This window comes from Actinomadura sp. NPDC048394 (genome assembly GCF_040651755.1).
Taxonomy (GTDB): Bacteria; Actinomycetota; Actinomycetes; order Streptosporangiales; family Streptosporangiaceae; genus Spirillospora; species Spirillospora montaniterrae.
In genome coordinates this window covers 1-109,966 of sequence record NZ_JBEZJL010000010.1, presented here as the reverse complement: position 1 = coordinate 109,966, position 109,966 = coordinate 1, and the positions used below count along the sequence as shown (strand labels likewise).

The window sequence follows — 109,966 nt, the reverse complement described above, 5'->3', positions numbered from 1 at the left end:
GGTCACTCGGCGGGCGGGCCGGAAGGGCCGGGGGCTTGGCCGGCGTCCGGGTCGGAGCCGTTCGACGGCTCCAGGCCGACGCTGTTCAGCACCATGGCGAGGCAGACGTAGCTGCCGACGACGAAGAGCAGCTCGAGGAGCCGGCGCTCGTCGAAGCGGCCGGCGAGGCGCTCCCACAGGGCGTCGTCGATGGTGTGGCCGTCCACGAGCTGGTCGGCGGCGAGCAGGATGTCGCGGTCGCGCTCGGACCAGGTCCCGGCGTCGGCGCCGTCGCGGAGGGCGGCGATCTGCTCGGGTTCCAGGCCCGCGGCCCGCGCCATGCCGACGTGCTGCGCCCACTGGTAGCGGCAGCCGGTCCGGTGCCCGACGCGCAGGATCAGCAGCTCGCGGTCGCGGGGGTCGAGGGTGCCGTCGTCGAGGAGCGTGCCGCTGAACGCCAGCCACGGCGCGCTGAGCCGGGGGTGCCGGGCGAACAGGCCGAGGATCGACGGCACGGGCGGCGCGTCGGCGGCCCCGGTCAGGTAGCGGTCGGCGCGCGCCATGTTGCCGCGGAGCAGCTCGCGCTCCTCCTCGGCCCACTCGGCGATCGGCAGCGGCCGCATCCGGGGCGCGGCGGCCGGCGTCACAGGACCGACCCGCCGTTGACGCCGAGGACCTGCCCGGTGATGAAGCCGGCCTCCTCGGAGGCGAGGAACGCGGCCGCCGCGGCGATGTCGTCGGGCGTCCCGAGGTGGCCGAGCGGGATGGCCGCGGCCATGGTCTCGTTGGCGGGCAGGTTCCCCTCGGCCTGGGACCGGTGCTGCATCGGCGTCTCGATCCCCGACGGCGGGATGCTGTTGACCGTGATGCCGTGCGGCGCGTAGGCGCGCGCCAGGGACTTGGTCAGCACGATCACCCCGCCCTTGGCCGCGGCGTAGTGCGCCATCTCGGGCGAGCCCCGCTGGGCGCTGGACGAGGAGATGGTGACGATGCGGCCCCAGCCGGCCGCGACCATGTCGGGCAGCGCCAGCTGGCAGCAGTTGAACGTGCCGGTGAGGTTGACGGCGATGAGGCGGTCCCAGCTCTCCGGCGTGATCTCCTCGAACCGGTCGAACGCGACGAGGCCGGCGCTGGTCACGAGGATCTCCGTCGCCCCGAGCGCCGTCCGGATCGCGGCGAACGCGGCGCCGAGGGCCTCGCGGTCGGTGACGTCGGCGGCCAGCCCGAGGGCCTCTCCCCCGGCCGCCCGCAGCTCCTTGGCGACGCGGTCCGCGCCGTCGCCGTCGACGTCGAGCACGGCGACGCGGTGGCCCCGCCCGGCGAGGTGGCGGCAGGCGGCCTCGCCGATGCCCGACGCTCCGCCCGTGACGACGGCCACCCGGGACCGGCGTCGCTCCGTATGCGGCATCGCTCCGTCCTTCCGCTCACGCCCCTGCTCGCGGCACGGCGCTAGTCAATCGACTAACATGCTTTGGCCACATGACTAACATGGGCGCCGGGCCGAGGGCAAGACCCGGGCCGCGGCGGACTGAGGCCATACTGGAGAGGCCATCCGCAGCCGAGAGGGAGGACGCGCATGCCGGCACGGCGGAGCCCCGTCGACGACTCGGCCACCCGTACCGCGCTGCTCGACGCCGCCCAGGAGCTCATGCTCGAGGAGGGCTACGCGGCCGTCACCACACGCCGGCTCGGCGCGAAGGCGGGCCTCAACAACGCGCTGGTCTTCTACTACTTCGGGACGATGGACAACCTGTTCGTCGAGCTGTTCCGCCGCGGCGCCGAGCGGAGCCTGGAGCGGCTCCAGCGGGCGCTGCGGTCACCCCAGCCGCTGTGGGCCCTGTGGGAGCTGACCCACGACTACTCGAGCAACGCGCTGACCATGGAGTTCATCGCGCTGGCCAACCACCGCAAGGCGATCCGCGCCGAGATCGCCGCGTACTCGCGCCGGTTCCGGACGCTCCAGCTCGACATGCTGTCGGACGTGCTCGACGGCTACGGCGTCGACCGCGACCGGTGGCCGCCCGTGACGCTGATCCTCTTCATGACCGGCATCTCCCGCTTCCTGCACATCGAGGAGGGGTTCGACCTCGACGTCGGCCACGCGGAGACGGTCGCGGTCATCGAGCGCGAGATCCGCGCGCTGGAGGGCGACCGGCGGCCGGCCGGCGCCGAGTCCGTCGCCGACTGAGTCCGGCGCGCGGACCCGCGGCGCTCACCGGATCGGCTCGTCCCCGAAGACCGTCGTGCGGAGCAGTTCGCGGGGCGAGTCCGGCGGGTAGGGCGCGGCGCGGTGGACCACGCCGGTGTTGTCCCAGATGACGGTGTCCCCCACCGACCACTCGTGGCGGTAGACGCGGCCGGGGGCCGTCGTCCGGTCGAGCAGGTCGCGCAGCAGCGCCCGGCCCTCGCTCACGTCCATCCCGACGACGTGATCGGCATGGACGCCGACGACGAGCGACCTGCGGCCGGTGCGGCGCGTCCACACCAGCGGATGGGTCGACGTCGGCCGCCTTCGCCACCGTTCGAGCTGCTCGGGCGTGGGGTCGGGGTGGACGCGGCGCTGGGACGCCTCCAGCGTGTGCACGACGCGCAGGGAGCCGAGCCGCTCCCGCTCCTCGTCGCCGAGCGCCTCGTAGGCGGCGTAGGTGCTGGCGAACTCCGTCTCCCCGCCGCCCGCGGCCACCTCCTTGGCGCTGAGGACGGTGGCCTTCTGCGGCGGCTCGCCGTGCAGCGGCGTGCAGCCGTCCATGTGCCAGGCGAAGGTGGCCTTCAGGTAGTCGGCCGATGCGTTCTTTGTCTTGTCGAGGGTCACGCGGTAGATCCCGCGGACGGGGTGGTGCCCCGGCTCGTAGTCGATCTCGCCGAGCCGCCGCGCGAAGGCGACCTGGTCCTCCGGGCCGAGGTGGAGGCCGCGGAAGACCAGGACGCCGTACCGGTCCAGCGCCGCTGCGACGGCCGCCGCCACCGTGCCGTCCCGGACCAGCCGCTCGGCGTCGACGCCGCGGACCTCGGCGCCGACGGTCGCGGCGAGAGGGACGCAGCCGATCGTCGTCGTCACGGGGTGGGCTCCAGGTGGCGGTCGAAGTAGGCGGTGCCGGAGTCGATGACCTTGGGCTGCTGCCACACCTCGACGGGCAGCGACACCATGATCAGCGAGTAGACGAGGCGGAGCAGGTTCAGCTCCCGCTCGGGTAGCTCGTGCAGCGAGAACTTGTCCAGGTGCGCCATGGCGTCGCGCACGCGGGGGTACATGGCGTCGTAGAACGCCTGCATCTCCGTCATCGTGCTGTTCAGCCGCTCGGCGTACCGGGCCGCCTCGGTCTCGATGCACCACTTGGCGGCGAAGGGCTCGCAGTCGGCGAACTCGTCCGGAAGCATCGTGGCGCTCACGCCGGGACCCGCTTCCCGTCCCGCAGGTACGACCGCACCCAGTCGTCGACGACCTTGTGCAGGTGCCGGACCGTCACCTCCTGGTCGCACAGCGGGTACTCGTCGATCACCCGCGACTCCAGGCCCATCTGGGTGCCGTCGAGGGTGCCCGCGTCCTGGAGGCCGGCCTCCTTGGACACGACCGCGGTGACCTCGTGCCGGATCCGCTCGCTCGCGTTCCGCGACGGCGGGAAGTAGTACGACATCTCCCATTGGTGCGTGTTGTGGGATGTCGGCCAGTACTGGTAGGTGAGGTACCAGCCCCGCTCGTAGACCAGGATCACGAAGTTGGGGAAGATCTGGAAGTTCGAGATCGACCAGGGGTCGAGCCCGCCGGGGTTGAGCCCCGCCGGCAGGTTCGCGGGGTCGAGCTCGGGGATGTCCGGGCGCTCCCACGGGCCCATGAGGCCGGACTCGGTGACGTGCTCGATCGGGTACATCTGGTCCGGCGGCGTCATGTGCCGGGGCACGCCCTTCCAGCCGCCGGTGCTGACCAGCCGGTGCGGCCCGTCCATCTGGAAGTGCGGCACCTTGAAGCCGGTCTGGAAGCTCCGCAGCGCCGGGACCTGCTGCTGCGAATGCAGGATCGGCGCGTGGTAGTACTCCTGGAACGCGTCGAGGAAGATCTTCCAGTTGCTCAGGAGGTTCGCCTTGAACGCGTACCGCTCGGTGAGCAGGTGGAACGGATACCCTTCGAGGCCGCGCACCATCGGCCCGAGGAATTCCAGCAATGTCTGGCTCGGCTCGTCGGCCAGATTGACGAAGACGAACCCTTCCCAGACCTCGCAGTGCACCGCGGCGAGCGGGAATTCGGCCTTGTCGAAGTCGAAGTACTCCTCCTCTTGCAGGACGAACTTCAGCGAGCCGTCCAGGCCGTACCGCCAGCCGTGGTACTTGCACATGAACTCGCGGCACACGCCCTTGGTCTCGTCCCGCGGCGTCTCGCCCCACAGCAGCTTGTTGCCGCGGTGGCGGCACACGTTGTGGAAGGCGCGGACCCGGCCGTCGAGGCCGCGCGTGACGATCAGCGAGGTCCTGGCGACGTCGAGGTCCTTGGTGAAGAAGCTGCCCTTGCGGGGCAGCTGCTCGACCCGGCCGACGTTGAGCCACGCCCGCCGGAAGATCGCCTCACGTTCCAGCTCGTAGAACTCCGGCGAGATCGAGTCCTCGTACGACACGAGGCGGGTGCCCATCTCCGGAACCCGCCCGGTCCAGCTGGCCTCCGCCGGTTTCCCGGAGCGCGCCATGGCCGATCCTCCCGTTTTGAGTCCGTGCCCGATGACATCTGGTCACGATGTTCATCGACTGACTAACATGACCTGGATAACACGACACGGACCGGAGCCGCAAGGGCGCGTTTCCGGAAGAGGAGCGTCCATGGACGAGCGGAAAGCGCTGTTCATCGGGGGCGAATGGACCGCCCCGGCCACCGCCCGGCACATCGAGGTGATCTCGCCGCACACCGAGCGGCCCGTGGCGCGCGTGGCCGCCGCGGGCGTCGCCGACGTCGACCGCGCCGTCGCGGCGGCACGGCGGGCGTTCGACGAGGGTCCGTGGCCGCGCACCGACCCCGCGGAGCGCGTCGCGATCGTCCGCCGGCTGGCCGCGCTCTACGGGGAACGCCGCGACGAGATGGCCGGCCTCATCACCGCGGAACTCGGCGCCCCGATCTCCTTCGCCAAGCGCGCGCAGGTCGCGCTTCCCTGGTCGATGATGGGCGCGCTCGCCGACATCGCCGAGAAGCATCCGTGGCAGGAGAACCGGCCCGGCGTGTACGGGCGGGACGTCGTGCTGCGCAGGGAACCCGTCGGCGTCGTCGCTGCCGTGGTCCCGTGGAACATGCCGCAGTTCCTCACGGTCGCCAAGCTCGTCCCGGCGCTGCTCGCCGGCTGCACCGCCGTCCTCAAGCCGGCGCCGGAGTCACCGCTCGACGCGCTGCTGCTGGCCGAGCTCGTCGAGCAGGCCGGCGTCCCGCCGGGCGTCGTGAGCGTCCTGCCCGCCGACCGCGACACGAGCGCGTACCTCGTCGCCCACCCCGGCGTCGACAAGGTCTCCTTCACCGGGTCGACCGCGGCCGGCCGGCAGGTCGCGGCGGCGTGCGCGGCCAACCTCACCAGAGTCGGCCTCGAGCTCGGCGGGAAGTCGGCGGCCATCGCGCTGGAGGACGCCGACCCCGCGGCGGTCGCCACCGCCGTCCGCTTCTCGGGCATGGGCATGGCCGGCCAGATCTGCAACGCCCTCACCCGCGTCCTCGTGCCGGCGGGCCGCGCCGGCGAGCACGCCGAGGCGCTCGCGGCGACGCTGTCGGCCATCCGGATCGGCGACCCCGCCGACCCGCGGACCGAGATGGGACCGCTCGTCTCCGCGCGGCAGCAGCGGCGGGTGCGGCACTACATCGACACCGGCGTCCGCGAAGGCGCCCGGCTCGTCACCGGCGGCACGGGCATGCCCGAGGGCGTGCGGCGCGGATGGTACGTGCGGCCGACCGTGTTCGGCGGCGTCGAGCCGTCGATGACGATCGCCCGCGAGGAGATCTTCGGCCCGGTGATCGCCGTGATCCCGTACCGGGACGAGGACGAGGCCGTCCGCATCGCCAACGACTCGGAGTACGGCCTGGCCGGCTCGGTGTTCACGGCCGACGTCGAGCGCGGGCTGAGCGTGGCCGCCCGGGTGCGCGCCGGCACGTTCGGCGTGAACCAGGGGTACTCGATGGACCCGGCGGCGCCCTTCGGTGGCGTCAAGGCCAGCGGTTACGGCCGCGAGCTCGGCCGCGAGGGCCTCGACGGCTACCTGGACGTCAAGTCGATCTCGATCGCGGCCCCATGAGAGCGGGCCTGTGAGAGTGGGCCGTGAGCGCGGGCCCTTGAGAGCGGGCCCTTGAGGGCGGGTCCGGTCCGCCCGGGGCGGGACGTCAGGGCAGCTTGATGAAGGACATGTACATCTCGAGGACCGGCCGGTACAGGTCGACGTCGTCCAGCCGGCTGCCGAGCACGACGGAGTCGCTGGTGGCGATGAGCACCTGCGCGAACGTCAGCGCGGGGATCTGCAGCGTCCCGCCGATGCGGTCGATGCCCTCCATGATGGACCGCGCCAGCGCCTCGGCCACCTCCAGCCTCTTGGCCTCCACCCGCTGCCTCGCCTCGGGATTGCGGAGCAGGTACAGGGTGAACTCGTGGCCCAGGGCGGCGTGCTCGGCGCCGCGCTCCCGGCTGAGCTGGCGCCACCGCCGGGCCACCTCGTCGAGCTCGCGCGCGCCCACTTCGGTGATCGCCGAGATCACTTCGGCGAAGTCGTCGAAATAGCGGCGCCAGTGCCGGTCGCTGACCGCGAGGAAAAGGTCTTCCTTGGTGCCGAAGTGTTTGTAGATCGCGCCTTTCGTGAAACCGGCGGCATAAGCGATGTCGTCGAGCGTCGCCTGCGTGAAGCCCTTTTCGGCGAACACCTCCTCCGCCGCGTCCACGAGCAGCGAACGGGTGTGGTCGCGGCGCCGCTCCCTCGTCCAACGCTCAACCATGCCGTCGATTATGCCAGGTCCGGCGGGCCGTCCGACGCCCGTCCGCGCGCCGGTCCGGCGCCGGTGAGCCCGGCATCGGTCGTCACTTCGGTTTCGGTGCGGCGAGCCGCTGGAGAGCGGCGAGGAACAACTCGTCCATTCGGGGGCTCAGCTCGGCGAGGGTCGCGGCGCTCGCGTGGCTCGCCGGGCCGAAGACGCGTTCGAGCGCGTCGACGGTCGTGGTGGCGCCGATGGAGAGGCAGAGGCAGGCGATGCCGTCGGCGTGAAGTTCTTCAAGGGCTTTACGGACGTCGGCCTCCGCGTATCGGCCTTCGTAGCCATTGTCGTAGGGAAAACCGTCCGAAAGGACGATCAGCAGGCGGTGGGGCGTACCGGCCTCGCTTTTGAGGATCTCGGCCGCGCCCCGGATCCCGGCGCCGAGGCGCGTATAGCCGGACGGCTGGAGCTGGGCGAGCCGGGCCCGGCCGGCGGCGTCGAAACGCTGCCCGAACGCTTTCACGGCGGGCAGATGGACGGCGTGCCGGCCGTGCGACCTGAAGGCATGGACGGCGACGCGGTCGCCGAGCTCCTCGAGCGTCGCGGCCAGGGTGGCCGCCGCCCGCCGCTGGTGGTCGTGCACGGCGCGACCGCCCGGATCGGCGTCGGTGGCGGACCCGGAGGCGTCGAGCAGGATCAGGACGCCGAGGTCGCGCGAGGTCTTCCGGCGGTCCAGGTAGACGTGCTCCGGCGGCGAATGGCCGGAGCGCACGTCCACGAACAGGTCGATGAGCGCCTCGACGTCGATCTCGTCGCCGTCGCGGCGGCGGCGCAGGATCGCCGGGCCGAGGCCGACGCGGGACAGCCGCCGGCGGAGCACGTCGTCGCGCGGGACCGCGGCGGCGGAGACGTCGGCGGCGGCGGTCAGCGGGAAGCCGATGACCCGGCACCAGTCGGGGCGGTACCGGCCGCCGTGCACGTCCCACTCCGGGTGGAGGGCCCCGCCCACGCCGATCGCGACGCCGGGCCTGTCGTCGTCGGTGAAGCGGATGCGGGTGGGAAGCGGGCGGGCGTGCCGTCCGACCGCGTCCGTTCGCCGGACCGAGCGGACCTTGGCCTCCGCTCCGGCGGCGCCGTCCGCAGAGGCCCGCGATCCGCCGAGCAGCTTCCGAAAATAGTCGGTGAGGGTCCGCGAGGCGATCAGCGGATTCTCGAACAGTTTCAGGATCCTGCTTTCCCGGGACTGCTCCCGGTCGCCGTCGTCATCGGCCTCGGGCAGATCGATCGGATCGAATTCCAGCCGCACCTCTTTGTCGGTGGCGCGCGCGCCGGGCCCGGCGGGAGCGGATAGCAGTCGGGACGGTTTGATGACACCGAACCATTCCGGCGGGTCGGGCACCGCCGCCCGGCCCCTGGCGAATTCGAGCGACTCTTGGGCGGTCGTCGTGCTCGGGTTCCCGTCGAGGCCGAGATCAGCCGCGCCCGGATAGCGTCCGGCCAGGTCGGTGAGCACCCGGCGGCCTTCTAGCGCCAGGTAACGGCGCGCTATGGACGGACGCGCCCAGAGTGCCTTGATCCATCGCTGGTCGAGGCTCCCGGCACCGAGCAGGGCGCTCTGCACCAGCACTTCGCTGCGCTGCCGCCCGGCGGACGCGTCGGCGGAGACGAATATGACCCGGCCGTTCGTGTGGGCTGCCTCGCCGGCCCGCGCCTCGGCGACGTCGACGGCCCTGCCGGCGATGGAGGAGGCGAGGAACCGGAAACGCTCGGGGCCGCTCGGGTCGGCCGCGGTCATGGCCGCGGCAGGACGGCGTCGGCGAGTTCGCCGAGGGCCCGGACGACGTCCGGATCGTCGGAGAGGGCCTGCACGATGGCGGACCGCGCCGCCACGCGCAGGCTCAGCCCCTGCGCGACGAGGCACCCGGCGAGGATCAGCATCCGCGTCGAGGACGCCTCCCGCAGCGGCGAGCCGTCCAGATTCCGGATGGCGTTGCCGAGCCGGACCAGTGCCTCCGCGGTCTCCGCGCCGATCCCCGCCTCGCGGGCGACGATCTGCGCCTCGGCCTCGGCGGGCGGGAAGCCCAACTCGATCGCGACGAACCGCTGCCGGGTCGACTCCTTGATGTTCTTCAGGACGCTCTGGTAACCGGGGTTGTACGAGATCACGAGCTGGAACCCGGGCGCCGCCCGCAGGGTCGTGCCGAGCCGGTCGACGGCCAGCTCGCGGCGGTGGTCGGCGAGCGGGTGGATGACCACGACGGTGTCCTGGCGCGCCTCCACGACCTCGTCCAGGTAGCAGATCGCGCCCTCACGCACGGCGCGGGTCAGGGGCCCGTCCACCCAGACCGTCTCCCCGCCCTTGAGCAGGAACCGGCCCACCAGGTCCGCCGACGTCATGTCCTCGTGGCCCGCGACGGTGATCAGCTCGCGGCCGAGCTCGTGCGCCATGGCCTGCACGAAGCGGGTCTTCCCGCATCCCGTCGGCCCTTTCAGCAGCACCGGGAGGCCGCCGCCGGCCGCCGCGCGGAACACCTCCTCCTCGTCCCCGACCGCATGGTAGAACGGCGCGTCCGGCGCGGACTGGACGGCGACGGATCCGTCGGTCAGCATCTCAATGCCCCTTGTCGAAGGGAACGATCGTCGGGAGCTTTCTTTCCTTCGGCGGCACGACCTTGCCGTCCGGGCCGATGGTCGCGGAGCCGTCGCGCGTCGTCGGCAGGGCGGGGTCGGGGCACAGCCGGCCCGTCCCGTCGCCGCAGATCCCCGACATGAAGTACGAGCGCTTCTGGATGTCCGTCGGCCAGGAATCGGCGTGCATGGCGAACCATTGCACCGGGACGTTGTAGAACACGAAGAAGAACGCGCTGCACGCCGCGAATATCGCCAGGAAGCGCGTGAACTGCTGTCCCGTCGGGCCGCCCCGGACGCGGTCCAGTCCGCGCTCCACGAACGTCCGGCCGCGATCGTCGGTGAAGTAGCGCAGCGCGCACAGGCCCGCCTGGACGCCGCCCCACATGAGGCCTTCGTAGATCGGCCATTGGTAGTAGTGACCGGCATTGATGCTCAGGGACCTGATCGCGCCGGGATAGGTGAACAGCCCCATCGGCATGAGGAACAGGCCCTCCATGACGAGGTCGAAGAAAAACGACCACGCCACCAGGACACCGATCAGCCCGACGTTGCTGATCCCCGGCCACCGCGCCTTGACCCGGCGCATCACCCAGCAGCCGAGAATGGTGCACAGCAGCACCCCGTAGGAGTAGCCCGGCGCGTTCATCAGCAGCGGCTCGGCCAGCATGTGGCCCGGTTCGCCGAACGACTGCCAGCCCGGGATGTCCTGCGTCCACGAGCCCATGTTCCAGAGCCAGCTGTTGTAGGTGCACCACGTGTTGAAGTAGTCCAGGAGCGGATCCTGGAAGAACAGCAGGCCGCAGGACACCAGCAGCATCCCGTCGAGCGTGATCCGCCGCTCCCGCCGCCAGGGCCTGACGATGAAGAAGTACACGCCGACCGGCAGGCCGAGCAGCGTCACGCCCGTCCAGGTGACGAGGACCGCCTTCATCAGCGCCGGCGGATCGCTCGGCCCGGTGGGCACCCGTTCGAAATGGGATCCGGTGATCCACCGGATCCACACGTAGAGCTGGAAGACCAGGATCGCGCCGCCGATGACGGCCCAGATCCGCACGGGCTTCGACGGGGCCTGGACCTGCGCGCCGAGCGAGGCCGTGTCGAGGGATTCGGTGATGGCGGGCGCGTTCGTCTTCTCCGGCTGTCCGCTCACGAGACTCTCCTTCTGAGTCGCCGCAGTCCGCCGGACGGGAGCGGGCACCGCCGCTCCACCGTTCGGCATCCTGCCGACCACAAAGATACTCATGAGAATCTTTTAGGGGAAGTGGTATCCGACGGTGATCCCGGGGAGGGCGGTCCCCCGGAGCCCGAGAGTGAGGGCGTCCAGCAGGAAGCGGACGCGGTTGGGCGCGGCGAACGGGCCGCTCCCGCGTGCCTGTTCTTCGTTGCCCGTGGGTTTGCCGGTGGATGGTCCGCCGCGGCGGCGCGACCGGCTATGAATGGATCTCGGAGCGACTACGGGGATCGCGATGACCTGGCCGAACGGCTCCCGCCACGGCACGCGCCGCCGCCGAGCGCGAAGGAGGCGAGAGCTGCCATGCCGTCACCGACGCACGCGACCGGGCAGGACGAGCGGAGCCTCTGGTGGGACGGGGCGCGGCCGCGGCTGGCGGTGTCGAGCTGCTTGCTGGGCGCACCCGTCCGCTACAACGCCGCGCACAGCAGGGACCGGTTCCTCACCGGGTCGCTGTCGCGTCACGTCGACTGGGTGCCGGTCTGCCCGGAGATGGAGATCGGCCTCGGCGCGCCGCGCCCCGCGATGCGGCTGCGCACCGACGGGCACCTCGTCACCAGGGACGGCGGCCACGATCACACCGAGGCGATGGCCGCGCTCGCCGAACACCGGCTCCCCGGCCTCGAGGACATCGACGGGTACGTACTGAAGTCCCGCTCGCCCAGCTGCGGGCTGTTCAAGCTGCCGCGCCACGCGTCCGGGCGTCCCGGCGAGCGCACGGACGGCCAGCCGGTCGACCGCGAGGGCCGCGGCGTCTTCGCCGCCCTGCTGCTGGAGGCCTATCCGGACCTGCCCGTGGAGGAGAGCGGCCGGCTCAACGACCCGGTGCTGCGCGAGCACTTCGTGGAGCGGCTGTTCGCCCAGGCCCGACTCCGTGCCCTCTTCGCCGCCGCCTGGCGGCCCCGCGACCTCGTCGCCTTCCACAGCCGGCACAAGATGCAGCTGCTCGCCCACACGCCGGACGGCTACCGCGAAACGGGGCGGATCGTCGCCCGCGCGGGCGAACTCCAGGAAGAGGACCTGGAACGCGGCTACCGCCGCGCGTTCACCGCCGCCCTCGCCGTCCGCGCCGGACGCGGCCGCCACACCAACGCCCTGCAGCACGTGCTCGGCTTCATCAGTGAAAGCCTCGACCCGACGCGCCGTCACGACATCCTCGCCGCGATCGACTCCTACCGGGAGGGGCGGGCGCCGCTGAGCGTCCCCGTCGCGCTGCTGCGCCACCACGCCGAAGGCGAGAATCTCGACTACATCGCGGGCCAGACGTACCTGGCCCCGTTCCCCGACGACCTGCTCCTCCGGCACAACCTATGACCGGCACGCCCAGGACGACACCGCCGCCCGCTGGAGCGGGCGACGCGAGCCTGTGCCTGGTGACGGGGGCCAGCGGCTACATCGGCGGCCGGCTGGTACCGGAACTGCTGGACGCCGGTTACCGCGTGCGGTGCATGGCGCGCTCCCCGCGGCGGCTGCGCGACCATCCCTGGGCGGACCGCGTGGAGATCGTCCAGGCCGACGCGACCGACCCGGAGTCGACCCGCCGGGCCCTGGAGGGCGTGCGCGTCGCCTACTACCTGATCCACGCGATCGGCGGGGCGGGCGGGTTCGGCGAGACCGACCGCCGCTCGGCCCGCACGTTCGCCGCCGCGGCCCGCGACGCCGGCGTCGGGCGCTTGGTCTATCTCGGCGGGATGGACCCGGACGAAGACCTGTCCCCGCACCTGCGGTCCCGCGCCGAGGTCGGCCGGATCATGCTGGACGCCGGGGTGCCCGCCGTCTGGCTGCGCGCCGCCGTGATCATCGGGTCGGGCTCGGCGTCGTTCGAGATGCTGCGGTACCTGACCGAGCGGCTCCCGGTGATGGTCACCCCGCGCTGGGTGCACTCGCGCATCCAGCCGATCGCGATCCGGGACGTCCTGCACTACCTCGTGGCGTCCGCCGCGCTCCCCGCCCGGGTCAGCCGGGGGTTCGACATCGGCGGGCCGGACGTGCTGACCTACCGGGACATGATGCGGCGGTACGCCGCCGTCGCCGGACTCAGGCCGCGCCTCATCGTCCCGGTGCCGGTGCTGAGCCCGTGGTTGTCGAGCCTGTGGGTCGGGGCGATCACGCCCGTCCCGGGCCGCCTGGCGCGTCCGCTGGTGGAGTCGCTGCGCAACGAGGTGATCTGCCGCGAGCACGACATCGGCCGGTACGTCCCGCCGCCGGACGAGGGCCTCGCCGGGTTCGAGCGCGCGGTGTCCCTCGCGCTGCGCCGCGTCCGCGAGGCGGACGTCGCGACCCGCTGGTCGTCGGCGAGCGTCCCCGGCGCGCCCAGCGACCCGCTGCCCACGGACCCGGACTGGGCCGGCGGCAGCCTCTACACCGACGAGCGGTCCCGCACCGTGGACGCCCCGCCGCGGCGCCTGTGGGAGGTCATCGAGGGGATCGGCGGCGAGCGCGGCTGGTACTCCTTCCCCCTGGCCTGGCGCGCCCGCGGCGTCCTCGACCGGCTCGTGGGCGGGGTGGGCCTGCGGCGCGGCCGCCGCGACCCGCGCCGGCTCCGCATCGGGGAGGCGGTCGATTTCTGGCGCGTGGAGGAGATCGAGCCCGGACGCCTGCTGCGGCTGCGCGCCGAGATGCGCGTCCCCGGACTGGCCTGGCTGGAGTTGAGCGTGTCGGAACGCGACGGCCGCGTCCGTTACGCCCAGCGCGCCCTGTTCCATCCCCGGGGGCTGCTCGGGCACTGCTACTGGTGGGCGTTCAAACCGTTCCACGACCGCGTCTTCGGCGGGATGTGCGAAGGCATCGCCCGCGCCGCGGAACGCGACGGTGACGCGCCGCCGAGCGCGCCTGCGAAGAACCGGAACGGTCGCCGCGCGCTGCGGTGAACGCCCCGGAGCATGCCGCGCCCGGGATCGGTGGTCGGCCGCGAAGGTTGCATGCCCTCGCGGGATCACCCCGTCGGCGCCGCCCGGCGCAGGACGTTGGCGGCGTGGCGCATGTGGGCGGCGTCGACGAGGCGTCCGTCGCGGCCGATGGCGCCGGTGCCGCCTGCGGCGGCCCGCTCGTAGTCCTCCATCACCGCCCTGGCCTGCGCGACCTCCTCGGCGGTCGGACTGAAGACCTCGTGGGCGGTCGCGATCTGGCTGGGGTGGATGGCCCATTTGCCGTCGAAGCCGAGCAGGGCGGCGTGGGTGGCGGCCCTGCGGTAGCCGTCGGGGTCCTGGTAGGCGGGGTACGGCGCGTCGATGGCGTCGATGCCGGCGGTGCGGGCTGCGGTCAGGACCTGGGCGCGGGCGTGGTGCCAGAAGTCGCCGGGATAGTCGCCGAGCGGGTCGAAGTTGCCGTCGACCCGGGCGCGCAGCGAGGCGGACAGGTCCCCGGCGCCGAAGATGACCGCTTCGAGGCGGTCGCCGGCGCGGGCGATCTCGACGGCGTTGGCCAGCCCTTCGGCCTCCTCGATGAGCACTTCGATGCCGATCCGCCGCGCCAGCCCGAGCTTGTCCTCCAGCTGGGTGAGCAGGACGTCGAGCCACCACACGTCGCGGGCGGTGCGCGCCTTCGGCAGGATGATCACGTCGAGCGCGTCGCGCGCCCCGGTGACGACCTCGATGACGTCGTCGTGGCACCAGGGGGTGTCCAGGCCGTTGACGCGGACGGCGCGCACGGTGCGTCCCCAGTCCAGCCCGGTCAGCGCGGCGACGGCGACGCCGCGCGCCCGCTCCTTGGCCGCCGGGGCGCAGGCGTCCTCCAGGTCGAGGAAGACCAGGTCCGCGCCCGACCGGGCCGCCTTCTGGCACATGTGCTCGTCGCTGGCCGGCGTCGCCAGTTCCGACCTGCGGGCTCTCGGCTCGGGCATCAGATCACTCCTTCTTCACGCAGGTCCGCGATCTCGGCGGGGTCGAGGCCGAGCAGGTCGCGGTAGACGTGGTCGTTGTCGGCGCCGAGCCGGCGGCCGAGGTGGTCGATGCGTCCCGGGGTGGCGCTGAGCCTCGGCACCGGGGCCTGGACGGTCATGCGGCCGAGGTCGGGGTCGTCCACGGCCCGGAAGGTGCCGCGGGCGCGCAGGTGCGCGTCGGCCAGCAGCGCGGGCGCGTCGTAGACGGGTGCCGCGGTCACCTCGGCTTCCTCGAACACGGTCATGGCCTGGTCGAGAGTGTGGCGTGCGATCCAGTCGGCGACCAGCTCGTCCACTTCGACGGCTCGTTCCTGCCGCCGGACGGGGTCGATGTAGTCGGGGTGTTCGGCGAGGTCGGGGCGGTCGATGGCGCGGAAGACGCGCACCGCGATGCTCGGTGACGCGCTGGAGATCGCCAGCCACCGGCCGTCGCGGGTGCGGTAGGCGTTGCGCGGTGCGCTGGCGTCCAGCCGATTACCCGTCCTGGTCTTGACGGTGCCGAGCTGGTCGTAGGCGAGCGTCGCGGACTCGATGAGCCGTGCGAGCGGTTCGAGGAGGCTGACGTCCACGAGCTGGCCGTCCGCGCCGTGGACGTCGCGGTGGTAGAGCGCCATCATCACCGCGTAGGCGGCGGTGAGCCCGGCGATGCCGTCGGCCAGCATGAACGGCGGCAGCGTCGGCGGGCCGTCGGCCGGGCCGGTGACGTGCGCGAAGCCGCTCATCGCTTCGGCGAGGGTGCCGTACCCGGGCCTGTCGCTCTTGGGGCCGCCCTTGCCGTAGCCGGTGATGTGCGCGACCACCACATGCGGGTGCGCGGCATGGACCGCGTCGTAGCCGATCCCCCACCGCTCAAGGGCACTCGGCCGGTTGCCGACCACGAGCACGTCGCTGACGTCGAGCAGCCGGTGCAGCAGCCGCTGACCTGCGGGAACGCGCAGATCGAGCGTGACGCACTTCTTGTTGCGGCTGATGCTCTTCCAGACCAGGCCGATGCCGTCCTTGCGGTCGCCCCAGGTGCGCATCGGGTCACCGGTGCCCGGCGGCTCGATCTTGATGACCTCGGCGCCGAACTCCCCCAGCGTCGTGGCCACCGTCGGCCCCGCGGCGAGGGTGGCCGCCTCGACGACCCGCACGCCTTCGAGCGGTCCCCGCGGTTCGGGCATCGCACCGCTCTTCTGTTCGACCACCTTCGTGTCCTCCGTGATTGCCGGCCGGGGCGGCCGATCCGTCAGCGGCCCGCGAGCCGGGCGACGACGGGCGCGAAGCGTTCCAGTTCGCGCTGCTGGACGGTGATGTAGTTCGCGCCGTAGATGTCGCGGCGCTCCTGGAGCCGGTCGGCGACCTCGCCGAGCGAGCCGACCAGCACGTTGGGGTGGGCGGGGAGCCCGTCCGGCGGGACGCCCATGATCTTGGCGACGCGGGCGACGGCGGCGCCGGGGTCGTCGGTGACCTCGGTGAAGAACGGGGAGCTCTCGATCTCCAGGCCGGGGAGGCGCTCCCCCGCCGCGTCGCGGACGACGGCGAAGCGGTGCGCGGCTTCTTCGGCGGGTGTGCGGCCGGCGTCGTTCACCGCGTCGAACGGGACGTTGTTGATGCTGACGATGTCGGCTTCGCGGGCGGCGAGCGACAGCACGCGTTTGCGTGCGCCGCCGATCATGATCGGCGGGCGGGGCCGCTGCGCCGGCAGGGGCAGGCCCGCGTATCCGGTCGCGGTCGCGAACGGTCCCTGATGGTTCAGGGGCTCACCGCTCCAGTGGGCCTTGAGCAGTGCGACGACGTCTTCGAGCTTGTCGACGCGGCGGGCCGGGGGCGCGAAGTCGAGGCCGATCGCCCGGTACTCGCGTTCGCTCCAGCCTGCGCCGATCCCGAACTCCAGCCTGCCGTCCGACAGCAGGTCCAGGGTCGCCGCCTCCTTCGCCAGGACGGCCGGGACGTGGTAGTCGACGCAGAACACGCGGCAGCCGACCCGGAGCCGCTGCGTCACGGCGGAGGCCGTGGCCATCGCGGCGATCGGCGCGAGGTGCTGCGGCGGCAGCCGCGACTCCCGGGCCGCCGGGCCCGGCCCCAGGTAGTGGTCGGCGACGAACAGCGTGGCGTATCCGAGGTCCTCGGCCTTGCGGGCGAGATCGCGCCACTGCGCCCCCGTGGTCGCCTTGGTCGCCTGGACGGCGAACCGAAAAGGATGCATATTTAGCACCGTACGCCAAAACCATGTCGCACAACAGAGGTCCCGCGGCCGGGTACCGCGGGACGAAGGGACGGCCGATGGTCAAGCGCGCCAGGTACGAGGACTACAAGGACCGCTACCCCAACTACGGCTTCGAGCTGAGCGAGGACGGGATCCTGCTGATGCGGTGCCACACCGGCGGCGGGAGCCTGGTGTGGGACTGGAAGTCGCACGACGACATGGCCGACGCGTTCGCCGACGTCGCCGGCGACCGCGAGATCAAGGTGCTCATCCACACCGGGACCGGCGAGAACTACAACGCCGACTGGGGCCTGATGCCCGACGGCACGCTGCCCGACCCGCCGATCTACGACGCGATGCCGGGCGTCCGCGGGCTGCACAAGCTGGACGAGAAGGCCTGGTACAACCGCCAGCTCCAGCAGAACGTCCTGGAGGTGGACGTGCCGATGATCAGCGTGGTCAACGGCCCGTGCAACATCCACTCCGAGGTCCCGCTGATGGGCGACATCGTGCTGGCCTCCGAGGACGCCTACTTCCAGGACGTCTCGCACTTCCCGCGCGGCCAGGTGCCCGGCGACGGGCAGCACGTGATCTGGAGTTTCCTGGTCGGCCACAACCGGGCCCGCTACTTCCTGCTCACCGGCAAGAAGCTGTCCGCGCAGGAAGCCAAGGAGTGGGGCGCGGTCAACGAGGTCCTGCCGAAGGACCAGGTGCTCGACCGGGCGTGGGAGCTGGCTCGCGAGCTGGTGAAGCGGCCGCCGATGGTGCTGCGGTACACGCGGCAGCTGTTCACCCAGAACCTCAAGCGCGCCTACCTGGAGGAACTCGGCCACGGCCTGGCCCGCGAGACCTACGCCCAGCAGGAGTTCTTCCCCTTCGGCGGCGGCATGGAGCCGCTTGACCGCGCCTGGAACGACAAGCCGTGGTCATGATCGTCACGCCCAAAAGATGACATGACTATGTAGCTTGCGAGGAAAAGTGACTACCATCGAGCCATCGCCACAGCAGGGAGACAGCGCATGACCGAGCTGCAGCAACGCCTATCCACGGGGAGAGGCAAGTTCACTCCGGACTACCCGGATCTCGGAACCGGGCCCGTGGACTACGAGGACGCGATCTCCCCGGAGTTCTTCGCCGCCGAACGCGAGGCGGTGTTCAAGCGGTCCTGGCTGTACGTCGGCCGGTCCGAGCGGCTGCCCCGGCCGGGCACGTTCTTCACCCGCGAACTGCATGGGCTGGCCTCGATCGTCATCGCGCGGCGCCGCGACGGGAAGGTCAACGCCTTCCACAACGTGTGCGCGCACCGCGGTAACAAGGTCGTCTGGCAGGAGCACCCGCAGGAGGAGTCCAAGGGCTCGTGCCGCGAGTTCGCCTGCAAGTACCACGGCTGGCGGTACGGCCTGGACGGCCGCGTCACCCACGTCACCAACGAGGAGGAGTTCTTCGGCCTGGACAAGGACTCGCTGCGGATGCCGCCGGTGCACTGCGAGGAGTTCGCCGGGTTCATCTTCGTCAACCTCGCCGACGACCCCGTCCCGCTGCGCAGCTACCTGGGCGATCGCCTCCTGGAACTGGAGGCCTACCCGTTCCACGAGATGACCCAGCACTACGGGTTCTCCGCGCCGATCCGCGGCAACTGGAAACTCGCCGTCGACTCGGTCTGCGAGTGGTACCACCCGCCGTACGTGCACGCCCGCTTCATCGCCAAGGACATCGCCAAGGCCGAAAAGCTCGTCCCGCCGGTCGACGCCTACCACTACGACCTGTTCACCCCGCACATGCTCACCTCGGTGCCCGGCCCGCCCCCGCTCCCGCCGCGCGAGCCCGGCACCGCCGGCCCCGCCGAACGCGACCAGATCTGGGTCTACAAGCTGTTCCGCGCCGGGCTGTTCGGCCCCGACGACGTCCCCGACCTCGGCCCGCTCCCCGACTTCCTCAACAAGGGCAACATCCGCTCGTGGGGCAACGACCAGTTCTGGCTGTTCCCCAACCTGTCGGTGCAGATCTGGGCGCGCGGGTTCTACATCACGTACACCTACTGGCCCGAAGCCGTCGACAAGCACACCTACGACATCGACCTGTACTTCGTGCCGCCCAAGAACGCCCAGGAACGGCTGGCGCAGGAACTCGTCGTCGACAGCACCATCGAGTTCGCCATGCAGGACGTCAACACCATCGAAGCCACCCAGCAGGGCCTGTCGACCCGCGCCAACCAGCGGTTCCACCTGTCCGACCAGGAACTGCTCATCCGCAGGTTCCACAAGACCGTCCGCGACACCGTCGCCGCCCACCAGGCCCGCAACACCAGCAAGGAGGGCTGATGCCGACCATCGCGACCAGCCTGCCCGCGCAGTTCACCGACCTGGAGCCGTGGGTCGCCGACTGGGCACGGCCGACCCGGCAGGAACGCTACGACATGCGCCTGTCCAAGACCTTCGACGAGCTGGCCGCCTTCTACGACGCCATCGCCCCCCGCGCCGAAGAGGCCATCGAGTACCTCAACGCACTCGACCTGAACGACCTGCCCGACGACGCCACACGGCTGCTGCGGCTGCTGTACTCGATGATCCTCGTCTCCTACGCGGTCAACGTGTTCCACCAGCCGCGCATCCCCGACTCCGGCGCCGCCTTCTTCGACACGACCGCCGAACCGGCCGTGTGAACGGGGATCGGACGATGACCACCGCCGCCGCGGTTCGCGGGCGTCCGGGCGGAACCGCCGCGGATAGCCTTCCCGCGTGATGGAAGCCTACGTGGAGACCGAGGTCGACTTCCCGCGCGTGCAGGTCGGGCCGAACCCACAGCACCTGCTCCTGGGGCTGTTCACCGACTACTGGTTCGGCACCGACGCGTACCTGCCGTCCGCGGCGCTGGTCGAGCTGCTCACCGAGTTCGCCAACACGCAGGCGAGCGCCCGGGCCGCGATCGCGCGGCTCGCCCGTCGGGACCTCCTGGAGGCGACGAAGACCGGCCGGCGGACGTTCTACCGGATGACGCCGGGCGCTGCGCGCGCGCTGGAGCAGACCCAGCGGCGCGTCGTGGAGTTCCGCGCCGGGGACCGGGCATGGGACGGCTCGTGGACGACCGTCCTGTTCTCGGTCCCCGACGAGCAGCGCGACCTGCGGTACGTCATCCGGACGCGGCTGCGCTGGCTCGGTTACGCCCCCCTCTACGACAGCGTCTGGGTGTCGCCGCACGCCGACCGCGACCAGACCGTCGAGCTCCTGGAGAACCTGGGAGTGGGGCACGCGACCGTCCTGCGCGCCGAGGTGACGTACGCGGCCGGGCCCGGCGACCCGCTCGCCGCCTGGGACGTCGAGGCGATCGCCGCGCGCTACGAGGCGTTCATCGCCGAGCACGAGCCGCTGCTGCACCGCGTCGAGCACGGCCAGGTCGGGACCGCGGAGGCGCTCGTGGCCCGGACGGACGTCAAGGACGCCTGGCGGGAGCTGGTGAGCCTCGACCCGGAACTGCCGGAGAGCCTGCTGCCCCGCCCCTGGCCCGGCCGGCAGGCGCGCGGCCTGTTCGCCGGGGTCTACGACGGGCTCGGGCCGCTGGCGGAGGCGCGCGTCCGCCAGATCATCGCCCGGCACGACGCGGCACTCGCCCAGATGACGCGGCACCGCACCACCACGAGCGCGCCGCCGGACCTGACGCAAGGAAGCACACCATGACGGACAACGGAGGACGGCTCGCCGGCAAGGTCGCCGTGATCACCGGCGCGGGGTCGGGGATCGGGCGGTCCATGGCGGTCCTGTTCGCGGAGCACGGCGCGAAGGTCGTGTGCGCGGACCGCAGCGGCCGGCAGGACGAGGTCGCCGCGGAGATCGGCGACGCGGCCATCGCGGTGCACGCCGACGTGTCCGCCGCGGCCGACGTGCGGGCCATGATCGAGACGGCCGAACGCCGTTTCGGGCGTCTCGACGTGCTCTGCAACAACGCCGGCTTCGGCGGCCCCCGCAAACCCATCACCGAGCAGGACGAGAGCACCTTCGACGACGTCATCGCGGTGAACCTCAAGGGCGTCTTCCTCGGCATGAAGTACGGGATCGCCGCGATGCTGCGCACCGGCGGCGGCTCCGTCGTGAACACCGCGTCCTCCGCCGGGCTCGTCGGGTGGAAGGAGCACTCGGTGTACGCGGCGGCGAAGGGCGGCGTCGTCCAGATGACCAAGAGCGCCGCGCTCGACTATGCCGAGCAAGGCGTGCGGGTCAACGCGATCTGCCCCGGCATGACGTGGACGGGGCTCGCGGGCGCCTCGGAGGACAGGCCGGCGCCGCCGCCGGACATGCCGATGAGCGTCCAGCCGATGAACCGATGGGGGCTGCCGTCCGAGCTGGCCGCCGCCGCGCTCTTCCTCGCCGGCGACGAGTCGTCGTTCGTCACCGGCGCCGCCCTCCCCGTGGACGGAGGCTACGTGGCCCGGTGACGGCGGCCCGGCGCTATCGTCGGGATCATGCGCGGACGCAGCGGCGACGCAGGGAGCCGGCGCCGGTGAACGGCACACCACCGGACGCGGGCACGCCACCGGACACGGGCGCGGCGCCGGACGTGGACGCGGCGTCGGCGTGGGCCGGAAGCGGCGCGATGGCGCTGTCGGGCCGTCCGGACGGCCCGCCGCTGCTGCCGCCCGGACGGGCCGCGGCCGTGGCCCGGGATCTGGCCGAGCGGTTCGCCGCGTCCACGGGCGCCCCGCGCCTGGACGGGGCGCGGCTGCTGGCCGAGCGCGCCGCGTTCACCGGCCACACCCGGCGCGGACGGGTGTCGCCGGGCGGCGCGTGCCGGCTGCTCCCCACCGCGGACGGCTGGGCCGCGGTGTCCTGCGCCCGCCCCGACGACCCGGCGCTCCTCGGCGCGCTCGCCAGTACCGACGTCGGCGACGATCCGTGGCCGGCGGTCGCGTCGTGGCTCCGCGAGCACACCGGCGCCGACCTCGCCGAGCGCGCCGCGCTTCTCGGCATCGCCGCCGGACCGGTGCGCACGGCGCCGCCCGCGAGCGTCCCGGTCCCGGCGTCGCCCCGCCCGGTGAAGGACGCGCTGGTCGTCGACTTCAGCGCGCTGTGGGCGGGGCCGCTCTGCGCGCATCTGCTCGGCCTGGCCGGGGCACGCGTCGTCAAGGTCGAGACGCCCACCCGACCGGACGGGGCGCGGTACGGCGACCCCGGCTTCTACCGGCTCCTGCACGCGGGCCACAGCTCCGTCGTGCTGGACCCGGCGACCGCGGCGGGCCGCCGGGCGATGGCGGCGCTGGTGGACGCGGCGGACATCGTCATCGAGGCGTCCCGGCCGCGCGCCCTCGCCCGGTTCGGGCTGGACGCGGGCGCCGCGGTCGCCGCCGGGACGACCTGGGTCTCGATCACCGCGAACGGCCGCGCGTCCGAGCGCGTCGGCTTCGGCGACGACGTGGCCGCGGGCGCCGGGCTGGTCTGCCGCGAGCCGGACCTGTCCCCGGTGTTCTGCGGCGACGCCATCGCCGACCCGCTGACGGGGCTCACCGCGGCCGTGCTCGCGGCCACCGCGCCGCCGGGACGCGGCGTCCTCTGGGACGTGTCGATGACCGGCGTCGTCGCGGCGACCCTCGATCCGGGGCCGCCGGTCCCCAGCGCGCCGGCGGTCCGCCGCGCGGGCGGGTGGGTCGTCGAGACCGGTGCCGGTGCCGTCCCGGTCGCCGTCCCGGTTCGCCGCGAACCGAAGGGCGACGCGCCGGCCACTGGTGCCGACACGGCGGACGTCCTGCGGCGGCTCGGGATTCCCGTCCCATGAGGCCATGGACGCGGCCGTGAGCGGGCTGCTGTTCCGCGACGCCGAGATCGGCGGGCGCGGGCGCACGCATGTCCGCGTCGTGGGCGAGCGGATCGCCGACGTCGGCCCGCATCTCACTCCGGCGGGTTCGGAGGAGGTGGTCGAGTGCCGCGGCGGCGCGCTGCTTCCGGGGCTGTGGGATCACCACCTGCATCTGCACGCCTTGTGGGCGTGGAGGCGGTCCGTCCTGTGCGGGCCTCCGCAGGTCGAGGGACGGGACGCGCTGGCGGCGGCACTGCGCGCCGCGCCGCCCGATGAGAACGGGTGGGTGCGCGGCGTCGGCTACGCCGAGAGCGTCGCCGGGGACCTGGACGCGGCGCGCCTCGACGCGCTGCGCTCCGACGTGCCCGTCCGGGTCCAGCACCGCAGCGGCGCGCTGTGGATGCTCAACTCCGCCGCCGCGCGCGACGCGGGCCTGGCCGAGGGGCGTCACCCAGGCATCGAGCGCGGCCCCGCCGGCGTCCCGACCGGACGGCTGTGGCGCGCCGACGACTGGCTCCGCACCCGCCTGCCCGCCGGACCGCCCGCCGATCTGAGCGCCGTCGGAGCCGAGCTGGCGCGGTACGGGATCACCGGCGTCACCGACGCCACGCCCGATCTCACCACTGACGCGATCGCCGCGTTCGAGGAGGGGGCGGTTCCCCAGCGCGTGCATCTGCTCGGCATGCCCCTGGACGCCCCGGCCCCCCGCCGTCCGGAGGTGACCACCGGCCCCTACAAGATCGTCCTTGCCGACTCGGGTCTTCCCTCGCTCGACGACCTGACCGGCCGCATCGCGAGCGCCCACGCGTACGGGCGGGCCGTGGCCGTGCACTGCGTCACCCGCGAAGCGCTGCTGCTCCTCCTCGCGGCGCTCGGCGCGACCGGCGTCCGCGACGGCGACCGCGTCGAGCACGCCGCGCTCGTCCCGGCGGAGACCGTCGGCGAGCTGGCCCGGCTCGGGCTGCGCGTCGTCACGCAGCCCGGCTTCATCGCCGACCGGGGCGACGACTACCTGCGCGACGTCCCGGCGAGCGACCACGGCGACCTGTACCGCTGCCGCCGGCTGGCCGACGCGGGCGTCCCGGTCGCGCTGTCGAGCGACGCGCCCTACGGGCCGCTCGACCCGTGGGCGGTCATCCGCGCCGCCGTGAAGCGCCGCACCCGGTCCGGGGCGGTGGTGGCCGGCGGCGAGGCGATCACGGCCCGCGCCGCCCTCCGCTCTTACCTGACGCCGCCCGGCGATCCCGGCGGGCGCGCCCGGGGTGTCCGCCCGGGGGCCGCGGCCGACCTGGTCCTGCTCCACGTCCCGCTCGCCGAGGCACTGCGCGGCCCGGACGCGACGGCCGTCCGGAGCACCGTCATCGCCGGCCGGCGGAACGGGGCGTCCTAGCCGCCCTGTTCCTCCGCCTGCCGAGAGGGACGCCAGAACGCGGCCAGCAGCAGGGCGGCGCCGACGCCCCCGGCGAGGGCGGTGACGGCGAGGCCCGTCCACCCGGAGAGGTCGCCGTCGATCCCGGCGGCGCGGTCGAGGGAGACGGCGCCGCCGCCGAGGGCGCCGATCCCGCACGCCACCATGATGATCATGACGACGTACTCGTAGCCCTGTCCCGGCCGGAAGATGAAGAAGCCGTTGCGCAGGTGGGCCGTGATGAGCGCGACCCCCATCGTGCCGACCGCCCCGGCGGCGGCGAGCGGGGTGAGGAGCCCGAGCAGCAGCAGGACGCCGGCGCCGAACTCCGTGCCGGTCGCCATCAGCGCGTGCAGCCGGCCCGGGCGCAGCCCCATGGACTCGAACCAGCCCGCCGTGCCCTCGATCCTGCCGCCGCCGAACGCGTGGTTCCAGCCGTGCGCGATCAGGGTGCCGCCGACCGACACCCGCAGCACGAGCGAGGCGATGTCGGCGGCGGCCGCGTCTGCTGCCATGCGGGGGATTCCTTTCGTCGGCGCCGCCGCGGAGGGGGCGGTCGGCGCTGGGCGGGGTGATGCGTTCGCTCAGGGGACGCCTCGTGCTCAGGGGACGACGGTCGCGAACGCCTTGCGCTCCAGGAACTCGTCCAGGCCGGCCACGCCCATCTCGCGGCCGATCCCCGACTGCTTGAAGCCGCCGAAGGGGACGTCCGGCGCGAAGTAGTTGCCGCCGTTGATGCTGAGCGTTCCGGTGCGGATCCGCCGGGCCACGGCGATGGCGCGCGCCTCGCTGGCGCTGTGCACCGCTCCCGAGAGGCCGTAGGCGGAGTTGTTGGCGATGCGGACGGCGTCGTCCTCGTCGTCGTAGGGGATGACGGCGAGGACGGGCCCGAAGACCTCCTCCTGCGCGATCTCGCTGTCCGGATCCACGCCGCTCAGCAGCGTCGGGGTGTAGAAGAACCCGGGATCGACCTTCTCGCCGCCGGTCACCAGCTTCGCGCCTCCCTCCACGGCACGCCGCACCATCCCGTCCACCTTCTCCCGCTGCCGCTCGCTGATCAACGGCCCCATGTAGGTGTTCGCGTCGCGCGGGTCCCCGTAGCGGACCCCGGCGAGCTGGGCGGCGACCCGCTCCACCATCGCGTCGTGCTGCCCGCGCTGCACCAGCAGCCGGGAGGTGATCGCGCATCCCTGGCCGGCGTGCGAGCAGATGGTGAAGGCCGCCGCCATCGCGGTCAGGTCGAGGTCGGCGTCGTCGAGCACGACCATCGCGGACTTGCCGCCGAGTTCGAGGAAGACCCGCTTCACGGTGCCGCTCGCCGCCGCCATGATCTTGCGGCCGGTCGCGGTGGACCCGGTGAAGGTGACGACGTCCACGTCCGGGTGGGTGGTCAGGACCTCGCCGGTGGCAGCCCCCGCGGAGGTGAGGACGTTGACGACACCGGCCGGGATGTCGGTGCGCTCGGCGATCAGCTCGGCCAGCGCCAGCGTCACCAGCGGCGTGTCCGGCGCGCCCTTCAGCACGACCGTGCACCCGGCGGCCAGCGCGGGCGCCAGCTTGGCCAGGGCGAGCTGGTTGGGGTAGTTGTACGCGGTGATCGCGGCGACGACGCCCGCCGCCTCCTTCTCCACCCAGCGGCGGTTCCGCCGCCCCCTGACCTCGTTCTCGCCGAGGTCCTCGGTGAAGGAGTGCTCGCGCAGCAGTCCCGCGTAGTAGCGGACGATCTCCAGCGGCTCGTCCAGGCCGGCGCCGTGGGTCACGATGCGGGGCGACCCGGTGTCGGCGATCGTCAGCTCCCGCAGCTCCTCCTTGTGCTCGACCAGCGCGTCGTAGAGCTGCTCGAGGCAGCGGACACGGAGATCGACGTCGGTGGGCCAGGCGGTGGTGTCGAAGGCGCGGCGGGCCGCGGCGACGGCGGCCTCGGCGTCGGCGGGCGCGGCGTCGGGGGCGTGCCCGATGACCTTCCCGGTGGCCGGGTTGAGCGACGGGTACGTCCGCTCCGCCTCCACCAGCCGCCCGCCGATCAGCAGGCGCCTCGTCCCGTCCGCGTGGGCGGCGGATCCCGCCGCCACCGGTCCCGCGTCGCGCTGGGTTCCCATGCCGTCTCCTCCACGTCGAAAACATCATTCTCTCTGAGAGAGAACGCCTACTTCAACCCTTCGCGGCCAGGCGCCCTGCGGGCGGCCCCGCCGCCGGCGGAGGCCGCCGCACGCCCGTGACCGCCGACGTCCGGATCTACCGGGCATCCCCGGATGAGAGTATTGTTCTCGAAACTGAAAAGTAAGTTCTACCAACTGGGATCGCCCGCCGCCTCAGAGAGGACGACGTCGTGAGCGTGGACGACGAGGCCCGCAAGAAGAACCGCTACGAGTTCGACCGGCACACCCCGGAGTACCGCCGGCAGTTCACCTCGATCACCCGTGAGATGCAGGAGAAGTGCCCGATCGCCTGGTCGGACACCTACGATGGGCACTGGGTGGCCGCCGGCGCCGCGGAGGTGTTCGAACTCGCCCGGTCCGCCGACAAGCTGTCGAACGACCACGACGTGAAGGGCGAGCGCCGCGGCTACAAGGGCATCACCATCCCCGCGCCGAACCCGGCACCGCCGGTCCGCGGCGGCTTCCTGGAGATGGACCCGCCCGAGCAGCGCCACTACCGGCAGGCGCTGAACCCCTACCTCTCCCCCGCCGCCGTGAGCCGCTGGATCCCGTTCGTCGACGAGGTGGTGCGCGCCTGCCTGGACGAGCGGTCCGAGAGCGGCACCATCGACTTCGTCGACGACCTGGCCAACATCGTGCCCGCCGTCCTCACCCTGGCGATGCTCGGCGTGCCGGTGAAGAGGTGGGAGCTGTACAGCGAGCCGACGCACGCCGCCGTCTACACGCCGCCGAACTCGCCGGAGATGGCCCGGGTCCGCGAGCAGCAGACCGCCTGCTTCTCCGACCTGTTCCGCGAGATGGGCGCCATCCGGGAGAACCCGCGCCCCGGCATGATCGACGCGCTGCTGCGCGCCGAGATCAACGGCGGGAAGCCGGACGACCTGGAGCTGCTCGGCGTCCTCGCGCTGGTCATCGGCGGCGGCTTCGACACGACGACCGCGCTGACCGCGCACGCGCTGGAATGGCTGTCGGAGCACCCGGACGAGCGGGAGCGGCTGTCGCGCGAGCGCGACACCCTGCTGGACCCGGCCACCGAGGAGTTCCTGCGCTACTTCACCCCCGCCCCGGGGGACGCCCGCACGTTCTCCGAGGACTGCGAGATCGCCGGCACGCGCTTCAAGGAGGGCGAGCGCGTCTGGCTGTCCTGGGCCATGGCCAACCGGGACCCGTCGGTGTTCGCCGACCCCGACCGGATCGACCTCGAGCGCTCCGGCAACCGGCACCACGCGTTCGGCCTCGGCATCCACCGGTGCATCGGCTCGAACGTCGCGCGCACCGTGTTCAAGCGCATGGTCGCCCAGGTGCTGGACCGCATGCCCGGCTACCGCTGCGACCCGGAGGGCACCGTCCACTACGAGACCATCGGCGTCATCCAGGGCATGCGCCACCTGCCCGCGACGTTCGAGCCGCACCCGCCGCTCGGCCCCGGCCTCGACGAGACCCTCGACATCCTGCAGAAGGCCTGCGACGAGCAGCGCCTCGCCGAGCCCGTCACGCGGCGCAAGGCCGCCGCGAAGATCACCCGCTGAGCGGACCGGAAAGCGGACGGGCCCGGTCGGGAGACCGGGCCCGTCCGCTCGTGACGGCGGTGTCGTGGCGGGCTCTAGGCGGGTGCCACCATCCCGAACGTCTTGATCTCCAGGAAGTCCTCCAGGCCGGAGACGCCCTTCTCGCGGCCGATGCCCGACTGCTTGAAGCCGCCGAACGGCGTGTCGGAGAAGAAGTAGTTGCCGCCGTTCACGCTGTAGGTGCCGGTGCGGATGCGCCGCGCGATCGCGAGGCACCGCTCGTCGTCGGCGCCGTACACCGCCCCAGAGAGACCGTAGGCGGAGTTGTTGGCGATGCGGACGGCGTCGTCCTCGCCGTCGTAGGGGATGACCGCGAGAACGGGCCCGAAGACCTCCTCCTGGGCGATCTCGCTGTCGGGATCCACACCGCTCAGCAAGGTCGGGGTGTAGAAGAACCCGGGATCGACCTTCTCGCCGCCGGTCACCAGCTTGGCGCCCTCGTCCACGGCGCGCCGCACCATCCCGTCCACCTTCTCCCGCTGCCGCTCGCTGATCAGCGGCCCCATGTAGGTCTTCGGGTCGCGCGGGTCGCCGTACGCGACCTTGCCGAGGTAGCGCGCGACCCGCTCGACGACCTCGTCGTGCCGGGCGCGCGGCACCAGCAGGCGCGAGTTCAGCGCGCAGGCCTGGCCCGCGTGCAGGCAGATGCCGAACGCGGCGTTCATGGACACGGCGCGCAGGTCGGCGTCGTCCAGCATGATCAACGCGGACTTGCCGCCCAGCTCCAGCCGGACCCGCTTGATCGTGCCGGCGGCCGCGGACAGGATGCCGCGGCCGGTCGCCGACGAGCCCGTGAAGCTGACGACGTCCACCTCGGGGTGCGTGGTGAGCGCCGCGCCGACCTCGACCCGCGACGACGTGAGGACGTTGACCACGCCGGCCGGGACGTCGGTGTGCTCGGCGAGCAGCCGGCCCAGCGCCAGCGTTACCAGCGGCGTGTCCGGCGCGCCCTTCAGCACCACCGTGCAGCCCGCCGCCAGCGCGGGCGCCAGCTTCACCAGTGCCAGCTGGACAGGGAAGTTGTACGGGGTGATCGCGGCGACGACCCCGGCGGCCTCCTTCTCCACCCAGCGGTGGTGCCGCTGCCCCTGGTACTCGGCGTAGCCGAGGTCCTCGGTCAGCGGATGGTCGCGCAGCAGGGCCGCGTAGTAGCGGACGAGGTCGAGGGGCTCGTCGAGCTGGGCGCCGTGCGTCAGCATGCGCGGCGCGCCCGCCTCGGCGATGAGCAGGTCGCGCAGCTCCTCCCGGTGCTCGACGAGGGCGCGGTGGAACTGCTCCAGGCACCGGACGCGCAGGTCCCGGTCGGTGGCCCAGCCCGTCTCGTCGAACGCCCTGCGGGCCGCCGCCACGGCGCGCCCGGCGTCGGCGACCGTGGCGTCCGGGGCCTCGCCGAGGACCTCGCCGGTCGCGGGGTCGGACGAGCCGAACGTCCGCTCCGCCTCCTCGAGCCGCCCGCCGATGAGCAGCCGGGCCGCTCCGCCGTCCCGGATCGGCATCCCGTTCCCCTCTCCCTGTGGAAATATCATTCTCATCAGACGGTATCTTATGTACCGTCTAGAGAGAAGCTGGTAATACTCCAGCGCCGGCGGCACCCCGCGCCGGCGCACGCGGCACGGGCGAGAAAGGCACGAGTGAAGCAGCGATGAGCGAGGAGAACACGAGCGCGCGGCGCACGGCGGTCGTCACCGGCGGCGGCTCGGGCATCGGGCGGGCCATCGTCCACCGGCTGGCCGAGGACGGCTTCGCCACGGCGGTCCTGGACCTCGACTCCGACGCCGCCGAGCTGGTCGCCGGGGAGGTGCGGGAGAAGGGCCACGAGGCGTCCGCCTTCGGGGGCGTGGACGTGTCGGACCGCGCGCAGGTGGACGCGGCCGTCCGGCGGATCCGCGACGCGCACGGCCCGGTGAGCGTGCTCGTCAACAACGCGGGACTGACCGGCTTCAAGAAGTTCCTGCACATCACCGACGAGGTCTGGGACCGGATCATCGCGGTGAACCTCAACGGGCCCTTCTACTGCGCGCAGGCGGTCGTGCCGGACATGGTCGCCGCCGGCTGGGGCCGGATCGTGAACATCTCCTCCTCCAGCGCGCAGTCGGGGCAGCAGTTCATGACGCACTACGTCGCCTCGAAGGCCGGCCTCATCGGCTTCACCAAGGCGCTCGCGCTGGAGCTCGGGCCGGAGGGGATCACCGTGAACACGATCCCGCCCGGCTTCGTCGACACCCCGATGCTCCGCGCGTCGGAGGAGAAGGGGCTGCTCGGCGGCACCGTCGACCAGCACGCCGGCCGCACGCCGGTGGGGCGCCCAGGGCGCCCCGAGGACATCGCCGCCGCGTGCGCCTTCCTGGTGTCGGAGGAGGCGGGCTACATCACCGGCCAGGTGATCGGCGTCAACGGCGGCCGCAACACCTGAACGGACGCGGCCCGCCGCGGGCGGGCCGGCGGGCAGGACTTGATAACATCCTTCTCAGCACTGAGAATCGCGCTGTCAAGGTGGCATGAGGAAAGGACGCCGGTCAGTGAAGGATCTCGAGGCCCTCGACTTCTTCCGCGACGACGCGCTCGTCGCGGACCCCTATCCGTACTTCGAGGCCCTGCGCGGCAAATGCCCCGTCCAGCGCGAGCCGCACCACGGCGTGATGATGGTGACGGGGTACGACGAGGCGCTCCAGGTGTACAACGACACCGACACGTTCTCCTCGTGCGTCTCGGTGACCGGCCCCTTCCCGGGGTTCCCCGTCCCGCTGGAGGGCGACGACGTCAGCGAGCTGATCGAGCGGCACCGCGACGAGCTGCCGCTGAGCGACCAGCTGCCCACGCTCGACCCGCCCCTGCACACCGCGCACCGCGCGCTGCTCATGCGGCTGATCACGCCGAAGCGCCTCAAGGAGAACGAGGCGTCCATGTGGCGGCTCGCCGACCGCGTGCTCGACGACTTCCTCGCCGGCGGCGAGGGCGACGCGATCGACGACTTCGCGGGCCCGTTCACCCTGCTGGTCATCGCCGACCTGCTCGGCATGCCCGAGCAGGACCGCGACGAGTTCGCCCGGACGCTGCGGAGCACGTCCGGCGGCGGCATCGGCGGCACCGGCGAGGAGACCCTCGCGCACAGCCCGCTGGAGTTCCTGTACGAGCGCTTCGTCCCCTACATCGAGGACCGCCGCCGCGAACCCCGCGACGACGTGCTCACCGGCCTGGCCACCGCGACGTTCCCCGACGGGTCGGTGCCCGACGTCGAGGACGTGGTCCGGGTCGCCGCGAACGTCTTCGCGGCCGGCCAGGAGACCACTGTCCGGCTGCTCGGCGCGGCGCTCAAGCAGATCGCCGAGGACCCCGCCCTCCAGCGGACGCTGCGCTCCGAGCGGGACCGCATCTCCAACTTCGTCGAGGAGACGCTCCGGGTCGAGAGCCCGATCAAGGGCGACTTCCGGCTGGCCCGCGTGCCGACCACGGTCGGCGGGGTCGACATCCCCGCGGGCACGATCCTCATGCTGGTGAACGCGGCCGCGAACCGGGACCCGCGCCACTTCGACGACCCGGCGGCGTTCGACCCCGCTCGCAAGAACGCCCGCCGGCACATCGCGTTCGGGCGCGGCGCCCACACCTGCCCCGGCGCGCCCCTCGCCCGCGCCGAGGCGCGCGTGGGCATCGAGCGGCTCCTCGACCGGACGGGCGACATCCGCATCTCCGAGCGCTGGCACGGCCCGGCGGGCGACCGCCGCTTCCGGTACGTCCCGACCCACATCCTGCGGGGCCTGACGCACCTGACCCTGGAGTTCACCCCGGCCGGGGACGAGGCCCGATGAAGATCACGATCGACGAGGACCGCTGCCGCGGGCACGGGATCTGCTGCACGCTCTGCCCCGAGGTCTTCGACCTCAACGACGACGGGTTCTCCGAGGTGCTGACGCCGGAGGTGCCGGCCGAGCACCAGGCGACGGTGCGCGTCGCCATCGCGCAATGCCCCGAGAGGGCGATCGCCGAAGCATGACGCGCCGGGCCGGGCGGCCCGCACGGGACCGCCCGGCCCGATCGCCGTTCCGGCGGCCGCGTCAGGGGCCGCCGGTCTCCAGCACGCCGTCCAGCACGGCGTCCAGCGCACCGATGGCGCCGTCCAGGGCGCCGAGGTCGCCGCCGAGCTCGGCCGCGACCGACCGCACGACGTCGACGTCCTTGGCGAGGAACCCGCTCACCGCCCGCGCGAACGCCGCGACGGAGCCCCTGCCCGCGACCCCCGCCAGCGCCCGGCTCGCGCCGCTCGCGTGCGGCAGCGCGCCGAGGAGCGCGGCCTCGTCCAGCCCCAGCCGGCCGCCGAGCCGGACGGCCTCGGCGATCAGCCCGATCTGCGCGGCGAACAGGGCGTTGTTCACCAGCTTCACGCTCTGCCCGGCGCCCAGCGGCCCGGCATGGACGACCGGGTCCCCGTAGGCGCGCAGCGCCGGCCGCGCCTTCGCCACGTCGCCGGCGGCGCCGCCCGCGAACAGCGTCAGCCGGCCGGCCGCGATGTCGTGCGGGCCGCCGCTGACCGGGCAGTCGACGACCCCGACGCCGTCGGGCGCGGCACGGTCGGCGACGGCCCTGGCCGTCGCGGGGCTGCCGGTGGTGTGCAGGACGGCGACGGACCCTTCCGGCATCCGGGCGAGCAGGTCGCCGCGGAGGCAGACGTCCCGGACCTGGCCGTCGTCGAAGACGCACACGATCACGGCGTCCGCGCCCTCCGCGACGTCGGCGGCGCGGGCGACGGCCCGCGCCCCCGCTGCTTCGAGCGCGGTGCGCGCACCGGCCGAGCGTCCCAGCACCCGGACCTCGTGGCCCGCGCCGACGAGCCGTTCCACCATGGGGCGTCCCATCCGCCCCGCGCCGACGAACCCGATGCGCATGCCTGCCTCCTCGCCGCTCCCCGGCCCCGCCGAGCGCCGCGGCCGGCCGTCGGCGACATTGACCGTCTCCAAGTGAGAGATTAACATTCTCTAAACAGAGAATTGGAGTCTCGCATGGGCATCCCACCCCTCGGCCGGCGGTCCTCGTGAAGCACCGCGTGGTCCAGTGGGCCACCGGGAACATCGGCACCCGCGCCCTCCGCGGCGTCATCGAGCATCCGGACCTGGACCTGGCGGGCGTGTACGTCCACTCGCCGGACAAGGCCGGGAAGGACGCCGGCGAGCTGTGCGGCCTCGCCCCGACCGGAGTCGCCGCCACGCACGACGCCGCCGAGATCGCGGCGCTCGGCGCCGACTGCGTGCTCTACATGCCGCGCGCCCTCGACGTCGGCGAGGTGTGCCGGCTGCTGGAGTCGGGCGCCAATGTCGTCACCACGCGCGGCGAGTTCCACCACCCCGGCAGCGTCCCGCCCGAGGTCCGCGAGCGGGTGGAGTCCGCCTGCGAGCGCGGCGGCACCTCGATCCACAGCACCGGAAGCAGCCCCGGCTTCATCAGCGAGGCCGTCCCGCTGACGCTCGCGTCCATCCAGCGGCGCCTCGACGCCCTGACGATCAGCGAGTACGCGGACCTCTCCCGGCGCGACTCGCCCGGCCTGCTGTTCGACGTGATGGGGTTCGGCAAGCCGCCCGCGGCGTTCGACGAGCGGCGGCTGTCCCACGGACGGGTCAGCTTCGGCCCTTCACTGCGGCTGGTCGCCGACGCGCTGTCGATGCCCCTCGATGCGCTGGAGGCGGACGGGGAGGTCGCCACCGCCCGCCGCACCGTCCGCATCGCCGCCGGCGAGCTGGAGGCGGGCACGGTCGCCGCGCAGCGGATCACGGTCTCCGGCATCCGCGGCGGCCGGGCGGTGCTGCGCTTCCGCGCCGTCTGGTACTGCACCACCGAGCTGGACCCGGCCTGGGACGTCCGCGCGACGGGCTGGCACGTCGCGGTCGACGGCGACGCCCCGCTCGACATCGACATGCGGTTCCCCGTGCCGATCGAGCGGATGGCGGCCGTGTCCCCCGCCTACACCGCCAACCGCGCCGTGAACGCGGTGCCCGCCGTCTGCGCGGCGGCGCCGGGGATCCGCACGACGGTCGACCTGCCGCACATCCTCGCCGTCCTCGGCTGATCCGGCGTCACGCGCCGACCGGCTCGTCCCGGCGGAAGAACTCGGTCGTCCCCGCGGCGTCGGCGGGGACGGCCGCGGCCGCCATCGCCTGGGCCTTGAACGCGCGCGCGGCGACGCTGAGCCGGTGCGGCAGCCACTCCCCCTCGCCCGCGGGGCCTGCCGTCTCCTCCACGGGACCGGTGCCGTCCCAGAGCGTGATCTCCACCGTCTCGTCCCGGGCCCTCGTCACCATCCGCCGGACGCGCGGGTCCGATCCGTACAGGCCGCCGCAGACCGCGATGGCCCGCGGGCGCGGGCCCCGGACGGGCGAGGAGAGGGCGCAGTGCAGGTCGGCGGGGCGGGCGCCGAGGATGCGCAGCGGGCGGGGGTCGGCGTGGTCGGCGGTGAGGACGGTGACGTCCCACCCGGCCGCGACGCGGTCGAACAGCCAGCCGCCCGCGCAGCGGACCGCGTCGGCCATGCTCGGCGCGACGACGAGGAGGCGGCTTCTCAGGGTGAGCCGGGGGGCGCAGCGAGCTGCCGGGCGAGCGAGTCGGTGTACTCCCTGAAGACCTCGGTCAGCGGAATCGAAGGGTCGAGCAGCCATGATGCCTCTATCCCGTTGAGAAAGGCGGCGATCTCCACGGCCTTGACGGCCGGATCCAGGTCGGTGCGGTACCGGCCGGAGCGCTGGCCTCGCCTGATGGTCTCGGCGATGGTCTCCACCGCGGCCCGGTGCCGGCCGAGGAACCGGTCGTGCAGCGGGGCGGCGGGGTCCAGGTTCTCCATCTGGAGGACCGCGAACATGCCGATCAGGTCCGGGGTCTCCTCGAAGCGCCGGGGGACCTGGCGCAACTGCGCGACGATGTCGTCCGACGTCCGGTCGGCCCTGGCGTCGTCGTGGGCGTCCCGGACGTCGAGCGCCGCGTTCAGCAGGTGCTCCTTGGACTCGAAGTGGTGCAGCAGGCCCGCGGGGCTGACCCCGGCCTCCCGGGCGATCTGGCCGAGCGTGATGCCGCGCCACCCGTAGGTGCGCAGCAGCCGCTGCGCCACCGCCAGGATGAGCTGCCTGCGGTCCTCGCCCTTGGCGAGGAGCGCGGCGTACGGCCGCTGATCGGTCACCGGACCCCCTCCGCAAAACCTACTGAAGGTACATTAGGTTGGTTGACCGCGTGTGACAAGGGTCACTCATCGGTAACCTGCGGGCCCGCCGCGCCGCCTCCCGCCCCTTGCTCTCCCCGCCCCGCCGGACGGGCTACTCGCCCGTCCAGACCGGGGGCCTGCGCTCGGCGAACGCGCGGGCGCCCTCCGCCGCGTCGGCGCTGCCGAAGACCTTCCCGACCTCCTCAGGGTCGGCCCACCGCCGCTCGCGCATCAGCCGCTTGGTCAAGGCCACCCCGAGCGGACCGTTCGCGGCGATCCGGGCGGCCAACGCCAGCGCCTCCGCCCGCACCCGGTCCGCCGGGACGACCCGGTTCACCAGCCCGATCTCACGGGCACGGGCGGCGGTGACCGGGTCGCCGGTCAAGCCCATCTCCAGGGCGACGGCCATCGGCACCCGGCCGGACAGCGTCGTCCCGCCGCCCGCCGCGAACAGGCCCCGCTTCACCTCGGCGAGCCCGAGCTCGGCCTCCTCGGCGGCGACGACCAGGTCGCAGGCCAGCAGCAGCTCGAAGCCGCCGGCGAGCGCGGGGCCGTTCAGCGCCGCGACGACCGGGGTGGCGACGCCCTCGCGGAAGAACCAGACCAGGCCGGTGAAGTCGCCGCCCGCCGTGAAGGCCTTCAGGTCGAGGCCGGCGCAGAAGACCGGCCCCGCGCCCGTCAGGACGATCGCCCGGACGTCCCGGTCGGCGTCGGCGGCGCGCAGCACCGCCGACAGCTCGTCCATCAGTGCGGGGTTGAGGGCGTTGCGGACCTCCGGCCGGTTCAGCGTGACGACCAGGACGCCGCCGTCGCGCTCGGTCAGGACGAGATCGCTCATTCCGCCGCCGCCGCCGTCGCCGCGCGCGCCCGGGACCGGTAGGCCTCCAGCTTCTCCTCCGGCGCGATCAGCCGGGTGCTGCGCGACTGGATGGAGACGTCGTGGCCTTCGGCGGCCTTGCGCAGCGCGCCGACGGTGGCCTGCTCGCGCGGGACGTGCGCGAACGGGTCGAAGTTGTACCAGCGCATCGCGTTCTGGTGGGTCATCTTGTTGATGTCGTCGTCGGGCACTTCGCAGCGCTGGAGCACGTCGTGGAGTTCTTCGGGGGCGCCGGGCCACATCGAGTCGCTGTGCGGGTAGTCGGCCTCCCAGCAGATGTTGTCGATGCCGATGTCGTGCCGCAGCCGCACACCGAGAGGGTCGCTGATGAAGCAGGTGAGGAAGTGCTCGCGGAACACCTCGCTGGGCAGCTTGCCGCCGAAGTCCTGCAGCGTCCAGGTGGCGTGCATCTCGAAGGTCCGGTCGACGCGTTCCATGAAGTAGGGGATCCAGCCGGTGCCGCCCTCCGACAACGCGATCTTGATGTCGGGGAACTCCTTGATGACGCGCGACCACAGCAGGTCGGCGGCGGCCTGCACGATGTTCATCGGCTGCAGCGTGATCATCACGTCCGGCGGGGAGTCGACCGCCGGGATCGACAGCCGCCCCGACGAGCCGATGTGCACGTTCAGGATCGTGCCGGTGTCCACCAGGGCCTGCCACAGCGGGTCCCAGTGGTCGCTGTGGAAGCTGGGGTAGCCCATCGCGGCCGGGTTCTCGCTGAAGGTCAGCGAATGGCAGCCCTTGGCCGCCACCCGGCGGACCTCGTCGGCGCACAGCTGCGGGTCCCAGATCACCGGCAGCGCCATCGGGATGAACCGCCCCGGATGCGCCCCGCACCACTCGTCGATGTGCCAGTCGTTGTACGCCCGCACCAGCGCGAGGGAGAAGTCGGAGTCCTCGGTGGCGAACAACCGCGCCGCGAACCCCGGGAACGACGGGAAGTTCATCGACGCCAGGATCCCCCCGGCGTTCATGTCCTTCACGCGCTCGTTCACGTCGTAACAGCCGGGCCGGATCTCGTCCAGGCCCTGCGGTTCGAGCCCGTACTCCTCCTTCGGGCGGCCGGCGACCGCGTTGAGCGCGGCGTTCGGGATGACGGTGTCGCGGAACTTCCAGACGTCGCTGCCGTCCTCGCGGTGGACGAGCTGGGGCGCGTCGTCCTGGTACTTCTTCGGCAGGTGGTTCACGAACATGTCGGGCGGTTCGATGATGTGGTCGTCGACGCTGATGAGGATCATGTCGTCGCGCTTCATGGCGTTCCCTTCAGTCGGAGGCGGGCAGGGGCTTGGCCGTCTTGAGGGTCATCGGGACGCCCCCGCAGGTGAGCTCGCCCGTTCCGGAGCGGGTGCACAGCAGTTCGAGGGTCCCGGCCCCGTCCACGTAGCGCTTGCCGATGAGCGTCGCGGCCTCGCCTCCGCCGGGCTTCGCGGGCGCGGCGTCCCCCTGGGCGGAGGCGGGCACCATCGGGCTCCCGCCGCAGGCGATCTCCGGCGCGCCCCCGGCGGGGGCGCGCACGACGATCACGCGCGTGTCGCAGACGGTGCTGGCGAGCTGGTCACCGGTGCGCGGTGCCGGTGCGTTCATTTGCGGGCGTCCCTTTCGAGCAGGCGGTCGGCGAGCTGGGCGATGTCGTAGGACTGCCGGGCCATCCAGAAGCGCAGGAACCCGGTCAGCGAGTAGCGCAGGAACAGCGCCGATCCGGCGACGGCGGCGGTGACCCCGCCGAGGCCGAGCGTGATGGCGTCCCGCTGCACGAGCGGGTCGCGGGTGCCGTGCGAGAGCGCGTAGGCCGCCACGGCGAGCGCCGCGCCGGCGACCATCAGCAGCGCGCCGGCGCGCAGCCACAGCGAGGCCCGCCCGGCGGCCGGGTCGGGGATCTTCAGCTCCGCCAGCTCCTCGGCGAAGCGGTCCGCGCGCGTCCGCGCGGCGGGCGCGTCCGCGTGCGCGCCGGGCCGCTCCTCCTCGCGGCTCGGCTCGGTGGACGTCGTCTCGGTCGGGCTCATGTGGGACTCCCCAGGTAGAGGGCGGAAAGTTCGGCGCGCAGCCCGTCGTCGGGGCGGCCCCGCCGTTCGATCCGGCCGCGCACCAGCACGGCCGCGTGGTCGGCGATCCCGAACACGGCGGAGGCGAACTGCTCGACGACCAGCACGGCCACCCCCTGCCGGGCGATCTCGGCGACCTGCTCGTACAGCCGGCCGACGACCAGCGGCGCCAGCCCCATGGACAGCTCGTCCAGCAGCAGCACGGCGGGGTCGGTGGCGAGGCCGCGGGCGAGGGCGAGCATCTGCTGCTCGCCGCCGGACAGGGTCCCGGCGGTCTGCGAGGCGCGCTTGGCGAGGACGGGGAACCGCGTGAACGCGACCTCCTCGATCTCCGCGCGGGTGCGGCCCGTGAAGGTCATCATCAGCAGGTTGTCGCGCACCGACAGGTTGGGGAACACGCCGCGCCCCTCGGGGATCAGGCAGACCCCGGCGCGGGCCAGGTCGCGCGGGCGGGCCCCGGTCACGTCCCGGCCGCCGAGCAGCAGCCGCCCCGACTCGGCCAGATGGACGCCCGCGGCGACGCGGAGCGTGGTGGTCTTGCCGGCCCCGTTCGGGCCGAGCAGCGCCACCACCTCCCCCGCGGCCACGCTGAGGCCGACCCCGTGCAGCACGGTGATCCGCCCGTGGGCGGCGCGCACGTCCCGCAGCTCGAACAGGGCGCTCATGGTTCCCCCAGGTAGGCGGCGAGGACGGTCTCGTCGTTGCGGATCACCTCGGGCGGCCCGGCCGCGATGACCTTCCCGAGGTCGAGCACGTGCACCTCGTCGCACACGCTCATGACCAGCCCCATGTCGTGCTCCACCAGGACGACGGCGGTCCCGTCCCGGGCGAGCGAGCGCAGCAGCGCCGCGAACCGCTCGGTCTCGGCGGCGTCCTGCCCGGCCGCGGGCTCGTCCAGCAGCAGCAGCGCGGGCCGCACGGCCAGCGCGCGGCCCACCTCGACCAGGCGGGCGACGCCGGTGGGCAGCGCGTCGGCCGGCTGGTCGGCGACCCCGGCCAGCCCGAGCCGGTCGACGACCTCGTCGACCGCGCGGGCGGCGCGGCGCCGCTCGGGTCCCAGCTCCGCGGCGACCAGCAGGTTGTCGCGGACGCTGAGCCGGCCGAACAGCTCCAGCCGCTGGAACGTCCGCGCGAGGCCGCGCCGGGCGCGCCGCGCGGGGCCCATCCGGGTGACGTCCCGGCCGTCGAGCAGGACGCGTCCCGACGAGGGCCGGCGCAGCCCGGACACCACGTCGAACAGGGTGCTCTTGCCCGCGCCGTTCGGCCCGATCAGGCCGGTGACGCGGCCCCGTTCCGCGGCGATGCCGACGCCGTCCAGCGCGCGGTTCCCGCCGTAGGCGACCGTCACGCCCTCAACCTCGAGCGATGCCACGGGCCAGCACCTCCCCGTCCTCGGCGCGCCAGGGACGCCGCACGCCCCACCACTCGACCGGGACCTCGGGCTCGGCCGGCGCGTTCCGCCGCGCCGCCGCCCAGGCGCGCAGCGCCGACGCCACGGCCGCCAGCCCGATGAGCAGGACCCAGCCGTTGACCGCGTCCGCGATCCGCAGCGCCCACGCCAGCGCGACGGCGCCCAGCAGGGCGGGCAGGACGAGCCGGTCCCGCGCGACCGGCTCCCATTCGCGCCGGAGCCGGACCACGATGCCGTCGGGGCTCTGCCCGAGGCCCATGCCGGCGAGCGCGGGCAGGATCGCGACGAGGTTCTGGGTCCAGGACGCCAGGCCGAGCAGGATGTTCGGCCCGATGTACGCCGTCCCCGCGAACAGCCCGTTGCCGACGCAGCCGAGACCGCCGATCACCGCGATCAGGAAGATCGGCAGCCCCGCCACCAGGCTGAACTGGTCGGCCGTGATCGTGCGCAGCTGCATGCCGTAGAGCGCGCCGCCGAGCCCGGCGATCCCGGCCGCCAGCGCGAACACCGCCACCCGGGCGACCAGCAGGTTGCCGCCCAGGGTGGCGTAGGCGGCCTCGCTGTCGCGCAGCGCGATCAGCCGCCGCCCGAACCGGCCGCGGCGCAGCGCCGCCACGCCGAGCGAGACCAGGGCGAGGCAGACCGCGGAGAACACCATCAGCCCGCGCTCGCCGTCCACCCGCAGGCCGAACAGCGACGGGCCGGACACCTCCAGCGACCCCTGCTCGAACAGCGAGATCCGCACCCCCAGCACGTCGAAGGACGGCAGGGTGAAGATCCACCGGTCGAGGACGACCGTGAAGGCCGCCGTGCCGAGCGCCAGGTACACCCCGGACAGGCGCAGCGCGGGCAGCGCGATCACCGCGCCGGCCAGCGCCGCGACCAGCACGGCGACCGGCAGCGCCCACGGCTGCCCGTGCGCGCCGAGGTGCGCCCAGACGACCGCGCCGATCCCCGCCATGCTGAGCTGGCACAGCGAGATCTGCCCCGCGTACCCGGCCAGCGGCACGTACGACAGCGCCACCATGCCGAGCGGCAGCAGCGGCCCGAGGGTGATGAGGTCCTTGCCCTGCAGCACGGTCGCCATCGCCACGCCGGCCACGACGACCGACGCGGCGAACACCAGCGCCCCGCGCATCGACGGCAGCGGCACCGGCGCGAGCCGCCGGTCCCGGCCGCGCAGCCGGCGGTGCGGGAACAGCAGCAGCGCGGCGAACAGCAGCAGCGCGGGCGCGGCCAGCCGCAGCCCGGGCAGGTAGTCGTTCTGCGGCAGGTAGCCGGTCAGGTAGCTCTCCATGCAGCCGACGACGACCGCGCCGAGGAAGGTCAGCGGCAGGCTCCGCAGCCGCCCGAAGATCGCCGCGGTGTAGGCGCTGACGATCAGCAGCGAGAGCTGCTGGGCGTCCAGCGCGACCGACGGCGCGATGAGGATGCCGCCGACCGCGGCGAGCTGCGTGCCGAGGACCCAGGCCACCCGGTTCGCGCGCAGCGGGTCGGCGCCCGTGAGCCCGGCCAGGGCCCGGTCGTCCACGGTGGCGCGCATCTCGGCGCCGGTGCGGGTCCGGTTCAGCAGCGCCCACAGGCCCGCCGCGACCGCCACCGCGACGACCATGGTGATCGCCTGGTGCCAGGTGACCGTGACCGGGCCCGCGCGGAACGGCGTCCGGCCGGCGAAGAACGTCGGCAGCGGCCGCGCCACGTTCGGGTCCCAGATCCACCGGGCGCCGGCGATGAGGCCGCTCAGCAGCGCGACCATCATCACCATCCGCTCCGCCTCGCCCAGGTGCTGGACGGGGCGCAGCAGGACCCGTTCGACCAGCAGCCCGAAGCCGGGGGCGAGCACGAGCAGCACCACGGCCAGGGCGAGCGGGACGGGCCAGCCCCAGCCGACGGTGAGCTGCCAGTAGCAGAACGCGGCCAGCATCCCCGCGGCGCCGTGGGCGAAGTTGAACACGCCGGTCGTGACGTACGTGAGCACGAGTCCGCTGCTGATGACCGCGTAGATGGCGGCGGTGCTCAGCCCGACGATCCCGAAGGCGAGGAACTGCTCCATTACTTCAGGTCGTTCATGCTCTTGCCGACGTCGGCGAGCGTCATCGGCTTACCGTAGGTGCCGGTGTACTTGTACTTGGCCTCGCCGCAGCGGTAGGAGCCGTTGTTGGGCTTGAAGTCGGCGGGCTTCCAGCCGTCCGGGGTGGCCTTCTCGGCGTTGAAGCAGTCCAGCGGCGCGTCGCTCTTGGAGAGGTCGAGCGGGGCCTGGAGCCCGCCGGCGGTCCACGCGGTCTCCTTCCGGGCGGCGTCGTAGAGGCACTTGCGCGTGAGGTCGTCCCCGCAGGAGGCCGCCGACTTGGCGAACAGCAGCCATGCCGAGAAGCTGCGCATTCCGACGCTCGTGAGGTCCGAGGCGGAGGCGTACTTCGCGTACAGCTCCTGGATCTTCTTGGTCGCCGGGTTGTCCGACGCGGTCTCGAGCGGGTGCAGGCCGCTGAGGTCGGCGTAGTTGTTCTGGAACTTCAGGGACGGGCCCGCCAGCTTGATGAACTGGGGAAGGTAGGCGTTGTTGTTCGCGTCGATCCAGTCGAGCTTGTAATTGATGCTCGTGAGGATCTGCTCGAGCTTGGAGAGGCTCGTCCAGTCGCCGTAGAAGACGAGGCCCTTGACGCCCTTGCTCTTGATGGACTGCGCGTAGGGGGTCCAGTCCGAGACGCCCTGCGCCGGGTAGAGGTCGTTGTAGGCGACGTTCCCGCCCAGCGACTTGAGGGACTCCTGCGCCTGGGCGGCGCCGACCTTGGTGACCGGCGAGTCGCCCGCGATGATGCCGACGGCCCCCTTGGAGCCGGGGTAGGCCTCCTTCATCAGCCACCCCCAGTAGCCCTGGTAGCGGGCGTAGGACGCGCCGCCGGTCTGGGAGAACTGCAGGTCCGACCCGCTGTTCGGGACCATCACGACCTGGGCCGGGAAGTCGGGCAGCAGGCAGGAGAGCCGGTCCTTGGTGCCGAGGCCGTCGAGCGCGGCGCTGCCGCCGGCGAGCGCGAAGTCCTGCTTGCAGGACTCCAGCATCCGCTGCCGGACCTCCATCATCTTGGTGTCCCGGATGTGCGGGACGATCTTGCGGCCCTTGATGCCGCCCAGGTCGTTGCACCACGAGGTGAACACCTTCGCGGAGTTCAGCAGCTCCGGGTTCTTGGTGAACCCGACGTCGCTGAAGACGCCGACGTCGATCGAATCCTTGGTGACGCCCTGGGCGGGCGCCTTGGTCGGACTGCCGGGCCCGCACACGTCCTTCAGGTCGCCGAAGTCGGCCGAGACGGCCTGCTTCGGCGCCCCCGCCCCGCTCGGCTCCTCCTTGTCGCCGCCGCTGCGGCCGCAACCGGCCGCCAGCAGGGCGACCGCCGCGAGGGCGGCGACGGGCGTCAGCGTTTTCACAGGCTTCCTCCTCGGTGATGTCCCCCGAGCGTCTTGGCGGAGTGGATGAGCGCCGACCCTCTGGCGTCCTCTTGCTGCAAGGAAACTAGCTTCTCCTATGACGAGAATCAAGGATTCATATTCGCTCAACCCAATGATCAGAGCCTGGTCGGGCGGGCTCACCCCGCCGTCCGCCCGGTTCCGCACCGCTCGGAGACCGCCGGAGACCGCCCCGCCGGCGCCCCGCGGCACCGCCCGGCGCTGTTGACCGCGGGCTCGCGATCATGCGAACCTACGGTCAAGCTGCGAGAATCTGATTCTCGCCAACGAGAGGGAGGGTCCATGCGCGTGCCGCCGCTGCCGGGCGACCAGTGGAGCGACCAGGAGCGCGCGGCACTGGCCGTCCTGCTGCCCGAGCACCGCCTCAACCCGCGCGGCGCGGGAAACGCCCTGGCCACGCTCGTGCGCCACCCGCGGCTGGTGCGGAGGTTCCTCCCCTTCAGCGGGTACATGATGATGCGCTCGACGCTGCCCGCCCGGCTCCGCGAACTCGCGGTCCTGCGGGTCGCGCGGCTGCGCGACTGCGTCTACGAGTGGACCGAGCACGTGAAGCTCGGCGCGCTGGTCGGGCTGTCCGAGGAGGAGATCGAGGCGGCCGGGCGCGGCGAGGCCGCGGACGAGCTGGACGCGGCGGTCCTGCGCGCGGTCGACGAGCTCGAACGCGACTACACCATCTCCGACCGGACCTGGGCCGCGCTCGGCGAGCACCTGGACGAGCGGCAGCTCATCGACCTGGTGTTCACGGTCGGCACCTACGGCATGCTCGCGAGCGCCTTCAACACCTTCGGCGTCGAGCCCGACGAACCCGGCCTGCCCAGCGAGTTCGAGCGGCCGGGCGGGGACGGCTGAGCCGCCGCGCCCGGCCCCGCGCTCAACCCCGCTCCACGTTCGGGACGCCTCAAGCGCCTGGGGCGTCCGGGGTGTCCGGGTCCGCGGGGACGATCAGGACCTTGCCGGCCGAGCTGCGCCCCGCGACGGCGGCGAGCGCGCCGGCCGCGTCCTCCAGCCGGTACACGGCGTGGATGTGCGGCTTCAGCTCGCCGGTCAGGAAGAGCCGGGCCAGCTCGGCGCGGCCGCGCACGAGCGCGTCCCGCTCGTGCCTGGCCCAGCCGCCGAACTCGAAGCCGCGCACGCTGATCCCTTTGAGCATCACCAGGTTGAGCGGTATGCGCGGGATCTCGCCGCCGGCGAAGCCGACCGTCACGTAGCGGCCGCCCCAGCGCAGCGCGCGGAGCGCGGGCTCGGCGTGGTCGCCGCCGACCGGGTCGAGCACGACGTCGGCGCCGCCCGCGCCGGCCAACCGCCGCTTGAGGTCGTCGTAGGGCAGGGCGATGTCGGCGCCCTCCTCCAGGCACAGGCCGCGTTTCCGCTCGGACGACGCGACCGCGACGACGCGCGCGCCGAGCAGCCGTCCGAGCTGGACGGCGGCCAGGCCGACGCCGCCGGCGGCACCCAGAACGGCCAGCGTCTCCCCCGCGCGCAGTTCCGCGACGAGCGTGAGCGCGTGGTAGGCGGTGGCGTAGGAGACGCCGGACGCCGCCGCGGCGCGCAGGTCGGCGCCGGGCGGCAGCGCGGTCAGGCTGGTCGCGGGCACCACCACGCGCTGGGCGAAGGCGCCCACGAACACCGAGCCGGACACGGCGTCGCCGGGGGCGAACCCCTCGACGTCCGGCCCGACCTCGGTGATCCGTCCCGCGAACTCGCTGCCCGGCGTGAACGGGACCGGGGCGGCGACCTGGTAGGCGCCCTGGACGACGAGGATGTCGGCGAAGTTCACCGCGGCGGCCCGCACCTCGACGACGACCTGACCGGGGCCGGCGACCGGCTCGGGGATCTCGTGCACCGCCAGGTCGTCCAGGGAACCGTGCACGGTGCAGCGCAAGGCTTTCACGGCGAAGAGAATAGCATTCTCGAAAATCTATAGTAAGCCTCTCGCAATCCTTGGCGGTCGGAGCGGCGAGACTGCAGGCACGGTCCCGGAATCGTGCAGTAAGGTTCTTGACATGGCACAGAAGACGGATCCGCCCGCGAGCGCACCGGCCGAGGAACCGGCCTGGAAGCAGCGCGCGGTCGAGCGCTCCACCAAGGCCGCCAAGCTCCGCGCCGAGCAGCGGGTGGAGCGCTTCCTCGACGCGGCGCAGGCGATCATCACGGAGAAGAACACCACCGACTTCACCGTGCAGGAGGTCGTGGACCGCTCGCGTCAGTCGCTGCGCAGCTTCTACCAGCATTTCGACGGCAAGCACGAGCTGCTCCTCGCCCTGTTCGAGGACGCGCTGCGCCGGTCGGCCGACCAGATCCGGGCCGCCGCGGCCGGGCAGGCCGACCCGCTGTCGCGGCTCAAGGTCGCGGTCGAGCTGCTGTTCGAGCTCTCCCGCCCGGACCCGTCCGCGCAGCGCCCGCTGTTCACCGACTTCGCGCCGCAGCTGCTGATCTCCCACCCGGCCGAGGTGAAGATCGCGCACGCGCCGCTGCTGGCCCTGTTCACCGAGCTGATGACCGAGGCCGAGGCCGCCGGGCAGCTCCGCGCGGAGGTCGCGCCGCGGCGGGCCGCCGCCCTGGTGATGCAGACGGTGATGTTCGTCGCCCAGTCGAACGGTGTCTCCGAGGACGAGAACGCCCACCCGCTCGAGGCCGGCGAGGTCTGGGACTTCTGCGCCCTGGGGGTCTCCCGCGGCTGATTCTGAGAATCCTATTCTCAGAATCAGAGAGCCTCACTATAGTCGGGGCATGCCCGATCTCTGGAGCGATCTCCTGGCGTGCCTCGACCTCACCGCGCCGCCTCCGGCCCGGCCCGCCGGCGGCGAGGGCGCATCCGTCGTGTTCGAGGGGTGCAACCAGCGGCTCGGTTACCACCGCCTGTTCGGCGGCCAGCTCCTCGCGCAGTTCGCCAGGGCGGCGGCGATCGCCTGCCCCGGCAAGGGCGTCAAGTCGCTGCACGCGCTGTTCCCGCGCGAGGGGCGCACCGACGAGCCCGTCCGCTACGAGGTGGAGCGCCACCGCGAGGGCGGCACCTTCGCGGTCCTGACGATCAGGGCGCTCCAGGGGGCCGGCGTCATCGCCACCGCCTCGGTGTCCCTGCACGCCGCCGAGGACGGGCCCGACCACCAGACGGTCGCGAAGGTGCCGCCCGTCCTCGGGCCCGAGCACCGGGTGGACATCGGCCTGCTCCCCTGGGAGACCCGCGCGTCCGCCGACCTGGACTCGGCCGCCTCGGGACCGCCCGAACTCGACCTGTGGATGCGGATCCCCGAGGCCGACCCGGACCACGCGCCCGCCCTCACCGCCTACGCGACGGACCTCAGCCTCATCGGGACGGCGCTGCGGCCCGTCGAGGGCGTCGGGCAGCGGGACGCCGGTACGGCGTTCACCTCCGCCGTCACCTCGCACACGCTCTGGTTCCACCGCCCGTTCCGCACCGGCGGCTGGCTCCTCCTCCGCCAGCACAGCCCGCTCCTCGCGCACGGCCGCTGCTTCGGCAGGGGCGACGTCCTCACCGAGGACGGCGCCCTGGTCGCCTCCTACGCGCAGGAGGCCCTGCTGCGCTTCCGCGGCTGATCCGCCGTCAGCCCGCCCGCCCGGGAGGAAGGCCGACGAGTTCCCGGGCGGCCGCGTACGGGTCGCGGCGGCCGGCGGCGACGTCGGCCGCCAGGTCCGCGAGGGCCGGGTGGGCGCGCAGGCGGCTCTGCGCCAGGGAGAGGATCTGGGCGCGGGCGCGCTCCGCCCGGCGGGCCGGATCGTCCGCCCGGGCGTGCGCCTCGACCGCCTCGACGAGCCGGTCCAGCCCCTCCCCCTTCGTCGCGACGAGGGTCAGGATCGGGGCGGCCGTCTCGGCGCGCAGGTCCCGGACGGTCCGCTCCGCGCCGTCGCGGTCGGCCTTGTTGACGACCAGGACGTCCGCGACCTCCAGCAGGCCGGCCTTCGCGGCCTGCACGGCGTCGCCCGCGCCGGGGGCGAGCACGACCACGACGGGGTCGGCGACGGCGGCGACCTCGATCTCCGACTGCCCGACGCCGACCGTCTCCACGATGACCGGGTCGTAGCCGAGCGCGGCCAGCACCCGGACCGCCGCGGGCACGGCCGTCGCCAGCCCGCCGAGATGCCCGCGGGCCGCCACCGAGCGGATGAGCACGCCGGGGTCGGCGGCGTGCGCGGACATCCGGATCCGGTCGCCGAGCAGCGCGCCGCCGCTGAACGGCGAGGACGGGTCGACGGCGAGCACCGCCACGCGGCGCCCGCCGTCCCGGTACGCGCCGACGAGCGCGGCGACCGTCGTCGACTTGCCGGCGCCGGGCGGTCCCGTCACGCCGACGACCCGCGCGGCGGCCGGTCCGAGGGCGTCGAGGACCTCCTCGCGGCGCGCGCCCTCGACCAGGGTGAGCAGCCGCCCGGCGGCCCGGACCGAACCGCCGCGCGCCTCGGCGACCAGCTCGGGGACGTTCACCGCGCCCCCGCACGCACGGTCACGGGGCCGGGACCTCGATGACCGTGGCCGAGCCCATGCCGCCGCCCGCGCACATCGCGGCGACGCCGATGCCGCCGCCGCGGCGCCGCAGCTCGTGCACCAGCGTGACCAGCATGCGGGCGCCGGTGGCGGCGACCGGGTGGCCGAGCGAGCAGCCGCTGCCGTTGACGTTCACCCGCTCCGGGTCGAGCCCGAGCATGCCGACCGTCGCGACGCACATCGACGCGAACGCCTCGTTGATCTCGAACACCTCGACGTCGTCGGGCTTGAGCCCGGCGCGCGCCAGCGCCTTCGGGATCGCCTTCGTCGGGGCGAGGCCGGTGATGGCGGGGTCGACGCCGACCGACGCCCACGACCGGACGGTGCCGAGCACGGGCAGGCCCTGCCGGGCGGCGAGCCCGTCACTGGCGACCACCAGGGCGGCCGCGCCGTCGTTGCTGCCGCAGGCGTTCCCGGCGGTGATGCTGAAGCCCTCGATCTCCGGGTGCAGCGGCTTGAGCGCGGCGAGCTTCTCCATGGACGTGTCGCGCCGCGGATGCTCGTCGACGGCGAACGTTCCGTGCGGCGTCTCGATGGGGACGATCTCGTCCTTGAACCGGCCCTCGTCGATGGCGCGGACCGCGTTGCGGTGCGAGCGCAGCGCCCACGCGTCCATCTCCTCGCGGGACACGCCCGCCTTGACGGCCGCGTTCCAGCCGACGGTGATGGACATGTCCAGGTTCGGGGCGTCCGGGCGGTCGGGGTGGGTGGGCGGGTTCCACGGGTCGACCCACTCGCCGCCGACGCGGAAGCGGGACTTCGGCGACGTGGAGGCCGAGTTCACGCCGCCGGCGATGACGAGCTCGTCCATGCCCGCGCGGATGCTCGCGGCGGCGTCCTGGACGGCGGCCTGCCCGGCGGCGCAGTGCCGGTTGCAGGCCTGCCCGGCGACCGAGGTGAGCCCGGCGGTGATCGCGGCGTGGCGGGCGAGGACGCCGCCGCCGTACAGGCCCTCGCCGAGGATCACGTCGTCGACCTGCTCGGGATCGAGACCCGAGGCGGCGGCGGAGACCACGTGGTGCGCCAGGTCGTAGGCGGTGGTGTCGCGCAGGGTCCCCTTGAAGGCGGTGCCCACGGGGGTGCGCAGGGCGGCGGTGATGACGGCTTCAGGCACGGGTGTTCTCCAACGTTGTGTCCATCTCGGCCAGCAGGACGCGGCGCAGCAGCTTTCCGGTGTCGGTCTTCGGGAGCTCGGCGCGGAAGACGACGTCGTCGGGCGTCTTGGAGGACCGCAGCCGCTCCCGGACCCAGCGCCTGATCTCCTCCGGCTCGCCCTCGCCGACGACGACCGCGACGAGGCGCTGCCCCCACTCGGGGTCGGGCACGCCGAGCACCGCCGCCTCGGCGATCCCGGGGTGCGCCAGCAGGACGTCCTCGATCTCGGCCGGTGCGATGTTCTCCCCGCCGCGGATGATGGTGTCGTCGGCGCGGCCCTCGATGAACAGGTAGCCGTCGGCGTCGAGGCGTCCGCGGTCCCGGGTGGCGAACCAGCCGCCGGCGTCGAGGGAGCTCTTCCCCCCGTACTCGCCGGAGATCTGCTCGCCTCGGACGAACACCAGCCCGGTCCGGCCCGCCTCCAGGGGCTCGCCGTCGTCGGAACGGATCTGGAACTCGACCCCGGGCAGCGCGCGGCCGACCGACCCGAGGCGCGCCCGGACCGCCGGGTCGGTCGCGGCGAGCGCCTCGCGGTGGTCGTCCGGGCCGAGGACGGCGATGGAGGACGCCGTCTCCGTCAGGCCGTAGGCGTTGACGAAACCCGTGTCCGGGAAGATCCGCAGCGCCCGTTCCAGCACGGGCAGCGGGGTCCGCGCGCCCCCGTAGGCGAGGTTGCGCAGCGTCGGCGTGCCGGCGTCGTCGCCCGTCACCTCAGCGACGATCCGCGCCAGCATCGTCGGCACGACCAGCGCGTTCGTGATGCGCTCGCGCCGGACGGTCTCCAGCCACTCCCCTGCGTCGAAGGCCGACATGTAGACCACCCGGCGGCCGGTGTAGAGGTTCGACAGCAGGTTCGCCAGGCCCGCGACGTGGTACGGCGGGACCGCGACGAGCGCGGCGTCCTCCTCCGCGGCGGAACCGAACTCCAGGGTGTTCAGCACGTAGGCGAGCAGGTGCCGGTGGCGCAGGACGGCCGACTTCGGCGCGGCCGTCGTCCCGCTGGTGTAGAGCAGGACCGCGACGGGGTCCGGGTCGTCCTCGGCCGCCGGCTCCGGGCCGGAGGCGGACGGGTCCTCGGACGCGGCCGCCTCGGTCTCCGCCATGAAGGAGTCGAGGTCGGCGGGCCGGAGCAGCAGCGCGCCGGGGTGCCGGGACCGCAGCTCGTCCAGCTGCCGCTCGCCGAGCCGGTAGTTGAGGGGGACGAAGGGCACGCCCGCCGCGGCGGCGCCGAACAGCGCGACCGGGTAGGCGAGGTGGTTCGCCGCCAGGTAGAGGACGGCGGGGTGGCGCCGGAACCGGTGGGCGGCAGCCCGGGCGAGGCGCAGCAGGCCGGCGGCGGTCAGCGAGCGGCCGTCCGCCGTCACCGCCGTCCGGTCGCCGGCCGAGGCCGCCATCTCCGCGATCATGGTGATGTTCATGAGAATGCTATTCTCTCTCATCAAGATTCCTACTTGCAAGAGAGGGTAACGCGATGCAGATCGAGGGCAGTTCCGCGATCGTCGTCGGCGGCGCCGGCGGGCTCGGCGAGGCCACCGTCCGCCGCCTCCACGCGGCCGGCGCGAAGGTGGTCGTCGCCGACCTCGCCGACGAGAAGGGCAAGGCGCTGGAGGACGAGCTCGGCGTCCGCTACGTGCGGACCGACGCCACCGACGAGGACTCCGTCCTCGCGGCGCTCGCCGAGGCGGAGGCGGCGGGACCGCTGCGCATCTCCGTGGACGCCCACGGCGGCCCGGCCAGCGGCGGCCGGCTCGTCGGCAAGGACGGCTCTCCCCTGGACCTCGCCGGCTTCCGCACGACCATCGAGGTGTACCTGACCGGCGTCTTCAACGTGATGCGCCTGGCCGCCGCCGCGATCGGGAAGCAGGAGCCCGCCTCGGAGGACGGCGCCCGCGGCGTCATCGTCAACACCGCCTCCATCGCCGCCTACGAGGGGCAGATCGGCCAGATCCCCTACGCGGCCGCCAAGGGCGGGGTCGTCGGCATGACCGTCGTCGCCGCGCGCGACCTGTCGCCGCTCGGCATCCGCGTCGTCACCATCGCGCCGGGGACGTTCCTGACCCCGGCCTACGGCAAGGCGGGCGACCAGCTGGAGGCGTACTGGGGGCCGCAGGTGCCGCACCCGAAGCGCATGGGCCGCACCCCGGAGTACGCCGCGCTCGTCCAGCACATCTGCGAGAACGACTACCTGAACGGCGAGGTCATCCGCCTCGACGGCGCGCTGCGGTTCCCGCCGAAGTGACCGGACCCCTCACCGGCAAGGTCGCGTTCGTCGCCGGCGCCAGCCGCGGCATCGGGCGGACGGTGGCGCTGGCGCTCGCGGAGGCGGGCGCCGGGGTCGCCGTCGCCGCGCGGTCCGAACGCGAGGGCCGGCTGCCCGGCACGATCCACTCGGTCGCCGGCCGGATCACCGCGGCGGGCGGCCGCGCCCTCGCCGTGCCCTGCGATGTCACCAGCGAGGACTCGGTCGCATCGGCGGTGGAGGCGACCGCCGGCGCGTTCGGCGGCATCGACATCCTGATCGCCAACGCCGGGGTGCTCTGGCTCGGCCCGGTCGAGTCGACGCCGCTGAACCGCTGGCAGCGGTGCCTCGACGTCAACCTGACCGGCGTCTTCCTGGTGACCAGGGCCGTCATCCCGCACATCAGGGCGCGCGGTGGCGGCTCCCTGGTGGCGGTGACGACGTCGGGGGTCGGGATGACCGACCGCGGCGCGAACGCCTACTGGGTCTCCAAGGCCGCCGTCGAACGCCTCTACCTCGGCCTGGCCGCCGACCTCAGGCCCGACAACATCGCGGTGAACTGCCTGGCGCCGTCCCGTGTCGTCATCACCGAAGGCTGGATCGCGGGAGGGGGCGGCACGGAGATCCCGGACGAGATGGTCGAGCCGCCGGAGGCCATGGGGAAGGCGGCGGTGCTGCTGGCCGCCCAAGACGCGCGCGGCATCACCGGAACCGTCCAGCGTTCGGAGTCGCTCCCCTGACCCTCCGGCGCACGCCGGGGATCAGCCGGGCCGCAGGCCGCGCAGGAACAGCCGTACGGCGACGCGCGTGTGGTGCTCCCAGGTGGCCTCGTCGCGCTCGATGCCGAACGAGGCGAGCCGCGCCGGCATGCCCGAGACCATGGCGATGAAGTGCTCGGCCAGGATCTCGGGCTCGTCGGCCTGGATCGCGCCGGTGGCGGCGTGCCGCCGGAGCAGCTCGACGAGGAGCGGCTTGCGCGGGAAGTGACCGGCCGCGTAGGCGCGGCTCGCGAGGTCGGGGAACCGCGACGCGTGCGCGACGGCGATCCTGCTCAGCCTGACCATCGACGGGTCCAGCGCCCGGCGCAGCGCGGTGCGCGCGATGGCCGTCAGCGCGCCCTCCAGGTCGTCGAGGTCCGGGGCGGCGGGCTCGGTCCCGGGCCAGTCGGGGTCGGGGACGGCCTGCCTCAGGACGGAGGCGAAGACCTCCTCCTTGCCTTTGAACCGGGCGTAGAGCGACGCCTTCGTGGTGCCGGCGGCGCGCGCGATGGCGTCCATCGACGTTCCCTCGTAGCCGTGCTCCAGGAACAGGCTCAGCGCGGCGTCGCGGACGGCGCGGTCCAGTTCCGCCGCCTCCTCCAGCGTGGGCCGCCCGCCGCGGCGGGACCGCGTCCTCGGCGGCGGGGCGCCGGAAGCCTCCGATGGCGACATGCACGGAAGTCTGCCAGAACGGGGGTCTGGCCAAAAACTAGACTCATCAGTATGGTTTTTCCACCGGACCCCTACAGCCGAGGAGGCGTCATGCCCGTGGCAGCAGGTCGGCGGGACGATGTCGAGGAACTGGACGCGCGCTTCCAGGAGCGCCGCAAGCAGGTCCCCGTGCTCGCGCAGCGCGCCGAGGCGGAGGGCATCGCGGCGATCCGGTCCCCCGAGGACATGGTCCCGCTGCTCTTCCCGCACACCACCTACAAGAGCTATCCGGAATCGCTGGTCGCCAAGGGCCGGTGGGCGCAGATGAACCGCTGGCTGGACTCGCTGTCCACGTACCGGGTCGAGAACGTGGACGTGTCCGGCGTCGAGGACGTCGACGGCTGGATCGCCCGGCTGGAGGCCGCCGGGCATCTCGCGTCCAGCTCCAGCGGCACGAGCGGCAAGAACTCCTTCCTCAACAAGACCGAGCGGGACCGGGACGTGTCGCTGCGGAACTTCGTCGACTGCCTGACGGCGCTCGGCATGCCGCCCGAGCGCACCTGGCACGTCCTGCCCCTCGGCCCGCCGACCAGCGTCACCGCCCACCGGGTCTTCCGCGACATGGTCGTCGGCGCGTACCACCGGCCCGACGGCATCACGGTCGCCGAGAAGGCCGCGCCGGAGGGCCACCACCGCTACATGGCGCGGCTCACCGCGATGCGGCGGGCCATGGCGGACGGCACCGCGCGGCCCGACGAGGTCGCCGCCTTCGAGGAGGAGGCGGCACGGCGGCAGGCCGAGGTGACCGAGCGCCTGGACCGGATCGCGGAGCAGATCATCGCGCACCGCGCGGACCGCATGTTCTTCACCACGACGTTCCCGCTGGCCTTCCGGCTCTGCGAGGCCCTGGCGGAGCACGGCCTCGCGGAGGGCGACCTCACCGGGGACAACGCGCTGAGCTCCGGAGGCGGTCTGAAGGGCCTGGCGCTGCCGCCGGACTACCGGTCGCGCATCTCCCGAACCCTGAACGTCGCACCCGAGCGGCTCCTGCACTACTACTCGATGCAGGAGCTGAACGTCCGGATGCCGAAGTGCCTGGAGGGCCGCTACCACGTCCCGCCGCAGCTCACGCTGTTCGTGCTGGACCGCGACGGCGAGTCGTTCGCGGAGGTTTCGGACGGCCAGGCGGAGGGCCGCGCCGCCTTCTTCGACATGACCGTCGACGGGCGGTGGGGCGGCACGATCTCCGGCGACCGGATCCGCGCCGACCTCGCCGGCTGCCCGTGCGGACGCCCCGGCCCCACCGTGTTCGACGAGATCACCCGGTACTCCGACCTGCCCGACGGCGACAAGATCACGTGCGCCGGCACCATCGACGCCTACGTCCGCGGCTTCATCGACGCCTGAGGAGCGGGTCATGAGCACGAGCACCACGGCCGGCGCGCGGACGAGGATCCCCGTGCCGCACTTCGTCCGGGGCCGGCTGGTCTGGGGCGAGGACGCCGAGTACATGTCGCGGGACTTCGGCGTCCCGTTCGCCACGCCCGCGCTGCGGCTGGACGAGCTGTTCGAGCCGCGGACGCGGCCGGGCCCCGCCTTCGACGTCCCGATCTCGGAGATCATCGACCTGCTGGTGGAGACGGGGCGGCGGTTCGTCCTGGAGACGAACCCGTACCTGCAGGAGTCGCTGGAGATGACGCTGCGGGTGAGCCCGCTGCCGCGGCGCGTCGTCGAGAACACCTACCGCCGTCCCGGCCAGTTCCTGACCAGGGAGGCGCTGGAGTACCGGCTGCGCCGGACGTTCGGGAGCCTGGACGTCCTGGACGGCTGGGTGGAGCACACCGACCCGGCCGGCAACGTCAGCCGGGTGCGGGCGTTCCCGCCCCGCCTGGTGCACATGCTCGCGGGCAACTCCCCGAGCGGCGCGATGATGTCGGTCGCGGACGCCGCGCTGGTCAAGGCGGTCAACGTGTTCAAGATGCCGTCGGGCGACCCGTTCACGACAGTCGCGGTCCTACGCACCATGGCCGACATCGCGCCGGACCACCCGGTGCTCCGCTCCATGTCGGCGGTGTACTGGCGGGGCGGCGACACGCGGGTCGAGAACGTCCTGTACCGGTCGCAGTACTTCGACAAGCTCGTCGCCTGGGGCGGCGGCGAGGCGATCGCCAACGCCGCGAAGTACGTCGCCCCGGGATTCCAGCTGATCTCGTTCGACCCGAAGGTGTCGATGGCGGTCGTCGGCCGGGAGGCGTTCGCGTCGCAGGAGCGGCTGCGGGAGGCGGCCGACCTCGCCGCCGCCGACGCGACCGTCTACAACCAGGACGCCTGCGTGGCGCCCCGGCAGGTCTTCGTCGAGGGCACCCTCGACCAGGTCGACCGCTTCTGCGCGCTGCTGTGCGAGCGGATGGGGGTGGACCGGGAGTTCGGCTCCGCGGTCGGCCCGCGGCCGCCCGCCGACATCCGCGAGGCCGTCGAGGGGCTGCGCTTCCTGGAGCCGGACTACCGGGTCTGGGGCGACCACGACGGCCGGGGCCTCGTCGTGCGCTCCCCCGAGCCGGTCGACTTCCACCCGACGAACAAGACGGTCAACGTCGTGCCGGTCCTGGACGTGCTCGACTCCGCCGGGCACGCGACCGTGGCGACGCAGACCGTCGGCGTCTACCCGGCGCACCTGAAGGCCGAGCTGCGCGACCGGCTCGCCACCGCCGGCGTCCAGCGGGTGGTGAAGCTCGGCAGCGCGCTCAAGAGCAGCCTCGGCAACCCGCACGACGCGATGTACCCGCTGCACCGGATGGTCCACTGGGTGGTCGACGACGATGCCTGAGCCCGGACGGGAAACGGGCATGCGGCACCGGCTGCTCGGGCGCTCCGGCATGCGGGTCAGCGAGCTGTGCCTCGGCACCATGACGTTCGGCTCCGGCGACCGGACGGCCGGTGCCGACGAGGACGCGTGCCGCGCCATCTACGCCGCGTACCGGGCGGCGGGCGGGAACTTCGTCGACACCGCCGGCGTCTACTCCGGCGGCGAGAGCGAGACGATCGTCGGCCGGCTGATCGCCGCCGAGCGCGACGCGGTGGTGGTCGCGACCAAGTTCGCGCTGCCGGCCGGCGACGACGCCAACTCCGGCGGCGCCCACCGCAAGAGCATGCGCCGCAGCGTCGAGACGAGCCTGCGACGGCTCGGCACCGACCACGTCGACCTGCTGTGGGTGCACGCGTGGGACCAGTGCACGCCGGCCGAGGAGACCCTGCGCGGGCTCGACGACCTCGTCCAGGCGGGCAAGGTCCTGGCGATCGGCGTCAGCAACACGCCCGCGTGGGTGATCGCCCGGTCGCAGGCCATCGCCGAGCTGCGCGGGTGGAGCGCCTTCTGCGCGCTCCAGGTGGAGTACTCGCTGGCGGCCCGCACGGTGGAGCGCGAGCTCCTGCCGATGGCGGCGTCGCTCGGGCTGGCCGTGAGCGGATGGAGCCCGCTCGCGCGGGGCCTCCTCGCGGGCAAGGAGCCGGGCGTCCGGGCGAAGGCGCTGTACCCGGGGCTGCGGCGGGCGGTGGACGCCGCCGCGGCCGTGGCGTCGGAGATCGGCACCACGACCGCGCGCGTCGCGCTCGCCTGGCTGCTGAGGCAGGGCGTCACGCCGGTGCTGGGCGCCAGCAGGCCCGCGCAGATCCGCGACAACCTCGGCGCGCTGGACGTCCGGCTGGACGGCGAGCAGGCGGCGCGGCTGGACGAGGCCACCCGCGTCGACCTCGGATACCCGCACGACTTCCTCCGCGCGCGGTGCCCGACCCTCGCGATCCCCGCTGGAGAATTGCGTTCTCTATGACAGAGAAGCTAGATTCCATATATGGCGCACGACCATGGCTTCCATCCGGTCCGGGTCACCCGGGTCATCGACGAGACGGCCGACGCGCGGACCTACGCGCTCGACGCGCCGTTCTCCTACCGCGCGGGCCAGTTCCTCACGTTCAAGGCCTGCGGGACCCTGCGCAGCTACTCGATGTCCAGCTCGCCGGACACCGACACCGAGCTGCGGACGACGGTGAAGCGGGTGCCGGGCGGCCTGGTCTCCAACTGGATGCTCGACAACCTCCGGCCCGGCGACCTGGTCGAGGTCACCCGCCCGGCGGGCGCGTTCTGCCTGCGCGAGACCGCGGCCCCGCTGGTGGCGTTCTGCGGGGGCAGCGGCATCACGCCGATCGCGTCCCTCGTCAAGAGCGCGCTGGCCACCACCGAGCGGCGCGTCCGGGTGCTGGCGGCCGACCGGGACGGCGGCTCGGTCATCTTCGGGGACGAGCTCGCCGAGCTGGCGGGCCGGTATCCCGGGCGCTTCGAGATCGAGCGCCACCTCGACGCCGAGCGCGGCCTCGTCACCGGCGACCGGGTCCGCGCCTTCACCGGCGCCGACCAGGACGCCGACTTCTACATCTGCGGCCCGGCGCCGTTCATGGACCTCGTGGAGAGCACCCTGCTGTCGCTGGGCGTGGAGGAAGGCCGCATCTTCATCGAGCGGTTCGCCGCTGCGGACGAGGCGCCGGCGGGCCCGGAGAAGGAGGGCACGGTCACGATCTCCCAGGGCGGCAAGAAGAAGACCGTCCCGCAGCGCGCCGGCGAGACGCTGCTCCAGAGCGCGCGCAGAGCCGGGCTCGTGCCGCCGTTCTCCTGCGAGGCGGGCAACTGCGCCACGTGCATGGCCCAGGTCACCGAAGGAGAGGCCAAGATGCGCGTCAACAACGCGCTGGAGGACGACGAGGTCGCCGAAGGCTGGGTCCTCACCTGCCAGGGCGAGCCGACGACCGAGCACGTCACCGTCGTCTACGAGGACTGACATGGGCGTTCGCCACCAGCACTGGATCGGAGGCCGGCCCGCGGAACCGGCGGACGGCGGCTACCTGCCCACCGTCGACCCCTCGACGCGGCTGCCGGGCGACGAGATCGCCGCGGGCTCGGCCGCCGACGCTGACCGAGCCGTGACGGCGGCTGCCGCCGCGCAGCCGGGCTGGGCGGAACGGTCCGGCGCGGAGCGCGCCGAGGTGCTGCACCGCGTCGCCGGCGCCATCGAAAGCGGCGCCGAAGAGCTCATGGAAGTGGAGCGGGCGTGCACCGGGAAGACCGAGGGCCAGCTCCGCATGGAGGTCGGCATGTCGGCCGACTACTTCCGCTACTACGCCGGGATCCTGCGCGCCCACCACGGCCGCACCATCGACCTCGGCGCGGGGAACCACGCCTACACGCGGCTCGAACCGTACGGCGTCGTCGCGGCGATCACCCCGTGGAACCTGCCCCTGAACCAGGCGTGCCGGGCGCTCGCTCCGGCGCTGGCCGCCGGGAACGCGGTGGTCGCCAAGCCGTCGGAGTTCACCTCGGTGTCGACGCTGTGCCTGGCCCGCCTCGCCGGAGAGGCCGGGCTCCCGGACGGGCTGCTGAACGTGGTGACGGGCACCGGCCCGGACGCGGGCACGCCGCTCGCCGCCCATCCCGGGGTGCGGCGCGTGACCTTCACCGGCTCGGTCGCCACCGGACGGCTCCTGGCCGGGATCGCCGCCGACCGGCTCGTCCCGATGACGCTCGAACTCGGCGGCAAGTCGCCGCTGGTGGTGTTCGCCGACGCCGACACCGACCGGGCGATCGCCGCCGCGGTGTCGGCGGTCGCGTTCAACGCCGGGCAGGTGTGCTCCGCCACGACCCGCCTCCTCGTCGAGGCGCCCGCCCATGACGCGGTGGTCGCGGGCGTGGTGGAGGCCGTCGAGCGGCTCCGGCCGGGCGCCGACTTCGGCCCGATGATCACCGAGGCGCAATTCCGCAAGGTCCTCGGGCACTTCGACGACGCGAAGCGCCAGGGCGCGGTTCCGGTCACCGGCGGGTCCGCCTACGACGACGGGCCCGGGGCGAGCGGGCGGTTCATCCGTCCGACCGTCTACGCCGGGGTGGCACCCGACCTCAGGATCGCCCGCGAGGAGGTGTTCGGGCCCGTCCTCGTCACGATGCCGTTCGCGGACGAGGCCGAGGCGGTCGCGCTCGCCAACGACACCGACTACGGGCTCGTCGCGGCGGTCTGGAGCGGCGACGCGGCCCGCGGGCTGCGGGTCGCCGAGCGGATCGACGCGGGGCAGGTGGCGGTGAACGGCGGCGCGCTCGGCGTCGAGACGCCGTTCGGCGGCTTCAAGGCCAGCGGATACGGACGCGAGAAGGGCATCGAGGCCCTCCACGAGTACGCCCAGACCAAGACGATCAGCCTGTCCCTGCGCCCCTGAGGGCTCCGCCCCGGAGAGGACCCCATGGAAGAGAGCGAGAAGCTGAGCGCGGCGCGCGCGGTGCGCCGCGCCGTGCTCGGCGACGCCTACGTCGACGCCTCGGCCGCCGATCCCGACCCGGTCACCGCGGACTTCCAGGACTACGTGACGGCGGTGGCGTGGGGCGCGTGGGCGCGGGGCGGCGCCCTGACCAACCGCGACCGGAGCCTGCTGGTGCTGGCGATGACCGCCGCGCTCGGGCGGATGGAGGAGTTCCGCCTGCACGCGGGCAGCGCGCACCGCGCGGGCGTGACCGACGCGGAGATCGACGAACTCCTGTTCCAGGTCACCGGCTACTGCGGCGCCCCGGCAGGCGTCGCCGCGCGGAGGAGCGTCAAGCAGGTCCGCGCCGAACGCGAGCGGGCCGCGCGGGACGGGGCGGGGCGGTGACGGCCGTCGGGTTCGTGGGCCTCGGCAACATGGGCGCCGCGCTGGCCGCCAACCTCGTCGGAGCGGGCCTGACGGTCGTCGCGCACGACGCCGCCGGGCCGGAGCGCTGCCCGCCGGGCGCGACCCATGTCGGTGACGCCGGGCAGGTCGCCGAGAAGACCGACGTCGTGGTGTTCAGCCTGCCGGACGGGACGGCCTCCGAGCAGGTGGCCCGGGAGATCGCCGGGACGCCCGGCCGCCGCGCCGCCCACGTCGTCGACACCTCCACGATCGGGGTGAGCGCCGCCCGTGACGTCGCCGCGCTGCTGGCGGAGAGCGGGATCGGCTACGTCGACGCGCCCGTGTCGGGGGGTGTCGCGGGAGCCCGCGCCCGCACGCTCGCGGTCATGTACTCCGGGACGGACGAGGCCTGCGAGCGCGTCGAGCCGGTGCTCGCCGGGCTGAGCGACCGCCGCCACCGGGTCGGCGACCGGCCGGGGCTCGCGCAGGCCCTGAAGCTGGCGAACAACTTCCTGTCGGCGACCGCGCTCGCCGCGACCAGCGAGGCGGTCGCGTTCGGGGTGGCGGCCGGGCTCGACATGGGCACGATGCTCACCGTGCTGAACGCGGCGAGCGGCCGCAGCGCCGCGACCAGCGACAAGTTCCCCGAGCACGTGCTCACCGGCCGCTACGCGTCGGGCTTCACCAACTCCCTCATGAGCAAGGACGTCCGCCTCTACCTGCGCTCGGTGCAGGACCAGGGCGGCCCCACCGCGGTCGGCGCGGTGACGGCGTCGATCTGGGAGCGGTTCGCCGACGCCGAGCCCGGCGCGGACTTCACGCGCATCTTCCCCTTCGTCCAACACCCGTGAGGTGCCGATGCGGTTCATCTTCCACTATCCCGAGACCGGCGGGCTCGACGGCGACGTCCTCGACGCCGGGCCGCTGCGCGATGTGGCGGCCGCGGCGGAGCGCGCCGGCTTCGACGGGCTGTCGCTCAGCGAGCACCCGGTGCCGGGCGCCCGGTGGCTGGCGTCGGGCGGGCACCAGACGCTCGATCCGTTCGTCGCGCTCGGGTACGTCGCCGCGGCGACCGAGCGGCTGCGGCTGCTCACCCATCTGGCCGTCGCGCCCTACCGCAACCCGTTCCTGCTGGCCAAGGCCGCCGCGACGCTCGACAAGCTCTCGGGCGGCCGGCTGATCCTCGGGCTCGGCACCGGCTACCAGAAGAGCGAGTTCCACGCCCTCGGCGTCGACATCGACGAGCGCAACGCCCTGTTCGACGAGACGCTGGACGTGCTCCCGCTGCACTGGAGCGGCGAGCCGTTCGGCTACCAAGGCCGGCATTTCAGCGCCCGCGACGTCATCGCGCGGCCCCGCCCCGTCCAGGACCCGATCCCGGTCTGGATCGGCGGCAACTCCCGGCTCAGCCGCCGCCGCGTCGCGGAGCGGGCGCAGGGCTGGATGCCGATGACCGGCGGCGCGCAGCTGAGCACCACCGCCCGCACCCCCGCCCTCGGCACGCTCGACGAGCTGGCCGCGGCCGTGTCCGAGATGCGGGACGCGGCTGCCGCGGCCGGCCGCGACGACCGCATCGACGTGCTGCACTCCTACCAGGGCCCGGGGATCGAGGCGCCCGCCGCCGACGCGGACCGGCACCGGGAGGCGCTCGGCGAGATCGAGAAGGCGGGCGTCACCTGGGTGCTGGTGTCGAGCCGGACCGCCTCGCTCCCGGCCACGCTGGAGTTCCTGGACTCGTTCGGCGCCACCTATCTGCGGGACGGGCGGTAGCGGCATGGGCTGGTTCGAGGAACGCGGCGGCCTCGCCGGCACCGTCGCGGTGATCACGGGCGGTGCGGGCGGCCTCGGCGAGGCGGTCACGGCGGATCTGGCCGCCAACGGCGTCCGCCCCGCGGTGCTCGACGTCGACGGCGACGCGGTCGCCTCGCTGCGGGGCTCGTTGGAGGAGCAGGGCCGCGACGCGATCGTCCGGCAGGGCGACGTCCGCGATCCCGACGCGCTCGCCGCGCTGTTCGCGGCCGTGGACGACCGCTGGGGACGCCTCGACACCCTCGTCAACGTCGTCGGCGGGACGTTCCGGGCGCCCTTCACCGACACCACGCCGAAGGGCTGGGACGCGCTGTTGCGCGCGAACCTGACGCACGTCCTGCACGCCTGCTCGCTCGCCGCCGGGCGGATGCGGGCGGGCGGGCGCGGCGGCAGCATCGTCAACATCACGACCATCGAGGCGCACCGGGCCGCGCCCGGCTTCGCGGTCTACGCGGCGGCGAAGGCCGCGGTCGAGCAGTTCGGGCGGACGCTCGCCGTCGAGCTGGCCCCGGACGGCATCCGGGTCAACAACGTCGCGCCCGACTACGCCCCGACGGCGAACCTCGCGAAGCTGTCGGCAGGCGACCACGCCCTGTCCGACCCGGCCGGGATCCGCGTCGCGTTCCCCATGGGACGGGTGGGCCGGGCCGCCGACGTCTCGGGGTGCGTGGTGTTCCTCGCGTCGGGCCTGTCGGCTTATGTCACCGGGAGCACCCTGCACCCGGACGGCGGCACCCACGCGTCCTCCGGCTGGTTCAACTGGCCGGGGACGGGATGGGCGAACCATGTGCCGATGCCGGTGCTGGAGAAGCTGGCGCCGGAGGACTGACCGGCGGCCCGCCGCCGTTCAGCCGCCGGGCGCGCGTCCGTGGCGTTCCTTGAGCACCCGGCGCAGCACCTTGCCCGACGGCAGGCGCGGGATCTCCTCGACGAGCACGACCTCCTTCGGCCGCTTGTAGGAGGCCAGCCGGTCGCCCACCAGCGCGATCAGCTCGGCGGGCCCGACCGGCTCGGCGGACTCGGCCGGGGCGACCGCCGCGACGACCGCCTCCCCGTCCGCCGCGTCCTGGATCCCGTACACGGCGCAGTCGGCGACACCGGGATGGCCGTGCAGGACGGCCTCGACCTCGGCGGGCGCGACCTGGAACCCGCGCACCTTGATCATTTCCTTGGCGCGGTCGGTGAGGCGGACCCAGCCGTCGGCGTCGATGTGGCCGACGTCGCCGGTGCGGTACCAGCCGTCGTCGAAGGCGGCCGCGGTCGCGTCCGCGGGCAGGTAGCCGGCCATGAGCGACGCCGACCTGGCCTGGATCTCGCCGGTCTCCCCCGGCCCCGCCACCGCACCGGTCTCCAGCGACACCACCCGCAGCGTCACCCCCGGCGCGGCGCGTCCCACGCTGTCCAGGCGCGCGCCGCGGACGGGATTGCAGGCGATGACGGGCAGCTCGCTCGCGCCGTAGGCGGGCACCCAGCCGACGCCCGTCCGCCGGGTGACGGTCTCGGCGACCTCCGGGGTCACCGGCGTCGCGCCCCACATGATGTAGCGCAGCGACGACAGGTCGAACGACTCCAGCTTCGGATGCGACGCGATCGCCAGCGCGATCGGCGCGACGGCCATCTCCACGGTGATCCGGTCGGCCTCGATGGCGCGCAGCAGCACGTCCAGGTCGAAGCGGCGGTGCAGCCGCATCCAGGCGCCGGTCTCCAGCGCCGTCTCGATGTTGAGCAGGCCGAGGATGTGCGAGGGCGGCGTGGCGATCTGGATCCGGTCGCGCCCGGTCAGCTCGAGGGTCGCGCGCCAGTCGCGGACGGCGGCGCGGAACGAGGCGTGCGTGTGCCGGACGGCCTTCGGCAGGCCGGTCGTCCCGGAGCTGAACACCAGGACGGCGTCGGCGCCGGGCGCGGGCTCGGGGAAGGTCGCGGACGACGGCTCGATCGGCTCCTCGTCCAGGTGCAGCATCAGCATGAGCTCGGCAAGGAGCGGATGGTCGCCCACCGCGTGCGCCGGCTCGGTGATCTTCAGGGCGTGCTCGACCTCGCCGCGCCTCCAGGCGGGGCTGAACAGCACGACCGCCGCCCCGAGCCGCCAGATCGCCCGGACGGCGACGACGAACTCGGGCCGGTTCGAGCACATGAGCGCGACGCGGTCGCCGGGCCGCACGCCCCGCCGCGCCAGCGTCAGGGCCAGCCCGCCGGCGAGCGCGTCGAGCCGCGCGGCACTGTACTCGCGCTCCTCGAAGGCGAGCGCGGCCCGCTCGCCCGCATCGCCGCGCGTTGACCGCCCGCTCATGTGACCGAGGGCGTGTTCGCCGGGTCGCCGTGCTCGCCGAGCCGGGGCGGCGCGCCGTAACGGGGCTCGTATCCGGCGACCTTGATCGGGCTGCCGACCAGCCGGTACTCCCCCGCCTTCACGATGACGTCGGGGGCGGCCAGCAGCGCCTCCGGCAGCGTCCGGACGGCGGCGGCCGGGATGCCCAGGGGGCGCAGCCGGGCCTCCCAGCCCGCGGCGGTGTCCGTGGCGAGGACGCCCGTCACCACGGCGAGGACCTCTTCGCGCCGGGCCACCCGATCCGCCATCGTCGGGAAGCCCTCGACGCCCGTCTCACCGCAGAACGCCCGCCAGAAGCCGTCGTGGGTGATGAACAACGCCAGATATCCGTCGGCGGTCGGGAAGAGCTGCGCCGGGACGTAGTACGAGTGCGCCCCGAACGGCAGGCGGCGGGGCTCGGCGCCCTCGTTGAGGTAGGCGGACGCGCGGTAGTTGAGCTGGGACAGCATCACGTCGCGCAGCGACACCTCCACCTGCCCGCCGCGTCCCGACACGATCTGGGCGAGCAGCCCCAGCGCGGCGGTCAGCCCCGCCGAGTTGTCGGCCGACGAGTAGCCCGGCAGCGTCGGCGGCCCGGACGGGTCGCCGGTCAGCGCGGCGACCCCGGTCGCGGCCTGGACGACGTAGTCGAAGGCGGGGTGGTCGCCGGCGTGCAGGCCGAAGCCGGTGAGCGCGACGCAGACGATCCGCTCGTTGTGCCGCCGCAGCGCGTCGTAGGTGAGCCCGAGCCGGTGGATCGCGGACGGCTTGAGGTTGACCAGCAGCGCGTGCGACTCCGCGACCAGTTCGCCTAGCCGGGCCTGCCCGTCCTCGGCCGTCAGGTCCAGCCGGACGCTGCGCTTGCCGCGGTTGAGGCTGGCGAAGTAGGCGTCGCTGACCTGCCGCGACAGGTCCCCGCCCGGTGGCTCGATCTTGGTGACCTCGGCGCCGAGGTCGGCGAGCATCATCGTGGCGTAGGGGCCGGCGAGGATGTGGCCGACCTCCAGCACGCGGACGCCCGCCAGCGGCCCGGCGCTCATCTCAGCTCCGCCGCCAGCCCGGCGAGCATCTCCTTGGTCCGCTCCTTGGAGGCGACCAGCTCGTCCCGGCCCTCGCCGATCGGCAGCAGCCGCACCGACAGGTCGGTGACGCCGGCGTCGGCGAACCGGCGCAGCCGCGCCCTGATGGCCGCCTCGTCGCCGGCCGCGCAGATGTCGCCGACGTCGCGGGCGGCGCCGTACTCCAGCAGCCGCTGGTAGTTCGGGGAGATCTCCGCCTCGCCGAGGACGCGGTTGGCGCGCTCGCGCGCCGCGTCCACCTCCGACGGCCTGCACAGGCACACCGGGACGCCCGCGACGATCCGCGGCGCGGGACGTCCGGCGGCCTCGGCCGCCGCCGTGATGCGCGGGACGACGTGCTCGCCGACGGCCTTCTCGTCCGCCATCCACAGCACGGTCCCGTCGGCGCGCTCCCCCGCGAGCTTCAGCATCACCGGGCCGAGCGCGGCGACCAGCACCGGCAGCGGGCCCACCGGCCCGAGGCCCAGCGGGTTGTGCACCGTGAACGTCTTGTTCTCCACCTCGACCGGGCCCGGCCCGGCGAACGCGGCGTCGAGGACGTCGAGGTAGTCGCGGGTGTACCCGGCGGGCCGCTCGTAGGGCAGCCCGAGCATGTCCCGCACGATCCAGTGGTGGGACGGGCCGACGCCGAGCGCGAGCCGCCCGCCCGTGGCGGCCTGCGCGGACAGCGCCTGCCGCGCGAGCGCGATCGGATGCTGCGCCTGCAGCGGGACGACCGCGGTCCCGATCTCGATCCGGTCCGTCGCCGTGCCCATCAGCGCCACCGCCAGCAGCGCGTCGAAATCCGTCGGGACCTGCGGCACCCACACGGTGTCCAGCCCGGCGGACTCGGCCCACCGGGCGTCGTCCACCATCCGCTTCGCCTTGCGGGCGGAGTCCCCGCGCTCCGGCCCGCTCATCACACCGATCCGCACGGCTCCTCCAAGTTCGCTGAGGTCAGGTCCACGCGCACGGGGCCGGGTGCCGGCCCGGCCGCGTGCGCCTCCGCGCGCGCCGTGCGCGGAGGGTCAGGGGGTCAGCCCCGCTCGGTCGGGGCGGGGGCGGCGGTCAGCGCGCGCACCCCGTCCACGAGCTCGTCGAGCGGGGTGCCGGTCGGGAACACCGCGGCGGCGCCCGCCTCGCGCAGGCGCGGGACGTCCGCCGCCGGGACGGTGCCACCGACGATGACGGTGATGTCGGCGGCGCCGGCGGCGCGCAGGCCCTCGACGGTGCGGGCGGTGAGCGCCAGGTGCGCGCCGGACAGGATGCTGAGGCCGACGACCGCGACGTCCTCCTGCAGCGCGATCGCGACGATGTCGTCGACGCGCTGCCGGATGCCGGTGAACACCACCTCGAAGCCGGCGTCGCGCAGCGCGCGGGCGACGACCTTCGCGCCGCGGTCGTGGCCGTCGAGGCCGGGCTTGGCGATCAGGACGCGGGCCGGCATCAGAACACCACCGGCTGCTGGAACTCGCCCCAGACCGCCTTCAGCGCGGCGACCATCTCGCCGACCGTGCAGTAGGCGCCGGCGCAGTCGATCAGGGGGCCCATCAGGTTGTCCTCGCCTTCGGCGGCACGGGACAGGTCGGCGAGCCGGGCGCGGACGTCGGCGGGATCGCGCTCCGCCTTCACCCGCGCCAGCCGTTTCAGCTGCCGGTCCCGGCCGGCCGCGTCCAGCTCGTAGGTCGCGATCTCCGGCGCCGGCTCGTCGGAGGCGAACCGGTTGACGCCGACGACCGGGCGCGCCCCGGACTCGACGTCCCGCTGGAGCCGGTACGCCTCGTCGGCGATGAGGCCCTGCAGGTAGCCGTCCTCGATCGCGCGGACCATCCCGCCGTGCCGGTCGAGGTCGTCCATGATCTCGACGATGCGCGCCTCGGTCGCGTCGGTGAGCGCCTCCACGAAGTAGGAGCCGCCGAGCGGGTCGGCGACCCGGGCGACGCCCGTCTCGTGGGCGAGGATCTGCTGGGTGCGCAGCGCCAGCGTCGCCGACTCCTCGCTGGGCAGCGCGAACGGCTCGTCCCACGCGGCGGTGAACATCGACTGGACGCCGCCGAGCACCGACGCCATCGCCTCGTAGGCGACCCGCACGACGTTGTTGCGCGCCTGCGGCGCGTACAGGGACGCGCCGCCCGCCACGCAGCCGAACCGGAACATCGACGCCTTGTCGGTGGTCGCGCCGTAGCGTTCCCGGACGATGGTCGCCCAGCGCCGCCGTCCCGCCCGGTACTTGGCGATCTCCTCGAAGAAGTCGCCGTGCGTGTAGAAGAAGAACGACACCTGCGGCGCGAACTCCTCGATCGTCATGCGGCCGCGCTCGACGACGGTGTCGCAGTAGGTCACCCCGTCGGCGAGTGTGAACGCCATCTCCTGGACGGCGTTGGCGCCGGCGTCGCGGAAGTGCGCGCCCGCCACCGAGATCGCGTTGAACCGCGGCACCTCCGCCGCGCAGAACTCGATGGTGTCGGCGATCAGCCGCAGCGACGGCTCCGGCGGCCAGATCCAGGTGCCGCGCGAGGCGTACTCCTTGAGGATGTCGTTCTGGATGGTGCCGGTGAGCTTCGCGCGCGGCACCCCCTTGCGCTCGGCCGCGGCCACGTAGAACGCCAGCAGGATCGCCGCCGTCCCGTTGATGGTGAAGCTGGTGCTGATCGCGTCCAGCGGGATGCCGTCGAACAGGATCTCGGCGTCGGCGAGGGTGTCGACGGCGACGCCGACGCGGCCGACCTCGTCGGCCACCTCCGGGTCGTCGGAGTCGTAGCCGCACTGGGTGGGCAGGTCCAGCGCCACGGAGAGCCCGGTGCCGCCCTGGTCGAGCAGGTAGCGGTAGCGGCGGTTGGACTCCTCCGCGGTGCCGAACCCGGAGTACTGCCGGAACGTCCAGAGCCGGCCCCGGTAGCCGGAAGCGTAGTTGCCGCGGGTGAACGGGAAGCGCCCCGGTTCGGGCGGCTCGGCTCCCGCGTCCGCCGGCCCGTAGACCGGCTGGAGCGGGATGCCGGACGCGGTCCGCGTGAGGCCGCTCTTCGCGGGATCCGTCTTCGCGGGATCCGTCTTCGCGGGATCGTTCATCGCCGGATGCGGACGCGTCATACGGACATCAGGCGGGCGAGGTTGCCGCCCATGATCTTCGCCTGGTCGGCCTCGGACAGCCGGCCGAGCGCGTCGACGTAGCTGACCGGGTCGGCGAGCCCCTCCGGGTGCGGGTAGTCCGAGCCGAACAGCACCCGCTCGACCCCGATGAGGCCGGCGAGCTCGGCCATGTCCTCCTCCCAGAACGGGCTGACGTGGATGTTGCGCTTGACGGCCTCGACCGGGTCCTCGGTGAACGCCTCCGGCGCCTTCTTGTGCACGTCGGCGAGCTGGTCCAGCAGCGGCGGCAGCCAGGACGAGCCGTTCTCGATGACCGCGATCTTCAGCTCGGGGAACCGCGACAGCAGGCCGTGGCAGGCCATGGACCCCACCGCGTCGGTGACCGGCCGCCACTCGGCCAGCATCCGGAACGCGTTGGTCTTGAACGGCAGCATCTCCGCGCCGTGGCCCTCCCAGTCGTTGGCGTACCGGCTGTAGCCGCTGTCGGAGGAGTGCATCCCGACGAGCACGCCCTCGTCGACGATCCGCTTCCAGAACGGGTCGAACTCGGGGAGCGCGAACGAGCGCGGGCCCCGGTACCCCGGGACGGGCGCGGGCCGGATCAGCACGACCTTCGCGCCGCGCTCCAGGCACCAGTCCAGCTCCGCGATCGCCTTCTCCACGATGGGCAGGCTGATGACGGGCGTGGTGTAGATGCGGTCCATGTAGTTGAAGGACCAGGTCTCGTGCAGCCACTGGTTGAGGGCGTGGACGACCACGTGGATGAGGTCGGGGTCGTCGCGCATCCGCTCCTCGATGAGGCTGGCGAGCGTGGGGAACATCAGCGTGCGCTGGATGCCCAGCTCGTCCATCAGCTCCAGGCGCGGGCCCGGCTCGCGGAACGCGGGGACGGAGCGCATCGGCTCGCCGAAGATCTCCCGCTTGCTCTTGCCCTCGGGGTTGCCGTGCCGGAAGTAGTCCTCCATCGCGCCCGGGCGGGCGACGACGTCGAAGGTGGGGTTGGGGATGTACTCGCTGATCTGGCCGCGGATCGCGATCTTGGTGCGTCCGTCCACCTGGACGTAGCGGATGGCGCCCGCGTACTGCTTCGGCAGGTACCGGGTCAGGGCGTCCTGCGTCTCGTACAGGTGGTTGTCGGCGTCGAACAGCGGATACGGCAGCGCGCGCGTCGTCATCGAGATCCTCCTTTACCGATAGCGAGAATACTATTCTCACTATGCGCGCATCGCAATGTCCCGGCGGAGCAGGAACTTCTGGATCTTGCCGCTGGCGGTGCGCGGGAAGTCCTCGACGGCGTGCAGCTCCTCCGGCCACTTCTGCCGGGCCAGCCCCATCCGCTCCAGGTGGTCGCGCATCTCGCCGAGGCTCGGAGGCTTCCGCCCGGGACGCAGGCGCAGCACCGCCGCGGCGTGCTCGCCGAGCCGCTCGTCGGGCGCCGCCACGACGGCGGCCTCGGCGACGCCCGGCATGCCGAGCAGCGCCTCCTCGACTTCAAGGGCGCTGATGTTCTCCCCGCCCCGGATGATGATGTCCGACTTGCGATCGGTGATCGTCAGATAGCCGTCCTCGTCCACCACGCCGACGTCCCCGGTGCGGTACCAGCCGTCCTCGTCGAACGCCCGCTCGGTCAGCTCCGGATCGGTGTAGCCGATGCACAGGTCCGGACCCCGGCTGAAGATCTCACCGTCCTCGCCGAGCCGGATCTCCACACCCGGCAGGACGTCCCCGTCCGTGCGGAGCCGCTTGCGCTCGGGCGCGGTGTGCCGCGAACCGGTGATCGACGGGTGCTCGGTGCTGCCGTACGAGCGGAACACCGTGATCCCCAGCCGGGCCAGCCGGTCGCACACCGCCGCCGGCACGGACGAGCCGCCGAGCCCCGCGTACTTCATGTGCGCGAGGTGCTCCGGCTTGAAGTCGGGATGGTCGAGAAGGCTCGTCATGTAGTACGCCGCTCCGCCGCCGACGGTGAGGCCGTCGCTCCTCATCAGCGCCAGCGCCTGCGCCGGGTCCCAGACGTCGGAGAGGTTCACCGGCGTCCCGTCCAGCACGGGGATCAGGAAGGCGTTCACCATGCCGATGAAGTGGCCGACCGGAGCGGACGTGAGCTGCCGGCCGCGGTCGGGCGGGTACAGCCCGGCGAGCTGGCGGGTCTCGTAGCCGAGCGTGTGGTGGCTGTGCACGACGCCCTTCGGGTCGCGCGTCGTGCCGGACGTGAACGCGATCAGGGCCGGAAGGGCCGGGTCGACGGCCTCCACCCCCGGCCACGGGTCGGCGGCGAGCAGGTCGTCGAAGTCGCGCCCCACCACACCGACGACCGGGACGTCCGCGCACAGGTCCGGCTGGAACTCCAGGCGCCCGAACCGCTCGGCGCCGACGAACACCCGCGGCCGGATCGACCGCAGGATGTACCCGACCTCCTTGCGGCCGTAGAAGTGGACGATCGGCACGACCGTCGCCCCGAGGAACGCCGACGCCCAGAAGACCGCCGCCGCCTCCATCCAGTTCGGCAACTGGAACGACACCACATCGCCCGGCCCGACGCCGCGCTCCCGCAGCCCCGCCGCGAGCCGCCGCGCGACCCGCTCGACGTCGCGGAACGTCCCTGACCACGGCCGTACGGCCGAATGCACGCGGAACACCGCGTCGGGAGCGTCGCGGAGCCCCCGCGCCAGCAGGTCCCCGATCGTGTCTCCGGTCCACCAGCCCTCCGCCTCGTACCGCTTGACCAGCTCAGGAGGGATCGTGCGCATCCCAGAAGCTCCCATCACTCAGCGAGAATTCAACTCTCGCATATTGAGAACTTAAATTCCACGGGCCGCGGGGGCGGCCCCGCCCTCCCCGGCGCGCGCCGCGATCTCGCGGCGGAGCAGGAACTTCTGGACCTTGCCGCTGGCGGTGCGCGGGAAGTCCTCGACGGCGTGCAGCTCCTCTGGCCACTTCTGCCGGCCGAGCCCCGCCCGCTCCAGATGGGCCCGCATCTCCTCGATCGTCGGCGCCGCGGCGTCCGGCTTCGGCCGGACCACGGCCGCGGCGTGCTCGCCGAGCCGTGCGTCGGGCGCCGCGACGACGGCGGCCTCGGCGACGCCCGGCATGCCGAGCAGCGCCTCCTCGACTTCAAGGGCGCTGATGTTCTCCCCGCCCCGGATGATGATGTCGGACTTGCGATCGGTGATCGTCAGATAGCCGTCCTCGTCCACCACGCCGATGTCGCCCGTCCGGTACCAGCCGTCGTCGTCGAACGCCCGCTCGGTCAGCTCCGGGTCGGTGTAGCCGATGCACAGGTCCGGACCACGACTGAAGATCTCACCGTCCTCGCCCAGCCGGATCTCCACGCCGGGCAGCGCTTCGCCGTCGGTGTGCAGGCGCTTGGCCGCCGGAGCGGTGAGCGCCGAGCCCGTGATGGACGGGTGCTCGGTGCTGCCGTACGACCGGTGGACGGTGATGCCGAGGTCCGTGAGCCGGGTGGTGACCGCCAGCGGGACGGCCGCTCCCCCGAGTCCGGCGAACCGCATGTTCGGCAGATGCTCCGGCGTGAAGTCGGGATGGTCGAGCAGGCTCGTCATGTAGTACGGGACGCCGCCGCACACGGTCAGGTCGTCGCTCTTCATCAGCGCCAGGACCCGGCCGGGGTCCCAGACGTCGGCGAGGTTCACGCCCCAGCCGCGTAGCACGGGGATCAGGAACGCCGAGATCATGCCGATGAAGTGGCCGACCGGCGCGGAGGTGATCTGCCGGGCGATGTCCGGCGGGTAGCGGTCGGAGAGCTGGCGGGTCTCGTAGCCCAGCGTCCGGTGGCTGTGCACGACGCCCTTGGGGTCGCGCGTCGTGCCGGAGGTGAACGCGATCACCGCCGGGCCGGCCGGGTCCACGGCCGCCACGCCGGGCAGCGGGTCGGCGGCGAGCAGGTCGTCGAAGTCGCGCCCCACCACCCCGACGACCGGGACGTCCGCGCAGACGTCGGCCTGGAACTCCAGGCGGCCGAACCGCTCGGCGGTCACGAACACCCGCGGGCGGACGGCCTTGAGGATGTACCCGACCTCCTTGCGGCCGTAGAAGTGGACGATCGGCACGACCGTCGCCCCGAGGAACGCCGACGCCCAGAAGACCGCCGCCGCCTCCATCCAGTTCGGCAACTGGAACGCCACCACGTCGCCGGGCCGGACGCCGCGGGCCTGGAGCCCGGCGGCGAGCCTGCGGGCGGTCCGCTCGACGTCGCGCAAGGTGCCGGACCACGGCCGCACCGACGAGTAGACCCGGAACACCGAGTCGGGGGCGGCGGCCAGGCCCCTTGCCAGCATCTCCCCGAGGGTCTCCCGGGTCCACCAGCCCTCCGCCTCGTACCGCTTAACCAGGGCCTCAGGGATCGTTCGCATGGTGATGGCTCCAATTCCCGGTGCGGGGCCGCCGACGGCTTGTGAATATCACGTTCTCGACAAGGAGAACAGTCATCTCTCGCCGGTGGAGGACAGCGTGATCGACTGGGTGGGGCATGCCTCGGCGGCGTTGCCGATGTCCTCGGCGGAGTCCTCGCCGGGCCCGGTCGCGATCCGCACCCTCCCCCGCTCGTCGAGCTCGAAGGTGGCGGGGGCGTAGAACGCGCACACCCCCGTGCCGACGCAGGTCCGCGGCGTGACCGCGACCTCCGGGCGCCCGCCGCCCGCCGCGCCGCCGCCCGTGGTGCCGCCGCCCGTGGTGCCGCCGCCCGTGGTGCCGCCGCCCGTGGTGCCGCCGCCCGTGGTGCCGCCGGTCATCCGAACACCACCGGGAGCCGGGCCGGGCCGCGCATCTGCAGGCCCATGAGGACGGGGCGGGGCTCGTCCGGGTCCCAGCGCAGGTTCGGCAGCCGGTCGAGGATCGCGTTCAGCGCCACCGTCATCTCCGCGCGGGCGAGGTGCATGCCGAGGCACACGTGCGGGCCGCCGGCGAACGACAGGTGCGGGCGCAGCGGCCGGAACACGTCGAAGGAGTCCGGGTCGTCCCACCGGGACGGGTCGTGGTTCGCGGCGGTGAGGCACAGCGCCACCCGAGAGCCCGCCGGTATGCGGACACCGCCGAGCGAGGCGTCCCGCGTCGCCATGCGGAAGAACGTCGGGTCGGTCACCTCCCAGCGCAGCGACTCCTCGATCGCGGCCCGGACGAGCGACCGGTCGCGCCGGACGGCGCCGAGCTGGTCCGGGTTGTTCAGCAGCGCCCACAGCGTGATGCCGAGCTGCCGCCACGTCGTCCCGGAGCCGGCCGTGAGGATCAGCCGCGCGAACGCCAGGACCTCCTCGTCGGTGACGCCGCGGAGGGTGCCGTCCTCGTCGCGGACCCGCTCCCGGACCAGCCTGCTGATCAGGTCGTCCTGCGGGTTCTCGCGCCGGTGCGCGATCAGCGGCAGCAGCATGTCCGCGGCGTCCGCGGAGGCGGCCAGCTTGTCCTCCCGGGGCACGTCGGCGCCGATCATCCGCTCGATCACCTCGCGGAGCCGCAGCGACTCCGCCATCCGGACGCCGAAGCTCCCGGTGATCGTCAGCAGCGGGAGCAGCGCGCAGAAGTCGAGGTTCAGCTCCGCCCGCCCGCGCCCTTCGACGCGCCGGAGGAGGGTGTCGGTGATCCCGGCGATCCAGCGGTCGGTCCACCAGCGCATCGCGGCGCGGCCGAACGAGGGCTGGACGACGGCGCGGTGGCGGGCGTGCTCGGTCCCGTCCATGCCGAGGATGTTCGGCCCGAACGTGGCGAAGGTCCCGCGGAGGATCTGGGAGTTGAACGTCTCGTCGTCGCGGAACACGGCGTTGACCGTGTCGTAGTCGAAGGCGGAGAAGGCGGGCTCCGTCCACCGCTGCGCGTACTCGGGGCGGGGAAGGCCCAGCACCTCCTCGACACAGCCCTCGTGCACGGGGCCGCTCTCGCGCGCGCGCCGCAGGTCGGTGTGGAAGTCCTCGACGTAGTCCCCGCCGGAGATGGCCCGGCGGTACTCGCCGCCGGTGTCGAACAGGGTGCGGATCTTGTCCGGGTCGAGCCGGGAGATCTCCTCTAGCAGCATTGCGCCTCGTCCCTTCCGTCGCGGCCGGTCACAGGGCCGTCGCCGTGATGTGCTTGAGCTGCTGGTAGGCGCGGATCCCCTCGCGTCCGCGCTCGCGCCACTGGCCGCTGTGGCGCCGGCCGCCGGACGACGCGAACGGCCCGAAGTAGCCGCCGTTGACCAGCACGGTTCCGGACCGGATGCGGCGGGCGACGGCGAGCGCCCGGTCGGCCGCGCCGAACACCGCCCCGGACAGCCCGTAGACGGTGTCGTTCGCCAGCTCGACGGCGTGGTCGAGGTCGCGGTAGCCGATCACGGAGACGACCGGCCCGAAGGTCTCCTCCTGGGCCAGCGGGTTGGCCGTGTCGTCGAGGTCGACGACCGTCGGCTCGAAGAAGTGGCCGCCGAGGTCGCGGCGCGCCCGGCCGCCGGCGACGACCCGGCCGCCGTGCCCGCGCGCCGCGGCGACGTGGTCCTCGCACCGGCGCACCTGCGCGTCGCTGATGAGGGGGCCGACGTCCGTCGACGGGTCGCGCGGGTCGCCGAGCCGGAGCGCGGCGACCCGGTCGGCCGCCTCGTTCAGGACGCGCCGCTTGGTCTCCTTCGGGACCAGCACCCGGGTCTGCAGGACGCAGCCCTGGCCCGCCATCGCGCGCATCACGACCGCGATGCCGTCCGCCGCCCGTCCGACCGCGTCGGGCAGGTAGACGCCCGCGGACTTGCCGCCGAGTTCGAGCATCACCCGCTTGTGGGTGGGCGCGGCCTGCGCGGCGATCGCGGCGCCGACGGCGCTGGAGCCGGTGAACGACACGGCGTCGACCTCCGGCGCGCTCGTCATCAGGACGGCCCCGGCGGTGCCCTCCTCGACGAGCACGTTCAGCACCCCGGGCGGGAGCCCCGCCTCCTCGGCGGCCTCGCCCGCGGCCAGCACCGCGAGCGGGGCGAGCGGGCTCGGCCGCAGGACGACGGTGTTGCCGGTCAGCAGCGCCGGGACGACCTTCCACAGCGCCAGGAACAGCGGCACGTTGTAGGCCGGGATGGCCGCGACGACGCCGAGCGGCTCCCACCCGATGACGCTGGTGACGACCCGGCCGCCGGCGACGAGGTCGTCCAGCGGGACGGGGTTGTGCTCCTCCTCGGGCAGGGACGCGTGGATCCGGACGGCGGCGCGGGCCTGCTCGATCGCGCCCGCGACGTGCAGCGTCCGGACCGACGGCAGCAGCGCGCCGGTCTCGGCGACGACGGTGTCCTCGAGTTCGCGGCGCCGCGCCTCCAGGGACGACAGGAAGCGCAGGACGAGTCCGGTCCGTTCGGCGGCCGGCGTCCGCGACCAGCCGCCGAAGGCGCGCCTCGCGGCCAGCACGGCGCGCTCGAAGTCCGCGGGCTCCGCCGTGGGCACCTCGGCCACCGTGGACAGGTCCGCCGGGTCGGTGACCCGCAGCGCCGGGCCGGACCCGAGGCGGGCGCCGTCCACGTAGGACCGCGGAGCGAGCAGGGCGGAGGCGCGCGCCGTGTCCGCCATCACAGGCTCACGCCGGCGTCGAGCGCGAGGGCCTGGCCCGTCACGGCGAACGCCGCGTCCGACACCAGCCACAGGATCGCCCGGCTGACGTCGACCGGCTGCAGCCGGTCGACCGGCAGCACCCGCGCCAGCGCCTGCGCGTCGCTCGCCCGCGTCATCGGCGAGTGCGGATTGTTGATCATGTAGGTGTCGACGGCGGTCGGGTGCACGACGTTGACCCGCACGCCGTGCGGGCCGAGCAGGCGCGCGAAGCCCTTCGCCAGCCCGACGACGCCGTGCTTGGCCGCGTTGTACCCGGACATGCCGCCGGAGCCGTCGGTCATGCCCTTCAGCCCGGCGGTCGACCCGGTGATCACGATGGCGCCGCCCCGGCCCTGCTCGACGAGCGGCCCCTGCGCGACCTTCAGGGTGTTGAAGACGCCGGTGAGCATCACCCCGACGGCGTCGGCCCAGCGTTCCGCCGCCTGCTCCAGGGTCGTCTCGGTGCGGTCGCTGTGCAGGACGCCGGCGTTGGCCAGCACGATGTCCACCCCGCCCAGCCGGGCGATGCCGTGGTCCAGGGCCTTCTGCAGCGCGCCGATGTCGCGGACGTCGGCGACCGCGGTCGCGCACCGCCGGCCGGCCGCCTCGACGAGCCGGGCGGTCTCGGCGAGATCGTCCTCCGTCGCCATCGGGTAGGGAACGGTCGGGATGTCGGCGCAGATGTCCACGGCGATCACATCGGCGCCGTGCTCGGCGAGCAGCACCGCGTGCGCGCGTCCCTGCCCGCGGCCGGCGCCCGTGATGAACGCGACCTTGCCGTCCAGTTGCCCCATGTCGTCGGCCCTTTCTCGGTGCTCGCGGCCCGCGTTCACCGGCGTCCGGGCATGCGAAAGGGCATGGCGGATCCGAATGAGCGCGCGGACTTTCACCGGCGGTCCCGGTGAGTGGAACCAGGCCGCATCGGGCGGCCGGGGATTTGACCTTAAGCACGGTTCGCGGAGGCCGTCAAGAGAATGAGCTTCTCCATATGATTTCCCAGCCAGAGGCGCCCCAATGACCTCCAGGGCGAACATCCAAGAGAGTCTCACCTTGCAAGTAGAGAATGACCTTCTCTCACTTATGGACATATGAGCTTCTACCAGTTAGCTTGAGGCTTCGAAGCAGCCGGGAAGGCCCCCGGATTCCCACCTCCTGCGCCCGCCCGGCGTCCACCGCGGCGGCGCGAGCCCGCGAAGGAGAACCCCATGCCCGACCGACCGGCCGGCCCCGCCCCCGTCTTCGACGGCGTGCGGGTCCTGGAGGTGGCGCAGTGGACGTTCGCGCCGGCGGCCGCCGCCGTGCTCGCCGACTTCGGGGCGTCGGTCATCAAGATCGAGGACCCGGTCACCGGCGATCCGCAGCGCGCCCTCGCCACGTCCGGAGTGGTCCCGAAGGTCGGCGACGTCAACCTGGTCACCGCCCAGACCAACCGCGGCAAGCGCAGCGTCGGGCTGAACCTGCGCGACCCGCGCGGCCGGGAGCTGCTCCTGGAGCTGGTCGACCGGGCCGACGTCCTCGTGACGAACTTCCGGGGGCCGGCGCGGGTGAAGCTCGGGTTCGACGAGGACACGGTCCGAGCCCGCAACCCGCGCATCGTCTACGCGCGCGCCACCGGCCAGGGGGCGCGCGGGCCGGACGCCGACCGCGGCGGCTACGACTTCACCTCCTTCTGGATGCGCAGCGGCATCGCCTCCGCCCTCACCGCCCCCGGTGCCGACCGGCCGCTCCCCCAGCCCCCCGCGTTCGGCGACAAGGCCGGCGCGATGAACCTCGCGTTCGGGATCGCCGCCGCGCTGTTCCGCCGCGAGCGCACCGGCGAGGGGGCGTGCGTCGACGTCTCGCTGCTCGGCTCCGCGCTGTGGCAGCACTCCAGCGCGATCCTCTACTCCTGGGGGCTGGGCCGGGAGTTCCCCGTGGCCACGGGGCGCTCGGCCAACCCCATCGGGCGCGGCTACAGGACGGCCGACGGCCGCTGGATCGCGCTGATGATGATCGAGTCCGACCGCTGGTGGCCGGACCTCTGCCGGCACATCGACCGTCCCGACCTGATCGCGGACGAGCGGTTCGCCGACGCGGCCGCCCGGGCCGCGAACCACGACGCCTGCACCGCCGTGCTGGAGGACGTCTTCGCCGCCCTGCCCCTGGCCGAGTGGGAGCGGCGGTTCGCCGACCTCGCCGGGCCGTGGGCCGTCCAGCGCACGATGCTGGAGGCGGCCGACGACCCGCAGGTCACCGAGAACGGGTACGCCGTGCCCGTCGACCACGACGGCACCGCGGTCCGGCTGATGAGCGCCCCCGTGCAGTTCGACGAGCGCGTCCCCGAGCTGAGCCGGGCCCCCGAGCACGCCGAGCACTCCGAAGAGGTGCTCCTCGAGCTCGGCTACGGCTGGGACGCGATCACGGCCCTCAAGGAGTCCGGCGTCGTGTGACGACCGCCGGCGTCCCAACGGAAAGGACGAACCGCCATGACGGACCCGACCCCCGACCTGAACTGGCTGATCTCGGTCGACGACCACGTTCTCGAACCGGGGCACCTGTGGCAGACCTGGCTGCCGGAGAAGCACCGCGACCGCGGCCCGAAGCTCGTCATCGACGAGGACGGCAAGGGCACATGGCACTACCTCGGCATGAAGCAGCGGGCCAGCGGCCTGTCCGCGACGGTCGGCCGGGACAAGAGCCTGATCAGCCCGGAGCCGCTCGGCTACGACGAGATGCGGCCCGGCTGCTACGACCCGCGGGCCCGCGTCGAGGACATGAACCAGGGCGGCATCCTCGCGTCGATGACGTTCCCGACCTTCCCCGCGTTCTGCGGCCAGACCTTCTACCGCGGCGAGGACAAGGAGCTCGGGCTCGCCTGTATCAAGGCCTACAACGACTGGATGGTCGACGAGTGGTGCGCGAGCGCGCCCGGCCGGTTCATCCCGCTGACGCTGATCCCCCTGTGGGACCCCGAGGCGGCGGCGGACGAGGTGCGGCGCGTCGCCGGGAAGGGCGTGCGCGCCGTCGCGTTCAGCGAGAACCCCGAGCCGCTCGGCCTGCCGACGATCAACGACCCGGGCCGCTACTGGGACCCGTTCTTCCGCGCCGCCGCCGAGTGCGGCGTCGTCATCTGCATGCACGTCGGCTCGTCGTCGCAGATCCCGTCGATCAACGGCGACACCAACTTCATGGCGAACCTGTCCTGGGGCGCCGTCCGCACCTCCGGGACGATGCTCGACTGGCTGTTCAGCGGCGTGTTCGAACGCTTCCCCGACCTGAAGATCTCGCTGGCGGAGGGGAACATCGGCTGGATCCCCTACTTCCTGGAGCGGGCCGAGCAGGTCATCGACAAGCAGCGGTTCTGGTTCCAGCGCGGCATCGACTACGACCCGGGCAAGGGCAGCAAGCAGCAGCGCACCGACGGCGGCGCGCACAGCATCGACTACCTGACCTTCGACATCCGGCAGAGCTTCCGCGACCACGTCTACGGCTGCTTCATCGACGACGTCGCCGGGCTGCGCAACCTCGACCTCATCGGCGAGGACAACGTCATGATCGAGACCGACTACCCGCACTCGGACACCACCTGGCCGAACTCCATCAAGCTCGCCCACGACCGGCTCGCCGGGATGGACCCCGAGGTGCAGTACAAGGTGCTCCGGGGCAACGCCGAGCGGCTGTTCGGGTTCACCCCGGCCGACACCGCGGGCCTGCCCGTCCCCGGCGGGGTCTCGTGACGGACGCCCGCACCGCCACCATCGTCGGGCTCGGGATGAGCCCGCAGGGGCGCCGTCTGGGCATCTCGCCCCGGGAGCTGCGCAGGCAGGCCATCGACGCGGCGCTGGCCGACGCGGGGGTCGGCCGCGAGCTGGTCGACACCTGCATCTGCTTCGGCGTCCAGCCCGAGGACCTGCGCTACGCCGGGCTGTCCCCGCGGGCGTCGTTCGCGCTCAACTCGGGGGGCGCCTCCCCCGCGCTGTCGGTCGTCGTCGCCGCCGGTCTCATCGCGACCGGGCAGGCCGACTGCGTCCTCAGCGTCTACGGGGAGGCGTTCACCGGGGCGGCTCCGCGGCTGGAGCCGAACCACGGCGTCGCCGGCCGCTCCGACATCGGCGGGTACAGCTACGGCTACCCGTACCTGTACGGGCTGGTCGGGCCCGGCGCGGTCTACGCCATGGCCGCGCGGCGGTACATGGAGGTGCACGGCGCGACGTCGGAGGACCTGGCCGCGGTCGCCGTCGTCGAGCGGGCGTACGGGAGCGTCCGGCCGGGCGCGGTCGGGTACGGGCGGCCGATCACGGTGGCCGACCACCAGGCGTCCCGGATGATCGTCGACCCGCTGCGGCTGCTCGACTGCTCGCGCCCGACCGACGGCGGCGTCGCCATCGTGATCACGTCGGCGGAGCGGGCCGCGGACTGCGCCGGGAGCCCGGTCGCGGTCCTCGGCGCGGGCTGCGGGCACAACATCGCCAACTGGTGGGACGGCACGATGGACGAGCGGTTCGGCGCGGCGCCCGACGCCGCCCGGCGCGCGTACGCGGAGGCCGGTGTGGGCCCCGAGGACATGTCCGTGGCGCAGCTCTACGCGCCCTTCACGATCGCGACGCTCATGCAGCTGGAGGAGTACGGCTTCTGCGGTGAGGGCGAGGCGCCCGCGTTCGTCCGGGACGGCCATACCGGACCCGCCGGGAAGCTGCCCACCAACACAGGCGGCGGGCAGCACTCGGGGTTCTACGCCACCGGGTTCACGCCGCTGTCGGAAGGCGTCCTGCAGGTCCGCGGCCAGGCGCCGACGAACCAGGTGCCGGACGCGGAGCTGTGCCTGGTCAGCGGCAGCGGCGGCAACGGCGGCGTGCACGGCTCGTGGGCGCACGTGTCGCTCGTGCTGGGCAGGCCCCGGTGAACGCCCCGCGCCCCTACCCCGGGGACGTCGCGCCGGACACGGCCGACGCGGAGTTCTGGCAGGCCTGCCGCGAGCGCCGCTTCCTGGTCTTCCGCTGCGGCGCCTGCGGCCGGGCCGTGTGGCCGGCGGGCGGCTGCCCGAGCCACGGCATGGCGCCGATGGCGTGGGAGCAGGCGAGCGGCCTCGGCCGCCTGCGCACGTGGACGGTCGTCCACCAGCGGTACGCGACGTCGTTCGACGATCCGCCGCCCAACGTCGCGCTGGTGGAGCTGGACGAGGGCCCGCTCGTCCACGCGGCCGTCGTCGGCGCCGGCCGGCTGGAGGCCGGGATGCGGGTGGAGGTGGACTTCCAGGAGGCCGCCCCGGAGGTGGTGATCCCCGTCTTCCGGCCGGTCCGGGGGCCGGGCGATACCCTTGGCGCGTGATGCTGGAGCCGGGGTGGGCGGAGCGCATGACCCGGAACGCCGTCGACCCGCGTCCCGCCGGCACGGGGTTCGTCGGGCCGCGGGCGAAGCTCATCGCGGCCGGGCAGCGCCTGCTCCTGGAGAAGGGCGACTCGGAGTACACGATCGAGGAGCTCGTCCGCCGCGCCGGCGTCGCCATCAAGACGTTCTACCGGTGCTTCCCGAACAAGGAGGAGTTCCTCCGGACCGTCTTCACGACGTCGGTCACCGGGGCGCTGCCGAGGATCCGCGAGTACATCCTGGCCGCGTCCGGCGACCCGCTGGAGCGGCTGCGGATGGCGGTCACCTGGCCGCTGGTCTGGCACCGGGAGAACGAGTCGCTCAGCCGCGTGATCGCCCACGAGCACGTGCGGATCGCCCGGACGAGCCCGGAGACGATCGCCGCGACCGGGCGCCCGTACGAGGCGTTCGTCCGCGAGCTGATCGCGGACGCGGCCGGGGCCGGGCTCGTCCGCCCGGCGAACCTCGACTGGGACGTGCACATCATCACTTCGATCGTCACCACGTCCTTCCACACCCTGGTCCTCGGCATGGGCGAGATGCCCGAGCCCGACCGCGGCGCGCTCGCCGAGAACGTCTGGCGGTTCTGCCTGACCGCCCTGCGCGGATGCGGCCCCGCGTCCGCCGGCGCGACCGCCCCCTGATCCCGCCACCCGTCTGTTCTCCGCCCGGGCCGGTCCGCCGGACCCGTCCGAGGGTTGCCTGCGCCGTGACTGGCGAATACGCTATTTCCAGAAATGAGAATGTCAATCTCTACTCGCCGTCTGGAGAGGCCCGCATGGTCGATCTCGAGCTGGAGGGCGGGGTGGCGGTCATCACCATCGACCGCCCGCAGGCCCGCAACGCCATCGCACCGGCCACCATGGACCGGCTGGACGAGGCGCTCGACGCGGCGCGGGGCGCCGGCGCGCTGGTGATCCGGGGCGCGGGCGACCGCGCGTTCGTCTCGGGCGGCGACCTGAAGGAGCTCGCCGCGATCCGCACCGAGCCCGAGGCGGTCGCGATGGCCCTGCGGATGCGCGGGGTCTGCGACCGGATCGCGGCCTTCCCGGCCCCCGTGATCGCCGCGCTGAACGGGCACGCGCTCGGCGGCGGCGCCGAGGTCGCGGTGGCCGCCGACATCCGGGTGGCCGCCGCCGACATCAAGATCGGTTTCACCCAGTCGACGCTGGCGATCATGCCGGCCTGGGGCGGCGCGGAACGGCTGGCCGCGCTGGTCGGCCGGGGCCGCGCCCTCCTGCTCGCGGGCGCGGGCACCGTGCTCGGCGCGGCGGAGGCCGAACGCCTCGGGCTGGTCGACCGGGTGCTCCCCCGCGCCTCCTTCGAGGAGGGCTGGCGGTCGCTGGCGGCGTCCCTCGCCACCGGCGCGGCGCGCGAGATCAAGCGCGTCACCGCGGGCGGCCTGACGGCGGAGGAGGCGGCGGGGGCCTTCGCCCGCCTGTGGGTCGCGGACGAGCACTGGGAGGCGGCGGAGAAGGTGATGAACCGTGCGCGATGACGTGTGGCTGACCGAGGGCCCGGTGGGGCCCGTCGTGCGTCCGGCGGGCGGGGGCGGGACGACCGTCCTCTACGTGCACGGCGACGGCGACCGGCCGGACACGCCCGGGCACGTGCTCGACCTGGCCGGGCACGTCGCCCTCCGCACGAGGGCGACCGTGGTCTCCTGCCGGTACGGAGCGCGGTTCCCGGCCGCCCTCGACGACGTCCACGCCGCCTACGAGCACTGCCGGGCGTCCGGGCCGACGGTCGTCGCGGGCGAGCGGCTCGGCGCGGGGCTGGCCGCCGCCCTGCTGCTGCGGCTCCGCGATCTCGGCGCCGAGCCGCCTCCGTGCGCGGTCCTGGTGTCGGCGCTGCTCGACCTGACGCTGGAGGCGCCGAGCCTGCGCCTCAACGCGAGCGCCGACCCCCGGTTCGACGCCGCGGGGCTCCGCCGGCGCGTCGAGCGCTACGCGGGCGGCGCGAACCCGGCCGACCCGCTCCTCAGCCCCCTGTACGCCAACCTGCACGGGCTTCCGCCGGTCCGGCTCCTGGCTTCGGGAACGGATCCGCTGCTGGACGACTCGCTGGCGTTCGCCGCGCGCGCCGCCCGCTCCGGCGTCACCGTGGACCTGCGCGTGCTGCAGGACTCGTCGTTCCTGCCCGCCGAGACCGTCGACGCCATCGCGGGCTCCGCGTCCAGATGGACGCGCGGCGCCGATGTGCCCGCGCCGTCACGCTGACGGCCACCACCCCGCCGTGCGGCGCTCCGGTGGGCGCCCGCACGGCAGGGCGGAATCCGCGGCGTCCGGGTCAGGTGATGGCGCCCGCGGCCTTGAGGGCGATGATGCGGTCCCAGTCGAGCCCGAGCTCGGTGAGGATCTCCTCGGTCTGGGCGGCGAACTCGGGCGCCGGGCCGACCGCGGGCGCGGCGACGTCGAACTGCACCGGGCTCGCGACCAGCTCCAGGTCGCCGGCCTTGACGATGTACTCGTTCGCGCGGGCCTGCGGGTCGTTCCCGGCCTGCAGCGAGTCCTGCACCGGCGCCCACGGCCCGGCGAGGGTGGCGAAGCGCTCGGTCCACTCCGCCAGGGTCCGCGTGGCGATGGCCTCCCGGAGGATCCCGACGGCCTCCGCGGTGTTGGCGGCGATCCGCTCGGCGTCGGCGAAGCGGGGGTCGCCGGCCAGCTCCGGCCGGTCGATGTGGCGGCACACGTCCGCCCAGAACTTCCCGGGCTGGAGCATGACGAAGGCCAGGTAGCGGCCGTCGGACGTGGCGTACAGGCCGGACAGCGGGTTGGTCGGCGACCCGTGCGCCCCGGCCGGGGCCGCGACCAGCGGCTCGCCGACGTGCATCGACAGCGCGATGCCGTGGCCCATCGCCCACAGCCCGCTGCCGAACAGCGACACGTCGACGACCGACGGCTCGCCGGTGCGCTCGCGCCGGAACAGCGCGGCCGCGATGCCGCCGGCGAGGTTCGTGCCGGAGACCGTGTCGCCGTAGGCGGGGCCGGGCGGGCTGATCATCCCCTCGGTCCCGGGCGGGGTGAGGCTGGCGGCGGTCCCGCCGCGGGCCCAGAACGCCGTCATGTCGTAGCCGCCCTTGTCGGCCTCCCGGCCGCGCGGGCCGAGGGCGCTGCCCCGGGCGTAGACGATCTCGGGGTTGACCGCGCGGACGTCGTCGACGTCGATGCCGAACTTGCGCCTGGCCCCCGGCAGGAAGCTGGTCAGGAACACGTCGGAGCGGCGGATCAGCGCCTCCAGCACCTCCTTGCCCTCGGGCACCGACAGGTCGAGCCCGAGGGAGCGCTTGCCGCGGTTGGCGTGCTCGATGTTGGGGTTCGGGTCGCCCTCGACGCGGAGCGTGCCGACCTGGCGGAGCCCGCGCTGCGGGTCGCCGGTGACGGCGTGCTCGACCTTGACCACGTCGGCGCCCCAGTCGGCCAGCACCCCGCCGGCCGACGGGACGAACCCGTACATGGCGACCTCCAGGACGCGGACGCCCTCCAGCGGCCTCATGCGGCCACCGCCGCGACGATCTCGGTCCCCATGCGCTCCTCCAAGCCCGTGCCGCTCATGTGGATGGAAGTTACATTCTCAAAAAAAGCAAATCAACCATACAAGATCGGAGACTCCAGCTTCCGAGGTGGCTCCGTCCAGGCCCGGGACTTCCGGGATGCTCGCTGTTGAGAGTAATGTTCTCACATCTGGAATGATGGTTCTCACGGAGGACGGCACCCATGGGACGTGTTGACGGGAAGGTCGCGTTCATCACGGGCGCGGCCCGGGGCCAGGGCCGCAGCCACGCGGTGCGGCTGGCCGAGGAGGGCGCCGACATCATCGCGGTCGACCTGTGCCAGGACTACGAGACGGTCGGCTACCCCCTCGCCCGGCCCGACGACCTCAAGGAGACCGTCCGGCTCGTCGAGGAGCTGGGGCGGCGGATCGTGGCGGTCCAGGCGGACGTCCGCGAGGCCGCGCAGCTGCGGGACGCGGTCGAGCGGGGCATCGCCGAGCTCGGCCGGCTCGACATCGTCGTGGCGCAGGCCGGCATCGCCGGGATGAAGGGGCAGCCGCCGCTGCGGGCGTGGAGCGACGTCGTCGACACCAACCTGATCGGCACGATCAACGCGGTGCAGGCCGCGCTGCCGCACCTGCCCGAGGGCGGCTCGATCATCGCGACCGGCTCCACCGCGGCGCTCATGGTCATCGGGACGATCGACGAGCCGGGCAAGGACCCCGGCGGCCACGCCTACATGTACGCGAAGCAGGCGCTGTCGCAGTACATCCACGAGCTGGCCCGGAACGTCGCCCCGCTGAGGATCCGCGCCAACGTCGTGCACCCGACCAACTGCAACACCGACATGCTGCAGAGCGAGCCGATGTACCGGTCGTTCCGGCCGGACCTCGAGCACCCGACCCGCGCGGACGCCGAGCCCGCGTTCGGCGTGCAGCAGGCGATGCCGGTCCCCTACGTCGAGCCGAGGGACATCAGCGACATGGTGCTGTTCCTCGCCTCGGACGAGTCGCGCTACGTCACCGGCATGCAGATGCGGGTGGACGCCGGCGGCTACCTCAAGTGGCACGACTACAAGGTCTGAGACTCCCGGGAGGGGACATCGTGAAGGTGAAGGTCGATCCCGAGCGCTGCCAGGGCCACACGCTGTGCGCGATGCGGGCGCCGGAGGTCTTCGAGCTCGACGACGTCGACGGGCACTCCTCGCCGGTCAGCGAGGACGTCCCGGCCGGGCAGGAGGCGGCGGTCCAGGAGGCCGTCCGGTCGTGCCCGGAACGCGCGATCTCGGTCTCGTGAGCAAGGAGGCGATGTGACCGACCCCTCGGGACGCGCCCTGCCGGAGATCACCGAGCTGGACGCGTTCTTCTGGACGTCCGGGGCCGACGGGCGGCTGCGGTTCCAGGAGTGCGCGTCCTGCGCCACCCTGATCCACCCGCCGCAGCCGGTCTGCCGGCACTGCCGGGGCACCACCATGGCCGAGCGGGCCGTGTCCGGGTTCGCGACGCTGATCGGGTTCACCGTCAGCCACCGGTTCCGCGTGCCGGGGCTGCCCGCCCCCTACGTCGTGGCGCAGGTCGCGATCGAGGAGGACCCGCGGGTCCGGCTCACCACCAACGCCATCGGCTGCGATCCCGGCGACCTGCGCCTCGGCATGCGCATGGAGGTGGTCTTCGAGAACGTCGAGGACGTGTGGCTGCCGCTGTTCCGCCCGGCCGCCGAGCAGGGGGAGCCGGCGCCGCTCCCCCGCGACGAGATCGAGCCGGAGCAGATGCCCCGGTACGTCCGCCCGATGCCGGTCACCGAGAAGTTCGAGGACAAGGTCGCGATCAGCGGCATCGGGGCGTCGCGGATCGGGCGCCGCCTGATGGTCCCGCCACTGTCGCTCACCGTGGCGGCCTGCCAGGAGGCGGTCGCGGACGCCGGCCTGGACCTCGCCGACATCGACGGGCTGGCGACCTACCCGGGCGCCGGCGCGTTCGGCGGGTTCGCCGAAGGCGGCGTCACCGCGCTGGAGTCGGCGCTCGGCATCCGCCCGACCTGGTACAACGGCGGCGCCGAGACGTTCGGCCCGGGCGGTTCGCTGATCGCGGCGATGCTGGCGGTCGCGGGCGGGCTGGCCCGGCACGTGCTGTGCTTCCGCACCCTCTGGGAGGCCACGCACACCGAGCTGATGCGGCAGGGCAGGATCGGCGCGGGCGGCGGCGGGCGGGTCGGCGGCGGCGGCGCCTGGATCCGGCCGTTCGGCGCGGTGTCGGCGGCGCACACGCTGGCGCAGAACGCGCAGCGCCACTTCCACCGGTACGGGACGACGCGCGAGACGCTCGGCTGGATCGCGCTGAACCAGCGCGCGAACGCCGCGCTCAACCCGTCCGCCGTCTACCGCGACCCGATGACCATGGAGGACTACCTCCAGGCGCGGCCGATCACGACGCCGTTCGGGCTGTACGACTGCGACGTGCCGTGCGACGGCGCGATCGCCGTCATCGTGTCGGCGGTGGACGCGGCGCGCGACCTGGCGAAGCCGCCCGTCCTCGTGGAGGCGGTCGGCACCCAGATCGTCGAGCGCCTGGAGTGGGACCAGAGCACCCTGACGCACGAGCCGCAGGTCCTCGGGCAGGCCGCGCACCTGTGGACCCGCACGTCGCTGCGGCCCTCCGACGTGGACGTGGCGCTGCTCTACGACGGCTTCACCATCAATTGCCTGTCCTGGATCGAGGCGCTCGGCTTCTGCGGCATCGGCGAGGCGAAGGACTTCCTCGACGGCGGCAAGAACATCGCCCGCGACGGCGTCCTGCCCCTCAACACCCACGGGGGGCAGCTCTCCCACGGGCGCACCCACGGGATGGGACTGGTGCACGAGGCGATCGTCCAGCTACGCGGCGAAGGCGGCGAACGGCAGGTGGCGGACGCCGGGGTGGCGGTGGTGAGCAGCGGGGGCCTCACCCCCAGCGGGGTCATCCTGCTGCGATCCGACACGTGAGCCCGCCGAACGCCGGACCGTCCCGGCGGGTGGCGGACGTCGGCGGCGTCCCGATGTCGGCGCTGGTCGCGGAGGTTCCTCGGCCCAGGGCCGTCGTGGTCGCGCTGCACGGCGGCGCGACGACCGCGGCGTACTTCGACGCGCCGAACCGGCCCCGGCTCTCGCTGCTGCGGACCGGCGCGGCGCTCGGCTTCACCGCTCTCGCGCTTGACCGTCCCGGCTACGGCGCGTCGGCGGCGCGTCCGGACCGGATGGCGACCGCCGAAGCGCGGGTCGACCTGGCGTACGGCGCGATCGACGAGCTGCTGGCGTCGCGTCCTCGCGGCGCGGGCGTGTTCCTGGTGGCCCATTCGCTGGGCTGCGAGCTCGCCGTGCGGATGGCGGCCTCCGGGCGCGGCGGCGAGCTGCTGGGCCTGGAGATCTCCGGGACCGGACGGCACTACCAGCCGCCGGCGGCGGAGCTGCTGGGGAGCCGCTTCCGGGGCGGTCCGCCGCCGGCGCCGCTCGCGGGCACGGTGCGCGACCTCGTGTGGGGCGGCGCCCACCTGTACCCGGAGGGCATCGCCAGGGAAGCGGGGATCCTCGTTTCCGGTGCCGCCTACGAGGGCGCCGTCGTCCGGGCCTGGCCGCACGACTTCCCGTCCGTGGCCGCCGGGGTGCGCATCCCGGTGCGCTACACCGTCGCCGAGCACGAGGGCGTGTGGCGGGCGGGCCGCGCGGGCCTGGCGGACGTCGCCGCGATGTTCACCGCGGCGCCGCGCGTCGAGACCGCGGAGCAGGCGGGCGGGCACAACCTGAGCCTGGGACTGTCGGCCAGGGCGTACCACCTGAGGGTCCTGGCGTTCGCGGAGGAGTGCGCGCTGGCCCGCGAGCGTCAGTCGGCGGGGTCCGCGGCGGGTGACGCGGCGGCGGAGCCGGCGATCCCGCCGTAGCAGAACTCCCAGATCTCCGCGGAGGTGAAGGGCACGGCGTGGCCGCCGGCCGGCACGCCGTTGCCCTGCGCGGCGAACATGATCGTCTGCATCACCAGGGAGGCCCGCCGCCGCGGCCGCCCGGCCGGGATCGCGCCGCTCGCCGCGGCCTGCTCGATCAGCTCGGTGAACACCGCGAGGAGGGGGAGATGGGCCGCCGCCACCTGCGTAGGATGCCGGACGAGCAGCTGCTGCGCGAAGTCGCTGAACAGCGGGCGCTCCACCTGGTGCCGCGGGCGCGACTGCTCGTACAGCAGCTCGACGGCGCCGCGGAGCCGGCGCAGCGGGTCGTCCTCGGCGAGGGCGGCGTCGCGGATCTCCAGCGCGCCCCTGGCGAGCGCGTCCTCGAACAGCGCCAGCAGCAGCTCGTGCTTGCCGTCGAAGTGCTGGTAGAAGCTGCGCAGCGACTGCTGGGACCGTTCGACGATCTCCTGGACGGTGAAGTCCGTCGTCCCCTTCTCGGCGATGAGGTCCTGGGCCGAGTCCAGGAAGCGCTGCACGCGCTGCTCGGCGCGGAGCTTGGCGGCGCGGGTGGACCGCTCGACGGCCCGCCGGCGCCAGGCCGGCTCTTCGGAGACTTCGGTCACCCGCAGAACGATACTCTTGAAACCGGATAAAGCCATACCCATTCGCTCTCGCGATCCTCTCGCTGTCGAGACTCTTACTTTCGATTCTTGAGAATGTTATTCTCCCGCCATGCATCACCTGGGCCTGCAGGCGGAACGGCGTCCCGACGCGATCGCGGTCATCGAGAGCGACGGCGGGACCGTGACCTACGGCGAGCTCGACGCCCGCTCGCGGCACCTGGCCGCGGCGCTCGGGATGAGCCCCGGGGAGCGCATCGCCATCCAGATGCCCAACGGGGCCGCCCTGCTGGCGGTCGCCTGGGCGGCGCAGCGCTCGGGGCTCTACTACACGCCGGTCAACACGCACCTGCGGCCGTCGGAGATCGAGGAGATGACCGACGGCAAGCTGCTCGTCACCGAGGACGTCTACGAGCGGCTGCTCGCCCAGGAGGTCGACGACACCGCGCTCCGCGAGTGCGAGGGGCGCGAGCTGCTGTTCTCCGGCGGCACGACCGGCCGCCCAAAGGCGATCCGCAAGCAGCTCACCGCGGGCCCGATGGGCGACCCGTCCGCCGAGTGCGTCAAGGTCGCGCTCGGGCTGGAGCGGTACGGGATCGGCCCCGGCAGCGTCTACCTGTCCCCCGCTCCGCTCTACCACGCCGCCCCGCTCGTCTACTGCATGTCGCTGCTGCGGCTCGGCGCCACCCTCGTCGTCATGGACCGCTTCGACGCCGCCCGGGCGCTCGAGCTGATCGAACGCCACCGGGTCACGCACGCCCAGTTCGTCCCGACGATGTTCGTCCGCATGCTGAAGCTGCCCGCCGAGCTGCGGGACCGCGACCTGAGCAGCCTCCGACTCGTCTTCCACAGCGCGGCCCCGTGCCCGGTCGAGGTCAAGCGGCGGATGCTCGACTGGTTCGGCCCGATCATCCACGAGTACTACTCCGGCACCGAGGGCTACGGGCACGTCGCCATCGGGCCGGAGGAGTGGCTCGCGCACCCCGGCTCGGTCGGCAAGGCGGGCGACGACGTCAGCATCCGCGACGGCGTCGTCTACTTCGGCGAGCGCACCCTCGGCGACGTCGGCCGCCTCGACGAGGACGGCTACCTGTACCTGACCGACCGGGTCGCCCACATGATCGTCTCCGGCGGGGTCAACATCTACCCGCAGGAGGCCGAGAACGTCCTCGTCATGCACCCCGCCGTGGCGGACGTCGCGGTGATCGGCGTCCCGGACCCGGAGATGGGCGAGCGGGTGCTCGCGGTCGTCCAGCCGGCGGACGAGCGGCCCCGCGACGAACTGAAGGACGAGCTGCTCGCCTACTGCAGGGACCGTCTCGCCCACTACAAGTGCCCGCGCGACGTCGACTTCGCCGCATCCCTGCCGCGGGACCCCAGCGGGAAGCTCCGCAAGGGGCTGCTCCGGGAGACGTACTGGGAGAACCACGAAACGAGGATCGTCTGAATGGCATGGGAGTTTCGCACCGAGCCCGAGTTCGAGAAGAAGCTGGACTGGATCCGGCGGTTCCGTGAGGAGTGCATCGAGCCGCTGGACATCCTGCATCCCGGACGGGCCTTCCATCCCCTGGACGACGAGCTGGGCCCCGTCGTCCGCGGGCTGAAGCGGCAGGTGCGCGATCAGGGCCTGTGGGCGCCGCACCTCGGGCCGGAGCTCGGCGGGCGCGGGTTCGGCCAGCTCAAGCTGGCGCTCATCAACGAGATCCTCGGCTCGTCCGGCTGGGCGCCCGTCGTGTTCGGCACCGCGGCGCCCGACACCGGCAACGCCGAGATCATCGCCCGCTACGGCACCGAGGAGCAGAAGGAGCGCTACCTCCAGCCGCTGCTGGAGGGCGAGTGCTTCTCCTGCTTCTCGATGACCGAACCGCACGCCGGCTCCGACCCGACGATGTTCACGACCCGCGCCGTGCGCGACGGGGACGATTGGGTCATCACCGGCCGCAAGTTCTTCTCCTCCAACGCCCGCACCTCCAGCTTCGTCATCGTCATGGCGGTGACGGACCCGGACGTGAACCCGTACAAGGGCATGTCGATGTTCCTGGTGCCGAGCGACACCCCGGGCGTCCGGGTGGAGCGGCACGTCGGGACGCTGGGCGAGGGCACCGACGAGGGCATGCACGCCCTCATCCACTACGACGGCGTCCGCGTGCCGGGCGACGCGCTGCTCGGCGGCGAGGGCCAGGCGTTCGCGATCGCCCAGACCCGGCTCGGCGGCGGCCGCGTCCACCACGCGATGCGGGTCGTCGGCCAGTGCCAGAAGGCGCTCGACATGATGGCCGAGCGCGCCCTCTCGCGGGAGACACAGGGGAGCCGGCTGGCGGACAAGCAGCTCGTGCAGGCCGACCTGGCCGAGTCCTACGCGCAGCTGACCCAGTTCCGACTGTTCGTGCTGTACACGGCCTGGCAGATCGACGAGTACCAGGACTACAAGCGGGTCCGGAAGGACATCGCGGCGATCAAGTTCCTGACGCCGAAGGTCCTGCACGACGTCGTCTACCGGTCGATGCACCTGCACGGCGCCCTCGGCGTCTCCAACGAGATGCCGTTCGCGGACATGTGGAACGGCGCGGCGGTGATGGCGGTCGTCGACGGCCCGACCGAGGTCCACAAGATCACGGTGGCGCGGGAGGTGCTGCGCGGCCGCGAGCCGGCCCCCGGTCCGTGGCCCACCCAGCACCTGCCCGCCCGGCGCGAGTGGGCCCGCGAGCGGTTGGAGGACCTGTGCCGGAACCGGTGAACGGCCCGGGGGCGACCCGCCACGGCGGCGCGGTCCGGCGAACGGCGGCCCGGGCGGCGGACCTCGCCGCCGCGGCACGGCTCTGAGGAGCGAAGGCGCATGGATTTCGAGTTCGACGAGGACCAGCGGCTGCTGCGGCGGATGGTCCGCGAGACGGTGGAGCGGTCGCGGTCGCTGCCGCCCGAGCAGCTCTGGAAGACCTACCTGGACCTCGGCTGGCTGGAGACCCCGCCGGTCGAGCTGGCGATCGTGCTGGACGAGCTCGGCTACGTCGCCGACCCGACGCCCTTCCTCGCCACGGCGACCTGGTTCGCGCCGCTCGCCGGGCGCCTGCCCGCGGGGTCGGGGACGGGGGTCTGCGACGGCACCGGACGGTTCGTCCTGGACGCCGGCCGGGCCGACGAGGTCGCGCTGCTGACCGGGTCCGGGGTGGTCGTGGTGAGCGGCGCGGAGGTCGCGGCCGAACCCGTGGCCGTCTTCGACCCGACGCTGCACGTGGCGCACGTCGAGGCCGCGGACCTCGTCGCGGGCGTCCCCGACCTGACCCTCATGGGGCTGGCGATCACCGCGGTGGGGGCCTGCCGGCGGATCCTGGACCTGGCGGTCGCGCACGTGAAGCAGCGCGAGCAGTTCGGCGTGCCGATCGGCTCCTTCCAGGCCGTCAAGCACAAGGCGGCCGACATGCACGTGGCGATCGAGCGGGCCAGGGCGCTGGCGTACTACTCGGCGCTGACCATCGCCGAGGACGATCCGCGCCGCCGTGAGGCCGCGCTGATGGCCAAGGCGTCCGCCGGGGAGTGCCAGCGGGTCGTGTTCAAGCACGGCTACCAGCTGTTCGGCGCCATGGGTTACACCTGGGAGAACGACCTGCAGATCTACCTCAAGCGGGCCAAGGCGTGCGACCTGCTGCTCGGCACGGCGTCCGTGCACCGCAGGGCGCTGCTGGAGGAGCACGCGCGGAAGGGCGCCGCCTCATGAAGCTCACCCCCGACCCCGAGATCGAGGAGTTCCGCGCGGAGTTCGCCGCCTTCCTCGACGCGAACCTGCCCTCCGCGGAGGAGGCCTTCCCGCGCCCGAAGTCCAGCGCGGACATCCCCGAGTGGGCGCGGCGGTGGCAGCGCAAGCTGTTCGACGCGGGCTGGCTGCTGCCGGGCAACCCGCCCGAGTATGGCGGGCGGAACGCGACGCTGCCGCAGCAGCTCGCCCACCTGGAGGAGCTGTCGCGGCGGCGGATCTACCACAGCTTCAACCCGCAGGGCCTCGGCATCGTCGCGGCGTCGCTGCTGACCTTCGGCACCGAGGAGCAGAAGCGGCGGTGGGCCGCGCCGATCCTGCGCGCGGAGATCACCGCCGCGCTCGGGATGAGCGAGCCCGGCGCCGGCTCCGACCTCGCCGGGCTGCGCACCCGCGCCGTCCTCGACGGCGACGAGTTCGTGGTGAACGGGCAGAAGGTGTGGACGTCGGGCGCGCACGACGCCGACATCCTGCTGACGTTCGTGCGCACCGACCCGGACGCCCCCAAGCACAAGGGCATCAGCGTCCTGGTGATCCCGACCGACAGCGAGGGGCTGGTCCGGCGCCCGTTCGGGTCGATCGCCGCGCCCGACGACTACGACTTCAACGAGGTCTTCTTCACCGACGTCCGGGTGCCGCGCGAGAACCTCGTCGGCCCGCTGCACGGCGGCTGGGGCGTCGCGCACGGCTCGCTCGGGCACGAGCGGACGCTGCTGTGGCTGAGCTACGCCGACTGGATGAGCTACCTGATCGAGGACTCCCCCAGCACCGAGGAGTGGTACGCCACGCTGCTCATGGACCTGCAGGCGATCCGCCTGCTCGGCTACCGGCAGCTCGCCGGCGGGCGCGACCCCGCCGAGCTCTCGGTGCTGAAGCTGTTCGGCTCGGAGGCCGTGCAGGAGGCGTCGCTGCACGCGCTGGAGGAGCACGGTCCCGACTCGCTCGTCCACCCCACGCTGACCGCGCCGTACAACCACATGGACCTCGCCGACCACTACGCCAGCTGGTTCGAGCGGTACGCGCGCAGCTTCGGCGGGACGATCGCGGGCGGCACCTCGGAGATCCAGCGCAACATCATCGCCGAGCGCATCCTCGGACTGCCCCGGGGCTGACCCCGCGCCGGCGCGGCGGCACCGAACGACCGCATAGGAACTCAGTGAGGAGGACGGATGAGCACATCCGACCTGCGCGTCGGCTTCATCGGGCTCGGCAGCCAGGGCGGGCCGATGGCCCGCCGGATCGTCGGCGCGGGCCATCCGACCACGCTGTGGGCGCGGCGCGCGGCGACCCTCGAGCCGTTCGCCGGCACGGGCGCGTCCGTCGCGGCATCCCCGGCGGAGCTGGCGCGGGCGAGCGACCTCGTCTGCGTCTGCGTCGTCGACGACGCCGGAGTCGAGTCCGTCCTGACCGCGGAGGACGGCGTGCTGGCCGGCCTCGGCGAAGGCGGGCTGATCGCGGTGCACAGCACCGTCCATCCCGACACCTGCCGGCGGCTCGCGGCCGAGGCCGCCGGCCGGGGCGTGCACCTGGTCGACGCGCCGGTGAGCGGCGGCGGGCCGGCGGCGGAAGCGGGTCGCCTGCTGGTGATGGCGGGCGGCGAGCAGAAGGACGTCGACCTGTGCCGCCCGGTGTTCGCGTCCTACGGGGACCCGATCGTCCACATGGGGCCGGTCGGGTCCGGGCAGGTCGCCAAGCTGCTGAACAACCTGCTGTTCGCCGCCAACCTCGCGACCGCGTCGACCGCGCTCGGCCTCGGCTCCGCCCTGGACGTCGATCCGGTCCGGCTGGCCGAGGTGATCTCGCACGGCAGCGGGGCGAGCTTCGCCCTGGACCGGGTCGCCTCGGGAGGCGGGTCGCTCGACCGCATCGCGGCCCACGCCGGCGGGCTGCTCCGCAAGGACGTCGGCCTGGTCGCGGGCATCGCCGCCGCGGCGGGCGCCGAGCCCGGCGCCGTCCTGCGGGCCGCCGACGCGGCCCTCGCCGCGATGAAGCACCCCAGGTGACGGGACCGCCCCCAGAGAGGAACGATCCGATGGACCAGATCCTGTACGACGTGAAGGACCGCGTCGCGGTCATCACGCTGAACCGGCCCGAGGCCGCCAACGCGCAGACCATGGAACTGCTCGACGCCCTCGACGCCGCCTGGAGCCGCGCCGCCGGCGACGACGGCGTCCGGGTCATCGTGCTGAAGGCCAACGGCAGGCACTTCTCGTCCGGCCACGACATCAAGGGCGGCGGCCCCGTCCCGGACAAGATCACCCTGGAGCACATCTACGGGATCGAGGCGCGCCGGTACCTGGAGTACACGCTGCGGTGGCGCAACGTCCCGAAGCCGTCGATCGCGGCGGTCCAGGGCAAGTGCATCGCGGGCGGCCTCATGCTCTGCTGGCCGTGCGACCTGATCGTGGCCGCGGAGAACGCGCAGTTCTCCGACCCCGTGGTGCACATGGGGATCGGCGGCGTGGAGTACCACGGCCACACCTGGGAGCTCGGCCCGCGCAAGGCGAAGGAGATCCTGTTCACCGGCCGTCCCGTCACCGCGGACGAGGCGGAGAAGGTCGGCATGGTGAACCGGGTCGTCCCGCTTGACGAGCTGGAGGCGACCGCGATGGAGCTGGCCGGTCAGATCTCGCAGATGCATCCGTTCGCTTTGCGGCAGGCCAAGCGCGCCGTCAACCAGACCCTCGACGTGCAGGGCTTCTACGCGGCGATCCAGGCGGTCTTCGACGTCCACCAGACCGGGCACGGCAACGCCCTCAGCGACGGCGGGTTCCCCGTCCTCATGCGGCTCGACGGGATGAAGGACAAGCTCAAGAGCCGGTAGCGGCGCGCGGCGGCCGGGGACGTCAGCGGTCCCCGGCGCGCCCGCCGCCGAAGGCCCCGGCGGTGCCGAACGTCCGTGCGGTGGCGATGCCGGTGAGGCGGTCGCCGTTGCCGGAGTCGCGCAGCTCGACCTGCGCGAGGCCGTCCCGCATCCGGGCGGTGGCGACGACCGGTCCCGTCCGCGCGGGCTGGAGGTAGCGCAGGCCGAGCGAGCACAGGGCGTCGCCCGGCGCCAGAGACAGGGCCGCCTCTTCCGCGACCAGCGCGATGAGCCCGCCGTTGACGGTTCCGGAGATGTTGAGCCCGTCGTCCGAGCGCGGCAGGACGGCCCGGCCAGGCCCGCGGCGCTCGCAGCCCGCGCGTTCGGCGAGCGGCCTGGACAGCCGTTTCCGCAGACGGGGAAGCTCGACGTCGAACGCGGGCGGGAGCGTGATGCCGGGATCGGGCGCCGTCATGAACGAGGCGTGCGCCACCGCCAGCGGCTCCCCGCCGGCCGTCGTGAACCCGACGCTCGCCACGAACACCGACCGGCCGGCCTTCACGACTTTGGCGGTCGCGTCGACGGTCCCGCTCGCGGGAGCCGGGCCGTACAGCTGGACGTCGAGTTCCAGGGTCACCGGCACGCGGGGCGCCGTGGCCTGGGTGGCCAGCAGGCCGGTGAGCGTGTCGGCCCAGGCGGCCAGGACGGACGTCCGGAGGCGGCCGGCGCCGGGGACGTGCATCGCGGCGGTGACCGAGGCCGTGCCGCGCAGGCCGTCGCCGTCCCGCCGGGTGGCGAGGCCCAGTTCGGCGAGCAGGTCCCGGGCGGGCCCTCGGCGGGCACCGGCGGCGGGCCCGGAGCTGCGGGTTCGGTGCGATGGGGTCATGAGAGCGCCGGAAGGACCTCCTCGGCGAACAGCCGGATCGTCTCCGGGGCGCCGAAGTCGTGGAACTGGCAGATGAAGAGGTCGGCGCCGGCTTCGCGTTCGCGCGACAGCGCCGCCGTGACCTCGTCGGGCGTCCCGGCGATGACCCCGCCCCATACGCCGAAGCGCCGGTGGACGGTCGCGAAGACCTCTTCCCGCGTCGCCGACGACGCCGCGAGGCCGATGGGGTGCTGCACGGAGACCCGCGCCGTGCCCGCCGACGGGCGGAGTTCGGCGAGCCGGTCCGTCGCGCCCGCCGGGCAGTTCCACCAGTCGGCCCGTCCGGCGACGAGCGGCATCGTGAACCGCGAGCCGGAGCCGCCGATGTGGATCGGCACGCTCCCCCCGACGGGGCGGGGGCGGCAGACGGCGTCCCGGAGCGTCCAGTGGGCGCCGTCGAAGTCGACCGGCTCGCCGCCCCACAGCAGACGGAGCAGGTCGATGGTCTCGGCGAGCCGTCCGGCGCGGGCCGCCGGGCCGGGGTCGGTGAAGCCGTAGTCGGTGAGCTCCTGGGCGACCGATCCCCAGCCCAGGCCGAGTTCCAGCCGCCCGCCGGAGATGACGTCCAGGCTCGCCGCCATCTTCGCCAGCACCGACGGATGGCGGAACTCCGCGCACAGGACGAGGTGCCCGACGTGCAGCCGCTCGGTGCGCATGGCCAGCGCCGTAGCGACGGTCCATGCGTCGAGCATGTCGAGCCCGCGGTCCGCGGGAGGCGCGAGGTGGTCGATGAACCAGGCCGAATGGAAGCCCGCCTCCTCCGCCGCCCGGGCGCGGCGCTCGATGGCGGCGAAGTCCATCCGGACCTGCGGGAGGTAGAGGCCGGCGAGGGCGCGGCCGGTCGTCGCGGCGGACTCCTGCGGCCCGGTCACACCGGGATGAGGCGGGAGAGGTTCCCGCCCATGATCTTCGCCTGGGCGTCGCCGGGGAGGGCGGCCAGGTCGTCGACGTAGGTGATCGGGTCGGCCTTGCCCTCGGGGTGCGGGAAGTCCGAGCCGAACAGCACCCGGTCGATGCCGAGGACGCCGGCCAGCGCGGCCATGTCGTCCTCGATGAACGGGCTCACGTGGACCAGCCGGCGCATCTGCTCGACCGGGTCCTCGCCGAAGCCCTGCGGCATCTTCTTGTAGGTGACCGCGAGCTTGTCCAGCAGCGGCGCCACCCAGGACGACCCGGTCTCGATCGTGGCGATCTTCAGGTCGGGGAAGCGGGTCAGGCAGCCGTGGCAGATCAGCGACGCGACGGTGTCCTCGATGGCCCGCCATTGCCCGATCTCGCGGAACGGCTGCAGCGTGAACGGCAGGTACTCGCGCTGCCTGCCCTCCCAGTCGGCGGCGTACCGCTGGTAGCCGCTGTCGGAGGAGTGGAACGCCACCAGTGTGCCGCTCTCCTGCACCAGCTTCCAGAACGGGTCGAACTCCGGCAGCGCGATGGAGCGGGGACCGCGGACGCCGTGCGCGGGCGCCGGGCGGACCAGCACCACGCGCGCGCCGCGCTCCAGGCACCACTCCAGCTCCCGGACCGCCTCCTCGACGATCGGCAGCGTGATCACCGGGGCGGTGAAGATCCGGTCCCGGTAGTTGAACGACCACACCTCGTCCAGCCACCGGTTCAGCGCGTGGACCGCCGCGTGGGTCAGCTCGGGGTCGTCCCGCATCCGCTCTTCCAGCAGGCTCGCCAGCGTCGGGAACATCAGCGAGCGCTGCACGCCCTGCTCGTCCATCAGCTCCAGCCGCGGGCCCGGCTCCCGGAACGCCGGGATCGACTCGATCGGCCGGCCGACGATCTCCCGGTACGACCTGCCCTCGGGGTTCCCGTGCTTGAAGTAGTCCTCCTGCGCGCCGGGGCGGGCGACCTTCTCGAAGGTCGGGTTGGGGATGTACTCGCTGATCCGGCCCTGGATCGCGATCTTCGTCCGGCCCCGCACCCGGACGTACTCGATGGCGCCCCGGTACTCCTCCGGGAGGTACCGGGTGAAGGCGTCCTCGGTCTCGTACAGGTGGTTGTCCGCGTCGAACAGCGGATACGGCAGCGCGCGTGACGGCATGGAAGTCACCTCTCGGGTCCCCTCGGCGGGCAACGGAATTATATCGACGTCGATGTCAAAATCAATGCGATGGGCGGCCGTCACAGCACCGTGGCGGGGTCCGGCGAAGGCCCTCGGGCGAAGGGCCGGATCATCCCCTGCACGGAGTAGGAGGCGACCAGGCGCCCGTCCTCGGCGTGGACGCGGCCCTCGCTCTGCGCGGTTCCGCGGCCCGTGTAGACGACCCGGGTGGCGTACAGCAGCCATTGCGTGACGTCGGCGTCGTCGTGGTAGGCGATCGTCGCGTGGGAGATGCCGGTCGAGATCGTCTCGTGCGCCATGGCCTCGCTGTAGCCGGCGTGCGGGCGCAGCGCCGCGGCGATCGTCCAGTGCGTGACCGACTGCGTCATCAGCGCGGCGTGCAGGTGCGCGGCCGGCGGCGCGTCGGCGAAGCGCGTCCACACGTACATCTCGGGCGGCCCGACGCGCCGCGGGTCCAGGTCGTAGGCGTCGTCGACGACGCGGATCTCACGGCCTCCCACGTCCATCCCGGGCCGCTCGAAGGGACGCCGCGGCAGGCGCACGCCGGGCATCGGCGCGGCGGAGCCGAGGAAGTCGCCGCAGTCGGCTCCCATGAGGATCAGCCCGGCGCAGCGCGGGGAGCCGTCCTGGAGCACCCGCGCCTGGACGGTGGAGTAGGTCCGGCCGCTGTGCGGGACCTCCAGCTCGACTTCGAGCCCCGCGTCGTGGCGGACGATCCGCGAGAAGACCATGGACGCCGACAGGACCCGCTGACCGGGGATCTCCTTCGACGCCGCGACGACGGCGTCCGCCAGGAGCTGCCCGGCCTCGACGACGTTGCGGGCGGTGGTCCCGTGGGCGGGTGCCGCGTACCGGCCGGGCCCGGCCGGCTGGACGTCCATCAGCCGGAGCAACTCGTCCTGGTCCCAGCCTCTCTCCGCTTCACCCATGGCGGCCGGCGCCGGGGTGGGGCGCGGACGTGACGGGGGTGGCGGCGCCGATGCGGACGACGGCCGCGTCCTGGTAGAACGCGATGTGGTCGCGGAGGATCGCGACCTCGGTGTACGGCTCCGGGTACTCCCAGGCGATCGGGCCGTCGCCGTCCCGCAGCCGCCAGTACTTCGCCCGCCCCTTGAACGGGCACCGCGACGTCTCCTCCGACGGCGCGAGGTGCTCGGTCCGCACGTCCGCCCGGGGGATGTAGATGACGAGCCCGTGGTCCTGCTCGTCGACGACGAGCGCGCGGGTCGTCTCGGCCAGGAGCACGCCCTCATGGGTCACCTGGACGAGGTTGCGCTTGCGGCGCACGTCCACGCGGTAGTCCGGCCGGTCGGTGTAACCCGACGGCTCCATCGGGCTTCTCCCTCCTCCTAAGGCGTCCAGCGCGCGCCGGACGCCGCGGCCTGCCTTACAGGGCGTCCCGCAACGACCCGGCGCGCACCTGCTCGCGCAGGCGGAACTTCTGGATCTTGCCGGTGGCCGTGCGCGGGAAGTCCGCGACGAGGTGCACCGACTCCGGCCACTTCTGCCGGGCGAGCCCGGCCGCGGCGAGATGGGCCCGGACGTCGTCCAGCGACACCGGGATCGCCGGGTCGCGCGGGCGGATCACCGCGGTGGCGTGCTCGCCCAGCCGGGCGTCCGGTTCGGCGACGACGCTGACCTCGGCGATCCGCTCCAGCGTGAGCAGCAGCGACTCGACCTCCTGGGCGCTGATGTTCTCGCCCCCGCGGATGATGACGTCGGCGACCCGGTCGGTGATCGTGAGGTAGCCGTCGGCGTCGACCTCGCCCATGTCGCCGGTGCGGTACCAGCCGCCGGCGTCGAACGCGCGGGCGGTGAGCGCGGGGTCGGTGTAGCCGATGAAGCAGTCGGCGCCGCGGGTGAGGATCTCGCCGTCGTCGTCCAGGCGGAACTCCGCGCCCGGCAGCGCGCGGCCGTCGGTGCGCAGCCGCTTGTCCGGCGGGTCGGTCAGCAGGCTCGCTGTGACCGAGGGGTGCTCGGTGCTCCCGTACGAGCGGTAGACCGCGATGCCCTCCCGCGTGGCGCGCTCGGTGAAGGCGTCCGGCACCGGCGCGCCGCCGAGGCCCATGTGCGGGATCAGCGCGAGGTGCTCGGGCGTGAAGCCGGGGTGGTCCAGCAGGCTCGTCAGGAAGTAGGGCGGGCCGCCGGCGACGCCGATGCGCTCCTCCGCCATCGCCGCCAGCACCTCGGCCGGTTCCCACACGTCGATCAGATGCACCGGCTCGGACCGCAGCAGCGGCACCAGGAACGCGTTGATCATGCCCATGAAGTGGCCGACCGGGGTGCCGACCAGCGTCGGCGGCCCGCCCCTGGCGTAGAAGCGGTCGCACTGGCGCGCCTCCCAGGCGATCGTCTGGTGGCTGTGCACGACCCCCTTCGGATCGAGGGTCGTCCCGGACGTGAAGCCCACGATCGCCGGCGTCTCCGGCTCGACCCGCTCCGGCTCCTCGATCGGGCGCGCCCGCAGCATCAGGTGGAACGGCGTGGCCGCCGCTGGCAGCTCCGCCTCGGGACGGTCGCCCACCACCAGCCACAGCGGCTCCTCGTCCCGTCCGGCGAGCAGCTCCGCGTACTGCTCCAGGTGATCGGTGCGGCCGAAGCGGTCGGGCGTGACGATCACCGCGGGACGGGTCTCGTCGAGGATGTGGCCGACCTCCCTCGGCCCGTAGAAGTGCACCACCGGGACCACGATCGCCCCGACGTACGCGGCGGCCCAGAACGTGACGGCGGCCTCGACCCAGTTCGGCATCTGCACCACGACGACCGAGCCCGGGCCGACGCCCCAGTCCAGCAGGGCGCGGGCGAAGGAGCGGCTGGCACGGTCCACCTCGGCGAACGTGCCGTTCCAGGGCCGGACCCTGGACCGCACCCGGAACGGCAGCCCGGGAGCCCGGCCGAGCCCCTCGGCCACCATCGAGCCGAGCGAGCCGTCCGTCCACCACCCTTCCGCGCGGTAGCGCCGGGCCAGCTCGGCGGGGACCGTCCGCACGCCCCAGCCGTCGACAACAGAGCCTGTGGTCACCGCACCGCCTTCCGGGAGGCCTGACGGCGGCGGGGCACCGCCCGCCGCCCTCGCCGCCATCGAAGTATATTTCGACGTCAACGTCAATACTGTTGCCGCGCCGCGGCCCGGGCGGCGAGGAACTCCCACGTGCGCTCGGCGTCCGCCTCGCTCGCGGCGAGCACGTGCGCCGCGAAGTCGGTGACGCCGCTCTCGGCGAACGCGTCGAGGTGCCGGCCGACCTCGTCGGGCGAGCCGACGATCGCGAGGGCCGCCACCCCGTCCACGCCCTCGCGGCGCAGCACCTTGCGGTAGGAGGGGAAGCGGTCGTTGGCGCCCAGCCTGCGGTCGATGTGCTCGCGCGTGCCCGCGACGTCGCCGGTCACGGCGACCGGGAGGGCGGCCACGACCCGGAACGGCGAGCCGTCCGACCGTGCGCGCAGCGCGGGCCGGATCACCTCGGCGATCGTCCGTGGCCCTGCGGACCAGGTGACCACGCCCGCCGCCACCTCCGCCGCGAGCGCGGCCATCGCCGGGTTGACGGCGCCCAGCAGGATCGGCGTCGGGTCTCCGGCGACGGCGACGCCGCGGCCGTCCCGGCCGGCCATGACGGCCGACAGCTGCTCGACGTACCAGCGCGTCGCCGCGATCGGCGGCGTCCACTCCAGCCCGAACGCGTCCCTGACCAGCGCCTCGTGCGACGGGCCCACGCCGAGCGCCAGCCGGCCCTTCAGCACTTCCTGGACGGTCGCCACCTGCTGGGCGAGCGCGAACGGCGGACGCAGGGGCATGGGAACCACCGCCGTCCCCAGCTCCACGCCCGGCACCTCGCGGCCCGCGACCGCGAACGCGGTGAGCGTGTCGTGCCCGGTGAGCATCGGCGCCCAGTAGCCGGCGAGGCCGAACTCCGCGACCCTGCGGACCTCGCCGACGACGCCCTCGATCGTCCCGCGCATGGTGAGCCCCGAATGAACGGCGATGCGCATGCGTCCTCCCTCTCGCGCCCGGTAGTTCGCTCAGTAGGACTTGGGCAGGCCGAGGACGTGCTCGCTGATGTAGTTGAGCACCATCTCCTGGCTGACCGGGGCGATCCGCATCAGGCGGGACTCCCGGAAGTAGCGCTCGACGTGGTACTCGCGTGCGTACCCGAAACCGCCGTGCGTCTGGACGGCCGCGTCGGCGGCGGCGAACGCCGCGTCGGCGCACAGGTACTTCGCCGTGTTCGCCTCCTTGCCGCACGGTTCGCCGGCGTCGTAGCGGGCGGCGGCGTGCCGCGCCGCCAGCTCCGCCGCGTCCAGGCGCATCGACGCCTCGGCGAGCGGGAACGCGATCCCCTGGTTCTGGCCGATCGGGCGGCCGAACACCACCCGCTCCCCCGCGTACCGCACCGCCCGGCGCAGCGCCGCCCGCCCGATGCCGAGCGACTCGTGCGCGAGCAGGATCCGCTCGGGGTTGATGCCGTCCAGCAGGTAGGTGAACCCGCGCCCCTCCTCCCCGACCAGCGCCGATCCGGGGACGCGGAAGTCGTCCATGAACAGCTCGTAGGAGGAGACCGCGTTGCGGCCCATCTTCGGGATCGCCCGCATCTCCACCTCGCCGCCGGTCAGGTCGACGACGAACATCGACAGCCCGTCGGTCCGCCGCTTGCCCTCGCGCGGCTCGCTCGTGCGCGCCAGCAGCACGGCCTTCTGCGACTGCGCCGCCTTGGTGATCCAGACCTTCCGGCCGTTGATCACGTAGTCGGAGCCGTCCCGGCGGGCGAAGGTTCGGATGCGGCTGGTGTCGGACCCGGCGTCCGGTTCGGTGATGGCGAAGCAGACGTGCAGATCGCCGGTCGCGGCGTCGGGGAGCAGCTCGCGGCACAGCCGGTCGCCGCCGTGCCGCGCGACCAGGTTGAGGCCGAAGATCGTGAGGTGGAACGGGCTGCAGCCGTTCATGCCCGCCCCGGACGCGGCGATCTCGTACATCATCGACGAGGCCGCCGAGATGCCCATGCCCGCGCCGCCGTACTTGCGGGGTATGGCGATGCCGAGCCAGCCGGCCTCGGCGAACGCCTTGTAGAACTCCCAGGGGAACCTGGTCTCCTGATCGACCTCGGCCCAGTACGCGTCGTCGAACCGCTCGGCGACCTCACGGACGGCCGCGCGCAGTTCGTCGTCGGTGAGCGCTTCCTCGGTGGTCGTGGCGTCGGGGGCGGTGTCCTGGCTCATGCGAACTCCTCGATCGGTTCTTCCACCTCAGCGCACCGAGCGCCCGCCGTCGACGTAGAGGACCTGGCCGGTCACGAACCCGGAGTCCTCGGAGGCGAGGAACAGGGCGGCGTTCGCGATGTCGGCGGGCTTGCCGACGCGCCGCATCGGCAGGGTCGCCGCCACCTCCGCCAGCCGCTGGTCCACCGCGACGCCGAGCCGCTCGGCGGTCGCCCGGGTCATCTCCGTGTCGACGTAGCCGGGCCCGATCGAGTTGACGGTGATGCCGAACGGGCCGAGCTCGATCGCGGTCGTCCGCGTGAAGCCCTGGATCCCCGCCTTGGCCGCGGAGTAGTTCGCCTGGCCCCGGTTGCCCAGCGCGGAGGTCGAGGAGATGTTGATCACGCGCCCGTAGCGCCGCTCGACCATGATCCGCTGCGCGGCCCGGGTCACCAGGAACACCCCGCGCATGTGCACGGCCACCACGGTGTCCCAGTCGTCCTCGGTCATCTTGAACAGCAGGTTGTCGCGGGTGACGCCCGCGTTGTTGACCACGATGTCGAGGCCGCCGAACTCGTCGGCGAGCCGCCGCACGGCCCGGTCGACCTGCTCGGCGTCGGAGACGTCCGCGCCGAGGCCGACGGCCTGCCCGCCCGCGTTTCTGATCGCGGAGACGGTGTCCCCGGTCAGGACCTCCTTGAGGTCGAGGACGCCGACGCGGGCTCCGGCACGGGCGTAGGTCCGGGCGATCTCCGCTCCGATGCCGCGGGCCGCGCCGGTCACCAGCGCGACGCGGCCGTCGAGGTTCGTCATGGTCGTTTCGCTCCTGAGTTCTGGGGGTCGGAGGAGGTGCGCGCGGCGCGGGGGCGGCCGTGCGCGATCGCGCGGACGGCGTCGCGGTGGGCGGCGGACTCCAGGAGCCGGACGTGCCATGCGGCCTCCGCGTCCGCGCAGTCCGCGAGGTCGTGGTCGTGGGCGCGGGCCACGTGCTCCTTCATGGCCCGGACCGCGTCCGGTGAGAGGGCGGCCAGCCGTGCGGCCGTCCTGGAGACGTGATCGGCCAGCTCGTCGTCGGGGACGGCCTCGTTGACGAGGCCGAGCTCCTGCGCGCGGGCGGCGCTCAGCGGCGGCGAGAGGTAGAGCAGTTCCAGTGCCCGCGAGGCGCCGAGCAGGCGGGTCAGCTGCCAGGTGCAGCCGAAGTCGCCGGCCAGCCCGATCCTGCCGAAGCCCGTGCGCAGCGTCGCGGAGGCGCCGGCGTAGCGCAGGTCGCAGGCGAGCGCGAGGCCGAGTCCGGCGCCGACGGCCGCGCCCTCGACGAGCGCGACGGACGGCTTCGCCAGCTCCCGGAGCCGGACGACCGTCGCGCGCTGCAGCGCCTTCTGGGCGCCCAGCCGCTCGCCCGGGTCGGCGGCGGGGCCGAAGATGCTCTCCCCCGCCGCGAGCTTGGCGAGGTCGCCGCCCGCACAGAAGGCGCCGCCGGCCCCGGCGATCACCACGGCGCGGACGTCGTCCGAAGCGGCGGCGAAGTCCAGCATCGCGGCGAGGCCGTCGAGCATCTCCCGCGAGAACGCGTTGCGGACCTCCGGACGGTTCAGCGTGAGCGTCAGCACGCCGCCGGCCCGCGCGGCGAGCAGGTGCGCGGTGCCCGTCGGCAGGGCCTCGCCCAAATGATTTGACATAGACGTCGAAATTATAATGGCGCCGTCGCCGGGGTCAATGGGCCGCCCGCCCGGACACCGCGGACGGCGCGGAGTAGATCGACATCGACGTCAAAGTTAGACTGACCGGACGCGGCCGGACCCGGACCGGGCGACCGCACCACCGACGGAGGAGCTCCATGCCCGACAGGCCAGCCACCCAGCCCCCGCCGCCGGCCCTGCCTCTCGCCGGCACGGTCGTGGTGAGCTTCGAGCAGGCGGTGTCGGCGCCCTACTGCACGCGCATGCTCGCCGACCTCGGCGCGGACGTCGTCAAGGTCGAGCACCCGCGCACGGGCGACCTCACCCGGTGGTTCGACGACGCCGCCGACGGCATGGCGACCTACTTCGTCTGGCTGAACCGCAACAAGCGGTCCCTGGCACTGGACTGCAAGCGCCCTGAGGCCAGGCCCGTCCTCGACCGGCTGCTCGAACGCGCCGACGTCGTCGTGCAGAACCTCGCGCCCGGCTCCGCCCGCCGGCTCGGGCTGGACGCGGCGACGCTCGTCGCGCGGTACCCGTCGCTGGTGGCCGTCGACATCTCCGGCTACGGCACCGGCGGGCCGCTCGACCACCGCCGCGCCTACGACCTGCTCGTCCAGGCCGAGAGCGGCTCGTGCGCCGCGACCGGCCAGGCCGACGCGCCCGCCAAGCCGGGCATCCCCATCGCCGACATCGGAACCGCGATGCAGGCCGCGGCCGGCATCATGGCCGCGCTGCTCGCGCGCGCCCGCACGGGCGCCGGCGCCGCCCTGCAGGTGAGCATGTTCGACACCGCGGCCGACTTCCTCGGGTTCGCCCTGCTGTACGCCCGCTACACCGGCGAGGAGCGGGCGCCGATCGGCATGTCCTCCCCCATCGTCGCTCCGTACAACGCCTACCCGACCAAGGACGGGCGCACCGTCGTCCTCGGGACCACCAACGACGCGGAATGGCAGCGCCTGGCCCGCGACCTCATCGGCCGCCCGGACCTCGCCGACGACCCGTCCCTCGCCACCACCCCGCAGCGCTGCGCGCAGCGCGGCAGGCTCGACGAGGCCGTCGGCGCCTGGGCGTCCACCCTCGACCTCGCCGAGATCTGCGCGCGCGCCGACGCGGCCGGCATCGGGAACGCCGAGTTCAACCGGGTCACCGAGGTCGTCGACCACCCGCAGCTCACCGCGCGCGGCCGCTGGCGCGAGGTCGGGTCGCCGGTGGGGCCGCTGGCGTCCCTGCTCCCGCCCGTCATCACCCCCGCGTGGACCACGCCGCTGGAGGACGTCCCCGCCCTCGGCGAGCACACCGCCGCGATCCTCACCGACCTGGGCTTCACCCCCGAAGCGCAGGACGAACTCCGCAGGGCCGGCGCGGTGCGACCGCGGCCGGCCCACGACCAGTCAGGAGAGTCATGAACGAGGCCGTGATCTGCCAGCCGCTGCGGACCCCGATAGGCCGGTTCGGCGGCGCCCTGCGGACGGTCCCCGTCCAGGACCTGGGTGTGGCGGTGGTCCGGGCGCTGATCGAGCGGAGCGGGCTGGACGGCACGCTCGTCGACGACGTCGTGTTCGGGCACTGCTACGGCACCGCCGAGGCACCCGCGATCGGGCGGGTCATCGCGCTCGACGCGGGCCTGCCGGCGACCGTGTCCGGCGTCCAGATCGACCGGCGCTGCGGGTCCGGCCTGCAGGCCGTGGTGTACGCGGCGGCGATGGTGCGCTCCGGCGCGGCCCAGGCGATCATCGCGGGCGGCGCCGAGAACATGTCGCAGGCCCCGCACTACTCGCTGACGGCGCGCTGGGGGTCGCGGGCCGGGGACATCACGCTGACCGACACCCTGACGCGCGGGCGGACGACCGCGGGCGGCCGGAATCACCCCGTCCCCGGCGGGATGCTGGAGACGGCCGAGAACCTGCGCCGCGAGTACAAGATCGGCCGCGAGGAGCAGGACAGGTTGGCCTGCGAATCGCACCGCCGGGCGCTGGACGCCCAGGACCGCGGCGCGTTCGCCGAGGAGATCGTCCCGGTCACGGTGAGCGGCGGGAAGGGGGACACGGTCGTCGACACCGACGAGCACCCGCGCCGCGACGTCTCCCTCGAGAAGCTGGCCGCCCTGCGCCCCGTCATGGGGAGGGACGACGCCGAGGCGACGGTCACGGCGGGCAACGCCAGCGGGCAGAACGACGGCGCCGCCGCCTGCCTGGTCACGACCCCCGAGTTCGCGGCCGAGCACGGGCTGCGGCCGCTCGCGCGCGTGGTGTCGACCGCGACGGCAGGGGTCCCGCCCCACCTCATGGGCATCGGGCCGGTGCCGGCGACGCGCAGGGCCCTCGACGCGGCGGGCCTCACGCTGGCCGACATGGACCTCATCGAGCTGAACGAGGCGTTCGCGGCGCAGGCCCTTGCGGTGACGCGGGAGTGGGACTTCGCCCCGGCCGACTTCGAGCGGCTCAACGTCAACGGCTCGGGCATCTCGCTCGGCCATCCGGTCGGCGCGACCGGCGCCCGGATCGTGGCGACGCTCCTGCGCGAGATGGAGCGCCGCGACGCGCGGTACGGCCTGGAGACCCTCTGCATCGGCGGCGGCCAGGGCATCGCCGCGGTGTTCGAGCGGGTGCGGGACTGACAGCCCGCTCCCCCTCGGGAGCGGCAATGATGCCGGGAGTGGGAGCGATGCCGGGAGCGGGAGCGGTCAGGCCTTCGCGGCCTTGGCGGGCTTCCCGCTCCTGGGGCGGGGCCTGCTGTCGGCGTCCGGGCTGAGGCCGAGCGCGTTGGCCCACAGCAGCGTGAGCTGCTCGACCGCCTCGTTCATGGCGAAGCGCGCGCCACCGATGAACATCATCTCGGCGAACTTGGCGACCATGCCGCCGAGCGCCGTGGCGGCGTACCGCTCGTCGATCCGCTTGTCCGCCAGCCCGTCCGCCTGCAGCCGCTTGATCGCCGACTCCAGGCGGGCCGCCAGGTAGTCGTCGCGCTTGGACCGCACCTTGCGGACGTCCTCGTCGTACCGGCTGACCTCCTCGATCACCCGCATGATCGGGGCCTCCTTCCGGTACGCGGACAGGTAGGCCTTGTTGGCGGCGCGGATGCGCTCGATCGGGCCGGCGTCGTCGGCCTGCGGGATGTCGTCCATCGAGACCAGGCGGACCTCGACCTCCTCGGCGATCTCCCGGAAGAGCGATTCCTTGGAGTCGAAGTAGTGGTAGAACGACCCGTGCGAGACGCCGGCCTCGGTGGCGATGTCGGTGATCCGCGCCTGGAGGAAGCCGTCGCGCTCGAACACGGTCTTGCCCGCCTCGACCAGGCGCGCCCGCGTCCGGCGGCCCTTCGCGGAACGAGGCTCTGGATCCATCCCGGTCCTCCAAAACGATGAACTCGACGTCGGAACCATGATGCCGTACCCGCGCTACAGGGACCGCTTCATGTCGATGTGCCGCTTCGCGAACACCAGGCGGCCGTCCTCCCAGGTCATGCGGTCGCGGTAAGTGCCGGCGATCATGGAGCCGTTCTCGGCGTTGACGAACAGGAAGGGCGCCACCGACTCGATGTCGCCGTCGTCGCGCTCCTCGATGCTGGGCACGCCCTGGAGGTGGACGCCCTGCGGCGCCCGCGCAGCGAACGCGGCCAGGTCGTCCGCGCCGCCGACCTCCCGGCCGTCGGAGAGTGTCAGCACGCCGCGCGAGCCGTAGAGCGCGCTCCACGCCATCGCCTGGCCTCCGTCGACGTACCGCGCGTAGTCGGCCTGCAGCCTGGTCACCGCGGCGAGGACCCCGTCACCGTTCGACATGGCACGTCCCGTCCTTTCGCTCGTATGAGGCTAGTTATGACTTCGACGTCGATAATGTCAAGAGTCTCGAGCGCCGCGTGCATGCGGCGGGGCATCAGGCACCTCGACCTTTATTTGACGTCGACGTCAGTATAGGATGACCGGGCACGCGAGCCCCGGACGCGCGGCGCGCGGGGAGGCAAGGAGATGAGATGGCACCGGTCCCCATCGCCGACGACCTGTTCACCTGGCCCGCCGACGAGCCCCGGCTGATCGGCGGCAGGTGCGCGGAGTGCGGGACGCACGTGTTCCCGCTGCGCGCCGGCTGCGCGCGGTGCGGCGCGGCCGCCGTGGAGCGCGCGCTGCTGAGCCGTTCGGGAACGCTGTGGACGTGGACGTCCCAGGGCTTCCCGCCCAAGGCGCCGTTCCGCGGCGAGTTCGCCGGCACCGACCCGTTCGAGCCCTGGCTGGTGGGCGTGGTCGAGCTGCCCGGCGAGCTGCGCGTCGAGACCCTCCTCACCGGCTGCGCGCAGGACGACCTGGAGTTCGGCATGCCGATGCGGCTGGTCACGCTGCCGTTCCGGACCGACGAGGACGGCCGGGAGATCATCACCTTCGCGTTCAGTCCGGAAGGGGCCGAGCATGCCTGACGTCGCGATCATCGGAGCGGGGATCCACCGGTTCGGCCGCTTCCCCGGCAAGCCGGCCCTGGCGATGGGCGCCGAGGCGGCCCGCGACGCCCTCGCCGACGCGGGCCTGAAGTGGACGGACGTGCAGTTCGCGGTCGGCGGCAGCTACGAGGTCGACCAGCCGGACGCCGTCGTCGCCGAGCTCGGGCTGACCGGCGTGCAGTTCACCAACGTCTACAACGGCTGCGCGACCGCCGGCAGCGCGCTGGCCCTGGCCGCGCAGACGATCCGTCTCGGGCAGCACGAGATCGGCCTCGTCCTGGGCATGGACAAGCACGAGTCGGGCGCGTTCACCGCCGACCCGCGCGAGTACGGCTGCCCGTCGTGGTACGGGGAGATGGGCCTGTTCCTCACCACCAAGTTCTTCGGCATGAAGATCAACCGCTACATGCACGACCACGGCATCACGCACCGGACCCTCGCCGAGGTCGCCGCGAAGAACTACCGCAACGGCGAGCTGAACCCCAACGCGCACCGGCGCAAGCCGCTGTCGCCGGAGCAGATCCTCGGATCGCGGATGCTGAACTACCCGCTGACCCAGTACATGTTCTGCAGCCCCAACGAGGGCGCGGCGGCGCTGGTGGTCTGCAGCGCGGACGTGGCGCACCGCTACACCGACAAGCCGATCTACCTGCGCAGCGTCGTCACCCGCACCCGGCGGTTCGGCGCGTTCGAGGTGCACACGCCCTCCGCCTCGGTGGCGGCCGACCACGTCCCGGCGCCGACCGTCGACGCCGCCGAGGCCGCGTACGAGGCGGCCGGCATCGGCCCGGAGGACGTCCAGATCGCCCAGCTCCAGGACACCGACGCCGGCGCCGAGGTCATCCACATGGCCGAGGTCGGGCTCTGCCGGGACGGCGAGCAGAACGCGCTCATCGCCTCGGGCGCCACCGCGCCGGGCGGCAGGCTCCCGGTCAACACCGACGGCGGCCTGATCGCCAACGGCGAGCCGGTCGGCGCCTCCGGCCTGCGGCAGGTCCGCGAGCTGGTGCTGCAGATGCGCGGCCGGGCGGGCGAGCGGCAGGTCGCCGGGGAGCCGCGGGTCGGCCTCGCCCAGCTGTACGGCGCGCCGGGCGTCGCCGCCGTCTCCATCCTGTCGACTTAACCCCGTCCCGACCTTCGCGGCCCCCCGCCGGATGTACCCCCCCCGCCCCGCCCCGCGCCGCGCCCAGCGGCCCCCCCCCCCCGCAGGGCGGCCGTGA

108 protein-coding genes are annotated in these 109,966 nt (G+C 73.3%); 51 read left to right on the top strand and 57 right to left on the bottom strand.

Translation table 11 applies throughout. The annotated features are described in order from the left end of the window. Positions 1-2: 2 nt before the first annotated feature. Together AB0C78_RS09205 and AB0C78_RS09200 are read right to left on the bottom strand one after the other, a co-directional pair. The gene (locus AB0C78_RS09205; RefSeq protein WP_360744101.1) at positions 3-626 is read right to left on the bottom strand and encodes a carboxymuconolactone decarboxylase family protein; all 624 of its coding nucleotides are present in this window, start codon (positions 624-626) and stop codon (positions 3-5) included. Further along, on the bottom strand, positions 623-1,387 hold the full coding sequence (locus AB0C78_RS09200) for an SDR family NAD(P)-dependent oxidoreductase (protein WP_360744098.1): 765 nt from the start codon (positions 1,385-1,387) through the stop codon (positions 623-625). Before AB0C78_RS09200 ends, AB0C78_RS09205 begins: the two co-directional genes overlap by 4 nt. 168 nt (positions 1,388-1,555) lie before the next feature. Between AB0C78_RS09200 and AB0C78_RS09195 the strand changes: the two genes are divergently transcribed. Continuing rightward, positions 1,556-2,167 carry a TetR/AcrR family transcriptional regulator gene (locus AB0C78_RS09195; RefSeq protein ID WP_360744095.1) on the top strand — a complete coding sequence of 204 codons (612 nt, stop codon included), beginning with the start codon at positions 1,556-1,558 and terminating at the stop codon, positions 2,165-2,167. A 24-nt stretch (positions 2,168-2,191) separates the two neighbouring features. Here AB0C78_RS09195 and AB0C78_RS09190 read toward each other — a convergent pair whose 3' ends face one another. From AB0C78_RS09190 to AB0C78_RS09180, 3 genes are read right to left on the bottom strand one after another with little or no spacing between them, the layout of a single operon-like run. Further along, the gene (locus tag AB0C78_RS09190) at positions 2,192-3,037 is read right to left on the bottom strand and encodes a TauD/TfdA family dioxygenase (RefSeq protein ID WP_360744092.1); all 846 of its coding nucleotides are present in this window, start codon (positions 3,035-3,037) and stop codon (positions 2,192-2,194) included. Then, a complete protein-coding gene (locus AB0C78_RS09185) occupies positions 3,034-3,369 on the bottom strand; it encodes a hypothetical protein (RefSeq protein WP_360744089.1) in 336 nt (111 codons plus the stop codon). The genes AB0C78_RS09190 and AB0C78_RS09185 overlap by 4 nt, the downstream gene beginning before the upstream one ends. Further along, a complete protein-coding gene (locus AB0C78_RS09180) occupies positions 3,366-4,655 on the bottom strand; it encodes an aromatic ring-hydroxylating dioxygenase subunit alpha (RefSeq protein WP_360744086.1) in 1,290 nt (429 codons plus the stop codon). The genes AB0C78_RS09185 and AB0C78_RS09180 overlap by 4 nt, the downstream gene beginning before the upstream one ends. Before the next feature lie 130 nt (positions 4,656-4,785). On the opposite strand from AB0C78_RS09180, the gene AB0C78_RS09175 reads away from it, so the two are divergent. Then, a complete protein-coding gene (locus tag AB0C78_RS09175) occupies positions 4,786-6,234 on the top strand; it encodes an aldehyde dehydrogenase (RefSeq protein WP_360744083.1) in 1,449 nt (482 codons plus the stop codon). Positions 6,235-6,319: 85 nt separating this feature from the next. Here AB0C78_RS09175 and AB0C78_RS09170 read toward each other — a convergent pair whose 3' ends face one another. From AB0C78_RS09170 to AB0C78_RS09155, 4 genes are all read right to left on the bottom strand, one after another. After that, positions 6,320-6,922, bottom strand: a complete 603-nt coding sequence (locus AB0C78_RS09170) for a TetR/AcrR family transcriptional regulator (protein ID WP_360744080.1) — start codon at positions 6,920-6,922, stop codon at positions 6,320-6,322. An 82-nt stretch (positions 6,923-7,004) separates the two neighbouring features. Further along, positions 7,005-8,693, bottom strand: a complete 1,689-nt coding sequence (locus AB0C78_RS09165) for a VWA domain-containing protein (RefSeq protein WP_360744077.1) — start codon at positions 8,691-8,693, stop codon at positions 7,005-7,007. Next, positions 8,690-9,508: a CbbQ/NirQ/NorQ/GpvN family protein gene (locus AB0C78_RS09160; protein WP_360744074.1), complete on the bottom strand. Its 819-nt coding sequence runs from the start codon at positions 9,506-9,508 to the stop codon at positions 8,690-8,692. The genes AB0C78_RS09165 and AB0C78_RS09160 overlap by 4 nt, the downstream gene beginning before the upstream one ends. 1 nt (position 9,509) lies before the next feature. Beyond that, on the bottom strand, positions 9,510-10,679 hold the full coding sequence (locus AB0C78_RS09155) for a spirocyclase AveC family protein (RefSeq protein WP_360744071.1): 1,170 nt from the start codon (positions 10,677-10,679) through the stop codon (positions 9,510-9,512). Between the two features lie 384 nt (positions 10,680-11,063). Between AB0C78_RS09155 and AB0C78_RS09150 the strand changes: the two genes are divergently transcribed. Then, positions 11,064-12,074 (top strand): DUF523 and DUF1722 domain-containing protein, encoded by a 1,011-nt coding sequence (locus AB0C78_RS09150; RefSeq protein WP_360744068.1) that lies wholly within the window; start codon positions 11,064-11,066, stop codon positions 12,072-12,074. Beyond that, positions 12,071-13,630 (top strand): SDR family oxidoreductase, encoded by a 1,560-nt coding sequence (locus AB0C78_RS09145; protein ID WP_360744065.1) that lies wholly within the window; start codon positions 12,071-12,073, stop codon positions 13,628-13,630. The genes AB0C78_RS09150 and AB0C78_RS09145 overlap by 4 nt, the downstream gene beginning before the upstream one ends. 65 nt (positions 13,631-13,695) lie before the next feature. Here the strand turns inward: AB0C78_RS09145 and AB0C78_RS09140 are convergent, their stop codons facing one another. From AB0C78_RS09140 to AB0C78_RS09130, 3 genes are all read right to left on the bottom strand, one after another. Beyond that, positions 13,696-14,601, bottom strand: coding sequence for a CoA ester lyase (locus tag AB0C78_RS09140; RefSeq protein ID WP_360744062.1), 906 nt, complete (start codon positions 14,599-14,601; stop codon positions 13,696-13,698). Next, on the bottom strand, positions 14,601-15,803 hold the full coding sequence (locus tag AB0C78_RS09135) for a CoA transferase (RefSeq protein ID WP_360744059.1): 1,203 nt from the start codon (positions 15,801-15,803) through the stop codon (positions 14,601-14,603). Before AB0C78_RS09135 ends, AB0C78_RS09140 begins: the two co-directional genes overlap by 1 nt. Positions 15,804-15,868: 65 nt before the next feature. Then, on the bottom strand, positions 15,869-16,828 hold the full coding sequence (locus AB0C78_RS09130; protein WP_360744056.1) for a TIGR03621 family F420-dependent LLM class oxidoreductase: 960 nt from the start codon (positions 16,826-16,828) through the stop codon (positions 15,869-15,871). Positions 16,829-16,851: 23 nt separating this feature from the next. Here AB0C78_RS09130 and AB0C78_RS09125 point away from each other — a divergent pair, with 23 nt between their 5' ends. The 7 genes from AB0C78_RS09125 (at position 16,852) to AB0C78_RS09095 (ending at position 24,002) form a co-directional block, all read left to right on the top strand. Next, positions 16,852-17,760, top strand: coding sequence for an enoyl-CoA hydratase/isomerase family protein (locus tag AB0C78_RS09125; protein ID WP_360744053.1), 909 nt, complete (start codon positions 16,852-16,854; stop codon positions 17,758-17,760). A gap of 87 nt (positions 17,761-17,847) precedes the next feature. Further along, entirely contained in the window at positions 17,848-19,149 is a 1,302-nt protein-coding gene (locus AB0C78_RS09120; protein ID WP_360744050.1) for an aromatic ring-hydroxylating dioxygenase subunit alpha, read from the top strand. Then, positions 19,149-19,490: a hypothetical protein gene (locus AB0C78_RS09115; protein WP_360744047.1), complete on the top strand. Its 342-nt coding sequence runs from the start codon at positions 19,149-19,151 to the stop codon at positions 19,488-19,490. Before AB0C78_RS09120 ends, AB0C78_RS09115 begins: the two co-directional genes overlap by 1 nt. 79 nt (positions 19,491-19,569) lie before the next feature. Beyond that, on the top strand, positions 19,570-20,502 hold the full coding sequence (locus AB0C78_RS09110; protein WP_360744290.1) for a PaaX family transcriptional regulator C-terminal domain-containing protein: 933 nt from the start codon (positions 19,570-19,572) through the stop codon (positions 20,500-20,502). After that, entirely contained in the window at positions 20,499-21,257 is a 759-nt protein-coding gene (locus tag AB0C78_RS09105; RefSeq protein ID WP_360744044.1) for an SDR family oxidoreductase, read from the top strand. Before AB0C78_RS09110 ends, AB0C78_RS09105 begins: the two co-directional genes overlap by 4 nt. A 65-nt stretch (positions 21,258-21,322) precedes the next feature. Then, positions 21,323-22,591, top strand: coding sequence for a CoA transferase (locus tag AB0C78_RS09100; RefSeq protein WP_360744041.1), 1,269 nt, complete (start codon positions 21,323-21,325; stop codon positions 22,589-22,591). A gap of 4 nt (positions 22,592-22,595) precedes the next feature. After that, positions 22,596-24,002, top strand: coding sequence for an amidohydrolase family protein (locus tag AB0C78_RS09095; protein WP_360744038.1), 1,407 nt, complete (start codon positions 22,596-22,598; stop codon positions 24,000-24,002). Here the strand turns inward: AB0C78_RS09095 and AB0C78_RS09090 are convergent. Continuing rightward, the gene (locus AB0C78_RS09090) at positions 23,999-24,535 is read right to left on the bottom strand and encodes a DoxX family protein (RefSeq protein WP_360744035.1); all 537 of its coding nucleotides are present in this window, start codon (positions 24,533-24,535) and stop codon (positions 23,999-24,001) included. The two genes, AB0C78_RS09095 and AB0C78_RS09090, sit on opposite strands and share 4 nt — an antisense overlap. Positions 24,536-24,622: 87 nt before the next feature. Beyond that, the gene (locus tag AB0C78_RS09085) at positions 24,623-26,119 is read right to left on the bottom strand and encodes an aldehyde dehydrogenase family protein (RefSeq protein ID WP_360744032.1); all 1,497 of its coding nucleotides are present in this window, start codon (positions 26,117-26,119) and stop codon (positions 24,623-24,625) included. A gap of 230 nt (positions 26,120-26,349) precedes the next feature. Here AB0C78_RS09085 and AB0C78_RS09080 point away from each other — a divergent pair, with 230 nt between their 5' ends. Further along, complete coding sequence (locus AB0C78_RS09080) at positions 26,350-27,708, top strand: cytochrome P450 (protein ID WP_360744029.1); 1,359 nt, start codon at positions 26,350-26,352, stop codon at positions 27,706-27,708. Positions 27,709-27,782: 74 nt separating this feature from the next. Here the strand turns inward: AB0C78_RS09080 and AB0C78_RS09075 are convergent, their stop codons facing one another. Beyond that, positions 27,783-29,243, bottom strand: coding sequence for an aldehyde dehydrogenase family protein (locus AB0C78_RS09075; RefSeq protein WP_360744026.1), 1,461 nt, complete (start codon positions 29,241-29,243; stop codon positions 27,783-27,785). A 146-nt stretch (positions 29,244-29,389) separates the two neighbouring features. Here AB0C78_RS09075 and AB0C78_RS09070 point away from each other — a divergent pair, with 146 nt between their 5' ends. From AB0C78_RS09070 to AB0C78_RS09060, 3 genes are all read left to right on the top strand, one after another. Continuing rightward, entirely contained in the window at positions 29,390-30,160 is a 771-nt protein-coding gene (locus AB0C78_RS09070) for an SDR family NAD(P)-dependent oxidoreductase (protein ID WP_360744023.1), read from the top strand. A 106-nt stretch (positions 30,161-30,266) separates the two neighbouring features. Next, complete coding sequence (locus AB0C78_RS09065) at positions 30,267-31,553, top strand: cytochrome P450 (RefSeq protein ID WP_360744020.1); 1,287 nt, start codon at positions 30,267-30,269, stop codon at positions 31,551-31,553. Further along, entirely contained in the window at positions 31,550-31,738 is a 189-nt protein-coding gene (locus AB0C78_RS09060) for a ferredoxin (RefSeq protein ID WP_360744017.1), read from the top strand. Before AB0C78_RS09065 ends, AB0C78_RS09060 begins: the two co-directional genes overlap by 4 nt. Before the next feature lie 61 nt (positions 31,739-31,799). Here AB0C78_RS09060 and AB0C78_RS09055 read toward each other — a convergent pair whose 3' ends face one another. After that, the gene (locus AB0C78_RS09055) at positions 31,800-32,714 is read right to left on the bottom strand and encodes an NAD(P)-dependent oxidoreductase (protein ID WP_360744014.1); all 915 of its coding nucleotides are present in this window, start codon (positions 32,712-32,714) and stop codon (positions 31,800-31,802) included. Positions 32,715-32,773: 59 nt separating this feature from the next. Between AB0C78_RS09055 and AB0C78_RS09050 the strand changes: the two genes are divergently transcribed. Further along, complete coding sequence (locus AB0C78_RS09050) at positions 32,774-33,802, top strand: hypothetical protein (RefSeq protein WP_360744011.1); 1,029 nt, start codon at positions 32,774-32,776, stop codon at positions 33,800-33,802. Between the two features lie 7 nt (positions 33,803-33,809). Here the strand turns inward: AB0C78_RS09050 and AB0C78_RS09045 are convergent, their stop codons facing one another. From AB0C78_RS09045 to AB0C78_RS09000, 10 genes are all read right to left on the bottom strand, one after another. Further along, positions 33,810-34,262 (bottom strand): hypothetical protein, encoded by a 453-nt coding sequence (locus tag AB0C78_RS09045; protein ID WP_360744008.1) that lies wholly within the window; start codon positions 34,260-34,262, stop codon positions 33,810-33,812. 29 nt (positions 34,263-34,291) lie between these two features. Continuing rightward, positions 34,292-34,903 carry a TetR/AcrR family transcriptional regulator gene (locus AB0C78_RS09040; protein WP_151541900.1) on the bottom strand — a complete coding sequence of 204 codons (612 nt, stop codon included), beginning with the start codon at positions 34,901-34,903 and terminating at the stop codon, positions 34,292-34,294. Between the two features lie 133 nt (positions 34,904-35,036). Then, positions 35,037-35,762 carry an enoyl-CoA hydratase-related protein gene (locus AB0C78_RS09035; RefSeq protein WP_360744003.1) on the bottom strand — a complete coding sequence of 242 codons (726 nt, stop codon included), beginning with the start codon at positions 35,760-35,762 and terminating at the stop codon, positions 35,037-35,039. Further along, positions 35,759-37,057: an amidohydrolase family protein gene (locus AB0C78_RS09030; protein WP_360744000.1), complete on the bottom strand. Its 1,299-nt coding sequence runs from the start codon at positions 37,055-37,057 to the stop codon at positions 35,759-35,761. The genes AB0C78_RS09035 and AB0C78_RS09030 overlap by 4 nt, the downstream gene beginning before the upstream one ends. 10 nt (positions 37,058-37,067) lie before the next feature. After that, the gene (locus tag AB0C78_RS09025; protein ID WP_360743997.1) at positions 37,068-37,388 is read right to left on the bottom strand and encodes a hypothetical protein; all 321 of its coding nucleotides are present in this window, start codon (positions 37,386-37,388) and stop codon (positions 37,068-37,070) included. Continuing rightward, positions 37,385-37,807 carry a hypothetical protein gene (locus tag AB0C78_RS09020; protein ID WP_360743994.1) on the bottom strand — a complete coding sequence of 141 codons (423 nt, stop codon included), beginning with the start codon at positions 37,805-37,807 and terminating at the stop codon, positions 37,385-37,387. Before AB0C78_RS09020 ends, AB0C78_RS09025 begins: the two co-directional genes overlap by 4 nt. After that, complete coding sequence (locus AB0C78_RS09015) at positions 37,804-38,511, bottom strand: ABC transporter ATP-binding protein (RefSeq protein ID WP_360743991.1); 708 nt, start codon at positions 38,509-38,511, stop codon at positions 37,804-37,806. Before AB0C78_RS09015 ends, AB0C78_RS09020 begins: the two co-directional genes overlap by 4 nt. Continuing rightward, positions 38,508-39,218, bottom strand: a complete 711-nt coding sequence (locus AB0C78_RS09010) for an ABC transporter ATP-binding protein (protein ID WP_151541895.1) — start codon at positions 39,216-39,218, stop codon at positions 38,508-38,510. Before AB0C78_RS09010 ends, AB0C78_RS09015 begins: the two co-directional genes overlap by 4 nt. Next, positions 39,199-41,310: an ABC transporter permease gene (locus tag AB0C78_RS09005; RefSeq protein WP_360743987.1), complete on the bottom strand. Its 2,112-nt coding sequence runs from the start codon at positions 41,308-41,310 to the stop codon at positions 39,199-39,201. The genes AB0C78_RS09010 and AB0C78_RS09005 overlap by 20 nt, the downstream gene beginning before the upstream one ends. After that, positions 41,310-42,683 (bottom strand): ABC transporter substrate-binding protein, encoded by a 1,374-nt coding sequence (locus AB0C78_RS09000; RefSeq protein ID WP_360743984.1) that lies wholly within the window; start codon positions 42,681-42,683, stop codon positions 41,310-41,312. The genes AB0C78_RS09005 and AB0C78_RS09000 overlap by 1 nt, the downstream gene beginning before the upstream one ends. Before the next feature lie 321 nt (positions 42,684-43,004). Between AB0C78_RS09000 and AB0C78_RS08995 the strand changes: the two genes are divergently transcribed. Beyond that, a complete protein-coding gene (locus tag AB0C78_RS08995) occupies positions 43,005-43,571 on the top strand; it encodes a carboxymuconolactone decarboxylase family protein (RefSeq protein WP_360743981.1) in 567 nt (188 codons plus the stop codon). A 49-nt stretch (positions 43,572-43,620) separates the two neighbouring features. On the opposite strand, the gene AB0C78_RS08990 is transcribed toward AB0C78_RS08995, so the two are convergent. Next, a complete protein-coding gene (locus AB0C78_RS08990) occupies positions 43,621-44,613 on the bottom strand; it encodes an NADPH:quinone oxidoreductase family protein (RefSeq protein WP_360743978.1) in 993 nt (330 codons plus the stop codon). A 112-nt stretch (positions 44,614-44,725) separates the two neighbouring features. On the opposite strand from AB0C78_RS08990, the gene AB0C78_RS08985 reads away from it, so the two are divergent. Both AB0C78_RS08985 and AB0C78_RS08980 read left to right on the top strand, forming a co-directional pair. Beyond that, positions 44,726-45,403 carry a TetR/AcrR family transcriptional regulator gene (locus tag AB0C78_RS08985; protein WP_360743975.1) on the top strand — a complete coding sequence of 226 codons (678 nt, stop codon included), beginning with the start codon at positions 44,726-44,728 and terminating at the stop codon, positions 45,401-45,403. 49 nt (positions 45,404-45,452) lie between these two features. Beyond that, on the top strand, positions 45,453-46,280 hold the full coding sequence (locus AB0C78_RS08980) for an acyl-CoA thioesterase domain-containing protein (protein WP_360743971.1): 828 nt from the start codon (positions 45,453-45,455) through the stop codon (positions 46,278-46,280). Between the two features lie 7 nt (positions 46,281-46,287). Here AB0C78_RS08980 and meaB read toward each other — a convergent pair whose 3' ends face one another. The 3 genes from meaB to AB0C78_RS08965 are packed head-to-tail and all read right to left on the bottom strand — an operon-like array spanning position 46,288 to position 49,799. Beyond that, positions 46,288-47,166: a methylmalonyl Co-A mutase-associated GTPase MeaB gene (meaB, locus tag AB0C78_RS08975; RefSeq protein ID WP_360743968.1), complete on the bottom strand. Its 879-nt coding sequence runs from the start codon at positions 47,164-47,166 to the stop codon at positions 46,288-46,290. 19 nt (positions 47,167-47,185) lie between these two features. Beyond that, positions 47,186-48,340, bottom strand: coding sequence for a thiolase family protein (locus AB0C78_RS08970; RefSeq protein ID WP_360743965.1), 1,155 nt, complete (start codon positions 48,338-48,340; stop codon positions 47,186-47,188). Continuing rightward, positions 48,333-49,799, bottom strand: coding sequence for a fatty acid--CoA ligase family protein (locus AB0C78_RS08965; RefSeq protein WP_360743962.1), 1,467 nt, complete (start codon positions 49,797-49,799; stop codon positions 48,333-48,335). Before AB0C78_RS08965 ends, AB0C78_RS08970 begins: the two co-directional genes overlap by 8 nt. A gap of 53 nt (positions 49,800-49,852) precedes the next feature. Here AB0C78_RS08965 and AB0C78_RS08960 point away from each other — a divergent pair, with 53 nt between their 5' ends. Both AB0C78_RS08960 and AB0C78_RS08955 read left to right on the top strand, forming a co-directional pair. After that, complete coding sequence (locus tag AB0C78_RS08960) at positions 49,853-50,620, top strand: SDR family NAD(P)-dependent oxidoreductase (RefSeq protein WP_360743958.1); 768 nt, start codon at positions 49,853-49,855, stop codon at positions 50,618-50,620. Next, positions 50,617-51,360: an SDR family NAD(P)-dependent oxidoreductase gene (locus tag AB0C78_RS08955; RefSeq protein WP_360743955.1), complete on the top strand. Its 744-nt coding sequence runs from the start codon at positions 50,617-50,619 to the stop codon at positions 51,358-51,360. The genes AB0C78_RS08960 and AB0C78_RS08955 overlap by 4 nt, the downstream gene beginning before the upstream one ends. 21 nt (positions 51,361-51,381) lie before the next feature. Here the strand turns inward: AB0C78_RS08955 and AB0C78_RS08950 are convergent, their stop codons facing one another. After that, a complete protein-coding gene (locus AB0C78_RS08950; RefSeq protein ID WP_360743952.1) occupies positions 51,382-52,050 on the bottom strand; it encodes a TetR/AcrR family transcriptional regulator in 669 nt (222 codons plus the stop codon). A gap of 90 nt (positions 52,051-52,140) precedes the next feature. Between AB0C78_RS08950 and AB0C78_RS08945 the strand changes: the two genes are divergently transcribed. From AB0C78_RS08945 to AB0C78_RS08905, 9 genes are read left to right on the top strand one after another with little or no spacing between them, the layout of a single operon-like run. Beyond that, the gene (locus tag AB0C78_RS08945; RefSeq protein ID WP_360743949.1) at positions 52,141-53,436 is read left to right on the top strand and encodes a hypothetical protein; all 1,296 of its coding nucleotides are present in this window, start codon (positions 52,141-52,143) and stop codon (positions 53,434-53,436) included. A gap of 10 nt (positions 53,437-53,446) precedes the next feature. Beyond that, positions 53,447-54,856 (top strand): acyl-CoA reductase, encoded by a 1,410-nt coding sequence (locus AB0C78_RS08940; RefSeq protein WP_360743946.1) that lies wholly within the window; start codon positions 53,447-53,449, stop codon positions 54,854-54,856. A gap of 19 nt (positions 54,857-54,875) precedes the next feature. Further along, a complete protein-coding gene (locus AB0C78_RS08935) occupies positions 54,876-55,856 on the top strand; it encodes an aldo/keto reductase (protein ID WP_360743943.1) in 981 nt (326 codons plus the stop codon). A gap of 21 nt (positions 55,857-55,877) precedes the next feature. Then, positions 55,878-56,858 (top strand): ferredoxin--NADP reductase, encoded by a 981-nt coding sequence (locus AB0C78_RS08930; protein WP_360743940.1) that lies wholly within the window; start codon positions 55,878-55,880, stop codon positions 56,856-56,858. Between the two features lies 1 nt (position 56,859). Beyond that, on the top strand, positions 56,860-58,284 hold the full coding sequence (locus AB0C78_RS08925) for an aldehyde dehydrogenase family protein (protein WP_360743937.1): 1,425 nt from the start codon (positions 56,860-56,862) through the stop codon (positions 58,282-58,284). A 24-nt stretch (positions 58,285-58,308) separates the two neighbouring features. Then, a complete protein-coding gene (locus AB0C78_RS08920; RefSeq protein WP_360743934.1) occupies positions 58,309-58,713 on the top strand; it encodes a carboxymuconolactone decarboxylase family protein in 405 nt (134 codons plus the stop codon). Further along, positions 58,710-59,564: an NAD(P)-dependent oxidoreductase gene (locus AB0C78_RS08915; RefSeq protein WP_360743931.1), complete on the top strand. Its 855-nt coding sequence runs from the start codon at positions 58,710-58,712 to the stop codon at positions 59,562-59,564. Before AB0C78_RS08920 ends, AB0C78_RS08915 begins: the two co-directional genes overlap by 4 nt. A 7-nt stretch (positions 59,565-59,571) precedes the next feature. Further along, positions 59,572-60,483: an LLM class F420-dependent oxidoreductase gene (locus tag AB0C78_RS08910; RefSeq protein ID WP_360743928.1), complete on the top strand. Its 912-nt coding sequence runs from the start codon at positions 59,572-59,574 to the stop codon at positions 60,481-60,483. Between the two features lie 4 nt (positions 60,484-60,487). Then, complete coding sequence (locus tag AB0C78_RS08905; RefSeq protein ID WP_360743925.1) at positions 60,488-61,351, top strand: SDR family oxidoreductase; 864 nt, start codon at positions 60,488-60,490, stop codon at positions 61,349-61,351. 18 nt (positions 61,352-61,369) lie between these two features. Here AB0C78_RS08905 and AB0C78_RS08900 read toward each other — a convergent pair whose 3' ends face one another. From AB0C78_RS08900 to AB0C78_RS08845, 12 genes are all read right to left on the bottom strand, one after another. Then, positions 61,370-62,812 carry an AMP-binding protein gene (locus tag AB0C78_RS08900; protein WP_360743922.1) on the bottom strand — a complete coding sequence of 481 codons (1,443 nt, stop codon included), beginning with the start codon at positions 62,810-62,812 and terminating at the stop codon, positions 61,370-61,372. Next, on the bottom strand, positions 62,809-63,870 hold the full coding sequence (locus AB0C78_RS08895; protein WP_360743919.1) for a CoA transferase: 1,062 nt from the start codon (positions 63,868-63,870) through the stop codon (positions 62,809-62,811). Before AB0C78_RS08895 ends, AB0C78_RS08900 begins: the two co-directional genes overlap by 4 nt. Then, positions 63,867-64,823, bottom strand: coding sequence for an LLM class F420-dependent oxidoreductase (locus AB0C78_RS08890; protein ID WP_360743916.1), 957 nt, complete (start codon positions 64,821-64,823; stop codon positions 63,867-63,869). Before AB0C78_RS08890 ends, AB0C78_RS08895 begins: the two co-directional genes overlap by 4 nt. A 101-nt stretch (positions 64,824-64,924) precedes the next feature. Next, a complete protein-coding gene (locus tag AB0C78_RS08885; protein WP_360743913.1) occupies positions 64,925-65,335 on the bottom strand; it encodes a cobalamin B12-binding domain-containing protein in 411 nt (136 codons plus the stop codon). After that, positions 65,335-66,957: a methylmalonyl-CoA mutase family protein gene (locus AB0C78_RS08880; RefSeq protein ID WP_360743910.1), complete on the bottom strand. Its 1,623-nt coding sequence runs from the start codon at positions 66,955-66,957 to the stop codon at positions 65,335-65,337. The genes AB0C78_RS08885 and AB0C78_RS08880 overlap by 1 nt, the downstream gene beginning before the upstream one ends. A 17-nt stretch (positions 66,958-66,974) precedes the next feature. Further along, positions 66,975-68,153 carry an amidohydrolase family protein gene (locus AB0C78_RS08875; RefSeq protein WP_360743907.1) on the bottom strand — a complete coding sequence of 393 codons (1,179 nt, stop codon included), beginning with the start codon at positions 68,151-68,153 and terminating at the stop codon, positions 66,975-66,977. A 39-nt stretch (positions 68,154-68,192) separates the two neighbouring features. Then, positions 68,193-69,728, bottom strand: coding sequence for an AMP-binding protein (locus AB0C78_RS08870; protein WP_360743904.1), 1,536 nt, complete (start codon positions 69,726-69,728; stop codon positions 68,193-68,195). A 51-nt stretch (positions 69,729-69,779) separates the two neighbouring features. After that, complete coding sequence (locus tag AB0C78_RS08865; RefSeq protein WP_360743901.1) at positions 69,780-71,351, bottom strand: AMP-binding protein; 1,572 nt, start codon at positions 71,349-71,351, stop codon at positions 69,780-69,782. Between the two features lie 72 nt (positions 71,352-71,423). Then, a complete protein-coding gene (locus AB0C78_RS08860) occupies positions 71,424-71,729 on the bottom strand; it encodes a ferredoxin (protein ID WP_360743898.1) in 306 nt (101 codons plus the stop codon). Next, the gene (locus AB0C78_RS08855) at positions 71,726-73,003 is read right to left on the bottom strand and encodes a cytochrome P450 (RefSeq protein WP_360743895.1); all 1,278 of its coding nucleotides are present in this window, start codon (positions 73,001-73,003) and stop codon (positions 71,726-71,728) included. The genes AB0C78_RS08860 and AB0C78_RS08855 overlap by 4 nt, the downstream gene beginning before the upstream one ends. A 28-nt stretch (positions 73,004-73,031) precedes the next feature. After that, entirely contained in the window at positions 73,032-74,504 is a 1,473-nt protein-coding gene (locus AB0C78_RS08850; RefSeq protein ID WP_360743892.1) for an aldehyde dehydrogenase family protein, read from the bottom strand. Then, on the bottom strand, positions 74,504-75,319 hold the full coding sequence (locus AB0C78_RS08845; RefSeq protein ID WP_360743890.1) for a mycofactocin-coupled SDR family oxidoreductase: 816 nt from the start codon (positions 75,317-75,319) through the stop codon (positions 74,504-74,506). The genes AB0C78_RS08850 and AB0C78_RS08845 overlap by 1 nt, the downstream gene beginning before the upstream one ends. A gap of 411 nt (positions 75,320-75,730) precedes the next feature. Here AB0C78_RS08845 and AB0C78_RS08840 point away from each other — a divergent pair, with 411 nt between their 5' ends. The 7 genes from AB0C78_RS08840 to AB0C78_RS08810 all read left to right on the top strand — a co-directional run bounded on the left by AB0C78_RS08840 (position 75,731) and on the right by AB0C78_RS08810 (position 82,090). Next, positions 75,731-76,954 carry a CoA transferase gene (locus tag AB0C78_RS08840; protein ID WP_360743888.1) on the top strand — a complete coding sequence of 408 codons (1,224 nt, stop codon included), beginning with the start codon at positions 75,731-75,733 and terminating at the stop codon, positions 76,952-76,954. Between the two features lie 36 nt (positions 76,955-76,990). Beyond that, positions 76,991-78,241, top strand: a complete 1,251-nt coding sequence (locus AB0C78_RS08835) for an amidohydrolase family protein (RefSeq protein WP_360743885.1) — start codon at positions 76,991-76,993, stop codon at positions 78,239-78,241. Continuing rightward, entirely contained in the window at positions 78,238-79,407 is a 1,170-nt protein-coding gene (locus AB0C78_RS08830; RefSeq protein WP_360743882.1) for a thiolase family protein, read from the top strand. Before AB0C78_RS08835 ends, AB0C78_RS08830 begins: the two co-directional genes overlap by 4 nt. Continuing rightward, entirely contained in the window at positions 79,404-79,832 is a 429-nt protein-coding gene (locus AB0C78_RS08825) for an OB-fold domain-containing protein (protein ID WP_360743879.1), read from the top strand. The genes AB0C78_RS08830 and AB0C78_RS08825 overlap by 4 nt, the downstream gene beginning before the upstream one ends. Beyond that, positions 79,832-80,515 carry a TetR/AcrR family transcriptional regulator gene (locus tag AB0C78_RS08820; RefSeq protein ID WP_360744287.1) on the top strand — a complete coding sequence of 228 codons (684 nt, stop codon included), beginning with the start codon at positions 79,832-79,834 and terminating at the stop codon, positions 80,513-80,515. The genes AB0C78_RS08825 and AB0C78_RS08820 overlap by 1 nt, the downstream gene beginning before the upstream one ends. A gap of 134 nt (positions 80,516-80,649) precedes the next feature. Beyond that, positions 80,650-81,369 (top strand): enoyl-CoA hydratase/isomerase family protein, encoded by a 720-nt coding sequence (locus AB0C78_RS08815; RefSeq protein WP_360743877.1) that lies wholly within the window; start codon positions 80,650-80,652, stop codon positions 81,367-81,369. Beyond that, positions 81,359-82,090 (top strand): alpha/beta hydrolase, encoded by a 732-nt coding sequence (locus AB0C78_RS08810; protein WP_360743874.1) that lies wholly within the window; start codon positions 81,359-81,361, stop codon positions 82,088-82,090. Before AB0C78_RS08815 ends, AB0C78_RS08810 begins: the two co-directional genes overlap by 11 nt. 70 nt (positions 82,091-82,160) lie before the next feature. Here AB0C78_RS08810 and AB0C78_RS08805 read toward each other — a convergent pair whose 3' ends face one another. Beyond that, positions 82,161-83,366 carry a CoA transferase gene (locus AB0C78_RS08805; RefSeq protein WP_360743871.1) on the bottom strand — a complete coding sequence of 402 codons (1,206 nt, stop codon included), beginning with the start codon at positions 83,364-83,366 and terminating at the stop codon, positions 82,161-82,163. Positions 83,367-83,587: 221 nt separating this feature from the next. Here AB0C78_RS08805 and AB0C78_RS08800 point away from each other — a divergent pair, with 221 nt between their 5' ends. The 4 genes from AB0C78_RS08800 to AB0C78_RS08785 are packed head-to-tail and all read left to right on the top strand — an operon-like array spanning position 83,588 to position 87,276. After that, complete coding sequence (locus tag AB0C78_RS08800) at positions 83,588-84,448, top strand: mycofactocin-coupled SDR family oxidoreductase (protein ID WP_360743868.1); 861 nt, start codon at positions 83,588-83,590, stop codon at positions 84,446-84,448. Positions 84,449-84,468: 20 nt separating this feature from the next. Further along, positions 84,469-84,660: a ferredoxin gene (locus tag AB0C78_RS08795; protein ID WP_151540203.1), complete on the top strand. Its 192-nt coding sequence runs from the start codon at positions 84,469-84,471 to the stop codon at positions 84,658-84,660. A gap of 13 nt (positions 84,661-84,673) precedes the next feature. Beyond that, positions 84,674-86,344 (top strand): OB-fold domain-containing protein, encoded by a 1,671-nt coding sequence (locus AB0C78_RS08790; protein ID WP_360743865.1) that lies wholly within the window; start codon positions 84,674-84,676, stop codon positions 86,342-86,344. Next, complete coding sequence (locus AB0C78_RS08785; protein WP_360743862.1) at positions 86,341-87,276, top strand: alpha/beta fold hydrolase; 936 nt, start codon at positions 86,341-86,343, stop codon at positions 87,274-87,276. The genes AB0C78_RS08790 and AB0C78_RS08785 overlap by 4 nt, the downstream gene beginning before the upstream one ends. Here the strand turns inward: AB0C78_RS08785 and AB0C78_RS08780 are convergent. Continuing rightward, positions 87,219-87,902 carry a TetR/AcrR family transcriptional regulator gene (locus tag AB0C78_RS08780; RefSeq protein ID WP_360743859.1) on the bottom strand — a complete coding sequence of 228 codons (684 nt, stop codon included), beginning with the start codon at positions 87,900-87,902 and terminating at the stop codon, positions 87,219-87,221. The two genes, AB0C78_RS08785 and AB0C78_RS08780, sit on opposite strands and share 58 nt — an antisense overlap. A 109-nt stretch (positions 87,903-88,011) precedes the next feature. Here AB0C78_RS08780 and AB0C78_RS08775 point away from each other — a divergent pair, with 109 nt between their 5' ends. The 6 genes from AB0C78_RS08775 (at position 88,012) to AB0C78_RS08750 (ending at position 94,474) form a co-directional block, all read left to right on the top strand. Beyond that, positions 88,012-89,346, top strand: coding sequence for an AMP-binding protein (locus tag AB0C78_RS08775; protein WP_360743856.1), 1,335 nt, complete (start codon positions 88,012-88,014; stop codon positions 89,344-89,346). After that, positions 89,347-90,636, top strand: a complete 1,290-nt coding sequence (locus tag AB0C78_RS08770; RefSeq protein ID WP_360743853.1) for an acyl-CoA dehydrogenase family protein — start codon at positions 89,347-89,349, stop codon at positions 90,634-90,636. Positions 90,637-90,735: 99 nt separating this feature from the next. Further along, the gene (locus AB0C78_RS08765) at positions 90,736-91,614 is read left to right on the top strand and encodes an acyl-CoA dehydrogenase family protein (RefSeq protein WP_360743850.1); all 879 of its coding nucleotides are present in this window, start codon (positions 90,736-90,738) and stop codon (positions 91,612-91,614) included. Continuing rightward, positions 91,611-92,762 carry an acyl-CoA dehydrogenase family protein gene (locus AB0C78_RS08760; RefSeq protein ID WP_360743847.1) on the top strand — a complete coding sequence of 384 codons (1,152 nt, stop codon included), beginning with the start codon at positions 91,611-91,613 and terminating at the stop codon, positions 92,760-92,762. Before AB0C78_RS08765 ends, AB0C78_RS08760 begins: the two co-directional genes overlap by 4 nt. A 57-nt stretch (positions 92,763-92,819) precedes the next feature. Next, positions 92,820-93,653: an NAD(P)-dependent oxidoreductase gene (locus tag AB0C78_RS08755; protein WP_360743844.1), complete on the top strand. Its 834-nt coding sequence runs from the start codon at positions 92,820-92,822 to the stop codon at positions 93,651-93,653. A gap of 29 nt (positions 93,654-93,682) precedes the next feature. Further along, complete coding sequence (locus AB0C78_RS08750; protein ID WP_360743841.1) at positions 93,683-94,474, top strand: enoyl-CoA hydratase; 792 nt, start codon at positions 93,683-93,685, stop codon at positions 94,472-94,474. Between the two features lie 22 nt (positions 94,475-94,496). Here the strand turns inward: AB0C78_RS08750 and AB0C78_RS08745 are convergent, their stop codons facing one another. From AB0C78_RS08745 to AB0C78_RS08700, 10 genes are all read right to left on the bottom strand, one after another. Continuing rightward, on the bottom strand, positions 94,497-95,339 hold the full coding sequence (locus AB0C78_RS08745; protein WP_360743838.1) for a PaaI family thioesterase: 843 nt from the start codon (positions 95,337-95,339) through the stop codon (positions 94,497-94,499). Continuing rightward, the gene (locus AB0C78_RS08740) at positions 95,336-96,250 is read right to left on the bottom strand and encodes an LLM class flavin-dependent oxidoreductase (protein ID WP_360743835.1); all 915 of its coding nucleotides are present in this window, start codon (positions 96,248-96,250) and stop codon (positions 95,336-95,338) included. The genes AB0C78_RS08745 and AB0C78_RS08740 overlap by 4 nt, the downstream gene beginning before the upstream one ends. Further along, positions 96,247-97,425 (bottom strand): amidohydrolase family protein, encoded by a 1,179-nt coding sequence (locus AB0C78_RS08735; RefSeq protein WP_360743832.1) that lies wholly within the window; start codon positions 97,423-97,425, stop codon positions 96,247-96,249. Before AB0C78_RS08735 ends, AB0C78_RS08740 begins: the two co-directional genes overlap by 4 nt. Positions 97,426-97,505: 80 nt before the next feature. Continuing rightward, positions 97,506-98,375, bottom strand: coding sequence for an acyl-CoA thioesterase domain-containing protein (locus tag AB0C78_RS08730; protein ID WP_360743829.1), 870 nt, complete (start codon positions 98,373-98,375; stop codon positions 97,506-97,508). Further along, positions 98,368-98,778 (bottom strand): DUF427 domain-containing protein, encoded by a 411-nt coding sequence (locus tag AB0C78_RS08725; RefSeq protein ID WP_360743826.1) that lies wholly within the window; start codon positions 98,776-98,778, stop codon positions 98,368-98,370. Before AB0C78_RS08725 ends, AB0C78_RS08730 begins: the two co-directional genes overlap by 8 nt. Before the next feature lie 55 nt (positions 98,779-98,833). Then, on the bottom strand, positions 98,834-100,468 hold the full coding sequence (locus AB0C78_RS08720; protein ID WP_360743823.1) for an AMP-binding protein: 1,635 nt from the start codon (positions 100,466-100,468) through the stop codon (positions 98,834-98,836). A gap of 83 nt (positions 100,469-100,551) precedes the next feature. Further along, positions 100,552-101,433: an LLM class flavin-dependent oxidoreductase gene (locus AB0C78_RS08715; RefSeq protein ID WP_360743820.1), complete on the bottom strand. Its 882-nt coding sequence runs from the start codon at positions 101,431-101,433 to the stop codon at positions 100,552-100,554. A 30-nt stretch (positions 101,434-101,463) separates the two neighbouring features. Next, on the bottom strand, positions 101,464-102,657 hold the full coding sequence (locus tag AB0C78_RS08710; RefSeq protein WP_360743817.1) for an acyl-CoA dehydrogenase family protein: 1,194 nt from the start codon (positions 102,655-102,657) through the stop codon (positions 101,464-101,466). A gap of 27 nt (positions 102,658-102,684) precedes the next feature. Further along, positions 102,685-103,449: a glucose 1-dehydrogenase gene (locus AB0C78_RS08705; RefSeq protein WP_360743814.1), complete on the bottom strand. Its 765-nt coding sequence runs from the start codon at positions 103,447-103,449 to the stop codon at positions 102,685-102,687. After that, complete coding sequence (locus AB0C78_RS08700; protein ID WP_360743811.1) at positions 103,446-104,315, bottom strand: enoyl-CoA hydratase-related protein; 870 nt, start codon at positions 104,313-104,315, stop codon at positions 103,446-103,448. The genes AB0C78_RS08705 and AB0C78_RS08700 overlap by 4 nt, the downstream gene beginning before the upstream one ends. Before the next feature lie 158 nt (positions 104,316-104,473). Between AB0C78_RS08700 and AB0C78_RS08695 the strand changes: the two genes are divergently transcribed. Together AB0C78_RS08695 and AB0C78_RS08690 are read left to right on the top strand one after the other, a co-directional pair. Continuing rightward, on the top strand, positions 104,474-105,724 hold the full coding sequence (locus AB0C78_RS08695) for a CaiB/BaiF CoA-transferase family protein (protein ID WP_360743808.1): 1,251 nt from the start codon (positions 104,474-104,476) through the stop codon (positions 105,722-105,724). After that, positions 105,721-106,935, top strand: a complete 1,215-nt coding sequence (locus AB0C78_RS08690; protein ID WP_360743805.1) for an acetyl-CoA C-acetyltransferase — start codon at positions 105,721-105,723, stop codon at positions 106,933-106,935. Before AB0C78_RS08695 ends, AB0C78_RS08690 begins: the two co-directional genes overlap by 4 nt. 66 nt (positions 106,936-107,001) lie before the next feature. On the opposite strand, the gene AB0C78_RS08685 is transcribed toward AB0C78_RS08690, so the two are convergent. Together AB0C78_RS08685 and AB0C78_RS08680 are read right to left on the bottom strand one after the other, a co-directional pair. Then, positions 107,002-107,661: a TetR/AcrR family transcriptional regulator gene (locus tag AB0C78_RS08685; protein ID WP_360743802.1), complete on the bottom strand. Its 660-nt coding sequence runs from the start codon at positions 107,659-107,661 to the stop codon at positions 107,002-107,004. A 54-nt stretch (positions 107,662-107,715) separates the two neighbouring features. Further along, positions 107,716-108,096 (bottom strand): nuclear transport factor 2 family protein, encoded by a 381-nt coding sequence (locus AB0C78_RS08680; protein ID WP_360743798.1) that lies wholly within the window; start codon positions 108,094-108,096, stop codon positions 107,716-107,718. Positions 108,097-108,287: 191 nt separating this feature from the next. Between AB0C78_RS08680 and AB0C78_RS08675 the strand changes: the two genes are divergently transcribed. Both AB0C78_RS08675 and AB0C78_RS08670 read left to right on the top strand, forming a co-directional pair. Beyond that, a complete protein-coding gene (locus tag AB0C78_RS08675; RefSeq protein WP_360743795.1) occupies positions 108,288-108,725 on the top strand; it encodes an OB-fold domain-containing protein in 438 nt (145 codons plus the stop codon). After that, positions 108,718-109,869 carry a thiolase family protein gene (locus AB0C78_RS08670; RefSeq protein ID WP_360743792.1) on the top strand — a complete coding sequence of 384 codons (1,152 nt, stop codon included), beginning with the start codon at positions 108,718-108,720 and terminating at the stop codon, positions 109,867-109,869. The genes AB0C78_RS08675 and AB0C78_RS08670 overlap by 8 nt, the downstream gene beginning before the upstream one ends. The last annotated feature ends 97 nt before the right edge of the window (positions 109,870-109,966 follow it).

What these genes read in the sequence shown, in the direction of transcription:
- AB0C78_RS09200 (WP_360744098.1), bottom strand. Translation starts at nt 1,387, where the DNA reads ATGCCGCATACGGAGCGACGCCGGTCCCGGGTGGCCGTCGTCACGGGC.
- AB0C78_RS09195 (WP_360744095.1), top strand. Translation starts at nt 1,556, where the DNA reads ATGCCGGCACGGCGGAGCCCCGTCGACGACTCGGCCACCCGTACCGCG.
- AB0C78_RS09180 (WP_360744086.1), bottom strand. Translation starts at nt 4,655, where the DNA reads ATGGCGCGCTCCGGGAAACCGGCGGAGGCCAGCTGGACCGGGCGGGTT.
- AB0C78_RS09175 (WP_360744083.1), top strand. Translation starts at nt 4,786, where the DNA reads ATGGACGAGCGGAAAGCGCTGTTCATCGGGGGCGAATGGACCGCCCCG.
- AB0C78_RS09170 (WP_360744080.1), bottom strand. Translation starts at nt 6,922, where the DNA reads ATGGTTGAGCGTTGGACGAGGGAGCGGCGCCGCGACCACACCCGTTCG.
- AB0C78_RS09165 (WP_360744077.1), bottom strand. Translation starts at nt 8,693, where the DNA reads ATGACCGCGGCCGACCCGAGCGGCCCCGAGCGTTTCCGGTTCCTCGCC.
- AB0C78_RS09160 (WP_360744074.1), bottom strand. Translation starts at nt 9,508, where the DNA reads ATGCTGACCGACGGATCCGTCGCCGTCCAGTCCGCGCCGGACGCGCCG.
- AB0C78_RS09150 (WP_360744068.1), top strand. Translation starts at nt 11,064, where the DNA reads ATGCCGTCACCGACGCACGCGACCGGGCAGGACGAGCGGAGCCTCTGG.
- AB0C78_RS09145 (WP_360744065.1), top strand. Translation starts at nt 12,071, where the DNA reads ATGACCGGCACGCCCAGGACGACACCGCCGCCCGCTGGAGCGGGCGAC.
- AB0C78_RS09140 (WP_360744062.1), bottom strand. Translation starts at nt 14,601, where the DNA reads ATGCCCGAGCCGAGAGCCCGCAGGTCGGAACTGGCGACGCCGGCCAGC.
- AB0C78_RS09135 (WP_360744059.1), bottom strand. Translation starts at nt 15,803, where the DNA reads ATGCCCGAACCGCGGGGACCGCTCGAAGGCGTGCGGGTCGTCGAGGCG.
- AB0C78_RS09130 (WP_360744056.1), bottom strand. Translation starts at nt 16,828, where the DNA reads ATGCATCCTTTTCGGTTCGCCGTCCAGGCGACCAAGGCGACCACGGGG.
- AB0C78_RS09125 (WP_360744053.1), top strand. Translation starts at nt 16,852, where the DNA reads ATGTCGCACAACAGAGGTCCCGCGGCCGGGTACCGCGGGACGAAGGGA.
- AB0C78_RS09120 (WP_360744050.1), top strand. Translation starts at nt 17,848, where the DNA reads ATGACCGAGCTGCAGCAACGCCTATCCACGGGGAGAGGCAAGTTCACT.
- AB0C78_RS09115 (WP_360744047.1), top strand. Translation starts at nt 19,149, where the DNA reads ATGCCGACCATCGCGACCAGCCTGCCCGCGCAGTTCACCGACCTGGAG.
- AB0C78_RS09110 (WP_360744290.1), top strand. Translation starts at nt 19,570, where the DNA reads ATGGAAGCCTACGTGGAGACCGAGGTCGACTTCCCGCGCGTGCAGGTC.
- AB0C78_RS09105 (WP_360744044.1), top strand. Translation starts at nt 20,499, where the DNA reads ATGACGGACAACGGAGGACGGCTCGCCGGCAAGGTCGCCGTGATCACC.
- AB0C78_RS09095 (WP_360744038.1), top strand. Translation starts at nt 22,596, where the DNA reads ATGGACGCGGCCGTGAGCGGGCTGCTGTTCCGCGACGCCGAGATCGGC.
- AB0C78_RS09090 (WP_360744035.1), bottom strand. Translation starts at nt 24,535, where the DNA reads ATGGCAGCAGACGCGGCCGCCGCCGACATCGCCTCGCTCGTGCTGCGG.
- AB0C78_RS09085 (WP_360744032.1), bottom strand. Translation starts at nt 26,119, where the DNA reads ATGGGAACCCAGCGCGACGCGGGACCGGTGGCGGCGGGATCCGCCGCC.
- AB0C78_RS09075 (WP_360744026.1), bottom strand. Translation starts at nt 29,243, where the DNA reads ATGCCGATCCGGGACGGCGGAGCGGCCCGGCTGCTCATCGGCGGGCGG.
- AB0C78_RS09070 (WP_360744023.1), top strand. Translation starts at nt 29,390, where the DNA reads ATGAGCGAGGAGAACACGAGCGCGCGGCGCACGGCGGTCGTCACCGGC.
- AB0C78_RS09060 (WP_360744017.1), top strand. Translation starts at nt 31,550, where the DNA reads ATGAAGATCACGATCGACGAGGACCGCTGCCGCGGGCACGGGATCTGC.
- AB0C78_RS09055 (WP_360744014.1), bottom strand. Translation starts at nt 32,714, where the DNA reads ATGTTAATCTCTCACTTGGAGACGGTCAATGTCGCCGACGGCCGGCCG.
- AB0C78_RS09045 (WP_360744008.1), bottom strand. Translation starts at nt 34,262, where the DNA reads ATGGCCGACGCGGTCCGCTGCGCGGGCGGCTGGCTGTTCGACCGCGTC.
- AB0C78_RS09035 (WP_360744003.1), bottom strand. Translation starts at nt 35,762, where the DNA reads ATGAGCGATCTCGTCCTGACCGAGCGCGACGGCGGCGTCCTGGTCGTC.
- AB0C78_RS09030 (WP_360744000.1), bottom strand. Translation starts at nt 37,057, where the DNA reads ATGAAGCGCGACGACATGATCCTCATCAGCGTCGACGACCACATCATC.
- AB0C78_RS09025 (WP_360743997.1), bottom strand. Translation starts at nt 37,388, where the DNA reads ATGAACGCACCGGCACCGCGCACCGGTGACCAGCTCGCCAGCACCGTC.
- AB0C78_RS09020 (WP_360743994.1), bottom strand. Translation starts at nt 37,807, where the DNA reads ATGAGCCCGACCGAGACGACGTCCACCGAGCCGAGCCGCGAGGAGGAG.
- AB0C78_RS09015 (WP_360743991.1), bottom strand. Translation starts at nt 38,511, where the DNA reads ATGAGCGCCCTGTTCGAGCTGCGGGACGTGCGCGCCGCCCACGGGCGG.
- AB0C78_RS09005 (WP_360743987.1), bottom strand. Translation starts at nt 41,310, where the DNA reads ATGGAGCAGTTCCTCGCCTTCGGGATCGTCGGGCTGAGCACCGCCGCC.
- AB0C78_RS08995 (WP_360743981.1), top strand. Translation starts at nt 43,005, where the DNA reads ATGCGCGTGCCGCCGCTGCCGGGCGACCAGTGGAGCGACCAGGAGCGC.
- AB0C78_RS08985 (WP_360743975.1), top strand. Translation starts at nt 44,726, where the DNA reads ATGGCACAGAAGACGGATCCGCCCGCGAGCGCACCGGCCGAGGAACCG.
- AB0C78_RS08980 (WP_360743971.1), top strand. Translation starts at nt 45,453, where the DNA reads ATGCCCGATCTCTGGAGCGATCTCCTGGCGTGCCTCGACCTCACCGCG.
- AB0C78_RS08965 (WP_360743962.1), bottom strand. Translation starts at nt 49,799, where the DNA reads ATGAACATCACCATGATCGCGGAGATGGCGGCCTCGGCCGGCGACCGG.
- AB0C78_RS08960 (WP_360743958.1), top strand. Translation starts at nt 49,853, where the DNA reads ATGCAGATCGAGGGCAGTTCCGCGATCGTCGTCGGCGGCGCCGGCGGG.
- AB0C78_RS08950 (WP_360743952.1), bottom strand. Translation starts at nt 52,050, where the DNA reads ATGTCGCCATCGGAGGCTTCCGGCGCCCCGCCGCCGAGGACGCGGTCC.
- AB0C78_RS08945 (WP_360743949.1), top strand. Translation starts at nt 52,141, where the DNA reads ATGCCCGTGGCAGCAGGTCGGCGGGACGATGTCGAGGAACTGGACGCG.
- AB0C78_RS08940 (WP_360743946.1), top strand. Translation starts at nt 53,447, where the DNA reads ATGAGCACGAGCACCACGGCCGGCGCGCGGACGAGGATCCCCGTGCCG.
- AB0C78_RS08935 (WP_360743943.1), top strand. Translation starts at nt 54,876, where the DNA reads ATGCGGCACCGGCTGCTCGGGCGCTCCGGCATGCGGGTCAGCGAGCTG.
- AB0C78_RS08930 (WP_360743940.1), top strand. Translation starts at nt 55,878, where the DNA reads ATGGCGCACGACCATGGCTTCCATCCGGTCCGGGTCACCCGGGTCATC.
- AB0C78_RS08925 (WP_360743937.1), top strand. Translation starts at nt 56,860, where the DNA reads ATGGGCGTTCGCCACCAGCACTGGATCGGAGGCCGGCCCGCGGAACCG.
- AB0C78_RS08920 (WP_360743934.1), top strand. Translation starts at nt 58,309, where the DNA reads ATGGAAGAGAGCGAGAAGCTGAGCGCGGCGCGCGCGGTGCGCCGCGCC.
- AB0C78_RS08910 (WP_360743928.1), top strand. Translation starts at nt 59,572, where the DNA reads ATGCGGTTCATCTTCCACTATCCCGAGACCGGCGGGCTCGACGGCGAC.
- AB0C78_RS08905 (WP_360743925.1), top strand. Translation starts at nt 60,488, where the DNA reads ATGGGCTGGTTCGAGGAACGCGGCGGCCTCGCCGGCACCGTCGCGGTG.
- AB0C78_RS08900 (WP_360743922.1), bottom strand. Translation starts at nt 62,812, where the DNA reads ATGAGCGGGCGGTCAACGCGCGGCGATGCGGGCGAGCGGGCCGCGCTC.
- AB0C78_RS08895 (WP_360743919.1), bottom strand. Translation starts at nt 63,870, where the DNA reads ATGAGCGCCGGGCCGCTGGCGGGCGTCCGCGTGCTGGAGGTCGGCCAC.
- AB0C78_RS08885 (WP_360743913.1), bottom strand. Translation starts at nt 65,335, where the DNA reads ATGCCGGCCCGCGTCCTGATCGCCAAGCCCGGCCTCGACGGCCACGAC.
- AB0C78_RS08880 (WP_360743910.1), bottom strand. Translation starts at nt 66,957, where the DNA reads ATGAACGATCCCGCGAAGACGGATCCCGCGAAGACGGATCCCGCGAAG.
- AB0C78_RS08875 (WP_360743907.1), bottom strand. Translation starts at nt 68,153, where the DNA reads ATGACGACGCGCGCGCTGCCGTATCCGCTGTTCGACGCCGACAACCAC.
- AB0C78_RS08870 (WP_360743904.1), bottom strand. Translation starts at nt 69,728, where the DNA reads ATGCGCACGATCCCTCCTGAGCTGGTCAAGCGGTACGAGGCGGAGGGC.
- AB0C78_RS08865 (WP_360743901.1), bottom strand. Translation starts at nt 71,351, where the DNA reads ATGCGAACGATCCCTGAGGCCCTGGTTAAGCGGTACGAGGCGGAGGGC.
- AB0C78_RS08860 (WP_360743898.1), bottom strand. Translation starts at nt 71,729, where the DNA reads ATGACCGGCGGCACCACGGGCGGCGGCACCACGGGCGGCGGCACCACG.
- AB0C78_RS08855 (WP_360743895.1), bottom strand. Translation starts at nt 73,003, where the DNA reads ATGCTGCTAGAGGAGATCTCCCGGCTCGACCCGGACAAGATCCGCACC.
- AB0C78_RS08850 (WP_360743892.1), bottom strand. Translation starts at nt 74,504, where the DNA reads ATGGCGGACACGGCGCGCGCCTCCGCCCTGCTCGCTCCGCGGTCCTAC.
- AB0C78_RS08845 (WP_360743890.1), bottom strand. Translation starts at nt 75,319, where the DNA reads ATGGGGCAACTGGACGGCAAGGTCGCGTTCATCACGGGCGCCGGCCGC.
- AB0C78_RS08840 (WP_360743888.1), top strand. Translation starts at nt 75,731, where the DNA reads ATGCCCGACCGACCGGCCGGCCCCGCCCCCGTCTTCGACGGCGTGCGG.
- AB0C78_RS08835 (WP_360743885.1), top strand. Translation starts at nt 76,991, where the DNA reads ATGACGGACCCGACCCCCGACCTGAACTGGCTGATCTCGGTCGACGAC.
- AB0C78_RS08820 (WP_360744287.1), top strand. Translation starts at nt 79,832, where the DNA reads ATGCTGGAGCCGGGGTGGGCGGAGCGCATGACCCGGAACGCCGTCGAC.
- AB0C78_RS08815 (WP_360743877.1), top strand. Translation starts at nt 80,650, where the DNA reads ATGGTCGATCTCGAGCTGGAGGGCGGGGTGGCGGTCATCACCATCGAC.
- AB0C78_RS08805 (WP_360743871.1), bottom strand. Translation starts at nt 83,366, where the DNA reads ATGAGGCCGCTGGAGGGCGTCCGCGTCCTGGAGGTCGCCATGTACGGG.
- AB0C78_RS08800 (WP_360743868.1), top strand. Translation starts at nt 83,588, where the DNA reads ATGGGACGTGTTGACGGGAAGGTCGCGTTCATCACGGGCGCGGCCCGG.
- AB0C78_RS08775 (WP_360743856.1), top strand. Translation starts at nt 88,012, where the DNA reads ATGCATCACCTGGGCCTGCAGGCGGAACGGCGTCCCGACGCGATCGCG.
- AB0C78_RS08770 (WP_360743853.1), top strand. Translation starts at nt 89,347, where the DNA reads ATGGCATGGGAGTTTCGCACCGAGCCCGAGTTCGAGAAGAAGCTGGAC.
- AB0C78_RS08765 (WP_360743850.1), top strand. Translation starts at nt 90,736, where the DNA reads ATGGATTTCGAGTTCGACGAGGACCAGCGGCTGCTGCGGCGGATGGTC.
- AB0C78_RS08760 (WP_360743847.1), top strand. Translation starts at nt 91,611, where the DNA reads ATGAAGCTCACCCCCGACCCCGAGATCGAGGAGTTCCGCGCGGAGTTC.
- AB0C78_RS08755 (WP_360743844.1), top strand. Translation starts at nt 92,820, where the DNA reads ATGAGCACATCCGACCTGCGCGTCGGCTTCATCGGGCTCGGCAGCCAG.
- AB0C78_RS08750 (WP_360743841.1), top strand. Translation starts at nt 93,683, where the DNA reads ATGGACCAGATCCTGTACGACGTGAAGGACCGCGTCGCGGTCATCACG.
- AB0C78_RS08745 (WP_360743838.1), bottom strand. Translation starts at nt 95,339, where the DNA reads ATGACCCCATCGCACCGAACCCGCAGCTCCGGGCCCGCCGCCGGTGCC.
- AB0C78_RS08735 (WP_360743832.1), bottom strand. Translation starts at nt 97,425, where the DNA reads ATGCCGTCACGCGCGCTGCCGTATCCGCTGTTCGACGCGGACAACCAC.
- AB0C78_RS08730 (WP_360743829.1), bottom strand. Translation starts at nt 98,375, where the DNA reads ATGGGTGAAGCGGAGAGAGGCTGGGACCAGGACGAGTTGCTCCGGCTG.
- AB0C78_RS08725 (WP_360743826.1), bottom strand. Translation starts at nt 98,778, where the DNA reads ATGGAGCCGTCGGGTTACACCGACCGGCCGGACTACCGCGTGGACGTG.
- AB0C78_RS08715 (WP_360743820.1), bottom strand. Translation starts at nt 101,433, where the DNA reads ATGCGCATCGCCGTTCATTCGGGGCTCACCATGCGCGGGACGATCGAG.
- AB0C78_RS08710 (WP_360743817.1), bottom strand. Translation starts at nt 102,657, where the DNA reads ATGAGCCAGGACACCGCCCCCGACGCCACGACCACCGAGGAAGCGCTC.
- AB0C78_RS08705 (WP_360743814.1), bottom strand. Translation starts at nt 103,449, where the DNA reads ATGACGAACCTCGACGGCCGCGTCGCGCTGGTGACCGGCGCGGCCCGC.
- AB0C78_RS08700 (WP_360743811.1), bottom strand. Translation starts at nt 104,315, where the DNA reads ATGTCAAATCATTTGGGCGAGGCCCTGCCGACGGGCACCGCGCACCTG.
- AB0C78_RS08695 (WP_360743808.1), top strand. Translation starts at nt 104,474, where the DNA reads ATGCCCGACAGGCCAGCCACCCAGCCCCCGCCGCCGGCCCTGCCTCTC.
- AB0C78_RS08690 (WP_360743805.1), top strand. Translation starts at nt 105,721, where the DNA reads ATGAACGAGGCCGTGATCTGCCAGCCGCTGCGGACCCCGATAGGCCGG.
- AB0C78_RS08685 (WP_360743802.1), bottom strand. Translation starts at nt 107,661, where the DNA reads ATGGATCCAGAGCCTCGTTCCGCGAAGGGCCGCCGGACGCGGGCGCGC.
- AB0C78_RS08680 (WP_360743798.1), bottom strand. Translation starts at nt 108,096, where the DNA reads ATGTCGAACGGTGACGGGGTCCTCGCCGCGGTGACCAGGCTGCAGGCC.
- AB0C78_RS08675 (WP_360743795.1), top strand. Translation starts at nt 108,288, where the DNA reads ATGGCACCGGTCCCCATCGCCGACGACCTGTTCACCTGGCCCGCCGAC.
- AB0C78_RS08670 (WP_360743792.1), top strand. Translation starts at nt 108,718, where the DNA reads ATGCCTGACGTCGCGATCATCGGAGCGGGGATCCACCGGTTCGGCCGC.